Origin of the sequence: Actinomyces oris, assembly GCF_001937445.1 — a bacterium.
Lineage (GTDB): Bacteria > Actinomycetota > Actinomycetes > Actinomycetales > Actinomycetaceae > Actinomyces > Actinomyces acetigenes.
Genome location: NZ_MSKS01000050.1, coordinates 1 through 103,499 on the forward strand (window position 1 = coordinate 1; position 103,499 = coordinate 103,499).

General features: G+C 69.2%; 90 protein-coding genes. 43 read left to right on the plus strand and 47 right to left on the minus strand.

Annotation, left to right across the window (positions count from 1 at the left end; genetic code table 11):
* The first annotated feature begins 587 nt into the window (after positions 1 to 587).
* Together BKH20_RS11995 and BKH20_RS14815 are read left to right on the plus strand one after the other, a co-directional pair.
* Positions 588 to 827 carry a hypothetical protein gene (locus BKH20_RS11995; RefSeq protein WP_256693168.1) on the plus strand — a complete coding sequence of 80 codons (240 nt, stop codon included), beginning with the start codon at positions 588 to 590 and terminating at the stop codon, positions 825 to 827.
* Between the two features lie 32 nt (positions 828 to 859).
* Positions 860 to 1,663: a hypothetical protein gene (locus tag BKH20_RS14815; RefSeq protein ID WP_256693169.1), complete on the plus strand. Its 804-nt coding sequence runs from the start codon at positions 860 to 862 to the stop codon at positions 1,661 to 1,663.
* A gap of 21 nt (positions 1,664 to 1,684) precedes the next feature.
* Here the strand turns inward: BKH20_RS14815 and BKH20_RS12005 are convergent, their stop codons facing one another.
* The 3 genes from BKH20_RS12005 to BKH20_RS12015 form a co-directional block, all read right to left on the minus strand.
* Positions 1,685 to 3,424: a S1C family serine protease gene (locus tag BKH20_RS12005; protein ID WP_075391247.1), complete on the minus strand. Its 1,740-nt coding sequence runs from the start codon at positions 3,422 to 3,424 to the stop codon at positions 1,685 to 1,687.
* A gap of 212 nt (positions 3,425 to 3,636) precedes the next feature.
* Entirely contained in the window at positions 3,637 to 5,382 is a 1,746-nt protein-coding gene (menD, locus tag BKH20_RS12010; RefSeq protein ID WP_075391248.1) for a 2-succinyl-5-enolpyruvyl-6-hydroxy-3-cyclohexene-1-carboxylic-acid synthase, read from the minus strand.
* 132 nt (positions 5,383 to 5,514) lie between these two features.
* Entirely contained in the window at positions 5,515 to 6,615 is a 1,101-nt protein-coding gene (locus BKH20_RS12015; RefSeq protein ID WP_075391249.1) for an o-succinylbenzoate synthase, read from the minus strand.
* A 215-nt stretch (positions 6,616 to 6,830) separates the two neighbouring features.
* Between BKH20_RS12015 and BKH20_RS12020 the strand changes: the two genes are divergently transcribed.
* A complete protein-coding gene (locus BKH20_RS12020) occupies positions 6,831 to 7,403 on the plus strand; it encodes a hypothetical protein (RefSeq protein ID WP_256693171.1) in 573 nt (190 codons plus the stop codon).
* Positions 7,404 to 7,429: 26 nt separating this feature from the next.
* On the opposite strand, the gene BKH20_RS12025 is transcribed toward BKH20_RS12020, so the two are convergent.
* Positions 7,430 to 8,347, minus strand: coding sequence for a DUF3800 domain-containing protein (locus BKH20_RS12025; protein ID WP_075391251.1), 918 nt, complete (start codon positions 8,345 to 8,347; stop codon positions 7,430 to 7,432).
* A 231-nt stretch (positions 8,348 to 8,578) separates the two neighbouring features.
* On the opposite strand from BKH20_RS12025, the gene BKH20_RS12030 reads away from it, so the two are divergent.
* Positions 8,579 to 9,163 carry a hypothetical protein gene (locus BKH20_RS12030; protein WP_075391252.1) on the plus strand — a complete coding sequence of 195 codons (585 nt, stop codon included), beginning with the start codon at positions 8,579 to 8,581 and terminating at the stop codon, positions 9,161 to 9,163.
* 59 nt (positions 9,164 to 9,222) lie between these two features.
* On the opposite strand, the gene BKH20_RS12035 is transcribed toward BKH20_RS12030, so the two are convergent.
* The 3 genes from BKH20_RS12035 to BKH20_RS12045 all read right to left on the minus strand — a co-directional run bounded on the left by BKH20_RS12035 (position 9,223) and on the right by BKH20_RS12045 (position 12,323).
* On the minus strand, positions 9,223 to 10,101 hold the full coding sequence (locus tag BKH20_RS12035) for a glycine betaine ABC transporter substrate-binding protein (RefSeq protein WP_075391253.1): 879 nt from the start codon (positions 10,099 to 10,101) through the stop codon (positions 9,223 to 9,225).
* A gap of 66 nt (positions 10,102 to 10,167) precedes the next feature.
* A complete protein-coding gene (locus BKH20_RS12040) occupies positions 10,168 to 11,046 on the minus strand; it encodes an ABC transporter permease (RefSeq protein WP_075372872.1) in 879 nt (292 codons plus the stop codon).
* A complete protein-coding gene (locus BKH20_RS12045; protein WP_075391254.1) occupies positions 11,046 to 12,323 on the minus strand; it encodes a quaternary amine ABC transporter ATP-binding protein in 1,278 nt (425 codons plus the stop codon). Before BKH20_RS12045 ends, BKH20_RS12040 begins: the two co-directional genes overlap by 1 nt.
* Positions 12,324 to 12,967: 644 nt before the next feature.
* Here BKH20_RS12045 and BKH20_RS12050 point away from each other — a divergent pair.
* The 8 genes from BKH20_RS12050 (at position 12,968) to BKH20_RS12085 (ending at position 23,437) form a co-directional block, all read left to right on the plus strand.
* The gene (locus BKH20_RS12050; RefSeq protein WP_075391314.1) at positions 12,968 to 14,179 is read left to right on the plus strand and encodes an ROK family transcriptional regulator; all 1,212 of its coding nucleotides are present in this window, start codon (positions 12,968 to 12,970) and stop codon (positions 14,177 to 14,179) included.
* A 97-nt stretch (positions 14,180 to 14,276) separates the two neighbouring features.
* Positions 14,277 to 16,487, plus strand: coding sequence for a 1,3-beta-galactosyl-N-acetylhexosamine phosphorylase (gene gnpA, locus BKH20_RS12055; RefSeq protein WP_075391255.1), 2,211 nt, complete (start codon positions 14,277 to 14,279; stop codon positions 16,485 to 16,487).
* Between the two features lie 145 nt (positions 16,488 to 16,632).
* Positions 16,633 to 17,925: an extracellular solute-binding protein gene (locus BKH20_RS12060; protein WP_081381707.1), complete on the plus strand. Its 1,293-nt coding sequence runs from the start codon at positions 16,633 to 16,635 to the stop codon at positions 17,923 to 17,925.
* 64 nt (positions 17,926 to 17,989) lie between these two features.
* Entirely contained in the window at positions 17,990 to 18,943 is a 954-nt protein-coding gene (locus BKH20_RS12065) for a carbohydrate ABC transporter permease (protein ID WP_075391257.1), read from the plus strand.
* Complete coding sequence (locus BKH20_RS12070) at positions 18,940 to 19,803, plus strand: carbohydrate ABC transporter permease (RefSeq protein WP_075391258.1); 864 nt, start codon at positions 18,940 to 18,942, stop codon at positions 19,801 to 19,803. Before BKH20_RS12065 ends, BKH20_RS12070 begins: the two co-directional genes overlap by 4 nt.
* 88 nt (positions 19,804 to 19,891) lie before the next feature.
* Positions 19,892 to 21,310, plus strand: a complete 1,419-nt coding sequence (locus BKH20_RS12075; protein WP_075391259.1) for a phosphoglucomutase/phosphomannomutase family protein — start codon at positions 19,892 to 19,894, stop codon at positions 21,308 to 21,310.
* 22 nt (positions 21,311 to 21,332) lie between these two features.
* A complete protein-coding gene (locus BKH20_RS12080; protein ID WP_075391260.1) occupies positions 21,333 to 22,175 on the plus strand; it encodes a nucleotidyltransferase family protein in 843 nt (280 codons plus the stop codon).
* Complete coding sequence (locus BKH20_RS12085) at positions 22,172 to 23,437, plus strand: galactokinase family protein (protein ID WP_256693172.1); 1,266 nt, start codon at positions 22,172 to 22,174, stop codon at positions 23,435 to 23,437. Before BKH20_RS12080 ends, BKH20_RS12085 begins: the two co-directional genes overlap by 4 nt.
* A 19-nt stretch (positions 23,438 to 23,456) precedes the next feature.
* On the opposite strand, the gene BKH20_RS12090 is transcribed toward BKH20_RS12085, so the two are convergent.
* A complete protein-coding gene (locus BKH20_RS12090; RefSeq protein WP_075391315.1) occupies positions 23,457 to 24,800 on the minus strand; it encodes an arginine deiminase family protein in 1,344 nt (447 codons plus the stop codon).
* 197 nt (positions 24,801 to 24,997) lie between these two features.
* Between BKH20_RS12090 and BKH20_RS12095 the strand changes: the two genes are divergently transcribed.
* The 4 genes from BKH20_RS12095 (at position 24,998) to BKH20_RS12110 (ending at position 28,326) form a co-directional block, all read left to right on the plus strand.
* The gene (locus BKH20_RS12095; protein WP_075391262.1) at positions 24,998 to 25,192 is read left to right on the plus strand and encodes a hypothetical protein; all 195 of its coding nucleotides are present in this window, start codon (positions 24,998 to 25,000) and stop codon (positions 25,190 to 25,192) included.
* 605 nt (positions 25,193 to 25,797) lie between these two features.
* Entirely contained in the window at positions 25,798 to 26,517 is a 720-nt protein-coding gene (locus BKH20_RS14820) for a hypothetical protein (RefSeq protein WP_256693179.1), read from the plus strand.
* Positions 26,510 to 27,181 carry a response regulator gene (locus tag BKH20_RS12105; protein WP_075391264.1) on the plus strand — a complete coding sequence of 224 codons (672 nt, stop codon included), beginning with the start codon at positions 26,510 to 26,512 and terminating at the stop codon, positions 27,179 to 27,181. The genes BKH20_RS14820 and BKH20_RS12105 overlap by 8 nt, the downstream gene beginning before the upstream one ends.
* 65 nt (positions 27,182 to 27,246) lie before the next feature.
* Complete coding sequence (locus BKH20_RS12110; protein WP_075391265.1) at positions 27,247 to 28,326, plus strand: 1,4-dihydroxy-2-naphthoyl-CoA synthase; 1,080 nt, start codon at positions 27,247 to 27,249, stop codon at positions 28,324 to 28,326.
* 321 nt (positions 28,327 to 28,647) lie between these two features.
* On the opposite strand, the gene BKH20_RS14825 is transcribed toward BKH20_RS12110, so the two are convergent.
* Entirely contained in the window at positions 28,648 to 29,130 is a 483-nt protein-coding gene (locus tag BKH20_RS14825; RefSeq protein WP_075391266.1) for a hypothetical protein, read from the minus strand.
* A 301-nt stretch (positions 29,131 to 29,431) separates the two neighbouring features.
* Between BKH20_RS14825 and BKH20_RS12120 the strand changes: the two genes are divergently transcribed.
* Together BKH20_RS12120 and BKH20_RS12125 are read left to right on the plus strand one after the other, a co-directional pair.
* Positions 29,432 to 29,926, plus strand: a complete 495-nt coding sequence (locus tag BKH20_RS12120) for a hypothetical protein (protein WP_075391267.1) — start codon at positions 29,432 to 29,434, stop codon at positions 29,924 to 29,926.
* Between the two features lie 279 nt (positions 29,927 to 30,205).
* Positions 30,206 to 30,787, plus strand: a complete 582-nt coding sequence (locus tag BKH20_RS12125; protein WP_075391268.1) for a YagU family protein — start codon at positions 30,206 to 30,208, stop codon at positions 30,785 to 30,787.
* A 251-nt stretch (positions 30,788 to 31,038) separates the two neighbouring features.
* On the opposite strand, the gene BKH20_RS14830 is transcribed toward BKH20_RS12125, so the two are convergent.
* Complete coding sequence (locus BKH20_RS14830) at positions 31,039 to 31,299, minus strand: hypothetical protein (protein ID WP_256693173.1); 261 nt, start codon at positions 31,297 to 31,299, stop codon at positions 31,039 to 31,041.
* Positions 31,300 to 31,677: 378 nt separating this feature from the next.
* Complete coding sequence (locus tag BKH20_RS12135; protein ID WP_075391269.1) at positions 31,678 to 32,658, minus strand: 1,4-dihydroxy-2-naphthoate polyprenyltransferase; 981 nt, start codon at positions 32,656 to 32,658, stop codon at positions 31,678 to 31,680.
* A 177-nt stretch (positions 32,659 to 32,835) separates the two neighbouring features.
* Between BKH20_RS12135 and BKH20_RS12140 the strand changes: the two genes are divergently transcribed.
* Positions 32,836 to 33,897, plus strand: a complete 1,062-nt coding sequence (locus tag BKH20_RS12140; RefSeq protein ID WP_075391270.1) for an ADP-ribosylglycohydrolase family protein — start codon at positions 32,836 to 32,838, stop codon at positions 33,895 to 33,897.
* On the plus strand, positions 33,894 to 34,826 hold the full coding sequence (locus BKH20_RS12145; protein WP_075391271.1) for a PfkB family carbohydrate kinase: 933 nt from the start codon (positions 33,894 to 33,896) through the stop codon (positions 34,824 to 34,826). The genes BKH20_RS12140 and BKH20_RS12145 overlap by 4 nt, the downstream gene beginning before the upstream one ends.
* On the opposite strand, the gene BKH20_RS12150 is transcribed toward BKH20_RS12145, so the two are convergent.
* Positions 34,810 to 36,198 (minus strand): AMP-binding protein, encoded by a 1,389-nt coding sequence (locus tag BKH20_RS12150; RefSeq protein WP_081381708.1) that lies wholly within the window; start codon positions 36,196 to 36,198, stop codon positions 34,810 to 34,812. The genes BKH20_RS12145 and BKH20_RS12150 overlap by 17 nt on opposite strands.
* Positions 36,199 to 36,309: 111 nt before the next feature.
* Here BKH20_RS12150 and BKH20_RS12155 point away from each other — a divergent pair, with 111 nt between their 5' ends.
* A complete protein-coding gene (locus BKH20_RS12155) occupies positions 36,310 to 36,801 on the plus strand; it encodes a PLD nuclease N-terminal domain-containing protein (RefSeq protein WP_075391272.1) in 492 nt (163 codons plus the stop codon).
* Positions 36,802 to 36,867: 66 nt separating this feature from the next.
* Here the strand turns inward: BKH20_RS12155 and BKH20_RS12160 are convergent, their stop codons facing one another.
* Both BKH20_RS12160 and BKH20_RS12165 read right to left on the minus strand, forming a co-directional pair.
* Positions 36,868 to 37,638, minus strand: coding sequence for a hypothetical protein (locus BKH20_RS12160; RefSeq protein ID WP_256693174.1), 771 nt, complete (start codon positions 37,636 to 37,638; stop codon positions 36,868 to 36,870).
* On the minus strand, positions 37,635 to 38,375 hold the full coding sequence (locus BKH20_RS12165; RefSeq protein ID WP_075391273.1) for a histidine phosphatase family protein: 741 nt from the start codon (positions 38,373 to 38,375) through the stop codon (positions 37,635 to 37,637). The genes BKH20_RS12160 and BKH20_RS12165 overlap by 4 nt, the downstream gene beginning before the upstream one ends.
* Positions 38,376 to 38,435: 60 nt before the next feature.
* Here BKH20_RS12165 and dapD point away from each other — a divergent pair, with 60 nt between their 5' ends.
* From dapD to BKH20_RS12185, 4 genes are all read left to right on the plus strand, one after another.
* Entirely contained in the window at positions 38,436 to 39,419 is a 984-nt protein-coding gene (dapD, locus tag BKH20_RS12170) for a 2,3,4,5-tetrahydropyridine-2,6-dicarboxylate N-succinyltransferase (protein ID WP_070659634.1), read from the plus strand.
* 183 nt (positions 39,420 to 39,602) lie between these two features.
* Positions 39,603 to 40,382, plus strand: coding sequence for a succinate dehydrogenase cytochrome b subunit (locus tag BKH20_RS12175; RefSeq protein ID WP_081381709.1), 780 nt, complete (start codon positions 39,603 to 39,605; stop codon positions 40,380 to 40,382).
* Entirely contained in the window at positions 40,379 to 42,340 is a 1,962-nt protein-coding gene (locus BKH20_RS12180; protein ID WP_075391274.1) for a fumarate reductase/succinate dehydrogenase flavoprotein subunit, read from the plus strand. The genes BKH20_RS12175 and BKH20_RS12180 overlap by 4 nt, the downstream gene beginning before the upstream one ends.
* Entirely contained in the window at positions 42,337 to 43,092 is a 756-nt protein-coding gene (locus BKH20_RS12185; protein ID WP_075391275.1) for a succinate dehydrogenase/fumarate reductase iron-sulfur subunit, read from the plus strand. The genes BKH20_RS12180 and BKH20_RS12185 overlap by 4 nt, the downstream gene beginning before the upstream one ends.
* A 124-nt stretch (positions 43,093 to 43,216) precedes the next feature.
* Here BKH20_RS12185 and BKH20_RS12190 read toward each other — a convergent pair whose 3' ends face one another.
* Both BKH20_RS12190 and BKH20_RS12195 read right to left on the minus strand, forming a co-directional pair.
* On the minus strand, positions 43,217 to 44,035 hold the full coding sequence (locus tag BKH20_RS12190; RefSeq protein WP_075391276.1) for a class I SAM-dependent methyltransferase: 819 nt from the start codon (positions 44,033 to 44,035) through the stop codon (positions 43,217 to 43,219).
* 176 nt (positions 44,036 to 44,211) lie between these two features.
* Positions 44,212 to 44,571, minus strand: a complete 360-nt coding sequence (locus BKH20_RS12195; RefSeq protein ID WP_075391319.1) for a MerR family transcriptional regulator — start codon at positions 44,569 to 44,571, stop codon at positions 44,212 to 44,214.
* A gap of 104 nt (positions 44,572 to 44,675) precedes the next feature.
* Here BKH20_RS12195 and BKH20_RS12200 point away from each other — a divergent pair, with 104 nt between their 5' ends.
* The 5 genes from BKH20_RS12200 to BKH20_RS12215 all read left to right on the plus strand — a co-directional run bounded on the left by BKH20_RS12200 (position 44,676) and on the right by BKH20_RS12215 (position 47,739).
* Positions 44,676 to 45,830 (plus strand): MFS transporter, encoded by a 1,155-nt coding sequence (locus tag BKH20_RS12200; protein ID WP_075391277.1) that lies wholly within the window; start codon positions 44,676 to 44,678, stop codon positions 45,828 to 45,830.
* A gap of 338 nt (positions 45,831 to 46,168) precedes the next feature.
* Complete coding sequence (locus tag BKH20_RS14835) at positions 46,169 to 46,243, plus strand: hypothetical protein (protein ID WP_256693180.1); 75 nt, start codon at positions 46,169 to 46,171, stop codon at positions 46,241 to 46,243.
* A 97-nt stretch (positions 46,244 to 46,340) separates the two neighbouring features.
* The gene (locus BKH20_RS12205) at positions 46,341 to 47,189 is read left to right on the plus strand and encodes a VOC family protein (RefSeq protein WP_075391320.1); all 849 of its coding nucleotides are present in this window, start codon (positions 46,341 to 46,343) and stop codon (positions 47,187 to 47,189) included.
* Between the two features lie 65 nt (positions 47,190 to 47,254).
* Positions 47,255 to 47,503, plus strand: coding sequence for a ribbon-helix-helix domain-containing protein (locus tag BKH20_RS12210; RefSeq protein WP_075391278.1), 249 nt, complete (start codon positions 47,255 to 47,257; stop codon positions 47,501 to 47,503).
* Positions 47,500 to 47,739, plus strand: coding sequence for a toxin (locus BKH20_RS12215; RefSeq protein ID WP_075391279.1), 240 nt, complete (start codon positions 47,500 to 47,502; stop codon positions 47,737 to 47,739). Before BKH20_RS12210 ends, BKH20_RS12215 begins: the two co-directional genes overlap by 4 nt.
* Before the next feature lie 397 nt (positions 47,740 to 48,136).
* Here the strand turns inward: BKH20_RS12215 and BKH20_RS12220 are convergent, their stop codons facing one another.
* From BKH20_RS12220 to BKH20_RS12305, 18 genes are all read right to left on the minus strand, one after another.
* Positions 48,137 to 49,558: a citrate synthase gene (locus BKH20_RS12220; protein WP_143225011.1), complete on the minus strand. Its 1,422-nt coding sequence runs from the start codon at positions 49,556 to 49,558 to the stop codon at positions 48,137 to 48,139.
* A 247-nt stretch (positions 49,559 to 49,805) separates the two neighbouring features.
* On the minus strand, positions 49,806 to 51,014 hold the full coding sequence (gene dapC, locus BKH20_RS12225; protein WP_075391281.1) for a succinyldiaminopimelate transaminase: 1,209 nt from the start codon (positions 51,012 to 51,014) through the stop codon (positions 49,806 to 49,808).
* Positions 51,015 to 51,074: 60 nt separating this feature from the next.
* A complete protein-coding gene (gene fdxA, locus BKH20_RS12230) occupies positions 51,075 to 51,425 on the minus strand; it encodes a ferredoxin (RefSeq protein WP_009394099.1) in 351 nt (116 codons plus the stop codon).
* Positions 51,426 to 51,846: 421 nt separating this feature from the next.
* Positions 51,847 to 54,435 carry a VanW family protein gene (locus BKH20_RS12235; protein WP_075391282.1) on the minus strand — a complete coding sequence of 863 codons (2,589 nt, stop codon included), beginning with the start codon at positions 54,433 to 54,435 and terminating at the stop codon, positions 51,847 to 51,849.
* 15 nt (positions 54,436 to 54,450) lie between these two features.
* A complete protein-coding gene (gene typA / locus BKH20_RS12240) occupies positions 54,451 to 56,373 on the minus strand; it encodes a translational GTPase TypA (protein ID WP_070659656.1) in 1,923 nt (640 codons plus the stop codon).
* A gap of 208 nt (positions 56,374 to 56,581) precedes the next feature.
* The gene (locus BKH20_RS12245; RefSeq protein ID WP_075391283.1) at positions 56,582 to 57,784 is read right to left on the minus strand and encodes an MFS transporter; all 1,203 of its coding nucleotides are present in this window, start codon (positions 57,782 to 57,784) and stop codon (positions 56,582 to 56,584) included.
* 75 nt (positions 57,785 to 57,859) lie between these two features.
* The gene (locus BKH20_RS12250) at positions 57,860 to 58,543 is read right to left on the minus strand and encodes a hypothetical protein (protein ID WP_256693175.1); all 684 of its coding nucleotides are present in this window, start codon (positions 58,541 to 58,543) and stop codon (positions 57,860 to 57,862) included.
* 73 nt (positions 58,544 to 58,616) lie between these two features.
* Positions 58,617 to 60,284, minus strand: coding sequence for an ABC transporter family substrate-binding protein (locus tag BKH20_RS12255; protein ID WP_075391284.1), 1,668 nt, complete (start codon positions 60,282 to 60,284; stop codon positions 58,617 to 58,619).
* 94 nt (positions 60,285 to 60,378) lie between these two features.
* Entirely contained in the window at positions 60,379 to 62,586 is a 2,208-nt protein-coding gene (locus tag BKH20_RS12260; RefSeq protein WP_081381713.1) for a dipeptide ABC transporter ATP-binding protein, read from the minus strand.
* Positions 62,583 to 63,569 (minus strand): ABC transporter permease, encoded by a 987-nt coding sequence (locus tag BKH20_RS12265; RefSeq protein WP_070659913.1) that lies wholly within the window; start codon positions 63,567 to 63,569, stop codon positions 62,583 to 62,585. The genes BKH20_RS12260 and BKH20_RS12265 overlap by 4 nt, the downstream gene beginning before the upstream one ends.
* A 30-nt stretch (positions 63,570 to 63,599) precedes the next feature.
* Positions 63,600 to 64,559, minus strand: coding sequence for an ABC transporter permease (locus BKH20_RS12270; RefSeq protein WP_070659661.1), 960 nt, complete (start codon positions 64,557 to 64,559; stop codon positions 63,600 to 63,602).
* A 242-nt stretch (positions 64,560 to 64,801) separates the two neighbouring features.
* Positions 64,802 to 66,664 carry a dipeptide ABC transporter ATP-binding protein gene (locus BKH20_RS12275; protein WP_075391285.1) on the minus strand — a complete coding sequence of 621 codons (1,863 nt, stop codon included), beginning with the start codon at positions 66,662 to 66,664 and terminating at the stop codon, positions 64,802 to 64,804.
* On the minus strand, positions 66,661 to 67,620 hold the full coding sequence (locus BKH20_RS12280) for an ABC transporter permease (protein ID WP_075391286.1): 960 nt from the start codon (positions 67,618 to 67,620) through the stop codon (positions 66,661 to 66,663). The genes BKH20_RS12275 and BKH20_RS12280 overlap by 4 nt, the downstream gene beginning before the upstream one ends.
* Positions 67,613 to 68,542 carry an ABC transporter permease gene (locus tag BKH20_RS12285; RefSeq protein ID WP_075248361.1) on the minus strand — a complete coding sequence of 310 codons (930 nt, stop codon included), beginning with the start codon at positions 68,540 to 68,542 and terminating at the stop codon, positions 67,613 to 67,615. Before BKH20_RS12285 ends, BKH20_RS12280 begins: the two co-directional genes overlap by 8 nt.
* Positions 68,543 to 68,556: 14 nt before the next feature.
* Positions 68,557 to 70,182 carry an ABC transporter substrate-binding protein gene (locus tag BKH20_RS12290; protein ID WP_075391287.1) on the minus strand — a complete coding sequence of 542 codons (1,626 nt, stop codon included), beginning with the start codon at positions 70,180 to 70,182 and terminating at the stop codon, positions 68,557 to 68,559.
* 164 nt (positions 70,183 to 70,346) lie between these two features.
* Entirely contained in the window at positions 70,347 to 71,462 is a 1,116-nt protein-coding gene (locus BKH20_RS12295) for an LLM class flavin-dependent oxidoreductase (protein WP_075391288.1), read from the minus strand.
* 115 nt (positions 71,463 to 71,577) lie between these two features.
* Positions 71,578 to 72,165 (minus strand): biotin transporter BioY, encoded by a 588-nt coding sequence (locus tag BKH20_RS12300; protein ID WP_075391289.1) that lies wholly within the window; start codon positions 72,163 to 72,165, stop codon positions 71,578 to 71,580.
* Between the two features lie 131 nt (positions 72,166 to 72,296).
* A complete protein-coding gene (locus BKH20_RS12305; RefSeq protein WP_075391290.1) occupies positions 72,297 to 73,322 on the minus strand; it encodes an alpha/beta hydrolase in 1,026 nt (341 codons plus the stop codon).
* Between the two features lie 380 nt (positions 73,323 to 73,702).
* On the opposite strand from BKH20_RS12305, the gene BKH20_RS12310 reads away from it, so the two are divergent.
* A complete protein-coding gene (locus BKH20_RS12310; protein ID WP_075391291.1) occupies positions 73,703 to 74,269 on the plus strand; it encodes an NUDIX domain-containing protein in 567 nt (188 codons plus the stop codon).
* Positions 74,270 to 74,271: 2 nt separating this feature from the next.
* Here the strand turns inward: BKH20_RS12310 and BKH20_RS12315 are convergent, their stop codons facing one another.
* A complete protein-coding gene (locus tag BKH20_RS12315; protein WP_075391292.1) occupies positions 74,272 to 75,237 on the minus strand; it encodes a patatin-like phospholipase family protein in 966 nt (321 codons plus the stop codon).
* Between the two features lie 98 nt (positions 75,238 to 75,335).
* Here BKH20_RS12315 and BKH20_RS12320 point away from each other — a divergent pair, with 98 nt between their 5' ends.
* The 3 genes from BKH20_RS12320 (at position 75,336) to BKH20_RS12330 (ending at position 78,265) form a co-directional block, all read left to right on the plus strand.
* Positions 75,336 to 76,442 (plus strand): oxidoreductase, encoded by a 1,107-nt coding sequence (locus tag BKH20_RS12320; protein WP_075391293.1) that lies wholly within the window; start codon positions 75,336 to 75,338, stop codon positions 76,440 to 76,442.
* 87 nt (positions 76,443 to 76,529) lie between these two features.
* Positions 76,530 to 76,916: a winged helix-turn-helix transcriptional regulator gene (locus BKH20_RS12325; RefSeq protein ID WP_256693176.1), complete on the plus strand. Its 387-nt coding sequence runs from the start codon at positions 76,530 to 76,532 to the stop codon at positions 76,914 to 76,916.
* A 308-nt stretch (positions 76,917 to 77,224) separates the two neighbouring features.
* On the plus strand, positions 77,225 to 78,265 hold the full coding sequence (locus BKH20_RS12330; RefSeq protein ID WP_075391294.1) for a zinc-binding alcohol dehydrogenase family protein: 1,041 nt from the start codon (positions 77,225 to 77,227) through the stop codon (positions 78,263 to 78,265).
* Positions 78,266 to 78,314: 49 nt separating this feature from the next.
* Here the strand turns inward: BKH20_RS12330 and BKH20_RS12335 are convergent, their stop codons facing one another.
* Positions 78,315 to 78,770, minus strand: a complete 456-nt coding sequence (locus BKH20_RS12335; protein ID WP_075391295.1) for a YchJ family protein — start codon at positions 78,768 to 78,770, stop codon at positions 78,315 to 78,317.
* Positions 78,771 to 78,772: 2 nt separating this feature from the next.
* Positions 78,773 to 80,116 (minus strand): M18 family aminopeptidase, encoded by a 1,344-nt coding sequence (locus tag BKH20_RS12340; RefSeq protein ID WP_075391296.1) that lies wholly within the window; start codon positions 80,114 to 80,116, stop codon positions 78,773 to 78,775.
* 82 nt (positions 80,117 to 80,198) lie between these two features.
* Here BKH20_RS12340 and BKH20_RS12345 point away from each other — a divergent pair, with 82 nt between their 5' ends.
* Both BKH20_RS12345 and BKH20_RS12350 read left to right on the plus strand, forming a co-directional pair.
* The gene (locus BKH20_RS12345; RefSeq protein WP_075391297.1) at positions 80,199 to 80,852 is read left to right on the plus strand and encodes an HAD family hydrolase; all 654 of its coding nucleotides are present in this window, start codon (positions 80,199 to 80,201) and stop codon (positions 80,850 to 80,852) included.
* 90 nt (positions 80,853 to 80,942) lie between these two features.
* Entirely contained in the window at positions 80,943 to 81,527 is a 585-nt protein-coding gene (locus BKH20_RS12350; RefSeq protein ID WP_075391298.1) for a GtrA family protein, read from the plus strand.
* Positions 81,528 to 81,784: 257 nt separating this feature from the next.
* Here BKH20_RS12350 and BKH20_RS12355 read toward each other — a convergent pair whose 3' ends face one another.
* A complete protein-coding gene (locus BKH20_RS12355) occupies positions 81,785 to 82,597 on the minus strand; it encodes a peptidyl-tRNA hydrolase (RefSeq protein WP_430793399.1) in 813 nt (270 codons plus the stop codon).
* A 276-nt stretch (positions 82,598 to 82,873) separates the two neighbouring features.
* Here BKH20_RS12355 and BKH20_RS12360 point away from each other — a divergent pair, with 276 nt between their 5' ends.
* Positions 82,874 to 84,163 carry a M48 family metallopeptidase gene (locus BKH20_RS12360; protein WP_075391299.1) on the plus strand — a complete coding sequence of 430 codons (1,290 nt, stop codon included), beginning with the start codon at positions 82,874 to 82,876 and terminating at the stop codon, positions 84,161 to 84,163.
* A 1,284-nt stretch (positions 84,164 to 85,447) separates the two neighbouring features.
* On the opposite strand, the gene BKH20_RS12370 is transcribed toward BKH20_RS12360, so the two are convergent.
* The 4 genes from BKH20_RS12370 to BKH20_RS12385 all read right to left on the minus strand — a co-directional run bounded on the left by BKH20_RS12370 (position 85,448) and on the right by BKH20_RS12385 (position 89,609).
* Complete coding sequence (locus tag BKH20_RS12370; protein ID WP_075391301.1) at positions 85,448 to 86,515, minus strand: LLM class flavin-dependent oxidoreductase; 1,068 nt, start codon at positions 86,513 to 86,515, stop codon at positions 85,448 to 85,450.
* An 83-nt stretch (positions 86,516 to 86,598) separates the two neighbouring features.
* Positions 86,599 to 87,093, minus strand: coding sequence for a methyltransferase family protein (locus tag BKH20_RS12375; RefSeq protein WP_075391325.1), 495 nt, complete (start codon positions 87,091 to 87,093; stop codon positions 86,599 to 86,601).
* 19 nt (positions 87,094 to 87,112) lie between these two features.
* A complete protein-coding gene (locus BKH20_RS12380; protein WP_075391302.1) occupies positions 87,113 to 88,783 on the minus strand; it encodes an MDR family MFS transporter in 1,671 nt (556 codons plus the stop codon).
* A gap of 49 nt (positions 88,784 to 88,832) precedes the next feature.
* Entirely contained in the window at positions 88,833 to 89,609 is a 777-nt protein-coding gene (locus tag BKH20_RS12385; RefSeq protein ID WP_256693177.1) for a TetR/AcrR family transcriptional regulator, read from the minus strand.
* 197 nt (positions 89,610 to 89,806) lie between these two features.
* On the opposite strand from BKH20_RS12385, the gene BKH20_RS12390 reads away from it, so the two are divergent.
* Positions 89,807 to 91,096 (plus strand): Fic family protein, encoded by a 1,290-nt coding sequence (locus BKH20_RS12390; RefSeq protein ID WP_276565261.1) that lies wholly within the window; start codon positions 89,807 to 89,809, stop codon positions 91,094 to 91,096.
* Positions 91,097 to 91,117: 21 nt separating this feature from the next.
* Here the strand turns inward: BKH20_RS12390 and BKH20_RS12395 are convergent, their stop codons facing one another.
* Both BKH20_RS12395 and BKH20_RS14840 read right to left on the minus strand, forming a co-directional pair.
* Entirely contained in the window at positions 91,118 to 91,567 is a 450-nt protein-coding gene (locus BKH20_RS12395) for an RpiB/LacA/LacB family sugar-phosphate isomerase (protein ID WP_075391303.1), read from the minus strand.
* Between the two features lie 315 nt (positions 91,568 to 91,882).
* Positions 91,883 to 92,032, minus strand: coding sequence for a hypothetical protein (locus BKH20_RS14840; protein WP_178388608.1), 150 nt, complete (start codon positions 92,030 to 92,032; stop codon positions 91,883 to 91,885).
* Positions 92,033 to 92,096: 64 nt separating this feature from the next.
* Here BKH20_RS14840 and BKH20_RS12405 point away from each other — a divergent pair, with 64 nt between their 5' ends.
* Both BKH20_RS12405 and BKH20_RS12410 read left to right on the plus strand, forming a co-directional pair.
* A complete protein-coding gene (locus tag BKH20_RS12405) occupies positions 92,097 to 92,447 on the plus strand; it encodes a type II toxin-antitoxin system RelE/ParE family toxin (protein WP_075391305.1) in 351 nt (116 codons plus the stop codon).
* Positions 92,448 to 92,452: 5 nt separating this feature from the next.
* The gene (locus BKH20_RS12410; RefSeq protein WP_075391306.1) at positions 92,453 to 92,803 is read left to right on the plus strand and encodes a helix-turn-helix domain-containing protein; all 351 of its coding nucleotides are present in this window, start codon (positions 92,453 to 92,455) and stop codon (positions 92,801 to 92,803) included.
* Here the strand turns inward: BKH20_RS12410 and BKH20_RS14845 are convergent.
* The gene (locus tag BKH20_RS14845; protein WP_256693178.1) at positions 92,782 to 92,907 is read right to left on the minus strand and encodes a hypothetical protein; all 126 of its coding nucleotides are present in this window, start codon (positions 92,905 to 92,907) and stop codon (positions 92,782 to 92,784) included. The genes BKH20_RS12410 and BKH20_RS14845 overlap by 22 nt on opposite strands.
* A 147-nt stretch (positions 92,908 to 93,054) precedes the next feature.
* Here BKH20_RS14845 and BKH20_RS12415 point away from each other — a divergent pair, with 147 nt between their 5' ends.
* Positions 93,055 to 94,125 (plus strand): alpha/beta hydrolase, encoded by a 1,071-nt coding sequence (locus BKH20_RS12415; protein WP_075391307.1) that lies wholly within the window; start codon positions 93,055 to 93,057, stop codon positions 94,123 to 94,125.
* A 38-nt stretch (positions 94,126 to 94,163) separates the two neighbouring features.
* On the opposite strand, the gene BKH20_RS12420 is transcribed toward BKH20_RS12415, so the two are convergent.
* Positions 94,164 to 96,152, minus strand: coding sequence for a hypothetical protein (locus BKH20_RS12420; protein WP_075391308.1), 1,989 nt, complete (start codon positions 96,150 to 96,152; stop codon positions 94,164 to 94,166).
* Between the two features lie 409 nt (positions 96,153 to 96,561).
* Between BKH20_RS12420 and BKH20_RS12425 the strand changes: the two genes are divergently transcribed.
* Together BKH20_RS12425 and BKH20_RS12430 are read left to right on the plus strand one after the other, a co-directional pair.
* Entirely contained in the window at positions 96,562 to 99,108 is a 2,547-nt protein-coding gene (locus tag BKH20_RS12425; RefSeq protein WP_075391309.1) for a bifunctional lysylphosphatidylglycerol flippase/synthetase MprF, read from the plus strand.
* Positions 99,101 to 100,561, plus strand: coding sequence for an alpha/beta hydrolase (locus tag BKH20_RS12430; RefSeq protein ID WP_075391310.1), 1,461 nt, complete (start codon positions 99,101 to 99,103; stop codon positions 100,559 to 100,561). Before BKH20_RS12425 ends, BKH20_RS12430 begins: the two co-directional genes overlap by 8 nt.
* A gap of 67 nt (positions 100,562 to 100,628) precedes the next feature.
* Here BKH20_RS12430 and ppdK read toward each other — a convergent pair whose 3' ends face one another.
* Positions 100,629 to 103,334, minus strand: coding sequence for a pyruvate, phosphate dikinase (gene ppdK / locus BKH20_RS12435; RefSeq protein WP_075391311.1), 2,706 nt, complete (start codon positions 103,332 to 103,334; stop codon positions 100,629 to 100,631).
* Positions 103,335 to 103,499: the final 165 nt, after the last annotated feature.

Consider the following 103,499-nt stretch of genomic DNA (forward strand, 5'->3'; position numbering starts at 1 on the left):
AGGTTGTGCCTCAGGTAGGTCAGGGTCAGGCGCACACACAGGAACAGCCCCAACACCCTCGCCCCGAACACCGGCAGGGGGCCGGAAGCGTGAATGGCCTCGCACAGGTCCAGGACCTCACTGAGAGAGATTCTCGTGCTACTATTCGCCATAGCGGTTTGCTTCTTGGTTGAGCTGGCTTAGTCACCAAAACTCTCTCAAGAGCAAGCCGCCACCCTATCTAACGACACACCCCCTTTTAAACACCCTAAACACCCCTATGAATAAGCCTCAAAGTGTGGAGACAGGACTGCAACAGGGTAGTTTTGCTAACTACAAGCGTGCTGAACGGATGGGAATTCGGGTTGGTGTTGTTACTTAGTCTCCCCTTCGTGGCTGGCATTATCCTGCTTACTTTCGAACACCAAGCAGCACGGCTGGTACCCGTCCTCCTCATCGTTGTGGGCACATTTGGTCTCCTACACCTCATACCAATCCTTAAAACAGGCGGCCTCACTCGACGCAGAATTTCCTTGAGTAAGGATTCCGTTGAGTTCACCCGGATCGATGGACACACTCACTCTATCCCATGGAAGGCCCACCCAACTTTGATCGGAATCCGCCAAGGATACGCAATCATCATCCTCGAGAACCACCGCGGGCTACGCTACCCCATCGGCTACCTGCCCCTGAGCATGCGCCAGCTCGAGCGTCTCCTGAGCACTTTCTCCAGAAGTACCCGCCTGCGTGCCAAGCTCTCGGGACCCGAGGCCCTCAGCACCGTCCTCACCATTCTGGAACCCACCGAGGAAGAACGGACCGACGGCTCCTGGACCTGGAGCCACTAGACAGCACAAACGCCAACGCAAGGATGACCACCATGAGTTTCCTGATGGGCAAGGCAGCCCAGCCCATCATCACGCCGGAACGCATCGATAAGAACCGGTATCGGGCACCTCTGTTCTTCGGAGCGATCGCTGTGGCCGCAGCCATGTTCAGCATCCCCATGTTTCTCACAGGAAGCACCACCACAGCACTAGCCATGATCTACCTCGCTGTCTTCATCGTCAGCTACGCAGTTTCAGCCTGGCGCCTCAAGTACTTCCTTTCAGCCGGCCGAGAATACTGGAGTCATGACAGCCATCAAGTCGTCATGACGACCCCAACCGGCATGCTTCTGTTTGAAGTCAGTGTTCCACTGCTGGGCGTTCTGGGAGTACCGCTCGCTGCAGTCGCTTGGTTGCTGCACCGCCAGGGTGACTGGATCGGATCAGCAGCCTTAGCGGCACTGGGAGCACTGAGCCTCCCCTATCTCTTACAGGTCCTTCATGGCTTCCACCCCGTGAGGCGTCGTATCACGGTCAGCAAGAGCGGTATCGAGCTGACTCAGTCCAACGGACACAGCCTCGAGATTCCATGGAAGGAGCATCCGCATCTCATCGGAGTCCGCCAGGCCGACGCCGTCATCGTTCTCAAGAATCATCTAGAGACCCGCTACCCCATCGGCTACCTGCCCCTGAGCATGCGCCAGCTCGAACGCCTCCTGAGCACTTTCTCCACCGACGGCCGGCTGCGCGCCAGGCTCTCGGGACCAGAGGCCCTCAACACCGTCCTCGCCGTCCTGGAACCCACCGAGGAAGAACTGACCGACGGCTCCTGGACCTGGAGCCGTCGGTCTCGGTAGGACAGGCAGGAGCCTCCCCGGTCAGGAGTCCTTGCGCTCGGCCAGGGTTACGTCGATGTCCTGCTTCTTGGAGTCGCGGATGACCGTGAGCTTGACCTTGTCGTTGGCGGAGTACTGGCGCACGTAACCGGTCAGCGCCGAGCCCTGGGCGGTGGTCTTCCCATCGATGGCGATGACGACGTCATCCTTCTTCAGACCGGCCTTGTCAGCCGGCGAGCCGCCTTCGACCGAGGTGATCTTGGCGCCGGCGCGCTTCTCGCCGTCGGCCGTGGCGCCATCAGTGTCGAGGGTGACTCCCAGGTAGGCGTGAGTGGCCGTACCGGACTTGATGAGCTGCTTGGCAACCTTGTCCGCCAGCTTGACGGGGATGGCGAAGCCGATGCCGATGCTTCCCGAGCCTCCCTCGCCATCACTGGAGCGCCCCATGGTGGCGATGGAGCTGGTGATCCCGATCACCCGCCCCTTTTCGTCGAAGAGCGGCCCACCGGAGTTACCGGGGTTGATGGCGGCGTCGATCTGGATGGCGTTGGTGTAGACCGCCGAAGAGGCGGAACCGCCCGAGCCGTCCTCACTCTGGGAGTTGACGACGGGCCGGTTGAGGGCGGAGATGATGCCGGTGGTGACGGTCGAGGACAGGCCCAGCGGGTTACCGATCGCCATGACGTCCTGACCGGTAGCAAGCTGGTCGGAGTCACCGAGCTGGGCGACGGTGAGGTTGTCGGGGGCGTCCTTGAGCTGGATGACCGCCAGGTCAGTGGCGGGGTCGGTACCGGTGGCCTCAGCGTCATAGACACGGCCGTCGGCCAGCGTCACCTGGATCTTGGAGGCCCCCGCCACCACGTGGTTGTTCGTGATGATGTGCCCCTCCTTGTCGAAGATGACTCCGGAGCCCAGCGCGGTGCCCTTGTCCGTGACGACGCCGATGGAGACGACGGCGTTGGACACGGCGGCCGAGACGGCCTCCCAGTCGGGGGCCTGGCCAGTGCTGTTGACGGTCTGGGTCGTGCTTCCGGTGGCGATGGCAGTGGGCGCCGTCGAGGGGCGCGATGAGGTGTCCCCACCGTGAACATCCATGTACCTGACCGCGCCCACAGCCCCACCGGCACCCAGCAGGGAGGCGACCACCACGGAGGCGACCAGGGCGAACCAGCCCGGCCCCCGGCGCCTTGTGGCGCCGTTCTCAGTGCCTGCGGACTTCGAGGCCGCGTAGAAGGACTCCCCGGTGGGGGCGCCGGCCGGCGCGTAACCACCGGGCGTCGTCGGGACGCTCGTGTAGGGCGAGCCGAAGTGCGACTGCTGCCCCTGGTAGGGCTGCTGGGGGGATGAGTAGCTGGACGGCGCCGCCTGCTGCGTCTGAGGGGCGGAGTACTGACCCTGCGGCTGCTGGTAGGACTGCTGCTGAGACTGCTGGTACTGCTCCTGAGCGGACTGCGCGTAGAGCGACGTGGACTGCTCGGTGGGCAGCTGCGAGGTCGGCGGCTCGGCGGGCAGCTGCCGGGTCTCATCCCAGCGCTGCGCGCCTGCCCCCTGAGGCAGGACCGGCTCGGAGTCGGAGGCGTCGGCGGCATAGGCCTGGGAGAGATCCTCGTAGCCCCCGCGGTTGTCGGCCGCAGTCGGGCCCTCGCCGCTGGAGACCGCCGTTGCCGGGTCGGCCTGGCCGCTGGCGGACCAGGAGTCGACACCGGAGTGACCGCCGTCTGTCACCGCTCCGGGCTCAGTGGGCCGGTATGCCTCCGGGTTCGTCTCGTCGTATCCGCTCATGTGTGCTCCTCCTCGGGCATCTCGCCCTCTCAGATCCACGGGTAGACAACACCAGGGCTCTGTACCGTTTCCGATGGTTCCCTGAGGCTGCGCTGTGGATCGTGTAACCGTTGTATCGCAGCGGGCTGAGAGTCCTGCAGTGGGCTTCAGGGTGAGCCGGGTCCACTGGCGCGGGTCCTCTCCCGCCGGCTGCCGTCTATCTCTATCGTCGTTCATGTTGTCACGGTGTGAGGATCGTGCCTCGTGGTCTCCCAGATGACGACACTCATACCGTCGACCGGCTCGGCCAGGATCCTGCGGAGGGCCGCGACGTTATCGGGGACATGGACCCGGGCCCCCAGGGCTGCCGCCAGTGCGGCGATATCCGCATGCTGGGGGGTGGTGAAGATCCGTTCGAACCGGGCAGGTGGGGTGGTGTGGGCGTACTCGAGGTGGGAGAAAATCGCGCCCCCACCGTCGTCGACGACGATCACCTGCAGGTCGGCCTCCTCCTCATGCACGCCTCGGTTCAAGGACATGGCGTCGTGGAGGAAGGCGAGGTCACCCATCACGGCGCGAACCGGTCCGCCCGAGGCCATCCACAGTCCGACTCCGGTGGCAATGGTGCCGTCGATTCCCGCCAGGCCGCGGTTCGCAACCGCCTTCGGGGCTGTGGCGCCGGGCTGGGCGAGTCGGTCCAGGCGCCGCACCGTCATGGACGAGCCCAGCAGGAGGGTGGGGGCGCCGGGGGCCTGGCTCGCCTCCCACACGGCCCGGGCCACGGCGTCGGCGCTGCTGGAACAGTCCGGTTCGGGAAGATCCGACGCCGCCCGGCGCCAGGAGTCGACCCAGGAGGCGTCGGCCCTCTCCAGGCCGAGCCGGGTTGCGAGCCGGGCCGAGCGGAGGGCGTCGTCGTCGGACTCGCGATCGGGGCCGTCAATGGGGACGGCCCGTCGAGCTCGCCCGGAGACATCGGTCCACCGGGCGCGCTCGGTCAGGACGGTGATGTCGAGGTTCTCGCGTCCCAGGAGCGCGGTGACGGAGCGGCTGAGGCTGGGGTGGCCCAGGACGAGGAGGTGCTCGGCCTGCTCCGCGAGCGCGCGGCCCACCGGGGTGCCCAGCAGCTCGGCGTAGCGGGTCAGGGCCTGGGGGCCGCTGCGGGCATGGGAAGTGGGTTCGGCCAGGAGTGGCCAGTTGAGGTGCTCGGCCAGAGACCTGGCCAGGGCGCCGGCGGCCGGGTGAGCGGTGTCTCCGGCGACGACGAGCCCCCGCCCCTGCGTGGAGGAACCGCAGCCGACCTGCTGGCCAGCACCGGCCGCCTGGGCTCCGGCCGGCACCGCTGCCCGGGCAACGGTGGCCGACGGCGGGGCGGGCGGCGCCGGGGCGGAGGGTACTGCGCCCTCCACTGTGCCTTCCACCGTCAGGGGCGGACGGAAGCGGGCGTTGATCTGGACCGGCCCGGGATCCCGGCTGAGGGTCCCGGTGGCCGCGACGACGGCGCGGCGCACCTGCCCGGCGATGGCGGCATCGGCCGCGCTGCCTCCGAGGTCGGCGGCCAGGTCGGCGGGCAGGTCCACGCCCAGGCGCAGGGCCGGGGCGAAGAGCCCGGTCTGCTCGGTGGTCTGGCTGGCGCCGGTGCTAACCAGCTCGTGGGGCCGGTCGGCGCTGATGACGAGCAGGGGGATGCCGGCGGCGTCGGCCTCACTGACGGCCGGGTGAAGGTTGGAGACTGCCGTGCCCGAGGTGGTCACGACGGCGGCGCAGCGGCTGTGCCCGCTCAGGGCGTGGGCGCGGGCGGCCCCCAGGGCGACGAAACCGGCGCTGCGCTCATCCAGGACGACACGCAGACGCATGCGTCCGGCGTCGGCGGCATCAGCCAGGGCGTCCGCCAGCGGGGCGCTGCGCGATCCCGGGCACAGGACCACCTCGCGCACGCCCTCGGCCAGGAGGGCCGCCACGAGGCTGCGCGCGTCGGCCATGGCGGGCGGGAGCTGCGGGGGCTCCGGGGAGTCGGTCACAAGAGCGAGGATACGAGAGCGGCCCGCCTGCGCCGGGCTGCGATTGATCACAGTAGGGACAGCCCAGTGAGCCCACCGCGCGGTTGGGGCGGGCTACAGCGGCAGCCCGGCCACGGCCCGGCTCGGGTCGCGGGCCTCGCGCTGGCGGCGGGCGTGCAGGGCGCCGGCCAGGTGCAGCAGCCGCGTCTGCCAGTGCTTGGTGAGGTAGGGGCCCGCCTTGACCTCATCCAGGAGACGTTCGGAGACGGGGGCGGCGGCGTCCAGACGCAGGGTCCCGTTGCTGGGACGAACGCTGGGGTCGGCGACGTCCTGGGTCAGCAGGTACGTGGTCCCCAGGCCGCAGGCGTGGTTGAGGGAGGGCAGGCTGAAGGCGAGGGTGGCGCCGGCCATGATGCCCACGGAGGTGTCCAGGGCGGAGGAGACGACCGTGGGCAGTCCGAGGCGCTCGGCCATGTCCATGGCCCGGTGCACCCCGCCCAGCGGGGCCACCTTGAGGATGGCGACGTCGGCGGCGCGCCGGTGGACGATCTCCAGGGGGTTGGCCGACAGCCGGATCGACTCGTCGGCGGCGATGGGCACGTCGACGGCGCGGCGCAGGTCAGCCAGGTCGTAGACGGTGGCGCAGGGCTGTTCGGCATACTCCAGTCCTCCGGCGGCCCGGTCCATGAGGGGCAGGTTCTCACGGGCGGTATCGAGGTCCCAGGCGCCGTTGACGTCGATGCGCACCTTCCCGGAGCGCCCCAGGGCCGAGCGGACCGCCTCGAGGCGCTCCAGGTCCGCCGAGCGCTTGGAGCTGCTGCCGCTGACCTTGACCTTGGCGGTCCTGGCTCCGGAGGCCCGCACCAGCTCGGCGGCCTCCTGGGTGCCGACCTCGGGGACGGTCACGTTGACGGAGATGGTCTCCCGGTAGCGGGGAAGGAAAGAGTTCCCCAGGGCCTGGCTCAGCCCGGAGGCGAGCCAGGGGGCGCTGGCCTCCAACCCGTAGTCCCAGAAGGGCGCGACCTCGCCCCAGCCCCCGGGGCCGTGGAGCAGGACGCCGTCGCGACGGGTGATGCCGCGAAACGGCGTCGTCAGGGGAATGTCCCAGACGACGGCGCGGTCGATGCGATCCAGCAGACCGGTGGAGTCCTGAGCATGAAGAGAGGCGATGTCGATCTCGCCGCTGGCATGCTGATGGTCCGGACTCACGGGCACAGAATACGCACGATCTTCAATCACGACGACGAAACCGGGACAAGGGTGGCGGGGCCCACCTCGGCAAACACCCACGGGGCTGCGCAGCGGGCTGTCCGGCACCGTCGTCCGCCCCGGCTCCAGCACCGAGCGCGGCCGTGAGCGCAGGCCACTGTCCGCGGACCTTTGTAGAATGGCCTACGCGGTTGAATTCGCGATCACACCGAGGGGACGTCATGAACGAGGGCAGCACAAGGTCGGGAGGCTCAGGGCGTCATCATTGGAGGCCCGTCACGCCCGTCTCCGCGATGGTCGTGGGCCGCCTGGTCCTCGGACTGCCCGGCGTATTCGGTCTGACGGTCATCGTGCTGGCCTGGTCGGCGCTGACCCGTGCCGGGCTGGGACTCGGCAGGGCGTGCTTGTTCTCCCTGGTGGCGGTGGCGATTCGCGAGCTCATTGACGCCTCGGCCCACCGACTCATCATGCGGGCCTGGCGCTCGGGGGATCCTCACGGCCTGCTGCTGACGTTCATCGCCGTGACCTGCCCCGCGGTCGCGGGATTCCTGGCCGCCCGCCTCATCGCCCCGGCCTCGACGACGGCGCTGACGGTTCTCACGTGGCTGCCGTTCATGGCCTTCGTCGCCCTCATTGAGAGGCCGTGGGACACCTCACTCGGATACGACGCCCTCCACAAACGCGTCCATCAGCCCCAACCGATCCCACCGGAGTACGTCACCGCCGACTTCCGCGACGCCCGCAAGTACCTGCCCGAGCTCCACCGCATCGCACTGACCCACGCGGCGCTGTAGCCGGCGAGTTTCAGTCGCGGACGAGGTCAGCGATCGGATGATCGACGCTGCCGAGATTCCGCAATCCCCCTCATTTTGCGCGCGACATCAGGATCAATACTACTTCCCAAGAGTTGCCCATCGGGCTGAGGATGGAGCGGCCTGCTCCGATCAAAAAGGCGAGAGTGGTGAATATCATTCAGAGAGCGGTTGTGGAGACGCAGTTTTGACTCGAAGGTAAAGGCTCCACCCAGGTTAGGAAAGAGCCTACCATCAGTAACCCATTGATGACGGGACGTCCTCACTAACTGATAATCGATAGCGCGAGTCACACACGCAGCAATCCAGTCCGCAAACTGAATATTTGCACTGAGTTTGGAATCGATATGCATGGGCGGTTCCACAATCCTACGCATCTCGGGATGATCGGCCGCACGACTGAAGATGTGACCGTACATGCTCGAAAGTCGTTCAATACGAGTCTTCTCGTTGATCTGATCGATCATAACAAGAAGATGTTCATCTCTCCCGTCTGCATAGCGCGCCAAACGATTGAGAGTCTCAGCCATCGCCTGAGACTCTCGGACAGCAGGGTCGAGCCTTGTTTGCTTCGGAGTACCAACAGGTTTTTCATCCGCATAATAGAAGAGCCTCCCACCTCTTCTTCTTAGATAGCCAACAAGCCCGTTGAATACGCGAAGCTGCTGCGGAAACGACTCCAGTGTTTTCGGACGAAATATACTGGCTCCCTTCCGCTCCCACCTCCCAGGATGCTCCAGGTCACCGATTTCCGTACTGAAGAGAGTTAATTTTTCACACTGAAAGCGGGCTCCAACATCCCTGACCACCGCCTCAGGGACCACGAATCCCGCGTAACCAAATGCAGCACTGGTCTTATACCGCGGGTGATTAGGCCCAACATAAGCTCCCGGTTCTCCAGTTTCATCGATATACGCTAAAATCACTACGCCACTCCTTGTCCACGAAAAAACCCCGCCCGTGGCGGGGTTCTTCGAATCGGCGCTCGGGGAACTGTCTCATCCCTAGCTACCTCTGATAAAGGTAGCGACTCTCCCGCCGGCCGTCAAGACGACAAGCACCCTCCACCTCGACAGACCTCAACTGCGATGACGGTCACAGTCTTGCTAGGATGAGAGGGCGTCATCTGTGAGCTTGGAGCGTCAGGGGAAGGGCATATGAGCACACGCGACGTCACCCACACACCAGGTCGGCACTGGAAGCCGGACGTTCCCCTGTCAGCGGTGGCTGCGGGAAGGGTCTTCCTGGGAGTCTTCGACGCACTCGCGGTCGGAGTCGTGCTGGCCCTCTGGTCCGCCCTCACGCGCGCCGGGCTCACCTACGACCAGATCACAGGATTCGCCATCCTGGCGACCGCCGTGCACGAGACCCTGGATGCGGCATCCATGCGCCTGACCATGCGCATCCAACGCACCAACGACATGAGTACCGCGCAGCGGATCCTGTCCGCCCTCATCTGCCCGGCCATTGGCGGAGCACTGGCGGCCATGGTCTTCGCACCGCACCGCCTCACTCACCTGACGCTTCTCACGTGGGCAACCTTCCTGGTCATCTTCTGCGCAGTGGATCGGCCGTGGAAGACACCGATGTCCTACGAGGAGATGAAGGAACGCGGGCGCCAGACCCGGCTGATGACCCGGGAGCACTTCGCCGAGGAGATCGCCGACGGCCGGATGACCTTCCGCCCCATCGACGACGAGGGCTACTACCTCGACGAGGACGGCAACCGCATCGAGGACTGACAGGCCCCGTCGCCATGTGCGCCCGGCGCGGGTCCCACCCAAGCCGTGGCCGTCCGGCGTCAGGACTTCTTGAAATCGTACTGCGGGTACTTCTTGGCCCAGGCGATGGCGGCCTCATCCTCCCGGCCCTCACCGTAGGTGTTGACGACGAGGTCCTCGAGGCTGCCGTAGGTGGCTTCATCCATCTTGATGGAGCCGAGCCACGTCGCGATCTCCGGGTAGTCCTGCGCGAAGCCCTCTCGCCCCAGGAAGTGAAGCCCTTCTCCCTTACCGAGCGCCCCCTTGGGATCCTTCAGGTCCCGCATGCCATAGGTGGTGTTCGCCCAGAAGGGGTGCCACAGGGTCACGACGATCTCCTGCTTGGCATCGACCGCTTTCTTGAGCTCGGCCAGCATCCCGGTGGTGGAGGAGGTCAGGAACTTCATGTCCCCCAAACCGTAGGCGGGGATCACGTCCTCCTGCGACACCTTGGTCAGTCCTGCACCCGGCTCAATACCAATGATCTTGTTGCCGATCTGCGAGGCGTGGGGCTTGATATCCTCGATCGATGTCATTGAGGAGTAGTCCGGGACGGACCAGCACAGCTTGGCCGCGTCGTAGTAGGTCCCCAGGTCCTCGATGAAGGTGCGGTACTTGTCCATGTACTCCTTGTGAGTGACGTCCGGCCACGCCGAGGGATACAGGTCGACCGCCCCCTGGCTGAGCCCGGCGTAGAGAGGCCCCGCTTCACTCAGGTCGGTCAGCTTGATCCGGTACCCGGCCTTCTCCAGCTGGGTCTTGAGCAGGTGGGTCATGGACAGGCCGTCGCTCCAGGAGGGGATGAAGCCCAGGCGGAGTCGCTTGCCCCCGCCGCCGGAACCCTTACCGCAGGCGGACAGGGCGCCCGCCGCCGCCAAGGAGGCCAGAGCAGCGGTGAAGGTGCGGCGGGAGGTCTGCATGGTGTTCCTTCGATACGTGCCCGACGCCGGTGAGGGCGAAGTGGAAAAGCGTCGTCGAGTCATGGGTCACCGCTTCTTGATGAGTGAGAGCAGCGAGCCCTTCTCCCGCGGCGCCCCGAGGGCCGCGGTCACCCGGTCCAGGTAGATCGCCAGGAACACGATGGACAGCCCCGCCTCGGTGCCCTTGGCGATGTCGATCGTCGCGAGTGCCTTGACGACCTCCTTCCCCAGGCCGTCCGCACCGACCATGCCCGCGATGACGGCCATCGACAGGGCCAGCATGATGACCTGGTTGACGCCCGCCATGATGGTGGGGACGGCCAGGGGCAGCTGGATGCCCCGCAGGATCTGCCAGTCGGTGGCGCCGAAGGAACGCCCCGCCTCGACGGTCTCCTTGTCCACCTGCTTGATGCCCAGCTCGGTCATGCGCACCCCGGGGGGCATCGCGAAGATGAGCGTGGCGAACATCCCGGGCACCACCCCGATGGAGAAGAACAGCACCGAGGGGATGAGGTAGACGAAGGCCGGCATCGTCTGCATGAGATCGAGGACCGGGCGGACGAGGATACTGACGTACTTGTTGCGGGCGGCCCATATCCCCAGGGGGATGGCGAAGACGAGGGCGGTCAGGGTCGCCAGGGTGACCAGGACCAGCGTCTCCATCGCATTGACCCACTGCCCCAGGGAGATGATGATGAGGAAGGTGATGGCGGTACCCACCGCCAGCCTCCACGACTTCGCCATCCAGGCGATAAGGACGAAGACCACCACCATGAGCAACGGGGGCACGGCCAGGAGCAGGTCCACGAGGTTGTCGTTGACCAGGGTGCCGACCCGTGAGATCGCGCTGAGGAAGCCGTGGAGGTGGACCTGGATCCACTCAATGAGGACCTCGACCGCCGTGCCCAGGGGAATCTTGGGAAGAGGAGTCTGTACGGGAATCATCAGGCGTCGGCTCCTTCGGCCTCGGTGGTCTCACTGGCCTTGCCGGCCTGTGCATCGGTCCGCTCCACGGCCGGCTCGGCGCTGGAGGCGCTGGCCTCCTGGTTCTGCTCACTGATGGCGGCCAACAGGGTGACGCGCGGAATGACGCCGGAGATCCGTCCGTCATCGTCGACGACGACGATGGGGGCCGCGTGCTGCGCGGCGTAGGCGAACAGCTCGTTGACCGGGGTCGAGTGCGGCACGACCGGCATCTCGTGGATCGTGGACAACGGCAGCGCGTCGGAGCCCTCCTTGACCGCCCGGGCGACGTCGTCCTCCCAGACGTAGCCGAAGGGGGTGCGGTCGCGGTTCTGGACGAGCAGCCACGGCGGCTGGTTCTCGCGCAGGAGCTTGTGGGCGGCGTGGGGGCTGCGGTCCGAGCCCAGGACCGCGTACGGGGGTTCCGCGATGGAGCCGGCCGTCAGGACCCGGGTGCGGTCGACGTCGGCCACGAACCGTGAGACGTAGTCGGAGGCCGGGTCGCGCAGGATCTCCTCGGCGGTGCCGACCTGCTCGACGCGTCCGTCGCGCATCATGGCGATGCGGTCCCCCAGGCGCATGGCCTCGTTGAGGTCGTGGGTGATGAACAGGATCGTCTTGCCGAGCTTGCCCTGCAGGTCGATGAGCTGGTCCTGCATCTCCCGACGGATGAGCGGGTCGAGCGCGGAGAAGGCCTCGTCCATGAGAAGGATGTCGGTCTCGGCCGCCAGGGCGCGGGCCAGGCCGACCCGCTGACGCATACCGCCCGAGAGCTCCCCGGGCTTGTAGCCGCCCCACCCCTTCAGGCCGACCAGGGCCAGGGCCTCGGTGGCCCGGCGCTCGCGCTCGGAGCGATTCACACCCTGGATCTCCAGGCCGTAGGCGGCGTTCTCCCCCACCGTCCGGTGCGGCAGGAGGGCGAAGTTCTGGAAGACCATGGAGACGCGCTTGCGGCGCAGCTCGCGCAGCTTTGACTTCGAGACGTGCGCCAGGTCCTCACCGTAGAGGGTCATGCTGCCGGCCGTGATGGGCAGCAGGCCGTTGACCATGCGGATGAGGGTGGACTTCCCGGAGCCCGACAGGCCCATGACCACAAAGATCTCGCCCTTGTCGACGTCGAAGGAGGTGTCGATGACGGCCGCGGTCTGTCCCGACTTCCTCAGCTGGTCCCGCGTCCTGCCGGCCTTGAGCTTCTTGACGCCGTCGGACGGTCGACGCCCGAAGACCTTGTAGACATGGTTGGCCTCAATGACTTTCACTGCACTCCTCGCGATCTAGCTCCTGGCCTGGCCGCGAGGGTCCGGAAAACGAGTTGTGAGAGTCGCGTCCGGACCCCATGACGGCTGCAGACCCATTTTATGGTGCTGCGGAGTGTTCACGCGGTCAATTTGAGTAGGCGCAGAATCCCGCGAATTCAGGGGACTTCAGGCCTTGACACGCCTGCGAGCGTGTCCGGCGCCACGCCCGTAGGACGGGGCGGGGCTCGCCTGGCGCGCACGGTCAGGCACGACCATCCATCAGCACCGAGAATGCTTGAAATGACCACGATCATCGCGGCTCCCCCGCGGTCTCGCGCCGCACGCGCATGAGCGCGGCGCATAACTAACAACGCTCACACCCGCAACCGGAGTTCCCTAGCACCTCAGGATGTGTTGATAATCACATTTGCTTCGTTGATGCCCTCCGCTCCGTATCGGAACGACATGGCGCGCACCCGAACCCCCTCCCCTCTCACGTGGAATCACTACGCTGAGGGACACGCCCGCGGTCCGCGGGACCAACCGGGGCGCTGATGGAGGAGGAGACTGTCGTGCCGGCTGCAGGATGGATCCCGGCGGGCGGTCCGGACCCCTGGGGATCCCTCGGAGGCCCGGGCGCGCACAGACCCAAGGCTCATGCCGACGTGCGCATCTCGAACATGTCGCTCATCCTGCGCCACCTCCAGACGAGTCCCGCACTGTCGCGCACGCGCCTGGCCCGCGAGACGGGGCTGTCCAAGGCAACGGTCTCGACCCTCGTGGCCGAGCTGTGCTCCCGGGGGCTGCTCATCGAGGAGGAACCGGACCTGTCGGGCAGCGTCGGCAGGCCGAGCACGGGCCTGCGCACGGCTCCGCGCACAGCGGCCGGCATCGGCCTGGAGATCAGTGGCGCCTCGCTGCTCCTGTCCATCGCGGACCTGACCGGAGACGTCATCGCGCGCCGCTGCGAGCTCGTCGACGACGCCGCGCACCACCCCGACACGATGATCGAGCATGTGGCGGCCATGCTGTCCCAGGCCCTGGAGCAGCTGACGCAGCAGGGGACGACGGTTCCGGGAATCGTCCTGGCCCAGCCCGGGATCATCGACTACACCGACAATACCGTGCACTACTCCTCCACCCTGGAGTGGCACGACGTCGCCGTGGCGGACAGGGTCCGCGACGCCGTCGCCCGCCGTATCGACCCCGGCAGGAGCGTCCCCGCCATCACGCTGGAGAACGACGCCAAGCTCGCCGCACTGGCCACCTATGAGCGCTACGCGCAGGACGGGGTGCACAACCTGCTCTACCTGTCGGGCGGCGAGGGGATCGGCGCCGGCATCATCGCCGACGGCCACCTCCTGCGCGGCTGGCTGGGCCTGACCGGCGAGGTCGGCCACATGCCCGTGGAGCCCGAGGGCCTGGCGTGCCGCTGCGGGCGGCGCGGCTGTTGGGAGACCCGCTCGGGCCTGCAGGCCCTGACCTCGGCGTACCCGCCTGGCGACGCGGTGCGCGACGAGACCACCTCCTTGGATGAGCGCATCGAGATCCTGCGCCGGCGCTTCGACGCCGGGGATACCGAGCTCGCGCGCAGGCTGAGGCTCTCCCAGCAGGCACTGGCACGCGCCCTGGCGATCCTGGCGGACGTCCTCAACCCTCAGGTGATCGTGCTGTCGGGATACCTGGCCGCCTTCGCCGACGTGTTCATCTCCCCCACCGCTTCCATCCTGAAGGACCGGCTGCTGGACCAGCGCGCCGCCGTGAGGCTGGAGACCTCCCACCTGGGCCAGTGGGCCTCGTCACACGGGGCGGCCCTGGTCGCGCTGGAGTCCGTGCTCGACAACCCCACCCTGGTGGACATCAGGCCCACCTACTAGGCGCCACCCGGCTTATCGACCGCCTCGCCAGTAGCCAAGGGGCACCACATGCTGTAGTTTGTTCGGAGTTCAGACTATTCAGCCCGAAGGAGTGCTGATGTCTCTCCAGACCCAGCCCACGGCGCCGCTTCCCTCTCAGGCGGGGGGACGCCTCACCCTGCCGATCCAGACCGGCATGGATGAGGAGGTCCGCCGCCTCATCGCCCGTCTGGGCGCCGACGCCGTGCGGAACTCCGACGGCACCGAGCTGCCCAGCATCGTCTCGGAGCTGGCCACCAAGGTCTACTCCACCTACTTCGTGGGCCGCGGCGACAACGTCTGGGCCGATGCCCATCCGCAGGAGGCCACCCGGATCTTCCTCATGTCCGACCGGGTCGCCGCCACCGCCGACGGCTCCGTGAGCATCGACCTGCTGGCCTCCTGGTTCGCCGACCAGGTCCGCCCCGACACCGGCTGCGACGTGACGCGCTGGTGGCAGGCCCACGACCGCACCACCGGTCAGGAGCTGCCCGCCACCGCGTGGAGCATCGAGGCCGACGGGCGCACCGTCACCGTGCACGAGGCCCTCGCCGGGCACGTCTACACCGTCAGCTTCCTGGCGAACCAGACCTGGGACCCCACCCAGATGTACAACTACCTCACCAACGGCTGGGACGAGGACCCCACGCGCGTCAAGGAGAAACCCTTCGACGTGCGCCACGAGGCCACGTGGTCCCACGTGCGCGCCCACCTGAGCGCCTGGCTCACGGAGCACCCCGAGGTGGACGTGGTCCGCTTCACCACCTTCTTCTACCACTTCACCCTCGTCTATGGCGCCGACGCCACCGAGCGCTTCGTCGACTGGTTCGGCTACTCCGCCTCGGTGAGCGTCCCGGCCCTGGAGGCCTTCGAGGAGGAGTACGGCTACCGCCTGACCGCCGAGGACTTCATCGACGCCGGCTACTACAACTCCCCCTTCAGGGTTCCCACCCGCGCCTTCCGCGACTGGATCGACTTCCAGCAGCGCTTCGTGTGCTCCCGGGTGCGCGAGCTGACCGACGCCGTTCACGCCCAGGGCAAGGAGGCGATGATGTTCCTGGGCGACAACTGGATCGGCACCGAGCCCTACGGCGAGCACTTCGCCACCACCGGCCTGGACGCCGTCGTCGGCTCGGTCGGATCGGGGGCGACCTGCCGGATGATCGCCGACATCCCGCACGTGCGCTACACCGAGGGCCGCTTCCTGCCGTACTTCTTCCCCGATGTCTTCCACCCGGGGGGCGATCCCGTCACCGAGGCCAACCGCAGCTGGCTGGAGGCCCGGCGCGCCATCGTGCGCTCCCCCCTGGACCGGATCGGCTACGGAGGCTACCTGTCCCTGGCCGTGGAGCACCCTGACTTCATCGACCGCGTCGAGCAGATCGTCGCGGAGTTCCGTGCCATCCACGAGCGCTCCGCGGGGCTGCGTCCGCTGACCCCCGGCTTCAAGGTCGCGGTCGTCAACTCCTGGGGCCGCCTGCGCTCCTGGATGACGCATATGGTCGCGCACGCGCTGTGGTACCGCCAGACCTACACCTACCTGGGGGTCCTCGAGGCGCTGTCGGGCCTGCCGGTGGACGTGGAGTTCCTGTCCTTCGACGACGTGCGCGCCGGCCTGGCCCCGGAGGTGAAGGTCCTCATCTGCGCCGGCGCCGAGGGCACCGCCTTCTCCGGGGGCGAGCAGTGGGCGGACTCAGAGCTGGTGGCCCAGGTCAGCTCCTTCGTGGCCGCCGGCGGCGGCCTCATCGGGGTGGGGGCTCCCAGCGCCCACCCCGCCCACGGAGTCACCTTCCAGCTCGCCGACGTCCTGGGCGTGGACCGGGAGATCGGCTGGGGCCTGAGCACGCGCCGTCGTCCGCCCGAGGCAGAGGAGCACTTCATCACCCGGGACCTGACCGGCGGCCTCGACGACGGCGAGGGCACCCCCGACATCGTCGTCACCAGTCCCGCCACCCGGGTGCTCGACGCCGCGCACGGCCAGGTCCGCCTCGCGGTCCACGAGCTGGGTCGGGGCCGGGCGGTGTACGCCACGGGACTGCCCTACAGCGCCCAGAACTCCCGGTTGCTGCACCGGGCCATCTTCTGGGCCGCGGGGTGCCAGGAGGAGTTCTCCGCCTGGGCGGCCCTCGACCCCAGGGTGGAGGTGGCCGCCTACCCCGACGGGCGCACCACCCTCGTCATCAACAACTCCCTGGAGCCCGTCACCACGACGGTGCCGACTCCCCAGGGCCCCCGGACGGTCCGTCTGGAGGAAGGAGGCCACCAGTGGCTCACCGCTGCCTCGCAGTGAGCACCCCCGTTCCATATCCACGCTCCGCTCACGGGCGCGCACCCACAACACCGACAGCACCGACAGCTCCCTGTCACCGCCCCGCCGCGCCCCCGCTCCTTCCGGCAGACGCCGGGCCTTTTCAATGACGAAGAAGGAAACTCCCATGAAGAAACATGCACTGGCCGCCTCGCTGCTCGCCTTCGCGATGCTCACCGCCGGCTGCTCGGCCACGACCGGCTCATCCGGCTCGGCCTCCTCCGGCGGCGTCATCCGCTACCTGCACCGCCTGCCCGACGGCGAGGGGATGACGAAGGTCAACGACATCGTGGCCCGCTGGAACGCCGCGCACCCCGACATGAAGGTCGAGGCCACCAAGTTCGACGGCAAGGCCGCGGACATGAACGTCAAGCTGGAGAACGACGTCAAGGCCGGAACCGGCCCCTGCCTGGCCCAGGTCGGCTACGCCGAGATCCCCAAGCTCTACACCTCCGGCATGCTCACCGACGTCTCCGCCCAGGCCGAGAAGTACAAGGACCACTTCTCCGAGGGGTCGATGTCGCTGATGACCGTGGGCAAGACCGTCGTCGGCCTGCCGCAGGACTCCGGCCCGCTGGTCTACTTCTACAACAAGGCCGCCTTCGACCAGCTCGGGCTGAAGGTGCCCACGACGAGCGCCGAGCTGGCCGAGGTCGCCAAGAAGGCGGCCGAGCAGGGCAAGTACGCCCTGGCCTTCGAGCCCGACGAGGCCCCCAACACCCTGGCGGGACAGGCGGCCGCGGCCGGCGCCCAGTGGTACAGCGCTGAGAACGACAAGTGGAAGGTCAACGTCTCCAGCCCCGAGACCGCCAAGGTCTCCTCCTTCTGGCAGGGGGTCCTGGACTCCAAGACGGCCCTCGTGGCCAACCGCTGGGACGACTCCTTCGGCAAGGCACTGGTCGACCAGCAGCTCATCGGCACCATCGGGGCCGCCTGGGAGGGCGCGCTCCTGGCCGACACCATGAAGGACTCCCCCAATGCCGGGTCCTGGGCGGTCGCCCAGCTGCCCGCCTTCGGTGACAAGGCCATGTCCGGTCCCGACGGGGGCTCCGGCGTGGCCGTCCTCAAGGGCTGCTCCAACCCCGAGGGGGCCATGGCCTTCAACGACTGGTTCAACACCCAGGTCGATGACCTGGCCACCCAGGGACTGGTCCTGACCGCGAAGGCCCCGGTGAAGACCCCGCAGACCATCTCCACCTTCTTCGGAGGCCAGGACGTCTACGCCGAGTTCACCAAGGCCAACGCGGCCGTGAACTCCACGTTCGGCTTCATGCCGACCTGGCCCTCCCTGGCCGACCCCATGACCAAGGCCGCTGAGGCGGCCGGGAAGGGGACCGGCAAGGTCGATGACATCTTCCAGGCGGCCCAGAAGACCTCCGTCAGCTCCCTGAAGGACGCCAACCTGCCCGTCGCCGAGTAGGCGATCGCACAGCCCACCGGCAGACACAGGCAGCCACCGGCACCACGATCGAAGTGAGAGCATCATGAGCACGACGACAACGACTCCGGGCGCATCCGCCATCCGCACCACCTCGCTGCGAAGGCGCAGGGAGGCCCGGGCGGGCATCGGGTTCGTGGCCCCGTTCCTGGCCATGTTCGCCGTCGTCTTCCTCATTCCGATCGTGGTGTCGGTCTACCGCTCCTTCTTCCGCGACGTCGCCTCCGGAACGGACCTCTACGGCGGCGGGGAGAAGGTGAGCACCTTCGTGGGCCTGGACAACTACGTCCAGGCGGCGGGTCAGCCCGCCTTCTGGAAGGGGCTGGGCCGGGTCCTGCTGTTCGGAGTGGTCCAGGTCCCGGTCATGATCCTGGCGGCCCTCGCCCTGGCGCTGGTGCTCGACTCCCTCCTGGTCAAGCGGGTGACGGTCTTCCGCCTGGGCTTCTTCCTGCCCTACGCGATCCCCGGGATCGTGGCCGCGATCATGTGGCTCTACATGTACAACCCCAGCTTCTCCCCCATCAATGAGCTGCTGGGACTGGTGGGCCTCAAGGTGGACTTCTTCGGCCGCAACATCATCTTGTGGTCCATGGCCAACATCACGACGTGGACCTTCACCGGCTACAACATGCTCATCTTCCTGGCGGCGCTGCAGTCCGTGCCCCGTGAGCTCTACGAGGCCGCCCGCATCGACGGGGCCAGCGGGTGGCAGATCGTCCGGCGCATCAAGATCCCCATGGTCCGCTCCGCCTCGCTGCTGGCGGTCCTGCTCTCCATCATCGGGACGGTGCAGCTGTTCAACGAGCCCACCGTCCTGTACAGCCAGAACCAGTGGATGGGGCTGGACTACACGCCGATGATGATGGCCTACAACTCGATGACCGGTGCGCTCTCACCCTCCGGCTCGGGCCCGGCCTCGGCGATCTCCGTCCTCATCGCCCTGGTGGCCGGCGTCCTGGCCGCCCTCTACGCCCTCGTGCAGAACAGGATCGACAAGTGAAGCCCACCGACACTCCTCGTTCGCTGCGCCCGTCAATCCCCGCACGGACCCTGACCATCGCGGTCCTGGTCATCGTCCTGGCCTACATGCTCGGCCCGGTCTACTGGCTCATCGTCTCCTCCACCAAGTCCAACTCCGACCTGCTGACCACCTCCGGGTGGTGGTTCTCCGGACGCAACAGCTTCTCCACCAACTACAGCGCGCTCATGAGCTGGACCCAGGGGCTCTTCTGGCGCTGGATCCTCAACTCCCTGCTCTACTCGAGCGTCGCCGGGGTGCTGGGCACGCTCCTGTCGGTGTCCGCCGGCTACGGCCTGGCGAAGTTCGAGTTCGCGGGCCGGGGCGCCGTCCAGGTCATCATCCTCTCCGGCCTGCTCATGCCCATCGCGCTGCTGACCATCCCGCTGTACCTGGTCCTCGACGCCGTACACCTGACCAACACCGTCTGGTCGATCATCCTGCCGTGCTCGGTGAGCCCCTTCGGGGTCTTCCTGGGCCGCGTCTACGCCGACTCCTCGGTGCCCAACGAGATCATCGACTCCGCCCGCATCGACGGGGCCAGCGAGATCCGCATCTTCTTCACCATCGTGCTGCGGCTGCTCGCACCGGCGATGGTGACCATCTTCCTGTTCATCTTCGTGGCCACCTGGAACAACTTCTTCCTGCCGCTGATGACCATCAACTCCGCCGAGCTCAAGCCCGTCACCCTGGGGCTCTACGGCATGTCGACCTACTTCAACCCCCAGTACGGGGCGCTCCTCCAGGGCGCTCTCCTGGGCGTCATCCCCCTGATCGGGCTGTTCCTGGGCCTGCAGCGCTTCTGGCAGTCCGGCCTGGCCGCCGGCGCCGTCAAGGGCTGAGCCCCTCCCACCCAGCACCCTCCCTCACCACCCCCTATCCACCTCGCCGCCCCGTCCCGGGCAACGGCACCTCAGCAGAGGAACCACCATGATCCACTTCGGCACCGGCGGCTGGAGAGCCGTGATCGGCGACGAGTTCACCCGCGCCAACGTCAGGCTCCTGACCCAGGGGCTGGCCCACCGCATCCTGAAGGAGGGCACGTCCGAGCAGGGCGTCGTCATCGGCTACGACCGCCGCTTCCTGTCCGACACCGCCGCCTGGTGGGCCATCGAGGTGCTCGTCGGCAACGGCATCCGGGTCACCCTCATCGACCGCCCCTCCCCGACCCCCACCACCATGTGGACGGTGCGCCGCCTGGGGGCCGCGTACGGGATGGCCGTGACCGCCTCCCACAACCCGGCCCTGTACAACGGCATCAAGATCTTCCTGCCCGGCGGCCGCGACGCCGACCTGAAGGTCACCGACGAGCTCACCGCCTCCCTGCAGGGCCTGACGGATGCGGACGTGCGCAGCGTCGAGCCCCATGAGGCCCGATCCAGCGAGCTGGTCACCGTCCAGCGCTCCATCAACTGGTACCTGGACGCCATCATCGACAAGCTCGACACCGAGACCATCCGCCACGCCCACATGCACATCGTGCTGGACCCCATGTTCGGGGTCTCCGAGACGAGCCTGCAGACGATCCTGCTGACCGCCCGCTGCCAGGTCGACGTCATCCACGACCGCCACGACCCCCTGTTCGGGGGCCGCATGCCCTCACCCACCGAGGGGACGGTCACCACCCTGCGCAACGCCGTCGTCGAGTCCGGCGCGGACCTGGGCATCGCCACCGACGGGGACGCGGACCGCCTGGGCATCATTGACGACACCGGCGCCTACCTCACCCCCAACCAGGTCCTGGTCCTGCTCTACGACTACCTGCTGACCCGCAAGGGCTGGTCGGGGCCGGCCGTGCGCAACATGTCCACCACCCACCTGCTGGACCGGGTCGCGGCCGCCCACGGGCAGGTCTGCTACGAGGTGCCCGTCGGCTTCAAGTGGATCAGCGCCAAGATGGCCGAGACCGGGGCCGTCATCGGGGGCGAGTCCTCCGGGGGCCTGACCGTGCGCGGCCACATCCCCGGCAAGGACGGGATCTACGCCGGCTCCCTGCTGGTCGAGGCGGTGGCGGCCTCGGGCAAGCGGCTCTCCGAGCTCTACGCCGACATCGTGGCCCGGTACGGTGAGCTCGTCATGGTGGAGAACGCCTACGGCTTCACCTCCGAACGGCGCGCCGAGCTTGAGGAGCGCATCTTCAGCGCCCACGACCTGCCCGCCTTCACCCACGACATCGAGCGCGTCTCCTGGCAGGACGGCTGCAAGGTCTACTTCACCTGCGGCGGCTGGGTGACGATCCGCTTCTCGGGCACCGAGCCGCTCCTGCGGGTCTTCGCCGAGATGCCCACCGGTGACGAGGCCCGGGCCACCGCGGCCGCCGTCGCGAGCCACTACGGCCTGGACGCCTGAGACGGGCAGGAGGAAGGAACCCATGACAGACGCGATCACTGAGACGGTGAGCGGCGCGGCGGAGCGCACCCGTGTCGCCGTCGTCCTGGCCCGGGGCCTGGGCACACGCATGCGGGCGAGCAGCGCGGCCGGCTCCGGCCTGACCTCCCAGCAGGCCACGGCCGCGGCCAGCGGCTACAAGGCCCTCATGCCCATCGGCGAGCACCGGCTCATCGACTACAGCCTCTCGGCCCTGGTCGACGCCGGGATCGAGCGGGCCGTCCTGGTCGTGGGGCCCGAGCACGAGGACTTCCGCCGCCACGTCGACTCCCTGGAGCTCAGCCGGCTCACGATCGACCTGGCCGTCCAGGTCAACCCCTTGGGGACGGCCGACGCCGTCCTGTCCGCCGAGGCCGCCGTGGGCGGGGAGCCCTTCCTCATGGTCAACGGGGACAACTACTACCCCCGTCAGGTGCTGCGCGACCTGGCCCGCCACCGGGGCAACGCCCTGGCCGGTTTCGACCGTGCCGCCCTGGTGGCCGAGTCCAACATCCCCGCCGAGCGGATCGCCGCCTTCGCCCTCGTGCGCGCCCGCGACGGGGCGCTGGAGGAGATCGTGGAGAAGCCCTCAGCGGAGGTGGTTCGGGCCGCCGGTCCCCACGCCCCGGTGTCGATGAACGCCTTCCGGTTCACCCCGGAGATCTTCGCCGCCTGCCGCCGCATCACCCCCTCGCCGCGCGGCGAGCTGGAGATCGTCGACGCCGTGCGCGCCCTGCCCGGCCCGGTCTCGGTCCTCTCTGCGACCGGCGGGGTCCTGGACCTGTCGCGGCGTGAGGACATCGCCGAGGTCGAGGCCCGCCTGTCCAGGACGGAGGTGTCGCTGTGAGCCGGGAGACGCACGGGGCGTTGAGTGAGGCGCCCGAGGAGACCGCCTGGCGGGTGCCCGGGCGCGTCGAGGTGCTGGGCAAGCACACCGACTACGCCGGCGGCTCGGTCCTGGTCGGCGCCGTCGACCGGGCGATCACGGCGCGGGCGCGTCGCGTGGCGGGGCCGCCGGGGTCCCTGACCGCCACCACGGACGGCGGTGATCCGGTCACCCTGCGCGCCGGGGTGGACCCGGGTCTGGAGCCGGGCCACTGGGGCCGCTACCTTCAGACGGTGCTGGACCGCCTCACCCTCAACTTCGGGGCGGGAGCCGCGGCCCACCTGTCCGTCTCCTCGGACCTGCCGCCGGCCTCCGGGATGAGCTCGTCCTCCGCGCTGGTGTGCGCCACGGCCCTGGCCCTGGCCTCCCTCAACGGCTGGGACGAGGATCCCCGGTGGATCGATTCGATGCCCGACCGACTGTCCCTGGCCGGCTACCTCGCCGCCGTGGAGGGTGGACGGGCGTGGCGGGACCTGCCGGGGACCAGCGGGGTGGGCACTCGCGGCGGGAGCGAGGACCACACCGGCATGCTGTGCGGTGCCCAGGACCGGCTGCTCCTGGCCGGGTTCGACCCGATACGCATCGATCAGACCATCTCCTTCCCCGCCCAGTGGGCGCTCGTCGTCGGCGTGAGCGGGGTGCTGGCCCACAAGACCGGTGCGGCCCTGGAGGACTACAACCGCGGGCCGAGTACCGTCCAGGCGGTGCTGGCCAGGTGGAATGAGTCCACCGGACGCACTGACGCCTCCCTGGCCGGTGCGGTCAGGCACCTGGTCGGGGAGGCCACCGGCGAGCAGGCGGCCGGTGACCCGGCCCTGAAGGACCTGCTGGGGCTGTGCGAGCCCGGCTACGAGAGGCAGCGGATCGAGCAGTTCCTCATCGAGTCCCTCGTCCTGGTTCCCACCGGTGCCCGGATGATCGCCGCGGCCGACCCGGGGGTGGGTGAGGTCCTCCACCGCTCCCAGGAGCTGGCCGACCGCGGCCTGTGCAACCAGGTGCCGCAGACTCGGCTCATGGTGTCGCTGGCCCGTCAGGCGGGCGCCATCGGTGCCTCCTCCTTCGGCGCCGGGTGGGGCGGGTCGGTGTACGCCCTGGTGCGGGCCGACGACGCTGAGGCCTTCGCCGAGCAGTGGATCGGGGCCTACCGGGACCGTGAGCCGGGCGCCGAGCAGGCCGCGGTGATCGTCACCAGGCCGGGGCCGGGGGCCTGCCGGCTGCTCTGAGCGCCCCGACCGGCCGGGTTCACACCGCGTCGCGGGTGACGGGGCAGGTCATGCAGTGCGAGCCGCCGCGGCCGCGCACGAGCTCGACGCCGGGGGTCTCGACGACCTCGATGCCGGCCTTGCGCAGGGCGTCGTTGGCGCGCTGGTTGTGGGCGTAGCCGATGACACGCCCGGGGGCCAGGGCCACGACGTTGCAGGAGTCCCGGGCGAGCTCGCGCAGGGCCTCGGCCTCGTCGGAGGCGCCGGGGCTGATGACGCGGAAGGAGTCGATGCCGGCGGCGCGGGCGAGGACCGCGTCCATCTGAGAGCCGTCGTGGACCGTCACCTGGAGGGACCGCCCGGTGGCTGCGGGCTCGATCTCCACGGTGGTGACCTCGGTGAAGCCGGGGAAGCGCAGGTAGGTGTCGGGGCTGACCATCGTCATGAGGGTGTCCAGGTGCATGACGGCCTCGAGCTGGGTGTAGAAGGCGGCGTCGGGCATGTGGACGCCGATGACCCGGTCGGCCACGCCGGAGGCGAAGAGCTGGGAGGCCAGGCGCTCCACGCCCGCGGCGGTGGAGCGGTGGGTCAGGCCCATGACGAGGGTCCGGTTACCCAGGATCTGGAAGTCGCCGCCCTCGATGGTCGAGGCGGCCGAGACCCGCCCCACCTCGCGCCACAGGCGGGCGTCCGGGCCGTCGGAGCCGGCGAGCTCGGCCAGGCGCGGGCCGAAGGCCGGGTGGTGGCGGTAGACGGCCTCGTAGCCGATGGCCTCACGACGGCGCGGCTCCAGGGCCATGGAGTTGACCGAGACCCCGCCGTAGAGCCAGGCCGACGCGTCGCGGGTGAAGAGCAGGTTGGGCAGCGGGGTGACGACGAACGGCCCCTCCAGGGTGGACAGGTAGGTGGAGGAGAACAGGTCGCACCCCTCGGAGGAGCTGAGGCGCTCGCGCAGTTCGGTGCGGGTGATGCCGCCCAGGAGCACCTCGGCGAGGTCGGCGTCGGGCAGGGACTGGAAGTAGTCGATGAGCAGCTCGGAGGCGGAGACGCCGACGACGTCGGGACCGATGGCCTCGTCCAGGACCAGCCGGCGGGCCTCGGGGACGGCCAGGACCTCGGTGAACAGCTCGCGGAAGTCGTGGACGATGACGCCCTCGGAGCGCAGGATCGCGGTGAAGGCGTCGTGCTCGGCCTGGGCCCGGGGGACGTTGAGGGCGTCGTCGAAGAGCAGGGAGTCGGCGTTGATGGGGGTCAGGCGGGCGATCTCCCCGCCGGGACGGTGGACGATCACCTCGCGCAGGGCACCGGTCTCGGAGTCGATTCGCCCCCCGCCCTCGGCCACGGGAACGAAGGGACGGCTGGCGGTCGCACCGGTCTGTGTCATGGGCACAGCGTAGTCGGAGGTCAGGGGTGTCTCCGCCCGGTCGCCGGCAGGAATGGTCCGCACCACCGCCGTCGCCCGCCATCGACAGGTTTTGTTGAGCGAAGAATCAACCGGGACGGCGAAGAACGCAGTTGTCGCAAACCACAGGAATGGTAAGATAAATTGTTCATAACACCCCCGAGACAGGAGTTCCCTCCATGAAATCTGTCGTCCGCATCTCCCTTGTCGCCCTGCTCCTGGCGGGCTTCGCCGCGCCGGCCAGCGCCGCGCCGGCCACCGCCCCCGCACGACACGACGACTCAGCAAGCTTCTTCGGGAAGCCCTACTACGACTTCTGCGTCTTCCCGCCCTCCATGTTGTGCGACTGGTCGAAGAACCGCTGGTACTCCTGAGAAATGTCGCCGCCATCCCTAAGCCCGCCCCTTAGGGATGGCGGCATTTTTCCGCCACCAAATACCCAAGATAAGCCTCAATCACAACATCGGCACCCACCTCAAGGACCATGCAGAACGATAGTTTCCTATCACGACTCTGGATGCGACACCAGAGGTTTTTGCCACGCCTGAGGCGAGCCACTCTCATTTCATTCATCATCCCCCTCATCCTTTTGGATGCCTTCACCTACCTCACTCTCAAAGATAACATAAATAATGCAATAGTTATTGGAGAAATATTTCAGATACTCTCGTTCCTCCCGTATGTCTACACAAAAGATCGACGAGTCGGGATGGCCACCTTTTCCATCGCACTCCTCATCATCTTTTCCGTTGCAGGATCACGCCTGGCGTGGGCATGGGTTCTTGTATACATTATAGTCGCCGACCTCACGGCAGCAAAGAAATCCAAACTCGCCCTTATCCAGCTCTCCGTGTTCTTTCTGGCGCAGCTCATTGCAGGGATCCCTTTCCTTCCCGTGACAGTCTGGACAGTATTCTGGGGAACCCTGTTCGCCTCCCTCGGGCTCCTGATCCGCAATACCAAAGACCGTTTGGAGGAGATGCAGCGGGAGGCGGAGCGTTCCAAGGAGATTGCTGCCGAGCTCATTCAGCAGCTGCGCCGCGATATCGCCGACAGCCTCCATGACGACCTGGCAGCCGACCTCACCCGCATGCTCATCATCTCCCGCTCCATCAGGCTCCCCCTCGGCGATGACCGCGACCGCGTCCTCGACCTGCAGGACCGGACCCAGCAGGCCCTCGCCCACCTGCGCCTGCTCATCCACAACCTCGCCGTCTCCCAGGGGCCGCCCAAGGAGGAGCCCACCCTTCAGGAGATCGTCGACTCCAGCGTCTCCACGCTGGCCCAGCGCGAGATCGTTCTGGACGCCGACCTCGACGGCATCGAGAGGATTCCGGCGCTGCACCGCTCCGAGCTCGGCCGGCTCCTGGTCGCCTTCATCCGCGAGAACACCCTCAACGCCCTCAAGTACAACTTCCCCCGCGACCTTGTCTCCCTCTTCGTGGAGCAGGAGCAGGACACCCTTTTCATCAGCTTCAGCTCACCCTGGCATGATCAGAAGGTGCCCGAGGAGATGCACGGGGGGTACGGTTTATGGGCCCTCCAAGACCGGTTCGAGAATGCCGGGGGTTCCTTGAGCTCGAACCGGATCGGAGCCTCCTGGACCGTTCTCGCCAGTCTTCCCTGGAACGAGATCGCCACACCAACCACTAATGCGAGATCCCTCATGTCGCCACCGGACGGAGCCGCTTATGCCTAGTCACACCCTGCGTTCCCTGCGAGTCCTCATCGTTGATGACGACCCGCTCATTCGCACCACCTTCGCCGAACAGCTCGATTCGCAGCGGGCCATTACCGTCGTCGCCGCCGCCTCCGGCGGACGGCAGGCCATCAGTCTGCTCATGACCGGGCAGCAGCCGATCGACGTCGTCCTGCTGGACAGCGACATGCCGGAGATGGATGGTGCCCAGACCGCCAGAGCGATCTATGAGCGCTTCCCCAGGATGCCCATTGTCATGTTCACCGTCTTCAGCCGTGACGAGATGCTCGCCGAGGCCCTGGCCGAGGGCGTCAACGGCTTCATCACCAAGGACGAGAGCACCGAGAACGTCGCTGCGGCGCTGCTGCGCGCCAGCCGTGGCGAGCCCGTCATGTCCTCACGCCCCACGAAGATGCTCGTCAACGCCTACCAGTCCGAGCAGAAGCGCGCCACCGCGGAGGCCCGCATCCAGGAGCTGGTCAACGAGCTGCCGCCCCGCCTCCGAGACATCTACACCTGCCTCCTGGAGGGGCTGACCAACCGGCGCATCGCCCGCAAGCTCGGCATCTCTGAGAACACCGTGCGCATCTACGTCTCCGAGGTCCTCCACCGCCTCGGCCACACCTCGCGCACCGAGCTCATCGCCGCGGCCCTGGGGAACTAGGGGCCACGGCCACCGCACCGGCACCCAGGGGTGGGGTCGAGCCCCGGTGGCCCTACGCTGAGGCCATGAACACCACCTCCGTTCACCCGTTGCCGCGCCGAGTCTCAGAGATCTTCTCCCCCGCCCGCTGGCGGGAGGTGTCCGGTTTCCCCCATGCCGAGGCCGGCACGGACCCCTCCCAGCAGCGGGCGCAGGCTCTCACGGATATCACCTACCACAGGGGCTGCGTCCGGGGCGAGAACGGCGCTTGGCTCCGGGACCTGCCGGTAGTCCGGGTGGCTTTCAACCGGCCCGAGGTGCGTAACGCCTTCCGCCCCCGCACCGTCGACGAGCTCTACCGGGTCCTGGACCACGCGCGCATGAGCGGCGACGTCGGCGCCGTCATCCTCACCGGCAACGGCCCCTCCCCGCGCGACGGCGGCTGGGCCTTCTCCTCCGGCGGCGACCAGCGCATCCGCGGTCGGGACGGCTACCGCTACGAGCAGGAGGACTCGCCACAGTCCCCGACGGCCGCAGGCGAGTCTGAGGACCGCGCCTACAGCCACGAGGCCGACGTCGCCGCCGCCCAGGCCCGCCTCGACACCGCACGGGCCGGCCGGCTCCACATCCTGGAGGTTCAGCGCCTCATCCGCACCATGCCCAAGGCGGTCATCGCCGCCGTCCCGGGCTGGGCCGCCGGTGGCGGTCACAGTCTCAACGTCGTGTGCGACCTGTCGCTGGCCTCGATCGAGCACGCGCGCTTCAAGCAGACCGACGCCGATGTCGGCAGCTTCGACGCCGGCTACGGCTCCGCGCTCCTGGCCCGGCAGGTCGGGGACAAGCGGGCCCGCGAGATCTTCTTCCTGGCCCGCACCTACGACGCCGTCACCGCCGAGCGCTGGGGCGTCGTCAATGAGGCGGTCCCCCACGCCGAGCTCGAGGAACGGGCCCTGGAGTACGCGGCCACGGTGGCGGGCAAGTCCCCGCAGGCCATCCGCATGCTCAAGCTCGCCTTCAACCTGGCCGACGACGGCTTGGCCGGCCAGCAGGTCTTCGCCGGCGAGGCCACGCGCCTGGCCTACATGACTGACGAGGCCGTGGAGGGGCGCGATGCATTCCTTCAGCGCCGTACCCCCGACTGGTCATCCTTCCCGTACTACTTCTGACCATTTCTGACTATGAGCCGTCAGCGCGACCGCCTATGAGGACTCCGGGGCGATATCCCAAGAGCATTCAGAATTGTGGCGAGGACCGGAATGAAGAGAATATTCCGAAAGGAACTCGCACCCTCGACATTCCCCTCCGATTCCCGCCGGAGTCGGAAATAGAAGTGCACATTGTTGCCCGCTCATCGCGACGATGACCGCCCTCGTCACCCGCCACGTCCGCCCAGCCTCAGAAAACCGCGGAATGACAGGAAAACGCCTCAGAGGCACTGACATCCATCAGCATCGAGGCCGGCCTCTTCGAAGCGACTTTACTGTTATCTACATCACGATTTGGGTGCTCATGTCACCCCGCGCCACCACACCCCGCCCCTCGGTTCGCCGCCAGGTGGAGTCCCCGGTGAGGTCGGCCGAGGGTGTGGGGCTCGGCGAGCCGGTCATGGTGCCGGCCTGGCCGGCACCCTCGTGAGTCTCGTCGCGAAGGCGCACTCCGGGGCGGGCGCCGATCACCTGCAGGCCGGAGGCGGTGTAGTCGGGCAGATGGCACTGGAGCGCGGCCGGGACGTCCAGGATCAGCTCCACGCCCAGCCCGAGCATGACGATGCCGATCCAGCGGATGAGGTCCTGCGGCAGGTGGAGCAGGCTCAGCAGGATAGACCCCAGGAGCGCCAAGAGCGTGAAACCGACCACAAAGTAGGTGACCGCGAGGCGGGGGTGGAAGCGGGAGGCGAAGCCGCCGTCGGCCCCCTTGTCACCACCGCGTGCGCCCCGCGCTTCTGCGGAGAGGAGGATGACGGGGAGCACGGGAGGAACGCGCGGGAGATACCCGCGATGAGCTCTCCAGTAGCCCGATGGCCACGAGACTCGAGACGGTTGTCACGATACTTCACCCATTCGGTCAGTTTCTTGTTGCTAGTCTCGAAAGAGGTTCGGAGCCACCGGCAACGGGGATTGTCGAACAACCGCATAGCCGTCTATGACGATCATCACTCGTGACGGGCGTCGTCAAGCTCTTCCTCGAGCTCCATGGACGACGTCGTCTCCGGACCCGCAAGAGCGGGCCATCCCGCACTGATACTGCACCAGCAAGCGCATAGGAGATCTCATGCGATTCACCGCTACACGTGCCAAGACCCTCGCCACCTCGCTCCTCATCGTCACCGCCGGACTCGGTCTGGCGGCCTGCTCGGGCTCCGGTTCGAGCGACTCGACCACTCCCGCCACCAACCAGACCGCGGGCAAGACCAGCGACGGTGGGGCCGCCACGCCCAGCGCTGACAGCAAGACGACCGGTGGCACCAACGGCGGAAGCGCTCACCCCACCGTCTCTCAGGGCCAGCAGCCCGGCGGCGACCACCAGCAGGGTGGTGCGGACAGCAGCGCCGGCACCCAGCAGGGTGGCCAGCAGCCTGGCGGCGACAACCAGCCCGGTGGCCAGCAGGGCGGCCAGCAGCAGGGTGGCTCCATTCAGGGCGACAACCAGCCCGGCGGCCAGCACCAGGAAGGACAGCAGCCCGGACAGCAGGGTGGCCAGCAGCAGGGCGGTGCGGACAGCAGCGCCGGCACCCAGCAGGGTGGCCAGCAGGGCGGCGGCAACTGAGCCGGCAGACCTGCACGACCCGTCTGGCGAGGGCCTCGCGGCAGCACCGACTGCGGCGAGGCCCTCGCCGGCTTTTCTCCACGGTTCGGCGCCTCGGCCGCGCCTCGGCGCAGCGGAGGGGACCGGAGGGGATGATGGCAACGTTGCGGCCCGGCTGCCTCCCATGCCAGGCTTCCGGGAGGCCGGGTCGGTGGACAACGGACGACTAAGACACCGTTCGATCTGCAAGCCGTCCACCGACCCGGTTCCCGTGCATGTTCCCAACCTCTGGAGACACCCATGCTGTCCACCCTGCTGAGGAGGACCGACCCAACGCGGCGTCGAGTCGGAACCGCGATCGTCGTCGGCATCATCGGAGGCCTCTTCTCCGCCATCGTCAAGTTCGGCTGGGAGGTCCCCTTCCCGCCCCGCACCCCGGAGCGCAACGCCACCAACCCGCCCCAGCAGCTCCTGGAGCAGCTGGGGATGAGCCCGGAGCAGTCCCACACCGGCGTCACCTTCAACGGCAACGAGGGGCTGCCGATCTACTCCTTCATCATCCACTTCAGCTTCGCGATCGTCTTCGCCGTCTTCTACTGCGTCATGGCGGAGTACTACAAGTCGATCACGCTGTGGCAGGGGGCCGCCTTCGGTCTGCTCGTGTGGGTGGGGGCGCACCTGGTGCTCATGCCGCTGACGGGCACGGTCCCCTCGCCCTTCCCGTGGGTCGACGGTGGGCAGACCTGGGCGGAGCACTTCTCCGAGGCGCTGGGGCACGTCATCTGGTTGTGGTCGATTGAGCTCGTGCGCCGGGACGTGCGCAACCGCATCACCCACCAGCCCGACCCGTGGGTTCCGCTCGACGCCGAACCGGCCCGCTGAGCCCGCAGGGCTTGGTGGTTCTCTCATAGGTGCGGCGGTCGGCATCCGCCAGTACTCCACGAGGGTCGGGGGCTCTGTGCTGTCTCCTCACTTCTGAGACATGTGACTGACATGGCTTCTGAGGCGCTCGTTCGGGCGGGAACCCTGGGCAGGCTGCGGTCCTGGAGGCGGGGCCGGGTGCGTAGGCCGCCGTCGCGTTCGTACCTTAGGTCTCGCGTTCGGGGGTTAAGGGTACGAACCGGAGGCCTACCCTACGAACGCGAGGCGAGAAGGCGCGGCCAGGAGTCGTGCTGCTCCTCGAAGGCCTCGGCCAGCGCCAGACGGTCCGCGAGTGGGAGGCCCGCCACCGGAACAGAGCGATCGCCCTGAACCACCCCGGCCTCGACGAATCCGGCCCACTCCTCCATGGCCGTCAGATGCAGCGCCAAGTTGTGGGTGTCGGGAGGTGTGAAGCCGTGGATGTCATAGGGCGCCTCCTGGAGGTCCACACGCGCCGTCTCGCGAAAGGCCACCCAGGGATGTCCTTGCGCCACCACCAGCATCCGATGAACCGGAAGCTGTGCACGCCCGAGGCGTTGAACACGGTGAAGCTCAGCAGTCGGTAGGCCATGAGAGAGGCCACAACCAGGCCACCGAGGACATAGGCACCCGTCATGGTCTCACTGGAGGCCCCTGTCAGTACCAGAAGGACTCCAGCGGCGATTCCTGCGGTGGCAGCCAGGAGCGGGAACATGACGAGATGAAGGAGGATGTATCCCGGGTTGCGCAGCGCCCGTGAAGACAAGGAAGCGCCGCTCGATCCAGCGGGATGGAACCATCGCCCAGTCGATGTACTTCGTTGACGCCCTGAGAGCTCCCCGCATGAGATTGACGCTCTCCCGAGCCCGGGCTCACAGGGTGATGATGATGGTGGCTGCAGCGAAGACGACACCGTAGGCCAGCTCCAGCAGGCCCGCATCACGCAGGGAGGCGATGAGATCACGCCCCCGGGCGCCGGAGCGCACTGGCGCGGTGGCCCGCCGCACCAGCGGCAGGAGCAGGAGCGGCGCCGCCAACGCGATGACCAGGGTCAGCAGCGGGCTGATGTGTCCCCCGCCGTCGACGGGGCTGGCTGATCCGGTCTCGCGCGCCCACACCAGGGCGACGGCCCCCAGCAGCAGGGGCACGTGAAGCATGAGGGAGAAGGCGCGTCGGGCGCCCCCCTCCCCCAGGCGGACCGCCAGGGTCATCTTGCCGTGGGCGGGGTCGGTGTCGATGTCGCGCAGGTTGTTGACCATGAGCAGGGAGCAGGCGAGCAGGCCGATCCCGCAGGCCGAGGGCCACAGCCACCCCGGCAGCGAGCCGGTCTGGACGTAGGTGGTGCCCACCGTGGCCACCAGGCCGAAGAAGATGAAGACGAAGACCTCCCCCAGGCCGGCGTAGCCGTAGGGGTGGGAGCCTCCGGTGTAGAACCATGCGGCCGCGATCGCTGCGGCTCCGACGACCAGCAGCCACCACTGGCCGCTGAGGACCACGAGGGCCAGCCCCAGGAGGGCTCCGAGCCCGAAGCAGCCGAAGGCGGCGAGCTTGACGGCACGGGGGGCGACCTGCCCGGAGGCGGTCAGGCGCGGCGGCCCGGTGCGATCGTCGTCGGTGCCGCGCACGCCGTCGGAGTAGTCATTGGCCAGGTTGCAGCCGATCTGCAGCGCCAAGGCCACGCCCGCGGCCAGCAGGCTCCGCACCACTGAGAGCTCCCCCATCGCGGCGGCCGCCCCGGCGCCCAGGATGACGGGGGCGACGGCGGCCGGCAGGGTGCGCAGACGCACCACCTCCCCCCAGCTGGTGGCGCGGGGACCGCTGTCCTGCGCGTGCTCGCCGTTCTCGCCGCTCACGGCTTCCTCCGATCCTCTCGCAGTCCTCTAGGGTAGGCGGCAGTGACCCTACCAGCGCCGTGGCCGACCCGCGTCGGGCGCCTGAGCCACACCTCGGCCGGTGAGGCAGCCGGCATCGTGATCGCCAGAAGGACCTCCGTGAGACACCCCGATCCCCGCCCTCGCACTCCTTCATCCATGTCTGGGCCCGCGGCGGCTGAGCCCCCGGCACGCGAACGCGCCCTCGGAGCGCTGACCGGGCTGGCCCTTGGCGACGCGCTGGGGATGCCCACCCAGTCGATGAGCCCAACACAGATCCGCCGGTACTACGGCGAGATCACTGGGCTGCGCGACGCCGTCGCCGAGCAGCCCATCGCCCCCTCAGTGCCTGCCGGCAGCATCACGGACGACACTGAGCAGGCTCTCATCCTGGCCGGTCTCCTCATCGACGGTGGCGGCCGCATCGACCCCCACCAGCTCGCCGAAGCCCTCCTGCGCTGGGAGGACGATATGCGCGCCCGCGGGTCCCTGGACCTGCTGGGACCTTCCACCAAGCTCGCCCTGGAGCAGGTGCGCGCCGGGGCGGACCCGCACTGCACCGGCAGACAGGGCACCACCAACGGCGCCGCGATGCGGGTGGCTCCAGTCGGCATCGCTTTCTCCGTGAGCGCCGACGGCGACGCGCTGGCCCGGGCCGTTCAGGCCTCCTGCCTGGTCACCCACGACACCCGGCAGGGCTTCGAGGCCGCAGGTCTCCTCGCCGCAGCGGTCAGCGCTGCCATCGACGGCGTCGACGCGGCGGGTGCGTTGGGGGCGGCGCTGGACTTCGTGGCCGCCCACCCCGAGGCGGGCCACTGGACGGAGAAGGCCTCCGTTGCCGCCCGCACCCGCCTGGCCCTGGAGACGAGTCGCGACCTGCACGGGGAGGCCCTGGCCGAGCATCTGCGCACCTACGTCGGAACCTCGGTGGAGTCGGCCGAGTCGGTCCCCTGCGCGCTGGTGATCATGCGGGAGTTCGCGCAGCGGCCCCTGGACGGGCTGTGCTTCGCCGCCGAGCTCGGGGGAGATACTGACACCATTGCCGCGATGGCCGGTGCGGTCCTGGGTGCGAGCGCGCCCCGTCTTCTTCCAGTCGAGCTGGTCGATCGGGTGCTGGAGCGCTCCGGCCTGAGGCTCGAGCCGGTCTGTGAGGCGCTGCTGGCGCTGCGCGGCGGCAGCGGGCACTGTCAGCAAGACGCTCCGGAGCAGAGGCGACCATGACGGGACGGGTCATTCACACCGGCCAGGTCGTCATTGACCTGACCTTGCGCATCGAGGCGATTCCCGAGCCCGGCGGTGACGTGTTCGCCGACGAGTCCTCCATGGCCGTCGGCGGTGGATTCAACGTGCTGGCCGCCGCCCGCCGGATGGGGGTCGAGACCCTGTACGCCGGGCCGCTGGGCGAGGGGCCCTTCGCTGAGGCGGCCCGGCGGGCCCTGGAGGAGATCGGGGTGGACCATGTCGGCCCGGTCGCACCCGGCGACCAGGGCTACTGCGTGGCCATGACCGATGCGAGGGCCGAGCGCACCTTCATCTCCACCTGCGGGGCCGAGACTCGTGGCCCGGTGGATGCCTTCGACCATCTGGAGGTGAGCGGCGACGACGTCGTCTACCTCTCCGGCTACTCCCTGGCCGATCCTGCCTCCAGGGTGGCGCTGGAGCGGTTGGCCGGGAGACTGACCAAGGCCCGGGCGGGGTGCACGGCACTGTTCGACGTCTCCCCCATGGTTGGTTCGGTCCCCATGAGCTCGCTGGAGCACCTTGGTGCGCTGGGGCCTGTCTGGTCGCTCAATGAGCGTGAGGCCGGGCTTCTCGCCGACCGCCTGGAGCTGCGGGTGGAGGCCGGTGACCACGCCGGAGTCTGCGAGGCGCTATCGGGTCGGCTCGGCACGGTACTGGTGCGGGCCGGGGAGCAGGGCTCCTGGTTCTCCGACGGCGGCGAGGCGTGCCATACCCCAAGCATCCCGGTGACGCCGGTGGACACCAACGGGGCCGGTGACGCGCACTCCGGTGTCCTGGCGGCGGCCCTGGCCCGGGGCGTCGACCTGACGACGGCGCTGCGCTGGGCGAATGTGGCCGGCGCCTTGACCACGACGCGCTTCGGCCCGGCCACCTGCCCGAGTGAGGCGGAGATCAGAGCTCTGGCGTAAGGAGCTCCGAGGTCACATCTGTCGCGGTCGCGGCCAGGAGCCGGGCGACCTCGCGCCGGTCGACCTTCCCGCTGGGGCGCAGCGGCAGGGCCTCCAGGACGACGACCCGTTTGGGGGCGTGGGCGCCATCCAGCCGGGCGCGGACCGCCTCACGCAGGGCGGTGCCGTCCCAACGCTTCAAGCGGCCCGGCTGCCCAACCGGTTCGAGCACGACGGCGGCGACGACGCGGCTTCCCCACTGCTCGTCGGGCAGGCCGACGACGCAGGCCTCGGCAACGCCGTCGATACCGGTGAGGGCCTCCTCCACGTGGCGGGGCTCAACCTTGACGCCCCCGGTGATGATGACGTCGTCCAGGCGGCCCAGGACCTCCAGACGCCCGTCGGGGTGCAGCCGGCCGCGGTCGGAGGTGGCCAGGACGCGCCTGGCGCCGCTGCGGTGAAAGCCCCCGCCGTCACCGGATCTGCCGCCGGGGCTGTCTGCGGGACTGTCTGCGGGACTGTGGCTGGGGGGCTGGAGGTAGTCCTCGGCCAGGACCGGACCGGAGATGAGGATGCGGCCGGAGCCCTCGGCGTCGGGGGCCTGGATGGTGACCTCGACCCCCTCCAGGGGGCGGCCGTTGTAGACGCAGCCCCCGCCGGTCTCGCTCATGCCGTAGGTGGTGACCACGGTGATGCCCACCCCGCGGGCCCGGTCCAGCAGCGCGGGGTCTGCGGCGGCGCCGCCCAGGAGGACGGCGTCGGCTTCTGCCAGGGCCCGGCGGGCCTGCGGATCCTGTAGGACGCGCACCAGCTGGGTGGGGACCAGGGAGACGTAGAGCCGGGAGGCGGCCGCCCCGGTGGACGGGCGCGCCGAGCTGAGGGCCTCCGCGAGCGCCGTCGGGCTGAAGCCTGCGCTCGTGTCGACCACGACGGGCTCGGTTCCGGCCTCCAGGGAGCGGGTGAGGATCTGCAGGCCGGCGACGTGGTGGGTGGGCAGGGTCAGGAGCCAGGTTCCCGGGCCGCCGAGGCGCGCATGGGTGGCACGGGCGGAGGCCATGAGGGCGGCAGCGCTCATGGCGATGAGCCGTCCGGTGCCGGTGGTGGAGCCGGAGGTGCGCAGGATGAGGTCGGTGCGTGCGGGGACGCGGGTGATGCGGCGGGCCAGGTCGGCGCGGACCCGGCCCTCGTCCTCCCCAGGGCCGATGGGGACGAGCAGCGGAGGAGGCGCGTCGGTCCGGTCTGCTTCTCCCACGGCTGCGGGGGCGGGCCGGCCGTCGGGACTGGTGAGCAGGCCGCGCAGGGCCAGGCGCTCGGCGAGGGCTGCGCGCAGGGCGGCGACGTCGTCGGGGGCGGTTCCACCGGTCATGAGGCGGAGGGAGGGCGGGTCGGGCACCCCATGATCGTGCCACGGCCCGGGCCCAATGGGGATGGGCAGACGGCTGGGTGGCAGGTCCCGGGCAGGTGCGGGGCCTGCGGGACCGTGCGGCTCGGTTAGGGTTGGCGCATGCGTATCGTCCTCATCGTCCTGGTGTTCGCTCTGACGCTGTACGCCCTGTTGGACTGCGCACGCACGCCGGATGAGAGCATGCCGGCGCGGATGCCGAAGTACCTGTGGATCACCCTGGTCGTCCTGTTCCCGACCATCGGCCCGATCGCCTGGATCATCGTCTCGCGGGTCAAGGCCGCTGAGGAGCGCGGTGGCTACGTCGAGCCCACCGTGTGGTCCTCCCGGGAGGGCACGACCTTCCGTCGCCCGCAGCGCGCCCGCCCCATGGCGCCCGACGACGACCCGGAGTTCCTCAGGGATCTGGAGCAGGACATCCGCCGTCGCAAGCACCACCCTCAAGAGCCCACCGGCGGTCACGACGCCAGCGACAACGATGAGGGCGCGGACGCGGGCGGGGCCGGCGGGGCCGACCGGACCAACCGGGCCAACAAGGACACTGACGCCGGCGAGACGGGCGGGACCGACCGCTCCGGAACCGACTCGCACTGATCAGCACCAACCAGCACTGACCCACGCTGACCGGAAGCGCGCCGGCCCGGCCTCGGCGCCCCGGACTCAGGGCAGGGCGGGGCGGGCCTGGGGCCAGGTGGTGGTGTCGACGTCGTAGCCGTGGGCGGCGGCGTGGATGAGCCAGTCGCCGGGGATCCAGGTGCGCCCGACGAGCTGGGGGTGCTCGGGCATGTAGCGCACCGCCCACAGGATGAGGACGAGCTCGGCCCACTGGGCCCGGATCTTGAGGCGCACCGAGCCGGAGGCGTTGGCGGCGGCGATGACGATCTCGCCGGTGGCGGTGAGCTGGACCTCCTGGATGTCGGCGTAGGAGATGGGCATGACGCCCTCCCCCGTGCCCAGGTAGATGCCGTGGGTGGACACGCTCAGGCGGGCGCCGGCCAGGTGGCGCCACTTCTCGACGGCGTCGGCCTCGGCGGCGCGGCGGCGCCGGTGGTTGAGGTAGGCCTGGCCGCCGAAGAAGGCGGCCGTCAGGGCCAGGCCGACGGGGCCGCCTGCCAGGAAGAAGCCCCGGGAGGGGTTGTAGGTGGCGTCCCCGCGCCGCCACAGGAGCAGCTCGGCGTCGCAGGTGGCCAACATGACCTCCCCGGATCCCAGGGCGGGGCGCACGGGGTCGATGGTCGGTGAGACCGGGTTGGGGCGGCGGCCCTGGCGGGTGGCGGTCAGGACGGCGGCCGTGTGCCACCACACGAAGTCCTGCCCGGTCCAGGGGCGGCGCGGGGTGGGGCGCGCACGGCCGGGACGGATGACCTCACCGGGCGGGCCGGTGCGCACGACCTCGCCGCCGACCGGGCGCGAGGGCGGCTGCTGGGTCACCGGGCCGCCTCGGCGTGCCCGTCGGGGCTGACGGGGCTGGCAGGGACGACAGGGCTGCCGGGGCTGGCACTGCCCGCGGTCTGGGCGGAGGAGGTGCCGGGCACCATGTCGCGGGCCTGGCGCAGCAAGTCGCCGGCCGGCTCCCAGTAGGCCAGCCCCACCAGGGTGCGGTCCTCGAAGGTCAGGGAGGTCAGGGAGGCCAGGGCGCACTGGCGGCGGCGCGGGTCGTGGGCCAGGGGGCGGCCCTCCAGGAAGAGGCGCAGCGACCAGACGGGCAGCTGGTGGGAGACGAGGAGCGCCTCGTGGCCCTCGGCGAGGTCGAGCGCGGAGACGACGGCGCCGCGCATGCGCTCGACGATCTCCCGGTAGGGCTCGCCCCAGGAGGGGCGCAGCGGGTTGATGTAGCTGGACCAGTAGGTGGGGTGGGCCAGGATCCAGCGGTTGCGGTTGACGGCCACGCCCTCGAAGGAGTTGCCGGCCTCGATGAGTCGGGGATCCGTCGTCGGCACCAGGCCGAAGGCGGCGGCGGTGGGGGCGCCGGTCTCCCGGGCCCGTTCCAGGGGTGAGGTGATGACCCGGGTGATGTCGTGCCCGGATGCGGACAGGACGTCGGCGACCTGCTGGGCCATCTGGTGGCCCAGGGCCGACAGGTGGTACCCGGGCAGGCGGCCGTAGAGGATGCCGCCTGGGTTGTGCACCTCGCCGTGCCGCATGAGGTGGATCGTCGTGCGCGCCATGCGGTGATTCTCGCACGCCCACCGGCAACGGTCAGCCACCGGGGACCGTAGGGTGTTCCCATGACGACTCGCAGCGCATGGGGTCTCGGTCTGGCGACCGTGACTGACGACGGCAACACCCTCGACGTGTGGTACCCCCGCCCGGTTCTCGGTGACGAGCCCGAGGACGGGCACGCCGACCTCCTGGCCTCCCTGAGCGCCATGGAGCGCCGTGATGAGGCCCGTGGCGTCCACACCACCGTGGTGCGCACCTGGGCCGACCTCGACGACGCCCCCCAGACCGTGGCCGGCGCCTACCTGCGCCTGCACACGCTGTCCCACCGCCTGGTCCGGCCCAACACCGTCAACCTGGACGGGATCTTCTCCCGCCTGCCCAACGTGGTGTGGACCTCCGCCGGCCCCTGCCGCGCCGAGGACTTCGAGACCACCCGCATGCGGCTGCGCGCCGCCGTGGGACGCCCCGTCCAGGTGCACTCGGTGGACAAGTTCCCCCGCATGACCGACTACGTGCTGCCCTCGGGGGTGCGCATCGGCAACGGCGCGAACGTGCGCCTGGGCGCCTACCTGTCCGAGGGCACCACGGTCATGCACGCCGGCTTCGTCAACTACAACGCCGGGACGCTGGGGCGCTCCATGGTCGAGGGCCGCATCTCCCAGGGGGTCGTCATCGGTGACGGCTCCGACGTCGGCGGCGGCGCCTCCACGATGGGCATGCTCTCGGGCGGCCGGCGCCAGCGCGTGGCCCTGGGCGAGCGCTGCCTGCTGGGGGCGAACTCGGGGCTCGGGATCCCGCTGGGTGACGACTGCGTCGTCGAGGCCGGCCTGTACCTGACGGCCGGCACGAAGGTCTCCCTCATGCCGCAGGGCGGCGTGGTGCCCGGCAACCACGGCCTGTTCAAGGAGCCGCGCGTGGTCCCGGCCCGCGAGCTGGCCGGCGCCTCCAACGTCCTGTTCCGCCGCAACTCCCAGTCCGGCGCCGTCGAGGCCCTGGCCCGCGGCGGCAAGAGCATCGAGCTGGGCCCGCCCCAGCACGCCGGCCAGTAGGGCTCTCCTCCTCCGACTCCCCCGCCGCCGCGTTTCTCGTTCCGGCCGTCTTCCGCCTCAGCCGCGGGAGGCGGCCGGTCGCGTTGGACGACCCGCCGAAACACAGGGTTCACACTCTATGCCAGTATCACTGTGTTCGTTATCATAGTGATGGGTTGTTCTGCGCAAAGGAGGGTGGGTCAGATGGCTGCGACGTCCACGATCGCCCGCGCCCCTGAGGCTGCTCAGCCCGTTGGTGACGCGCTTCCTCCCCGGCGCAGGCGCCGCACCCCCGTGTGGGCCTCGCAGCGCGTCCTCAAGGTGACGATGGCGGTCACCGGCACAATCATGGCCCTGTTCGTCGTGGTCCACATGGTCGGCAACCTCAAGGTTCTCGCGGGCCCGCAGGCCTTCAACGGCTACGCCGCCTGGCTGCGGCGGGTCGCCTACCCGCTCCTGCCGCACGAGGGGCTCCTGTGGGCGATGCGCCTGGCCCTGGGGACCTGCGTCGCGGCGCACGTGGCGGCGGGGATCACGCTGTGGCGACGGGCGAGGAGCGCTCGCGGGGCCTTCCGGCGCCGGGCCCTGCCCGCCCGCACCATCGGTGCCCGCTCCATGCTGGTGACCGGCGCCCTCATCGGGGTCTTCGTCCTCATCCACCTTCTCGACCTGACCGTCGGCCGCCTCATCGCCCCTGAGGGCTTTCAGGCGCCGACGACGTCGAACGGCGAGCTGCAGGTCAGCGCCTACCACAACCTCGTGGCGAGCCTGTCGCGTCCCGGCATGGCGGTCTTCTACAGCCTGGTCATGCTGGCGCTCTCCCTCCACCTGGCGCAGGGCCTGTGGAACGTGGTCATCGACCTGGGCGGCACCGGCCCCAGGCTGCGCAAGGCCTGCCGCGCCCTCGCCCTGGCCGTGGCCCTGTCCATCGCCGTCGTCAACGGCCTGCTGCCCGTCCTCATCTGCACGGGGGTGATCGGATGAGCGCGAGTACGCCGGGGGCCGTCGGCGGCCTGTACGACGTCGGCGAGGACCTTGATGCGCATCTGCCGGACTGTCCGCCCGAGCAGGCCTGGGAACGCCGGCGCGACGAGTACCGCCTGGTCAATCCCGCCAACCGCCGCAAGCTGACCGTCATCGTGGTGGGCACCGGACTGGCCGGCGCCGGCGCGGCCGCGACCCTGGGGCGCCTGGGTTACCGGGTGGAGTGCTTCAGCCTGCACGACGCCCCGCGCCGCGCCCACTCGGTGGCCGCACAGGGTGGGGTCAACGCCGCCCGGGCCCGCAAGGTCGACGGCGACTCCCTGGCGCGCTTCGTCAAGGACACCGTCAAGGGCGGGGACTACCGGGGACGGGAGGCCGACGTCGTGCGCCTGGGGCTGGAGTCCGGCCGGGTCATCGACCACATGGAGGCGATCGGGGCGCCCTTCGCCCGCGAGTACGGCGGCCAGCTCGCCACCCGCTCCTTCGGCGGGGTGCAGGTCTCGCGCACCTACTACACGCGCGGACAGACCGGCCAGCAGCTGGAGATCGCCTGCGCCCAGGCCCTCCAGGAGCAGGTCGCCGCCGGGAGCGTCCGCATGCACACCCGCACCGAGATGCTCGACCTCATCGTGGCCGACTCCCGCGCGCAGGGCATCGTCACCCGGGACCTGCTCTCCGGCGAGGTGCGCGCCCACACCGCGCACGCCGTCGTGCTGGCCACCGGCGGCTACGGCAGCGTCTACCACTACTCGACCCTGGCCATAGCCTCCAACGCCACCGCCACCTGGCGCGCCCACCGGCGCGGGGCGGCCTTCGCCTCGGCCTGCATGGTGCAGTTCCACCCCACGGCGCTGCCGGTGAGCTCCCACTGGCAGTCCAAGACGACGCTCATGAGCGAGTCCCTGCGCAACGACGGGCGCATCTGGGTGCCCGCGAGCCCCGGGGACGAGCGGGCCCCGAACGAGATCCCCGAGGACGAGCGCGACTACTACCTGGAGCGCAAGTACCCGGCCTTCGGCAACCTCACTCCGCGTGACGTGGCCTCGCGCAACGCCCGCGAGCAGATCGAGTCCGGCCGCGGCGTCGGGCCACTGCGCAACTCGGTCTACCTCGACTTCCGCGACGCGCTGGAGCGGCTGGGCAGGCAGACCATCGCCTCGCGCTACGGCAACCTGTTCGAGATGTACCTCGACGCCACCGGGGAGGACCCCTACGAGGTGCCCATGCGCATCGCCCCGGGGGCCCACTTCACGATGGGCGGCCTGTGGGTGGACTTCGACCAGATGTCCACCATCCCGGGGCTGTTCGTGGGCGGGGAGGCCTCGAACAACTACCACGGCGCCAACCGCCTGGGGGCGAACTCGCTGCTGAGCGCCAGCGTGGACGGCTGGTTCGTGCTGCCGCTGGCCGTGCCGAACTACCTGGCCGGGCTGGTGGGCAGTAGGCCCCTGAGCCCCGACGCGCCGGAGGCGCTCCAGGCCGTGGCCGATACCCGCGAGCGCATTGAGGCGCTCATGGCGGTGGGCGGGACCCACCGTCCGGTGTGGTTCCACCGCCGGCTGGGCGAGGTCCTCTACGCCGGCTGCGGGGTCAGCCGCTCCGAGGCGGGACTGCTGCGCGCCCTGGAGGAGGTGCGCGCCCTGCGTGAGGAGTTCTGGGCCGACGTCACCGTGGTCGGCGGCCAGGCGCGACTCAACCAGGAGCTGGAGAAGGCGCTGCGGGTCGCCGACTTCCTGGAGCTGGCGGAGGTCATGGTCCTCGACGCCCTGGACCGGCGCGAGTCCGCCGGCGCCCACTTCCGTGAGGAGTATGCGACCCAGGGCGGCGAGGCCCGGCGCAATGACGAGACGTGGTGCTCGGTGTCGGCCTGGCAGACGGGGGACGATGGCGGGCACACGCGCCGCACGGAGCCGCTGAGCTTCTCGCTGGTGCCCATGCAGGTGAGGGACTACCGATGAGGATCGAGCTGGAGATCTGGCGGCAGGACGGGCCGCGGGCACGGGGCTTCTTCGAGAGTCACGTGGTAGAGGACGCCGAGCCGCAGATGAGTCTGCTCGAGCTGCTCGACCGTCTCAACGACCAGATCATCGAGGCCGGTGGCGAGCCGGTGGTCTTCGAGTCGGACTGCCGGGAGGGGGTGTGCGGGGCCTGTGGCTTCCTCGTCAACGGGGTGCCGCACGGGCCGCTGGATACGACCCCGGCCTGCCGTCAGCACCTGCGGGCCTTCCCGGGGGTGACGCGCTTCCGGCTGGAGCCGTGGAGGTCTGCGGCCTTCCCGGTCATCAGGGACCTGGTGGTGGACCGCACGGCACTCGACGAGCTCATCCGGGCGGGCGGGACCGTGGACGTGGCCGCGGGGACCGCGCCGGACGCCGACGACGTCGCCCAGGGGCACCTGCAGGCGGAGCGGGCGCTGGATTTCGCGGCCTGCATCGGCTGCGGGGCCTGCGTGGCGGCCTGCCCGAACGGGGCGGCGGCGCTCTTCGCGGGGGCGAAGCTGGCGCACCTGTCGCTCATGCCGCAGGGGCGCATCGAACGGGGGCGCCGGGCCCGGGCGATGACGCGGGAGCTCGATGAGCTCTTCGGGCCGTGCTCGGTGTACGGCGAGTGCGTGCCGGCGTGCCCGGCGGGGATCCCGATCGAGGCGATCGCGCTGCTCAACCGGGAGGTGCTGCGCGCCGGCCTGCGCGGGGCGACCCACGACGACTAGGGACCGTTGCACAAGTAGGGACGCATCCGCGAGTTCGTAGGGTAGGTCGCCGGTTCGTACCCTGAACCCCCGAACGCGAGGCATAAGGTACGACCGCGACGTCGACGACCGGCGAGAATCGAGCTCAGGCAGCGGGCTTGTGGGCGACGAGGGCGATGCCGACCATGTCCTTCTCGTAGCGCTTGAAGATGGCGGCCATCTCCTGGACGCGCTGGCGCAGCGCCTTGTCGGCGGCGACGTTGCGCGCGATCCGCAGGAAGCCGCCCAGCCCCTCGTCGTGAATGTTGCGCCCGACCTTGAGCAGGGCCATGGGGGCGGTGTCGGCCCAGTCGACGACGAGTCCGGCGTCCTCCATGAGCTCCTTCCAGGCGGCGGCGGTCATGGGGCGGGCGTTGACGTGGATGGAGCGGGCCAGATCGCGGCGCAACCGGGTGTAGTAGTCCTTGTCGATGTCGTCGGGGGTGACGCCGAGCTCGTGGATGGCGTAGCGCCCGCCGGGGCGCAGGACGCGGGCGGCCTCGGCGACGATGGCGGCCTTGCCCTTGTCCCCCTGCATGGTGAGCATGGCCTCGCCGACGACGACGTCGGCGCTGCCCTCGTCCAGGCCGGTGTCGGCGGCCTCGCCCTGGCGGACGGTGCCGAGGTCCCCGACGACGACGGCCACACGCCGGGCGGCGTCGGGGTCGCGGTCGATGGCCGTGTAGGAGGCGGGGTGGGCCTTGATGATCTCGGCGGCGGTGCGCCCCAGGCCCGGGGCGAGCTCGACGACGTCGGCACCCGCGAGGCCGGCATGGTTGAGCATGGCGGCGGACAGGGCGGCGCCGCCAGGTCGCAGGACGCGTTTGCCGGCGCGGGCCAGGACCCAGTGGCCGGGTGCGGAGGCGATGGGGCGGTCGGCGTGAGGCAGAGGCAGGTCGGTCGAGGCGGCAGGCTTCTTGCTCATAAGGCAAGCCTAACCGTAGCGGATCTGCCACGGACAGAGCCTGACATCGATGACTCTACGACGCGAGCAGGGCTCCCGGACGGCTCCGGCCTCAGAAGACAAACGCCAGCGTGGCAGCCAAGTTCGGCTCGCGCCCGCCGACGAGTAGGACACCAGCACCACAGCTATAAGGCGGACTATGCAGATGCGACGTCTTGAAGGTTGTCGAGGAAGCTCCTGATGACCTCGGCACCGCTCGCGAGCGCGTCAATCTGTTCCTCGACGTCGCGGAGCCGACGGCGCAGCTCGGGTGCAACGGAGGGGCAGGCTCTCAGCGCACCGCTTTCCGTGGCGCAGGGCAGCACCGTCCTGACAAGTGAGAGCGGAAATCCGGCATGGGACAGCGCAACGATCTGGCGGGCGACTAGAACCTCTCCAGCGTCGTAGTCACGATAGCCATTGTCACGGCGCGCGGGCGCCAGCAGCCCCTCAGCCTCGTAGTAGCGCAGCATCCGCGGGCTAGTGCCAGCGCGTCGGGCAGCTTCGGTGATGCGCATACGCCCCTCCTCGATCAATTTACTGGACCACGTCAGCATCTCTTGACATTGACAGCAATGTCAAGGCTTAGCGTTGAGGCGCTCTCAACAGACTGGAGGACGCTATGGACCGAAAACTTTCACTACTCGGGTTCGCGGTCATGTTCCTAATCGGCTCCGACACCTTCGTCGTCGCACCACTGCTGCCATCGCTGGCCAAGGCATACGACGTGTCGACGACGCAAAGTGGCTGGCTGGTCAGCATCTATGCAATCGGATACGCACTCACCGGCCTGGTGTCCGGGCCGATCTCAGACCGAGGTAATCGCCGGATCATCCTTACGCTTGGGATGGTGGTCTTCGCATTGGCAACAGCAGGCTGCGCAGTTTCCCCGGGATTCTGGACAATGTTCACCTTCCGTTTTATCACTGGCGGCGCTGCAGCCGTAGCTGCACCACAAGTATGGGCTATGATTCCCTCCCTAGTCGGCCCGGATCAGAAGCACATTTTGCGCGTCATGGGATATACAACTGCCGGACTATCAATCGCTCAGGTTGTCGGAGTCCCTCTCGGAAGTCTCCTCGCGATCATAGACTGGCGCATCATCTTCCCCATTATCGGGATATGCTCGTTGGCGCTAACAGTCACACTCTGGTACCAAATCCCTGATATCCATCCCGCCACGACAACTAAAAAAGTGCCGTACCTGACCCTACTCCACGTGCCACAAGCATTCACACGATTCCTGTCCTACCTCCTGTACACCCTGGCATTCTTCACCGTGTTCACCTACGCACCGACCTGGTTGGAAGACGGTCTGGGCACCTCGAAAGTCACAGTGGCGCTCATCGTCCTGGCTGGCGGGATCGGTAACACGATCGGCAGCCTTTTCGGTGTCCGACTAACCGGCCGCATGACCCCCGTGCGAGCCATATACTTGAGCGCCACAGTGATGGGCATTGCTTATCTGGCGCTCGCCGTATCTCCGCCTCCGATCGTTGTCGGACTGGTATTCCTGCCTCTCTTCGCCTGCGGAGGCGCGATGCTCAGCGTCCGCATGCTCCACCTGCAGCAACTTGACAGCACAGCACGCGGTACCATCTCCACCCTCACTAGCGCGGTGATGTACCTCGGCACAACAGTGGCAGGGTTAATCGGCGGCCCACTGCTCACTCTCACCAACAACTTCGCCGCTATCGGCATCACCGCATTCATACTGAGCACCGTCAGCGCACTGATGATCCGTCCAAGCAGCCTCGGAGAAGAGATCAATCAGTAAAATGGAAAACACACTGAAGCAGTCACCATCTGTCATCGAAGGTGGACAACAATCGCCAACATATGTCAGCGAAACCCGTGCCGGATTCGCCCCGTTCATGGAAGATAAAGTTCTAGCCGACCAGGATACAAAAATCGGCGACAGTACGTGGATCCGGTACGGTTCGGAGCTCCGTAACGCAGTGGTCTCCCGGCACGTCTTCATCGGACCCCTGCACCCAGTGGAGGCTCGACCCTACTCCTGCCGTCGCCACTGAGCCCACCAAGGTACCCACGGCCGCCCCGACCAGTACCGCTTCAAAGCGGCCCCTCCCCAACACAGGGATCAACGCGAGCAGGTTGACGGCCCTGGCGATCCTCGGACTGCTCACCGGCGCGGCAGTTCTCCACCACCGCCGCAGGGTCACCTCGTAGCCGGTGATACCCGGACACGACCAGGCTCGCCGATCACAGTGTTGGGGCCGTTCCTCTCCTGGAGCGGCCCCAACGCATGTCACGCTACGGTGGCCACATGGACCAGCTCATCACTCCCGCCATCCGGTGCAACGGCAACGCCGACGAGGCGGCCCGGTTCTACGCCGACGTCTTCCGCGAGGGCTCCGTCGTCGAGCAGGTGCCCGGGTACGCGGCCACGGTCAGCATTCACGGATTCCAGCTCTCGCTCATCAACGGCGGCGACCAGGACGCCCCGAACCCGTCAATCAGCTGCATCCTGAGCTTCGATCCGCTCCTGTTCGGTGGCGAGGAGCAGGCCCGGGCCTACCTCGATGAGCTCTACGAGCGTCTGTCCACCGGCGGTGTGCTCATGGAGCTGGGCGAGTACCCCTTCTCTCCGCGCTACGCCTGGGTTCGCGACCGCTTCGGCATGACCTGGCAGCTCATGCTCACCGACCCGGCCGGCGAGCCGCGCCCCTTCATCCTGCCCTCCTTCATGTTCGGCGGCCCCAACCACGCCAACGCCGAGGAGGCCACCGAGGCCTGGATCACCCTGTTCGACGACGCCCGCCGCGGGGCCCTGCGCCGCTACGAGGAGGGCGGGCCGATGGAGGCGGGGACCGTCATGTTCACCGACTTCACGCTGCGCGGCACCTGGGTGGCGGCCATGGACTCGGGGGCCTTCCACGACTTCACCTTCACACCCGGAGTCTCCATGATCGTCTCCTGCCGGGACCAGGAGGAGATCGACCGCTACTGGGCGGGGCTGTCGGCCATGCCCGAGGCCGAGCGCTGCGGCTGGTGCGTCGACCGCTGGGGCGTCTCCTGGCAGGTCGTCCCCCACAACATCGCAGACCTCATGGCCGACGCCGCCACGCGCGAGAAGCTCCTGCACATGGGCAAGATCGACCTGGCCGGCCTGTAGGCCACCGAGCTCACCACGACGGTCTCGGCGACGTTCAGGCAGGTATTTCGTATTACACTTGTCGTATGGAGACCATTGATGGCGTGCCAGTCACCGACGAGACCATCCAGGAGTGGGCTGACGAAGCGGAACGTGGATACGACGTCGAAGTGCTGAAGAAGCGAGGACGCCGCCCCATCGGGGATGGTGCGGCGCGAGTCGTCCCAGTCCGCATGGACGACAGTCTGGTGGCCGCGGTCGACCAGCGTGCTGAGAAGGACGGCACCAGCCGCTCCGAGATCATTCGCTCAGCCGTACGAGCCTTCGTCGCGTGAAAGTCCACAACTCAGCGCTCAAGCATGGCATCAGCGCTGCGGATGCCCTCTACGCCGCCAACCACCGGATCTACGAGAGCTGGCCGGACGACGATGTACCAGCCAAGCAGTTCGTCATGGGTTTCGACAGCCAAGGACGGCTTCTGGAACTCGTCATTCTCACCTTCGACAGTGGTCACCAGCTGCCCATCCATGCGATGAAGGCGCGTCGCCATCTCCTGGATCTGATCGACTGATGCCCAGCAGACCAGAGGCCCACCTCGACTCTGCAACGAGACATCCTGATTCGATGGAGGGCCAGGCAGCCCCTCGTGATGCGGTCGAGTACTGCCCGGTGGTGGCCTTCGTGCCGACCGGGATCCCTGTTCACTCGGTTACAGCCGCCCGATCTACGAGCAACTGGCGGCACCCCACAAGCGGATGATCGACGACGTACTTCTGCGTCGGGGACGTACTTCTCCCCCAAACCACTGCGGGCGGACCTCAGTGGTTTGGGGGAGAACGCAGTCCTCGTCGGGAAAGTACGTCCCCGACCCGCACCGCCCGGCCACAGAAACCGGCCACAAACAACCAGCCACAGACAACCGACCCTGGGCGACCGGCGTGAGCCCGTGAGCCTCAGACCCTCGCGATTCAGACCCTGGCGATGCGGTCGAGGCTGGGCACGCCGGCGCGGGTGTCCGGGTACTGGCCGTCGTCGTGCTTGCGCCGGTGCATGGCCACGTAGTGGCGCTCGGTGGAGCCGTTGTAGACCTGGCGGGGCCGCCCGATGCGCTTGGCCGGGTCGGCGATCATCTCGCGGTACTGGGCGATCCAGCCCGGCAGGCGCCCCAGGGCGAACAGGGGCGTGAACATCTTCGTGGGGAAGCCCATCGCCTGGTAGATGAGGCCGGTGTAGAAGTCGACGTTCGGGTAGAGGCTACGGGAGACGAAGTACTCGTCGCGAAGCGCCGTCTCCTCCAGCTCCATGGCGATCTCGAGCTTGCGGTCGCCGTCGTCGGAGCCCAGGCGGGTCAGGACGTCGTGGGCGGTCTCCTTAACGATGGCGGCGCGCGGGTCGTAGTTCTTGTAGACCCGGTGGCCGAAGCCCATGAGCCGCACGCCGTCCTCCTTGTCCTTGACCTTGCGGACGAACTCGGCCGTACTCATCCCCGAGCTCTGGATCGTGTCCAGCATCCGCAGGACCGCCTCGTTGGCACCGCCGTGCAGCGGCCCGGACAGGGCACCCACGCCCGCGGCCACGGAGGCGTACATGTTGGCGTCGGCCGAGCCCACGAGGCGCACGGTGGAGGTCGAGCAGTTCTGCTCGTGGTCGGCGTGCAGGATGAGCAGCATGTCCAGGGCCCGCACGACGGCCGGGTCGATGTCGTAGGACTGGTAGGGCATGCCGAAGGTCAGGCGGATGAAGTCCTCGACGTAGGAGCGCTGCGGGTCGGGGTAGAGCAGCGGCAGGCCGATGGCGCGCCGGGCGATGTAGCTGATCATCGTGGGCATCTTGGCCAGCAGCAGCACGGTGGCGAGCTCGCGCTCGTAGGGGTCGTGCGGGTCGAGGGTGTCCTCGTAGTAGGTAGCCAGGCCCGCGATCCCCGCCTGGAGGATCGCCATCGGGTGACCCGAGGAGGGGAAGGAGGTGAAGAAGCTGCGGAAATCCTCGTGCAGCAGCCGGTGACGCGAGATGCGCCGCTCCATGCGCGCGAAGGACTCGCGGTCGGGCAGCTCGCCGTTGATGAGGAGGTAGGCGACCTCCAGGAAGGTCGAGGACTTGGCCAGCTCCTCGATCGGGTAGCCGCGGTAGCGCAGGATCCCGGCCGCACCGTCGATGTAGGTGATCTGCGAGGTGCACGACGCCGTGTTGGTGAAGCCCGGGTCGAGTGTCACCACGCCGGTGGAGCCCAGCAGCTTGGACACGCCTAGGCCGTCGGCGCCGTCGGTCGCCCGGGTGCGCGGCAGCTCAAGGTTGGTGCCGTCAACAGCCAGCAGACCGGGACCGCCGACGGCGCTGAGCCGGCTCTGCTCGGGCTGCTCAGCCGCGGTGGGGGTGGGGGTGCTCGTCATCATGCCTCCTGGGGCTCGGGGCCGCACGCATCGCGACGGCGAGACCTGGGCCCACGGGGGTTCCGGCGGGCCCAGCGTCCACTGTACGGGGTGCGCCGTCACGACGTCGTCTCATGGGCTCACCGTGGGCCACCGGATCAGCCTGATCAGCCCGGATGAGCCCGCGGTGGGCACCAGCCGAGCACCCACCCGCGCTTGATAAACTTATCAAGCCCAGCAGCGGCTGATCCGACTGGCTGTTCCAGCCTCAGCCGGCGAAGAGGGCGGCGGCCTCAGGCGAGCGCAGGCGCGCGGCGGCGGCGGCCACTCGCTCGTCGGTGTCGGTCAGGCTCATGCGCACCCGCCCGGCCCCGGCCTCGCCGTAGAAGTCGCCGGGGGCCACGACGATCCCGAGCTCGGCGAAGGCCCCCACGAGCTCGTAGGCGCTCATCGACTCGGGTCCCCGGAGCCACAGGTACAGGCCGGCCACGGAGGCCGGGTCGTTGACGAGACCGGCGGCAGCGGTCGCCTCGACGAGCACCTCGCGGCGCTCCCGGTAGACCTCCTTCTGCACCTCCATGTGTGCCTCGTCGCCGAGGGCGGCCACGAGGGCGGCCTGCACCGGAGTCGGCATGAGCATGCCGGTGTGCTTGCGCACCTCGGTGACGGCGCCCACGAGCCGCGCGTCACCGGCGAGGAAGGCCGCCCGGTAGCCGGCCAGGTTGGACTGCTTGGACAGGGAGTACAGGGCGAGCAGGCCGCTTCGGCCCGCCTCTCCTCCGACCCGGGGGTCCAGGAGACTCGGGATCGGCTGGGTGTCCCACGGCGACTCCCAGCCGAGCTCGGCGTAGCACTCGTCGGAGATGACGACGGCGCCCCGTGCCCTGGCCCAGGCGACGATCCGGGCCATCTGCTCAACGCTCAGGACGTGCCCGTCGGGGTTGCCGGGGCTGTTGAGCCAGACGACGGCCACGGGCGCGTCCTCGGCGATGCCCCAGGTGACGGGGTCGGCGTCGGTGTCCACGGGGACCGGGGTGGCCCCCACGAGGCGAGCGCCAACGTCGTAGGTGGGGTAGGCGGCTCTCGGGTGCAGGACGAGGTCGCCGGGGCGCACCCCCAGGTGCAGCGGCAGGAGAGCCACGGACTCCTTGGAGCCGATGGTGGGGATGACCTCGCCGTCACCCAGGCCGGCCACGCCCCGACGTCGTTCCATCCACTCGGCGATGGCGGCTCGCACCACGGGGGCGCCGACCGCCGTCGGGTAGCCGGGGGCGTTGGCGGCCGCGAACAGGGCGTTGCGGGCGATCTCGGGGGTGGGGTCGACGGGTGTCCCCACCGCCAGGTCGACGACGCCGTCCGAGTGCTGGGCGGCCCGCTCCCGGTAGGGGCTCAGCGAGTCCCAGGGGAAGTCGGGCAGGGCGAGGCGGCGGGGCAGGTGGGGGCTGGGGGAGGTCTCAGGAGTCGCGCTGGTGGTCACGGGTCCTGATTCTTCCTCACGAGCCGGGGACGTCTCCACCCCCAGTCCCCGCCCGCCGGCTCAGTAGCCGTTGGCCTCTTTCCACTCCTCGTTCTGCGGGGGCAGGGCGGCGATCATGGGGTCGTCGTAGTCCAGCGCACCGGTCCTCTGGGCCCCTCCGGGCGAGCCGAGTCCCTTGAGCTCGAAGAAGTCGATGTTGGCGCGGGTGTAGTCCTCCCACTCCTCGGGAACATCGTCCTCGTAGAAGATCGCCTCGGTGGGGCAGACGGGCTCGCAGGCACCGCAGTCGACGCACTCGTCGGCGTTGATGTAGAGGCTGCGTTCACCCTCGTAGATGCAGTCGACGGGACACTCGTCGACGCAGGCACGGTCCTTGACGTCGACGCAGGGCTGGGCAATGACATACGTCATGGCAGCAGTGTCCTTTCTTCTCTGGGGATCTGCCCACGCAGGTGAGCGGGGTCGGGCCAAGTATGGTCCCCCGGTGCCCGTCGGCCCAAGAGGTGAGAGAGTGGCCGTCAGCACGCCGAAAACTCAGGGTTGCCACACCGCGATTACGTCACTGCCGCAGCGCGAATGTCACAGGTAACACCAATCTCGGGCACCGCACGCCTCAGAGCGCGATCTGCGACGATCCGACTGAAAAGTGTCCAGCAGGGACGACTTTGACGCGCGACGCCACGCGATCCACTCGCGTTTGCGCAGGTCAGAGAACCGCGGTCACGCAGAAGCGTTCTACGGTGTCATCAAAGTCGTCCCGTTTGGACAAAAGTCTCCTCCGACACTGCTGCGTCGGCAGTCCTCTGAGCCGGGGGCGCAGACGGCGGCGCCGTCAGGAGCAGACGATGTCGTTGTCGGCGGCGTACTGGGTGGTGAGCACGTCGTCGGGCAGGGCCTTGCCGTCGTGCTTGCGGGTGCGGGTGACGGTGATGTCGAAGCCGGGGTTGCCGCCCGAGTAGGGCTCGCAGCCGGGGCCGGACTTGCGCTCAGTGGACACCGGGCGGAAGTTGAACCGGTCCGAGGAGGTGATCGACACGTCGTAGTACTTCGTGGACCACATGCGCACGTGAATCTGCTCGCCGTCCAGCCAGGCCTGGACCAGTACCGCGTGGGACGTGGAGTTGGTGAACTTCACGTCGAGCTTGCCGGTCCACAGGGTGGCCTCGCGCCCGGCCGGGTAGCGGTCGAAGTAGTACTGGTGGGCGTGGTGCTCGGTGTCGTCCATGCCGGCCTCGAAACCGGCGTTGAAGACGGTGGTGGCCACCTGGCTCAGCCCGCCGCCCATGGAGTCGACGTGCTGCCCGTTGGAGATGACTCCGGCGTCGGCGAACCCGTGCTCGTAGTCGACCTCGCCGAGGGTCTTCTCCAGGGAGAAGACCTCACCGGGCTTGACGACGGTGCCGTTGACGAGCTCGGCCCCGCGGGTGAGGTTCTGGGTGCGCGGCGCGTCCCCACTGTTGTACGGGGTGGCGAACTCGCCGATCGCCTCGCTGATGCCCCACTCGTTCTGCGGCGTCTTCACCGTCGGCTCGGCCACGACCATCGGCAGGGTCACGGTCCGGCCGGCGGCGTCGGTGGCGGTGGTGCCGGCCTTGAGCAGGCTTGCGGACAGAGCGGCGGTGTCGATGACCTTGCCCTGGGCGGCGGGGACGTACTGGGGGCGTGCCCCGGGTGCGCCGGTGGCGGAGCCGTCGATCTTCCAGGTCGCGTTCTGGGCGGGGGTCTCGACCTGACCGATCCTGGCGACGACGCCGTCACGCAGTGCGGTCGGGTCGAAGGTGGCGCTCAAGGTGCCGCCCTCGGAGGAGATCTTCAGCATCTCGGCTGTGTCCTGCGGTGAGAAGGCCGCGGCCGCGCCGGGGCTCTTGCTCTGCGCGCCGGTGCCCGCCGTGTTCACGGTCAGTCCGCTGGACAGCAGCGGCGTGAGCGTGCCGTCGACGAACTTGGCGGCCTCCTCGTCGGTGATGGCGGGGATCGCGGTGCCCTCGGCCATGGCGAGGGTCTTCTTGCCCAGGGGCCAGCTACCGGAGAGCTGTTTGAGAGAGGCGTCGACGTCGAGCCCGATGCCGTTGCTCGCGGGCGTGGTGACCGGCTTGGTGCCCTCCAGGGTCACGGTCGCCGAGACCGCGCCATTGGCCATCGTGTCGACCCGGTCCTCCAGGGCGCCGCGCAGCGCGGTGGAATCGACCCGGATGACGGCCTCGGTGCGCTGGCCGCCGAGGCGCTGAGCCAGGGTGAGGGGGTTGAGGGTGAAGCCGGTGAGCTTCTTGACCGAGGCGTCGGTGTCGACCGAGACACCTGACTTGGCGGGCACGAGCTCGGAGCTGCCCTGCCCGACAGTGAGGGTGACGGGCTGGGCGAGCTGGTCGCCGATGCCCTTGCCGACGCGGTCGCGGGCCTCCTTGGGGCTCAGACCGGAGACATCGACACCGGAGACGATGGTGCCCGAGGCGATGTGCTGGGTGGTCCACCAGGCGATGCCACCCCAGGCCAGCAGCAGGGCCGCGGCCCCGGCGGCGCAGGCGGCGGGGATGAGGCGCCGACGGCGTGAGGCGCCCGACCCGGCGGCCGTACCGTTGGTCTTCTTCGCAACGTCCTGGGCCTTGGAGGGCTTGCGCGCCTTCTTGGCCGCGGCCAGGGTCCCGGCGACGGCGGGCGTGGCCTGCGCGGGCGCTGAGGGCGACGCCCCGGACAGGCTCTTCGGTGCGATCGATGGCGGCATGTCGCCGGAGCCGGGGCTCCATACGGTGCCCCGCCGGGTCTCGTCGGCCGCGTCGGCGCCGGCCGACTCATAGGGCGAGAGGACCTCGGCAGGGGTGGCGGCCTCGTCGACGACGCGCATCGATGCCGGCGTCGCCACCGGTTCAGCGGCTTCTACAGCGGCTGACTCAACGGGCTCGTCGCCAGGGGCGGAGGTCTTGTCGGCACCCTGGTCGGCGACCTCGCCGGTGTCCTCGGCGGCGGGAGCCTTCTCCTCCGGCTGCTCGACGACGGGAGCCTGCTCGGGCTCCTCAGGTCCCTCGGACTTCTCAGGCTGCTCGGTGGCCGGAGCCGCCTCGGACTCCTCGCTCTGACCGACCGGCTCAGCCGGCGCAGCGGCCTGGGCCGGCTCGGCAGGCTCCGCAGGCTCGTCCTGAGACTCATCCTCGAGGTTGAGGGTCGGGGTGTCGTCAGCGTCCCCGCCCTGAGTACAGGAGGTGGGCTCACCCGCACCCTGGTCGGCGACCTCGCCGGTGTCCTCGGCGACGGGAGCCTTCTCGGGCTCCTCAGGTCCCTCGGACTTCTCAGGCTGCTCGGTGGCCGGAGCCGCCTCGGACTCCTCGGCCTGACCGACCGGCTCAGTAACCTCAACGGGCTCGAGGGCGTCGGCTGCGGCCTCGGAGGCGGCGGGCTTCTCCCCGCGGTTGACGGACTGGCTCATGGGCGGCGGTTCCTCTCAGGCCTCGGCACGACGACGGCGGGCGTTCTCGCGGAAGCGCTCCTGGGAGTTGAGGATGACCTTGCGGATGCGCACGGCCTCCGGGGTGACCTCGACGCACTCGTCGTCGGCGGCGAACTCGAGGGCCTCCTCCAGGGTGAGGCGGCGCGGCGGCACGAGGGCCTCGAAGGTGTCCGCGGTCGAGGAGCGCATGTTGGTCTGCTGCTTCTCGCGGACCACGTTGACGTCCATGTCCTCGCCGCGGGGGTTCTCCCCCACGACCTGTCCCTCGTAGGTCTCCTGGGTGGGCTCGACGAAGAAGCTGCCGCGGTCCTGGAGGCGGATGAGCGCGTAGGCGGTCACGGCTCCGGCGCGGTCGGAGACGAGGGAGCCGGTGGTGCGCGAGACGATCTTCCCGGCCCAGGGGGCGTAGCCCTCGGCGATGGAGGAGGCGATGCCGGTGCCGCGGGTCTCGGTGAGGAACTGGGTGCGGAAGCCGATGAGGCCGCGGGCCGGCACAAGGAACTCCATGCGGATCCAGCCGGTGCCGTGGTTGGTCATGGTCTCCATCTGGCCTTTGCGGGCGGCCATGAGCTGGGTGACGGCGCCCAGGTACTCCTCGGGGACGTCAATAGTCATGCGCTCGATGGGCTCGTGGCGCTTGCCGTCGATGGTGCGGGTGACCACCTGGGGCTTGCCGACGGTCAGCTCGAATCCCTCGCGACGCATCTGCTCCACGAGGATCGCCAGCGCCAGCTCGCCGCGCCCCTGCACCTCCCAGGCGTCGGGCCGCGTGGTGGGCAGGACTCGCAGGGACACGTTGCCGATGAGCTCGCGGTCCAGGCGGTCCTTGACCTGACGGGCGGTGACCTTGGCGCCCTTGGTGCGCCCGGCCATCGGGGAGGTGTTGATGCCGATGGTCATGGCGATGGCCGGGTCGTCCACGGTGATGAGCGGCAGGGGGCGCGGGTCCTCGGGGTCCACGAGGGACTCGCCGATGGTGATGTCCTCGATCCCGGCGACAGCGACGATGTCACCGGCGTGCGCCTCCTCGGCGGGCTTGCGGTCCAGCCCCTCGGTGACGAGGAGCTCGGAGACGCGGGCGGAGGCCAGGGAGCCGTCGTGGCGGGCCCAGGCCACCGTCTGCCCCTTGCGCAGGGTGCCGTTGTGGATGCGCAGCAGCGCCAGGCGCCCCAGGAAGGGGGAGGCGTCCAGGTTGGTGACGTGGGCCTGCAGGGGGGCGCCCTCCTCGTAGGAGGGGCCGGGGATCCGCTCGATGATGGTGCGGAAGAGTGGCTCGAGGTTCTCGTTGGCCGGCAGCTCGCCGTCGGCCGGGGCCTCGGTGTCGGCGCGGCGGGCCTTGGCGGAGGCGTAGATGACGGGCACGTCCAGGACGGCGTCGAGGTCGATGTCGGGGTGCTCGTCGGCCAGGTCGCTGGCCAGGGACAGCAGCAGGTCGGTGGACTCGGAGACGACCTCGTCGAGCCGGGAGTCGGGGCGGTCCACCTTGTTGACCACGAGGATGACCGGCAGGTTCGCGGCCAGGGCCTTGCGCAGCACGAAGCGGGTCTGGGGCAGGGGCCCCTCGGAGGCGTCGACGAGGAGGACGACGCCGTCGACCATGGACAGCCCCCGCTCGACCTCACCGCCGAAGTCGGCGTGGCCGGGGGTGTCGATGACGTTGATGATGATGCCCTCGGGGCAGCCGGCGTCCGCGGCGGAGGGGCCCGAGTAGTGGACCGCCGTGTTCTTGGCGAGGATCGTGATGCCCTTCTCACGCTCCAGTTCGCCGGAGTCCATGACGCGCTCGCCGGTGGTCTCCTCGGTGGCCCGGGCCCCGAAGGCGCCCGCCTCCCAGAGCATGGCGTCGACAAGAGTGGTCTTGCCGTGGTCGACGTGGGCGACAATGGCGACGTTGCGCAGATCCTGGCGCACGCTCATAGGGGGCACTTCTTCCGGTGGGAGGACGCCGCGGGCCAGACACCGCTCAGGCACCGACCACAGGGCACGAAACATGGAAAGACTAGAGGACGCCGGTCGCGACCTGCCATGGCAAGGCCAACACCCGGCCTGTGCCGCCCCTCACCTCGACCATTCAGGCACCGGCAGCATCAACCGCCTTGCGGAACTGCGAACCACGAGCTGCCGGTCACTCCGCAGCCGATTCGACGTCCTTCACCTCCGGAGAAGCGGCATACGCCCACAGGCACCCGAGCAGCACCACGACGCATACCCCAGCGGTCATCAGTACACCCGCATCTTGCCCCAGCCACACCGCAAGGGCAGGAACAGCCACATAGCCAAGCGGCGCGACGCCATCCCCGGCGAGGTAGTCCAAGGCGAACACAGAAGGCAGTGCATCACGCTCGACTCGAGACTGAAGAAAGGTCTCCCAAGCCACACTCGTCGCCGCAATCACGGCACTTGATGCAAAGAGGGACACCGCGACCAGCCATAGAGGCGCACCGAGCACCACGCTGACCGGAACCGGGACGAAGCTGAGAAGCGCAATCAGGCACAGCACTGGGCGCGACAGGTGGGATGGCAGACGAACCAAGGACCCCACGATTCCACCGACCGCAAACAGGGACTCGCTGACACCGATGAACCATAACGCCTGATACTCATCGCGCAGCACGACGGGGCATAGCGTCATGTAGCTTCCCCACACAGTAAAGTGCCACACCCCGGAGCCGACCAGCACAACGAGAACACCTCGGGAACGTGAAGCGGCCTGCAGTCCCCGCTTCAGCGCGGTCACGCGATCCGCAGCACCTGTTCTGCGCCCCTTTGGCAGGCGACTCTGGGAGAGCAGACACACGAGCATCAGCAGGGATATCAGCCACCAAGCATCCGAAACACCTCGCCATGACTGCACCAGCGCAATAGCTCCAGGGCCGGCGACCGCGCACAGGCCGGCGACGACAGCCCTGGCAGAATTCATCCGATCCAGCAGATCCGACCGCACCAGGTCTGCGACATAGGACCCCATCGTTGGATACATGATCGATGCGACAAACTCCAAGGCGAACGACACAGTGACGTACACGCCGAGGCCAACCGAGCCGGCACGACTCAGCATCGCGATCCCGCCACAGATGACGATCCATGCGGCTGCCGCACCGCCGAACATGGTCTTGGGGCTGACGTGGACCAGCATCTGCGGAGCCAACAACGCGCCCAGGATGCCCGGCAGCGCGCCCACACCGAGAACCAGCCCGACGCCGGAGGCACTGTAACCTTCCGACGCCACAGCCATCGCCAGCAATACGGGAACCGCCGAATTCGCCAGGACATACAGGCCTCGCGACACAAGAAACTCAACAACATAGTCCTGCGCCATCAGCTTCATTCGACTACCCCTCCCGCCGCGCTCTCAATGCGCGCTCGTCCGTCTCGCCGTCCATCGGAGCAGTGGTAGGTCACGTCACAGGAGCACGGTCACGGCCGCGAGCGCGACGGCGAGCAGCCCTGCGGTGACGACGACCGGGCGGTTGAGGCTGCTGGTCACGCCGACGGCCGCACCGGGCGCCGTATCGTCGGCGGCCCGAGCGGGACGGCTGCGCACCTGCTCGGCATAGGCCTCGATGAGGGCCCCGGCGTCACCGGTGTCGAGGTTGGTGTGGTAGCGCCCCTCCCCCGCCAGGTACTCCGGGCGCACCGCCGGGGCCGGCTCGGCGTCTCGCAGGCCGTCGCGCCGCTCCTGCTGCTCGCGCAGCTCCTGGCGGCGTCGGAAGGACTCGGCCATGCCGCCGCGGCGGGGAGCGGCCGAGGCCCGCACCTCGACGTCGTCGCGGGTGATGACCGACAGCCCCCAGCGGGTACGGCACATCTCGACCTCGCCCCAACCCAGCACATGAGTGCGCCAGGCGTTGCGGATGGTGAGGGCCTGCGAGGTCAGGGTGATCTGCGGGGCCCACCACAGCAGCCAGGTGAGGAAGGTGAGCAGCCCCGCCCAGGCCAGGGTGCGCAGGCCGTGGCCGGCGCCGTCGGCCAGGCCGATCGTCAGGGACATCCCCACTGCGGCCAGGCCGATGAGGGCGGTGCCCAGGCGGGCCGGCAGGGAGCGGATGACGACGGTCGGCATGACCGGGGGCACAGTGGTGGACACGTCTTCTTGCACGGGCGCATCATGCCGCACCGGCTCTCGTCCGTCGTCATCCGCTCCGGTTGAGGGCACCGGCTCAGCTCTTGACGTAGCCGATGCGCTCGGGCCGGAAGGAGGCCAGCCCCTGGGCGCCGAAGTTGCGCAGCGTCTTGGGCACGGCGGTCAGTTGCATACGCTGGTAGATCGGGATGTTGAAGACGTTCTCCCACAGGATCTTGTCGAGGTCGTTGGCGAGCTTGTTGCGCTCGGCGCCGTCGGGGGTCGAGCCGATCTTGGCGACGTACTGGTCGACCTCGGGGACGGACAGTCCGGTGTAGTTGGACTGGCTGGTCGAGGCGTAGTACTGACCCACGGTGGACAGGGGGTACTGGGTCTTCTCGCTGGTGAAGGCCGTCAGTGCGTAGTTCTTCTTGTTGATGTACTCCGGGAAGTACTTGTCGATCTCGACGGTGGAGACACTGAGCTTGATGCCGACCTCGCCCAGCTGCTTCTGGAGGAGGTTGGCCTCGTTGGTGGCCACGGGGGCGTTGGAGGGAATGGTCATCACCAGCTCGAGCTTCGTGCCGTCCTTGGCGCGGACTCCATCGGATCCGGCCACCCAGCCGGCGTCGTCGAGCAGCTTCTTGGCGGCCTCGACGTCGTGGCCCCAGCTGGTGGAGTTGTCCTGGTAGCCCTCCTGGACGGGCAGGAAGAAGCGGTTGCCCAGGAGTGTCTTCTTGGCGTCCACCGGCAGGCCCGCCAGGTCGGAGGCAGCGACGGCCTCGCGGTCGCAGGCCCGGGTGATGGCCTGGCGCACGGCCTTGTCCGCCAAGGGGCCAGAGGAGGCGTTGAACATGATGTGACGCCACTGCAGGCCGGTGTTCTGGCGGACCTCGGCGTCGTCGCGGCCACTGGCCTGCTGGTAGACGTCGGCGGAGAAGATGTAGTCCAGGACGTCGATCTCCTTGTTGGCGAAGGCCTGCCCCAAGGCCGAGTCGTCCAGGACGTGCAGGGTGACGGTCTCAAGCTTGGGGGTGGCGCCCCACCACTTGTCGTTGCGCTCCAGGGTGATGACCTGCTTGGACTCGTCGTAGCCCTTGATCTTGAAGGGGCCGGCGAAGTAGTCGTTGTTGAACTTGGTGGCGCCGGCCATCGACTCGTTGAAGGTCTTGGCGTCGGCCATGAGCTCCCTGGGGCTGATGCCGGCCAGGGGGTAGGACCAGTCGGGGTAGATCGAGTTGAAGGTGACCTTGGCGGTCTGCTTGTCCACGATCTCGACCTTCTCGACCTTGTCGAGCCCCTCGACGGTGGCCCAGGAGTAGCTGGGGTCCTTGACGTGGTCGAAGAACACCTTGATGTCCTCGGAGTCCCACTTACGCCCATTGCCCCAGGTGGCCTTCTCGTTGACGGCCACGGTGACCACGGTCTTGCCGCCGACCTCCGCGGCCTCGAGCTTGGTGAGGAAGTCGGGGTTCGGCGTCGCCTTGCCGTCCGCGGCCCAGTCGACGGTGAAGGGGGAGACGAACTTCATGACCAGCCACACGTCGACGATGTTGCCGTCCACGGTCACGGCGTTCCAGTTCGTCGGCGCCGAGCCGATGCCGAAGCGCAGCGTACCCCCGTCCTGGAGCTCGTCGGGGGCGGCCGTGGGTACGCCGGCGGTGGAGCCCGAGGAGCCGGAGCCGTTCTTGGCGCAGGCGGCCAGGGAGGTCAGGACGGCCGCGGAGGCCGTCGTGGCGAGGAACGTGCGACGGTTGAGCTTCATGGGAATCTCCGTTCACTGAGGGCGCCGTCGTCGGCGCGCGGTGGTGGGCAGGATCGGTGGACAGTGCGATGGGAGGACTCGGGGGCGAGGGACGTCAGAAGACCGCGGTGCGCTCGGGGTAGTAGCAGGCGACGTCGTGGTCCTCGCCCTGGGAGCGGAACTCCGGCATGGCTCCCAGGCAGGCCGAGCGCTCGTCGTCGGTGAGTCCTGAGGCGAACTTCGGGCAGCGGGTGCGGAAGCGGCAACCCGAGGGCGGGTTGGCGGGGCTGGGCAGGTCGCCCTCCAGGACGATGCGGCTGCGGCCGCGCTCCTTGGCCGGGTCCGGGATGGGGATCGCCGAGAGCAGGGCCTGAGTGTAGGGGTGGGCCGGGGCCTCGAAGATGGTGTCGACGTCGCCGATCTCCACGATCCGCCCCAGGTACATGACGGCGACGCGGTCGGCGATGTGGCGCACCACCGACAGGTCGTGGGCCACGAAGAGGTAGCTGAGCCCCATGGTGGCGCGCAGCTCGTCAAGCAGGTTGATGACGCCGGCCTGGATGGACACGTCCAGGGCGGAGACCGGCTCGTCGAGGACCAGGAGGCTGGGTTCGAGGGCCAGGGCCCGGGCGATGCCAATGCGCTGGCGCTGCCCACCGGAGAAGTTGCGCGGGTAGCGGTTGGCGTGGCTGGGCTCGAGCCCGACGAGCTCCATGAGCTCCTCGATGCGCGGCCCGATGTCCGCCTTCTTCCACCCGTTGGCCCGCAACGGCTCGGCGATGATGTCGAAGATCGGCAGGCGCGGGTCCAGGGAGGCCATGGGGTCCTGGAAGACGATCTGCAGGTCGCGGCGCACCTGGCGGCGCTGGGCCCGCCCCAGGTCGGCCGTGTCCTTGCCCAGGACCACGATCCGGCCCTCCTGGGGCGCCTGGAGGGAGAGGACCTCCATGAGGGTGGTGGTCTTGCCGCATCCGGACTCGCCGACCAGGGCCAGGGTCTCGCCCCGGCGGACGTCGAAGGAGACGCCGTCGACGGCGTGGACGGTACCCACGCGTCTTTTGAAGACGGCGCCCTTCATGAGGGGGAACTCCTTGACGAGGTCGGTGACGCGCAGGACCTCGGGGCGCTCGGCGTGCGGCAGGCTCATGGTCTCGGGAGTCTTGAGAGCCGGGACGGGGTAGATGTGGGAGTAGTCGAGCTGGTCCCGCTCGATCTCGTCGCGGCGGCGGCAGGCCGAGTACTGGGCGCCGGAGCCGGCATCCTCGCCGTCGGCCCCGCCGCGCTCCACGAGGGCGAGCTGCGGCTCCCCCTGGGCGCACTCGGCCTGGGCCATGGGGCAGCGGGGGATGAAGGGGCACCCTCGGGGCAGCTCCAGCAGGGAGGGCGGGTTGCCCTCCAGGGTGGCCAGGGCCGAGTCCTTGCGCGCGTCCAGACGGGGCAGGGAGCCGAGCAGGCCGATCGTGTAGGGCATGCGCGAGCGGTAGAAGATGTCGTCGACGTCGCCGGTCTCCACGATGCGCCCGGCGTACATGACGGCCACCCGGTCGGCCATGCCGGCCACGACCCCCAGGTCGTGGGTGATCATGATGACGCCGGCACCGGTCTCCTTCTGGGCGGTGCGCAGCACGTCGAGGATCTGGGCCTGGATGGTGACGTCGAGGGCCGTGGTGGGCTCGTCGGCGATGATGAGGTCGGGGTCGTTGGCGATCGCGATGGCGATGACGGCCCGCTGGCGCATGCCGCCGGAGAACTCGTGGGGGTAGGCCTTGGCACGCACCTGCGGGTTGGGGATGCCCACCAGGTCGAGCAGCTCGACGGCGCGCTTACGGGCCGCCGCCTCGCTCATGCCGGGATGGTGGATGCGCAGGGCCTCGACGATCTGGGCGCCCACCGTGTACACGGGGGTCAGGGCGCTGAGCGGGTCCTGGAAGACCATGGCGACCTGGGAGCCGCGGATGCGGGACATGTAGCCGTCGGGCCGCCCCAGCAGCTCGGTGCCGTGGAGGCGCACCGAGCCGGTGACCTCGGCGGACTCGTCGAGCAGCCCCATGACCGCCGTGGAGGTGACGGACTTGCCCGATCCGGACTCGCCAACCAGGGCCAGCACCTCACCGCGGGCGACCGACAGGTTGACTCCGCGCACGGCGTTGACGCGCCCGTCCTCGGAGGGGAAGGAGACGTGCAGGTCGGTGACCTCCAGCAGCGGGGCGGCGCTGGAGGGGTCCGGCAGCGCGTCGTCGCCTCTGCGGGCGTCGACGGCGGGCACGGCCGCGGCGCTCTTCGCGGCCTCTGCGGACGTGCGGGAGCTGCTCGTGGGACTCATGCCTTGCCTCCTGACTTGGATGAGGGGTCGATGGCGTCGCGCAGGCCGTCACCCATGACGTTGACGCACAGGAGCATGAGGACAAGCACGGCTGCCGGGGCCAGGAAGATCCAGGGGTAGGTGGTCGCGGAGCGCTGCCCCTCGGCGATGAGGGTGCCCAGGGAGGTGTTGGGCGGCTGGACCCCGAAACCGAAGTAGGACAGCGTCGTCTCGCTGATGACGGCGTAGGCCACGTTGATGGTGGCGTCCACGATGAGCAGGGAGGCGATGTTGGGCAGGATGTGCCGGGCGATGATGACGGGGCTGGGCACGTTCATGAAGCGGGCCGCGCTGACGTACTCCAGGTTCTTCACGCTCAGGGTCAGTGAGCGCACCACACGGGCCGTGAGCATCCACCCGAATCCGGCCAGGAGGATGATGAACAGCGCGATGGAGCCCTTGGCGGCTCCGGCCCGCTGGGAGAGGATCGCGATGATGAGGAAGGAGGGCACCACCAGGAGCAGGTCGGTGGCCCACAGGGCGATCTTCTCCCACCAGCCGCCGAAGTAGGCGGCCGAGGAGCCGATGACGGCGGCGATGCCCGTCTGGAGCAGGGCGACGAAGACGCCGATCATCATGGACTTTCGGGTGCCCTCCACGACCATCGCGTAGACGTCGCGGCCGCCCTGGGTGGTGCCGAACCAGTGGTCGGCGCTGGGGGCCTGCAGGAAGGCGGAGGAGTCGACGTCGGTGAAGGTCCAGTGGGTCGCGGCGTCGCCGAGAAGCGCGAAGAGCACCATGAGCAGGAAGCCGATCGCGCCGACGACGGCCCCCTTGTTGCGCCAGAAGCGCCGGGTGATGATCTGCCTGCGGGTCAGACGCCGGGAGTCCCTGGGGGTCTCCTTGGTGATGTCGCCCAGGTCCTCGGGGCTCAGCGGCGCCTCCCCGCCCTGCTCGACGGCGGCGTAGCCGCCCACCGTCATCTGCTTGCCGATGGAGGCCATCCCGTTGGGTTCAGCATTGCGCGCCATGGGTCAGCTCACCCTCACTCTCGGGTCGACGATCGCCACGAAGACGTCGGACAGGAGCGCACCGGTGAGGGTGCACAGCCCGGAGAAGGCGACCACGGCCGTCACCCCGTTGATGTCCATGCCGGAGATCGCGCTGATGGAGTACTCGCCCATGCCGTGCCAGCCGTAGACCCGCTCGGTGATGGCGGCACCGGTGAACAGGGTGGCCAGGGCGAAGGCGAAGTAGGTGGCCATGGGGATGAGCGCGGTGCGCAGCGCGTGGCGGGTCAGCGCCTTGCGCTTGATGAGGCCCTTGGCGCGGGCGGTGCGCACGTAGTCGGCGCCCAGGGTGTCGAGCATGAGGTTGCGCTGGAAGCGGGAGTAGGAGGCGATTCCGCCCAGCGACATCGACAGGGTGGGAAGCAGCAGGTGCTGGAGGCGACCGAGGGCACCCTCCCCCTCACCGGTGAACTCGAAGATCTGGAAGCCGGAGCTGCGGTTGATCTGGACGGCCAGGACCTGCAGGAGGATCGCGATGACCATGGCGGGGGTGGAGATGATGATCATGGAGATCAGGGAGATCGCGCGGTCGGAGAAGCGGTACTGGCGCGTGGCGGTCCAGGCCCCCAGGGCCACTCCCCCCACCATGCCGATGGCGGCGCCCAGGAAGACCAGGCGCACCGAGACGAGGATCTTGGTGCCGATGAGGGTGTTGATGAACTCGCCCTTGGGGGTGCGCCCCCAGTCCCAGTGGAGAACCACGTTGCGCAGCCAGGTGACGTAGCGGTCCCACACGGGCAGGTCGTGGCTGATGTTGTACTTCACGAGGTTGGCGTGAATGGCGTCCCAGTTGAGGGAGGGATCCTGATGGTTCCACAGGGCCGAGGGATCCAGGGAGGCCGAGGCCAGCAGATAGGCCAATGACGTGGCGATGAACAGCAGGACCGCGTAGTTCGCGATCCGGCGCGCCAGGTACGGGAGCATGCGTTCTCCTCCTCCGGACAACCCACCGGTGCTTGAGTCACCGGTCCGTGGCACGAGCACCTGACAGCCTTGGAGGTGACGCCGCGTACGAACAAATGAATGGGGTCACAATACCCGGCGCGTGAAACTCGGCCGATACATTTCCAGCATTCAGGAAATGCCCACATGGTTATTAATAGTGGAGGGGAAATGAGACGCGGCGGTGGCCTGAAGCCCACCGCCGCGTCGCCAAGGGACCGCCCTCAGTCGTCGGACGTCATTTGAGCCTCATGCTTCTCATCTCCGTAGAGGTCGATGCCCGCCCCGGGGACGGCCCGGATGAGCTCGCGGGTGTAGTCCTGGCGCGGGTTGGCGAAAAGCTCGTCGGCCGCCCCGGACTCCACGATCCGCCCGTGCTCCATGACGACGACGTCGTCGGCGATCTGGCGCACGACGGCCAGGTCGTGGGTGATGAACAGGTAGGTCAGCTCCAGCTCGGCCTGCAGGTCGGACAGCAGGCGCAGGATCTGGGCCTGGACCAGCACGTCCAGGGCGGAGACCGCCTCGTCGAGGATGACGATCTGCGGCTTGAGGGCCAGGGCCCGGGCGATGGCGACGCGCTGACGCTGGCCGCCGGAGAGCTCGTGGGGGTAGCGGCGCATGACCGAGCGCGGCAGGGAGACCATGTCGAGCAGCTCGGCGACGCGAGCCTCGCGCTCCTTGGCGGTGCCGATCCCGTGGACCCGCAGCGGTTCCTCGACGACGCGGAAGATCGAGTACATCGGGTCCAGGGAGCCGTAGGGGTTCTGGAAGACCGGCTGCATGATGCGCCGCAGGGCGAAGAGCTCCTTGGGGCCCAGGGTGGACAGGTCCACCCCGTCGTGGAACACCTTGCCGGAGGTGGGGTCGATGAGGTTCAAGATGATGTTGGCGACCGTGGACTTGCCTGAGCCCGACTCACCCACGAGCGCGGTCGTCGTGCCCTTGCGGATGCCGAAGCTGACGTCGTCGACGGCGGTGAGGGTGTTGTCCTCACCGATGGGGCCGCGCACCTTGAAGACCTTGGTGAGGTGCTCCACGCGCAGGATCTCCTCGGTGGAGCTCGATCCCAGGCTGGCGCCCAGGAGCTCGTCCTCGGCGACTTGGATGCCGCGGGCGTGGGCGGACTCGATGCGCCGGGAGGCCAGGGAGGGGGCCGCCTTGACCAGGCGCTGGGTGTAGGGGTGGCGGGGGTCCTGGAGCACCTCGAGGCTGGGGCCGGACTCGACGACCCGGCCGCGGTGCATGACCACGATGTGCTCGGCCCTCTCAGCGGCCAGCCCCAGGTCGTGGGTGATGAAGAGCATCGCGGTGCCCAGCTCACGCACGAGGGTCTGAAGGTGGTCGAGGATGCGTCGCTGGACGGTGACGTCCAGGGCGCTGGTGGGTTCATCGGCGATGAGCAGGTCGGGGCGGGCGGCCAGTCCGATGGCGATGAGGGCGCGCTGGCGCATGCCGCCGGAGAACTCGTGGGGGTACTGCTTGGCCCTCCGGGAGGCCTCGGGCAGGCCGGCCTGCTCCAGCAGGAGGGCCACCTGCTCATTGACGTCGATGTGCCCACCGGGGGCGGACTGGTCGGTACCACCGGCATGCCCGGTGCGCTTGGCCATGAGGTGGGCGAGGCGGTCGTCGGCGACGCCGGCCAGCCCGTTGGCCCGCAGCGCCTCCTTGACCTGGAAGCCGATGGACCACACGGGGTTGAGGTTGGACATGGGGTCCTGGGGCACCAGGCCGATGGAGGAGCCGCGCAGGGCGGTGAGCTCCTGGGTGCCCAGGTGGGTGATGTCGCGGCCCTGGAAGCGGATCGTACCGCCGGTGACCCGACCGGTTCCGGGCAGCAGCCCGATGACGGCGTGGGCCAGGGTGGACTTGCCCGAGCCCGACTCCCCCACGATGGCCACGGACTGGCCGGGGTAGAGGGTCAGGTTCGCCTTGCGCACGGCCGGGACGAGCCCGGTCGAGGAGCGGAAGGCGACCTCCAGGTCGGTGATCTCCAGGAGGGGGTCGCGCTCGGCCTTCCAGGAGGCCGCGGGGGCGAAGGTCTTGTCGGAGGCGCCTGAGGCGGTGGATGCGTTGGAGGGTGTCACTTGCGGGCCTTCGGGTCCAGGGCGTCGCGGACGACGTCGCCGAGCATGATGAAGCCGAGCACGGTCAGGGCCAGTGCGCCGGCGGGGAAGAGCAGGACGCTGGGGTGGCTGTTGAGGGCGTCCTTGGCGGCCGCGATGTCCGCGCCCCAGGAGACGACCGAGGAGGGCAGTCCGATACCCAGAAAGCTCAAGGTGGCCTCCGAGACGATGAAGACGCCGAGCTCGACGGTGGCGGTCACGATGATGGGGGCGGCCGCGTTGGGCATGACGTGGCGCAGCAGCATGGCCATGCGTCCTGAGCCCAGCGCCCGCGAGGCCGTCACGTAGTCCTCGTTCTTGACGCTCATCACCGAGCCCCGCGTGATGCGGGCGATCTGGGGCCAGCCGAACAGGGCCAGAACCAGGATGACGGTGAGGATCGAGCGGTCGTTGCGGAACATCTGCATGACGACGATGGCCGCCAGGACGAAGGGCACGGCGAAGAAGATGTCGGTGACCCGCGAGAGCAGCGCGTCGAAGAACCCGCCGAAGAACCCGGCCAGGGCCCCGACGGCCGAGCCGACGAGGACCACGATGAGGGTGGTGAAGATGCCCACGCTCACCGAGGCCCGGGCCCCGTGGACGGTGCGGGTGAAGATGTCGCAGCCCTGGATGTCGAATCCGAAGGGGTGGCCCCAGGAGGGCCCCTGGTAGGAGTTGACCAGCGTGCAGTAGCCGGGGTCGCGCGGGGCGATGAGCCCGGGGACGAGGGAGAAGGCCACGGCCACGGCGATGAGCATCGAGGCCGCCCAGAAGATGGGCCGACGGCGCAGCTGCCTCCAGGCGTCGACCCAGACGGAGGCCGGAGCGGACTCGTCGGCGACGGCGTCGACGGCGCCCAGGCCGATCTCGTCGTCGGCGATGACGAAGCGCTCCTGGCCCGGACGGGTAGTGGGGGACGTGGTGTTCTCAGGCATAGCGGATCCTCGGGTCCAGGGCGGCGTAGAGCAGGTCCACCAGGAGGTTGGAGATGATGAAGACGAGCACGAGCACGGTGGTGAAGGACACGACCATGGGGCCGTCGCCGCGGATGATGGCGGAGTAGAGGGTGCCTCCCACGCCCTTGATGTTGAAGATGCCCTCGGTGACGATGGCGCCTCCCATGAGGGCCCCCAGGTCCGCGCCCAGGAAGGTGACGACCGGGACCAGGGAGTTGCGCAGGACGTGGACGATCATGACGCGGGCCCCGCTCAGGCCCTTGGCCCGGGCGGTGCGCACGTGGTCGGCGGTGAGGTTCTCGGCCACCTCGGTGCGGGTCAGGCGCAGCACGTAGGCGAAGGAGACGGCGCCCAGCACGACCGCGGGCATGAGGAGCTCGGTGAAACCGGGGCTCTCACCGGCGGTGACCGGCAGCCAGCCCAGGCGGACCCCAACGATGAACTGCAGGACGAAGCCGATGACGAAGGTGGGCACGGCGATGACCACCAGGGAGAGCACCAGGACGGTGGCGTCGAACCAGCCGCCCTTCCTCACCCCGGCGATGAGGCCGAAGCCGATGCCCGCGATGGCCTCGAAGGCCAGGGCCATGAGGGAGAGCTTGATGGTGATCGGGTAGGCCCGCACCAGCACGTCGAGGACGGACTCGGTCCCCCGCAGCGACTGGCCCAGGTCCAGGGTGAACAGTCCCTTGAGGTAGAGCAGGTACTGGACGATGAAGGGCTTGTCGAGGTGGTAGCTGGCCTTGATCTGGGCGATCACCTCGGGGCTGAGCGAGCGCTGGCCCCCGAGCGCGGCGATCGGGTCGCCCGGCAGGGCGAAGACCATGGCGTAGATGAGCAGCGTGGCCCCGAAGAACACCGGGATCATCTGCAGCAGTCTGCGTCCGACGTAGTCAAGCATGTCGTCTTCCTCCCTCAGAACTTGGAGATGGCCTCGGCCCGCGCCCACAGGCGTCTGGCCTCGTCCGGGTCGTAGGTGAGGACCTCGTTGCCCGGGACATCGGCGGTCCAGCCCACGACGGTGGGGGCGGTGAAGTCCTTGGCGGGCGTGCGGGTGCCGTAGTAGAGCTTGTCGCAGATGAGCTTGCGGTCGATGGCCCGGCAGATGGCGGCGCGGCGGGCGCGCCCCTCCTCGTCCATCTTCCAGTGCTCGTGGGTGACGTCGATGGCGATCCCCTGGAAGTAGGCAGCGGGCTTGTTGATGGCGCGCTCGCCCAGCTGCTTCTGGAAGATGGGCAGGAAGGAGTCGGGGACGGAGTCGGCGATGTCGATGGCATCGGCGAGCAGGTCGTTGTAGACCGAGTCGTAGCTCGTGTACAGCTTGAAGGTGACGCCCTTGTTCGCCACGGTGCGCCCGCCGGCGTAGGCGGGGTTGGGCTCCAGGACCATCCGGCTGTCGTGGTCCCAGGAGACGAGCCGGTAGGGGCCGTTGCCCACGGGCTTGTTGCCGTAGGCCTTGATGTCCTTGAAGGCGGATTCCGGCATCGGGTAGTAGGCGTAGTGGCCCAGGCTGATCTTGAAGTCCGACGCCGGGGCGTTCAGCTCGACGGTGAAGGTGAGGTCATTGACCTTGGTCAGCCCGGTCAGCTCGGAGTCCTCGTCGTAGGAGAAGCCCTTGATCCGCTCGAAGAAGGAGGAGCCGAGCTGGGCGTTGGACAGCAGAGCGCCGAACTTCCAGGCCTTGATGAAGGAGTCGGCGGTCACCGGGCTGCCGTCGGAGAAGGTCCAGCCCGGTTTGAGAGTGATCGTGAAGTGCTGGTTGTCCGTGGTCTCAATGGAAGAGGCCACTTCGTTGATGACGTTACCGTCCTTGTCGTAGCGGATCAGACCGGCATAGATCAGGTCGAGGACCCGCCCGCCGCCGAACTCGTTGGTGTTGGTGGGCAGCAGCGAGTTCTGGGGCTCGGTGTTGTTGGCCAGGATGACTCCGTCGTTGGCGCTGGAGCAGGCCTCCTCGTAGACCGGGACGGCCCTCCAGTCGAAGTCGACGTTGGACGCGTTGCGGGAGTAGCCGCCGAAGCCGTTCTGGTACCACAGCGGGATGCCGGGCAGGTCGGTGAGGAGCTGGGACTGGGCCTGGCGGAAATAGCCGTAGGCGGTCTGGGGGTCGGTGGCGGCCGCGGCCTGAGTCAGGAGGTCGTCGAAGGTCTTCGAGGAGTACTGGGCGTCGTTGGCGCTGGCGCCGGTCTGGAAGGTGGCGTTGAGGAAGTTCTCCAGCGAGGGGTAGTCCGCCGACCATCCGGAGCGAAAGGCGCCCAGGAGGGTGTGCTTGGTGATGGCCGAGCGCATCTCGGAGAACTGGGCCACCGGCAGGGGCTCCATGGTGATGCCCAGGACGTTGGACACCGAGTGGCACACGGCCTCGACCCAGGTCTTGTGGGGGCCGTCGGAGTTGTAGGCCAGGGTCAGCTTGCCGCTGCCGCTGCCCAGCCCGCCTCCTTCCGAACCCGATCCGCGCGAGCATCCTGAGACCAGGAGCAGGCCGAAGGCGGCCGCGCCGAGCCCGAAGCCACGGCGCGACACTGTCAGGGCGTTGTTCATGCAACCTCCATGGGGCATGGAACCGACTGGGATTCGTCACTGGGACAGAGGGTTACCGGCGCACTGAGGGGCTCAGGCGCCACCCATAGGCGGGCATATTACGCCCGCCATGGAAACAGGACCGACACGTGGAACCCGCGTCAAACCGTGAGAACCCGGTGGTCTCAGGCGTTCCAGGCCTGGGCAAGCAGCTCGTAGGAGCGGCGTCGCAGGGCCGGGTCGTGGGCGTAGGTGACCACGAGGATCTCGTCGAGGTCCCAGCGGGCGGCCTGCTCACGCAGGCGGGCGGCGACGTCGTCGGCCGTCCCGACGAAGGACAGGGACATGGCCGCCTCGACGGCGTTCTCCCTGCCGGGCGCGTAGGCGCGCCAGGCCCGGGGGTCCTGGCTGGGCGGGTCCAGCGGCCCGGGCCGGTTGCCGACGATGCGGGCGGCGGCGGCCATGGCGGTGCTGAACAGCAGGCGGGCCTCCTCCTGGCTGGGGGCCACCATGACGTTGACGGCGGCCGCGACCCGCGGAACGTCCGGCGCACCCTGGGGGCCGGGGGCGCCTTCCGCGCGGGACTCCAGGACGGAACGGTAGGTGGCGATCGCCGCCTCGGCCTGGACCGGGGCGAAGTGCGAGGCGACGGCGAAGGGCAGCCCGAGCCTGCCGGCCACGCGCGCCCCGTTGACGGAGGAGCCGAGCACCCACACGGTCGGGTGGGTGCCCTCCCCCGGGATGGCCCGCACCCGGGGGCCACCGGGCTCGGGGGCGTGGAGGGCGTCGTCGGAAGCACTGGATGCGCCCAGGAGGAGGGACCCGGGGAGCCGTTCCGGCACGGGCTCGTCACCGAGGTAGGTGAGGATCTCCAGGATCTCCTCGGCGAAGCGGCCCGGGTCGGAGGCTCCTCGGCGCAGTGCGGCGGCCGTGCGCTGGTCGGTGCCCGGGGCCCGCCCCAGCCCCAGGCCGACCCGTCCGGGGTAGAGGATGGCCAGGGTGCCGATCTGCTCGGCGACGACGAGCGGGGCGTGGTTGGGCAGCATGATCCCGCCGGAGGCGACGCCCAGGCGCTCGGTGGACGCCAGGACCTGCCCCATGAGGACGATGGTCGCCGAGGACAAGTAGGTGGTGGAGCCGTGGTGCTCAGCCAGCCAGTAGCGCTCGTAGCCGGCGGCGTCGGCGGCTCGAGCGAGGGCGATCATGTCGGTGAGGGCGTCGATACGGCTGCGCCCGGCGCTGACAGGGACCATGTCCATGACGGACAGGACGGGTACAGTCCGCCTTTCGGGCTGACTCATACGGGCACTCTAACCCGCTCCGACCACCCCGAAGCGGGCCTTGAGACCCGTGTGCCCCACCGAGCGCGGAGCTCGGCGGGGCACGGGGAGGGTCGGCCCCCTGCAGTCAGGGCGGTCAGCGAATTCGGTTGCGCACGGGCAGCAGGCCGGTGGCGACCACGGACTTGAGGACGTCTCCCACGATGAAGGGCACCAGCCCCAGGTCCAGGGCAGTGCTCCAGCTGGCGCCTGTGGCGACCTTCAGCCAGATGAGACCCGGAACGTAGACCGAGGCCGAGGCGAGCAGCATGAGGGCAACACCGGTGGCGACCCGGGTGGTCGCGGAGCCGGAGTGGCGCGACCACACGGCGGCGGCGCGTCCGGCGATGACGGCGATGAGGACGTAGCCGACGACGTAGCCGAAGGTCACGATGGTGCCGCCGCTCCAGCCGGCCAGGACCGGGGCCCCGACAGCGGCCAGGGCGCCCAGGAGCAGCGCGGACAGGGCGCCGCGGCGTGAGCCGAGCACGGCACCGACCCCCAGAGCGGCGAAGGTGCCCAGGGTGATCGGCACGGGAGTGAAGGGCAGGGGGATCGAGATCTGGCCGATGAGGGTCAGGGCGAGCGTTCCGGCCAGGATCAGCCCGGCCTCACGGACGTGGGCCAGTGCGGGACTGTGGGCGAGGCTGCCGGCAGCTGACGTGGAGGAGGGTTTGGTGACCATGACTCCACCCTACGGGGATCGCCGGCATGACGAACGACCGGTTCCCACCGAAGAGCCACCGCGCGACTTGTAGGTCTCCTACAAGGATGACGCGGATAATCGCCTGAGAATCCGCAATGACCCGTTGATTCTCACAGTTCGGGCAGGTGTCCGTCGATCCAGGTGAGGATGTCGCCGGTGACCTGGTCCCGGTTGGTCTCGTTGAGCAGCTCGTGGCGCCCGCCCGGGTAGAGGATGACGCAGACCTCCCGCACGCCGGCGCGGCGGTAGAGGGTGGCGGCCCGCTGGACGCCCCGCCCCATGGCCCCGACCGGGTCCCGGTCACCGGAGGCCAGGAGCATGGGCAGCCCCGCGGGGACCGCCGCGGCGTGGGAGGCGGTGTTGACGGCCTCCTGCCCTGAAATGATGTCGCGGTAGAAGCTCGGGGGGTAGGCGAATCCGCACCAGGGGTCGGCGACGTAGCGGTCAACCTCGTGAACGTCCCGGCTGATCCAGTCGGCCTTAGTGCGGTTGGGGGCGAAGTGGCGCTGGTAGGGGCCGAAGGCGAGCGCGTTGAGCAGCCGGGAGGGGCGGCGCGGGCCGCGCAGCCGGGACTCACCGGCGCAGATCGCTACAGCGGGGCCGGCTAGCGCGCCGATTCCCGCACCGGTCCCCAGCAGGATGAGGCCGGTCAGCTCGCCGCCGCGGCGCGCGGCCAGGTCGCGGGCCAGGAAGGAGCCCCAGGAGTGGCCCATGAGGAAGACCGGAACATCGGGCCAGGCCCGCCGGGCCGCATCCAGGACGGTGTCCATGTCGGCCACGACCCTGTCCCAGCCGTCTCGCTCGGCGATAAAACCGAAGCCGCCGGGGGCGGCGGTGGCCCCGTGGCCGCGGTGGTCCTCGGCCAGGACCGCATAGCCCTCCTCCACAGCGGAGGCGGCGAAGCGGGCGTAGCGCGAGGCGTGCTCGGCCATGCCGTGGGCGATGACGATGATGCCCCGGGGGCGGGCGGCGCCGGGTACCTGCGGGCGTAGCGCGGCCGGGGTGCGCGCTGGGGTACCGGCCTCGGGAGCGTCGGCCACCAGGAGGGAGCCGTCAATGAGCCACTCGGGGAGCCAGATGTGCACGACCAAGCGCGTTCCGTCGTCAGCCGTGAGCCGAGTAAGGCTGGTCTGCATCAAGTCCTCCTCAGGCAGCGTCGTCAATCGGCGTCAACGGGCGTCGGCCGTGCTCGGGTCGGCATCGGTCATCATTGATCGTGTCGACGGCTGACGGCGGTGACGTCGGGTTGGCGGGCTGGGTCCGAGATCTCCCGTCACCCCAGGGTGAAGCCTAGTTGTCCGACGTCGAGCCGGCAGCGTTACCACCGAGGTGATTCTCAGATGCCCCCGGCGGGCACGTGGCGAGCTGCCACAGACGGCCACTGATGACTGACAGCACCGGAGCATCGCCTACATTCCTGATGGTTTCATGAGTTCCTGTCGCCCGTATCCCGACAGTTCTCCCCACGCAGCCCGCCCTCCTCCTGCGGTGCGGCACCTGGGCTACGGTGGTCGCCATGGCCGCCCACTCCTTCACTCTTGTCCCCGCCGCCTACGTCTACCTCCTGCGCCCCGATCCGAGCGCCGCGGACCGGGACGCCGGGGCGGCGAGCAGCGAGACCCAGGTGCTCCTCCAGCTGCGGCGGGGCACCGGCTACATGGACGGGCACTGGGCCTGCGGCGCCTCGGGGCACGTCGAGGCCGCCGAGAGCGTCCTGGAGACGGCTCTGCGTGAGGCCGATGAGGAGCTGGGGATCGGCGTCGATGCGGAGGATTTGACGGCGCTGACGGCGATGCACCGCACCAACGACCTGGGCGGGGCGGCTCTGGAGCAGCGCATCGACCTGTTCTTCACGCTGCGGACCTGGGCGGGCACGCCGAGCGTGCGCGAACCGGCCAAGAACGCGGGGCTGCGCTGGTTCTCACTGGCCGGCCTGCCCGAGGCGGTTCCGCCTCACGAGCGCCACGTCCTGGAGCTGCTGGCCGCCTCCCTCGATGGGGGGAGGCCGGTGCCCCCGATCATCACCTTCGGCTTCGATGAGGGCCAGGACATCGCCCGCTACGGCGTCGCCCTGCCGCACTGAGCTCAGCCCGCCAGGAAGGCCTCGATGGCGGGCAGCTCGCGGCGGGCCTGGGCCAGGCCGGCCTCGAAGGCGGTGACGACGCGGTCGTAGCGCAGCTCGCCGTTGGCAATCGGCATGCGCTCGGGCCGGAAGAGGTAGACGCGCCCCCGGCTGCGCAGGTGCTCCAGCTCCTCGACGGTGCGGTTGTAGTTCTCGGGGCGGTCGACGACGGCCTGGACCAGGGCCGGGTAGCGGGCGTAGAGCCGCTGGAGGACCTCGATCTCGTGGCGTCGCATGGGCGGTTTGCGGTAGCCCTCGGGGCGGGTCATGACCACGAGCAGCTTGTCGTAGCCGTCGGCGCGGGCGGCGTCGATGGCGAAGCCGCCGGTGGGCCCGACGGCGCCGTCCACGTAGGGGGCGCCGTCGACCTCGACCATCGGCATGAGCACCGGCATCGACGACGACGCCCGGGCCCTTACCAGCAGGTCCTCCATGGTGGGCATGTCCTCCAGGCCCCAGTAGACCTCCTCGCTGGTGTCGCAGCGGAAGGCGCCCAGGCGCACCGTGGCCGGTGAGGCGGCGAAGGTCTCCCAGTCGAAGGGGATGGACTCGTCGGGTGCGGAGGTGTGCAGGTAGATGTGCTCGGAGTTGAAGTAGCCCTTGCCGGCCACGAAGCTGCCCCAGCCGCCGGCCTTGGGGTCGGTGGTCAGCCCCAGGTAGGCCTCGCGGGTGCGCCAGATGTCCCGGGAGACGAAGTTGCAGGTGTTGGTGCAGCCCGCGGAGATGCCCCCGACCCAGGGGAAGGAGAGCCCGGCCTCCAGCATGACGCGCACGAGGCCGGCCGTGTAGGCCCCGCGCATGCCGCCGCTCTCGAAGATGAGGGCGACGTCGTCGGGGCCGTGGGTGACGGGAGCGGGCCGGTGGCGAGGGTCGGAGACGGGGACGGGACGTTGGACAGGGCCGGAGACGGGGACGGGACGCGAGCTCACGCCTGGGAGCCTATGGGTTCCATTGAGTTCCATGGCGCGATCACACGGGTGATTCCCGCCCTATGTCGGCCGAGCGGCCGGGAGGGTAGCGTGAGGCCATGACTTCCTCCAGCGCGCTGCGCATTCTTGAGCCGATGACCATGCGTGGGCTGACCGCCCGCAATCGCCTGTGGCTGCCGCCGATGTGCATGTACTCGGTCGAGGCGCAGGACGGTGTCGTCACCGACTGGCACCTGGTTCACTACGCCAGTCGCGCGGTGGGGGGCTTTGGCACGGTCATCGTGGAGGCCACGGCGGTCACCCCGGAGGGGCGCCTGTCCCCCTACGACCTGGGGCTGTGGTCGGATGAGCAGGTCGCCGGCCAGCGCCGCCTGGTGGAGGCGATCCACGCCGGCGGGGCCCTGGCCGGCATCCAGATCGGGCACGGCGGGCGCAAGTCGGGGACTCCCCCGTGGCGCCCCAAGGTGGAGGGCGCGCGCACCGGCACCCTGGAGGGCTGGGAGCTGCTGGCCCCCAGCGCGATCCCCTTCCCCAAGCACGCGGTTCCCAGTGAGCTGGACGAGGCCGGGATCGGTCGGATCGTGGAGGCCTTCGCGGCGGCCGCGCGGCGCGCCGTCGAGGCAGGGTACGACGTCGTCGAGATCCATGGCGCCCACGGCTACCTCATCCACGAGTTCCGCTCTGCTCTGTCCAACCAGCGCACCGATTCCTACGGCGGCAGCGTCGAGAACCGGCAGCGCTTCCCGCTTGAGGTGGTGCGGGCCGTGCGCGAGGCCATCGGCTCGGAGACGGTGCTCGATATCCGCCTGTCGGCCTCGGACTGGGCCGAGGGCGGTGTCACCGGTGAGGAGACCGCCGCTTTCAGCCGTGAGCTGGTGGAGGCCGGTGTTGATGTCCTGCACGTCTCCAGCGGCGGGAACGTCCCGGCCGCGGTGCCGGTGGGGCCCGGCTACCAGCTGCCGCTGGCCGAGCAGGTCAAGCAGGCCGTGGCCGGAAGCGGGGTCCCGGTGGTGGGTGTGGGTCTCATCGAGGCGGCGGCCCAGGCCGAGCAGGCGCTCATCGCCGGGCAGGCCGACGCGATCGCCGTGGGGCGGGCGGCCATGCGCGATCCGTACCTGCCGCTGCGCTGGGCGGCGGACCTGGGGGCGCGCTCCTGGGACGAGGCCCCCTGGCCCATCCAGTACTGGCGCGGCACCTGGAGCTGAGCGAGTCCTCGGACCGCCCGACACTAGTACTATCTCTTGGGAAGTCCTCAGTCGCATGCGACGTATCCATCTTCTGGAGGTAGATCCTTGGGCAGCAGCGATTCGACGGTTCCCAGCACGCAGAGGCACCGCGGGGACGTGTACTCCTCGCAGTGCCCGTGCCGCGATCTTCTGGAGGTCGTGGCCAACAAGTGGTCCGCGCTGGCCATCGGCGCACTGGCCGAGGGACCGTTGCGCTTCGGGGAGCTGCAACGGCGCCTTCAAGGAATCTCGCCGAAGGTACTGACCGCTACGCTGCGCCGGTTGGAGGACCATGGGCTCGTGCACCGAGAGATGATCCCGGAGGTTCCTCTTCACGTGGAGTACTCCCTGACGGAGATCGGCCGGAGCGCCGTCGAACCGGTATTCGCGCTTCGGGAATGGGCCGAGTCCCGATACGCGCATGCGCTGACTCACGCGAGGTCGACGCCGTAGGTCGCGTGTCGACGTGAAGACGACGCCCAGAGCAATGCCCCGGGGAATCGCCACTGCGCACAGTTCGTCGGGAACGCACCTGAGCCGTCGACATCGGACTCCGATGGTGCTGCGGGCCTACGGCACGCCCACGAGTCCCTGGGCATTCGGACGTCGTCACGGCTGACGCACCAGCACCCCACTATCTTTTTGATAGTAGGGGTCATTGCGGGTAACCACTTTCTTCCGACTACGGTCTGTGCTCGTTGACGGTGCACTTCCGTCGAACCTGACACAAGCCGATGAACAAGGAGAGTAAGGAGCTATCGATGCCCTCAAGCAGCCCCGACACCCAACGCACCATGACCGCTGTCGTCACTCGATCCGGTGGCTCAGTGGACATCCCGGATGTCCTGGTCGATGCCACCGTCCCCGCCCCGGCGGCTCCCACTGGCCACGACATCCTCGTGGAGGTTAAGGCACTGTCCGTCAACCCCGTTGACGTCAAAGTGCGCGCCGCCCTCAACCACGCCGGCGGTGAGGAACGCATCCTGGGATGGGATGCAGCGGGGACGGTCATCGCGGTCGGCAAGCAGACCACTCTCTTCCAGCCCGGCGACGACGTCTACTACGCCGGAGCACTGGAGCGTCCCGGCTCCTACGGACAGCTGCAGCTCGTGGACGAACGCATCGTTGGACCGAAGCCGAGCTCGTTGGACTACGCGAGTGCAGCGGCACTGCCCCTGACCTCCCTCACCGCGTGGGAGGCGCTTTTCGACAAGCTCCACCTGAGCAGGGACTCCGCAGGCACGATCCTTGTGCTGGGAGCCGCCGGAGGGGTGGGATCCATGGTGATCCAGCTGACCAAGGCCCTCACTGATGTCTCCGTCATCGCCACTGCCTCACGTGAGGAGTCCCGCGACTGGGTCCGGTCACTGGGTGCCGACGCCGTGGTGGACCACTTCGCCGAGGACCTCGCACAGCAGGTTCTCGCCATCGCACCGGACGGCGTCGACTACGTCTTCACCCCGCAGAGCCGAGGGCGCGTGCCGCTGCTGACCACGGTGGTTCGTCCTTTCGGGGAGATCGTCGCCATCGACGACGAGCGAGACCTGGACCTGTACGCGCTCAAGGACAAGGCCATCTCATGGCACTGGGAGTTCATGTTCGCCCGCCCCAGGCACGGCTACGATCTGATCACCCAGCACCACATCCTCTCCACCATCGCCGAGCTCATCGACAGCGGAAGAATCCGTGGCACTGCGTCCCAGACGCTCACGCCTCGCAATGCTGCGCAGATACGGTCAGCTCACCGCCTCATCGAGAGCGGGCGCGCAGTGGGGAAGATCGTCGTGACCGACGCCGGCTGAGTCGACCGGATCGGGACCGAAGCGGGCCCCGATCGCCGGACGCGGCGGGCTATCCGACGGCGTCGAGGTAGAGCCAGCGGCCGGCGCGGCGGGTGAAGCGGGAGCGCTCGCGCAGGGCGTCGTCCACCACTCCCCCGCGCCCGTCGCCGCTGCGGTAGGTGGCGGTGAACTCCACGATGCCGGTCTCGTCGTCCGGCCCGCCGTCGACGGTCTCGTGGATGGTCAGTCCCGTCCACCGGGTCCCGGGGTGGCAGTAGGGCCCCTCGGGGCGGGTGCGCGGGTGCCAGGTGCGGAAGAGGTAGTCCTCGTCGCCGACGACGAAGGCCGTGTAGCGCGAGCGCATGAGGGCCTGGGCGGTGGGCGCCGGGGCGCCGTCGTGGAGCGGCTCGCAGCACTGGGCGTAGGTGCGCCCGCTGCCGCAGGGGCAGGGGTTGGCGCCGTGCACTCCGGCGGCGCGGATCGGCGAGTCCGGCCGGTCTCTGCGGCCGGCCCGCTCCCCCGCCACGCTCAGGCCCCCTGCCAGTAGGCGTGCAGGGCCTGGGCGAGCCAGGGGCCGTCCTGGACGCCGCACATCTCGCGGGCCGAGTGCATGCTCAGCAGGGGCACGCCGACGTCGACCGTGGTGATGCCGAGGCGGGTGGCGGTGATGGGGCCGATGGTGGAGCCGCAGGGCACAGTATTGTTGGAGACGAAGTCCTGGCTGGGGACGCCCGCCGCCGTGCAGGCACGCGCCCAGATCGCGGCGCCCGCGGCGTCGGTGGCGTAACGCTGCTGGGCGTTGATCTTGAGCAGGGGGCCGTGGTTGATGAGCGGCTGGACGGCCGGGTCGTGCAGGTGGGCGTAGGAGGGGTGGACGGAGTGCCCGGCGTCGGCGCTCACGCAGGTCGAGCGGGCCAGGAGGGCATCGAGGCCGTCACCACTGGCCCCCAGGGCCCGGGCCAGGCGCCGCAGGAGAGTCTCGAGGAAGGGGCCGCCCGCCCCGGAGCGGGTGTCCGAACCGACCTCCTCGTGGTCGAAGGCCACCAGGATGATGGGGTCGGCGGGCTCGGCGAGCTCGGTCCCAGCGGCCGCGAGCGCCTCGAGGGCGACCAGTCCGGCGTGGACGGAGGAGAGGTTGTCCAGGCGGGAGGAGGCCAGGAACTCGCCGTCGCGGCCGAAGCGGGCGGGCGCCTGGGTGGGGTAGGTCAGGACGTCGTGGCCGGCGAGCTCGGCCGGGTCGATGCCGGCGATCTCGCACAGGTGGGTCTCGACGGCGTCGGGGGCGGCGTCGGGTGCGGCCAGTGACCACAGGGGCAGCAGGTGGGTCTGGCGGTCCAGGTGGAGGGTGTCGTTGACGCTGCGGTCCAGGTGCGGGGCGATCTGGGCCACGCGGGCGATGGGGCCGGTGCGCACGAGGTGGACGGCGCCATCGCGGGTGGTCAGGCGTCCGGCCAGGCCCAGCTCGCGGTCGAGGAAGGAGGCGAGCAGGGGTCCGCCGTAGACCTCGGCGTTGATGAGCTGCCAGCCGGAGCGGACGAGGGCGGCGGCGGGCTTGAGCTTGAGGGCCGGGGAGTCGGTGTGGGCGCCGACGATGCGCAGCCCCGCCCCGGGGGTGAGTGCCTCGGGCAGCGCCCAGGCGGCGATGGCGCCGTCGCGGATGACGTAGCCGCGGCGCGCCAGGCCCTCCTCCCAGGTGACGGTCTCGTCGGCGCGGGTGAAGCCGGCCCCCTCCAGGCGGCGGGCGACCTCGGCGGCGGCGTGGTAGGAGCTGGGCGAGGCCGTGACGAAGTCGATGAGCGAGTCGGTGTAGGCGTTCTCGTCGCGCAGGATCGCGGCGGCGTCACGGGTGGGGGCGCTGGCGGCATCAGTCATGGCCCCAGTCTTCCACCGGTGCGCCCCGCGCCCGGCCTATCTCCCGACCGAGACCCTCCGCGAGGTAGGGCAGAATCGGGGTGTGAGCATCTCTCAGCCGGTCATCCCGCCCGCCTCGTCCACGCCCGTGCGCGCCGTCCTGCTCGATGCCGACGGCGTTCTTCAGCTCATCGGCACCCCGTGGGGCGAGGCGCTGACCCGCGGCGGCGGACCCACCTTCGCCCAGGCCATGATCGATGGTGAGACCGACGCCCTGGCGGGCCGGGAGACCCTGACCGAGCTGCTGGAGCGGGTGGTGGAGAGCCTGGGGCTGGAGCTGCGCGCATCGGACCTGTTGGAGATGTGGCACCGGGCCACGCCCGACCCTGTGGCCTGGCAGCTGGTGAGGGACCTGCGCGAGGCGGGTTACACCACGGTCCTGGCCACCAATCAGCAGTGGGAGCGTCGGGCCTGGATGCGCGAGCAGCTGGGCTATGACGGCCTGTGCGACATCGACGGTTACTCCTGCACGCTGGGGGTGGCCAAGCCGGATGCCGCCTACTTCCGCCGGCTGCTGGAGCTCGCAGGGGTGGAGGCGGACCAGGCCCTGTTCGTCGATGACAGCGCCACCAACATCGCCGCGGCCCGTGAGGTGGGCTTGCGCACTATCCACCACCCGGCCGATGCCGGCGGCGAACTGCTGCGCCGCGAGGTCGTCCAGGCCCTGGTACAGGCCGCGTCCCCCCTGCAAGGATGAGCCCGGTAGGCCTCATTCTCTCGAGACTTGCCTGACCGGCGCCCGCAGGGAAGACTCCTGCTGACAGCAGTCACCAGGAAAGGACGGCTCATGGCAGGAACGACGACGGACGACCAGGCCCCCGAGACCACAGCTACCGCTACTGCACCCCCCGCCTCGGCGACGTCCTCCGCCCAGTCACCGGCCTCCGCCGCCGCGGCCCGCCGGGCTCCGGAGGTCTTCCTGCGCCTCATCACGGCGATCCACTCCGTCCTGCCGGGCTTCGTGCGCAGCCGGCTGCCGGTGACCTTCATCGGCTACGCGATCATCAACGGCTCCGCCTTCTTCCTGGACATCACCTGCCTGTGGGTGTTCTACAACCACCTCCACTGGTTCTACCCGCTGGCGGTCACGGTCGGCTACGTCATCGCGGCCGTCTACTCCTTCCTGCTCAACCGGTGGCTGAACTTCCAGGCCCACGGGCACGTCGTCGAGCAGGGGGCGGGCTACACGGCCGGGGTCATCAGCCAGTACGTCATCTTCATCCTGGGCCTGTCCTCGCTGCTGCACTGGTTCGGGGTCAACGCCGAGCTGGCGCGCGTCATCTCGGCCTGCTGCGAGGGCATCTACCTCTACGTGTTCATCCGGCTGTGGGTGTTCCGCGGGGTGCCGGAGCCCGAGAGGCAACGCCGGTAGGTACCCGATCGGGGACGTACTTCTCCGACGAGGACTGCGTTGTCCCCCAGATGACTGGGGTCCGACCTCAGTCACCTGCGGGAGAAGTACGTTCTGGACGGGAAACACAGTCCCCGATTCAGCGTGTCATGGCTTCTGAGACGCTCGCTCGGGCCAAAGTCCAGGGCTGGGCGTCCTGGCGACAATGGCGGGCTGATGGAGGGGGCCTGGCGGGTCGCCGGTGTCCCTGTGCGGAGTGGCACTCCGACGCCGCGCCCTCACCAGGAGGCGCGGGTCGTCTCGGTGGGGCCGTCGAGCTCGGTGAACCCGGCGTCGGTGACGCTCACGGGCCGGGTGGTGGTCTCCCACTGCTCCCGGCTGGGCACGACGACGCGCACCCGGTAGCCGTCGTCGGCCCAGGCCCGCCTCAGGGCGGGCGGCATGGCGCTGCTCTCCCAGGCCAGCTGGGCGGCGTGGCCGCACTGGGCGGCCAGCTTGCCCGAGGTCATCTCGTGCAGGGGCGTGACTTCGATCGTCACCAGGGCCCCGGTGGAGGCCGACGCCGCCGTGAGCGCGATCTCCTCTGCGGCGGCCGGGTCCTTGGCGGCGCGGGCGGTGATCTCGGCGGGCGGCGGGGGCAGCTCGTCGCCGGGTGGGAAGTGGGTGCCCTCCACCTGGGTCTTGGCCAGGGCCCCGGGCAGGGGACGCACCGGACCGGGGACGAAGGCGCGGGCGGCCGCCTGCCCCCAGCCGGCGGGGCCGTCCTGGGTGACGGTGACGCCGTCGATGTCCTGGACCTCCTCCCAGCGCTTGCCGCGGGCTCGGCGCACGAGCTTGCGGATGCGCCCGTCGCGCCAGTAGTCGACGGCCGGGTTCCACGGCCCACCGGGGGCGGCGGCGGGTGAGGCCAGGAGAGAGACGACGGCGCGGGCGGCGGCCTCGGCGACGTCGATCCGCCGGGGAGGGTGGACCTTGTCGTAGCGCACGGCGATCTGCATGCCCCAGGGCACGGCGTGGTCCGGGTTCCCGGACAGAGAGGGCAGGGGCGATGACGGCAGGGACGGCGAGGACGGCGATGCGGAGTGCGGCACGGGCAAGAGCCTACGGGGTCGCGATCGACCGCGTCAGGTCCCGCCTGCCCCCGGCTCCTGTGGGACGGCTGGAGCCGCAGGGACGTTCGAGGAGAACGATTGACCACTACCTTTCCCACCAAACGGCGGATAATCGAGATGCGAAGATCCTCCTGAGGCAGGAGACGAATCCAGCGGCGAGTCGTTTAGGTTGCCGCCATGCGACCACCTGTTCCAACCACCGTCCTCGACCCTTCTGGCCTGACGCCGCCGGCCATGCCGCCCTCCCACCCGCGGATGTTCAACGGCGCGACCGTTCACGGCTTCAGGGGAATCCGTCAGCTGCGTCACCCTGCCGAGATCCCGCTCCTGATCGCGACCAGCCTGGCGACTGCACTGGCCTACCTGGCGTGGATCGCCCTGGTGATCTGGCTGGTCACCGTGCCTGAACCGACCGGCCCGGAGGCTCAGGTTCGCGACTTCTTCCTCAACGAGAAGGGCAGCGGCGCGCAGTTCCTCCTGCTGGTGCCCATCATCCCGATCATCCTGTGGGTGGCGCGCGCGATGACGTATGCCAAGCTCCGTGCGACCGCGGTCCAGATGAGTCCCACCCAGTTCCCGGAGGGCTACCGGATGGTTGTCGAGGCGGCCCGGCAGTTCGGCCTGCGCCGGGTGCCCGACGCCTACGTGACCATGGGCAACGGTCAGATCAACGCCTTCGCAGCCGGCCACGGCTACCGGCGTTTCGTGGTCGTCTACTCCGACATGTTCGAGATCGGCGGTCGGGCCCGCGACCCCGAGGCGCTGCGCTTCGTGATCGGGCACGAGGTCGGGCACCTCGCCGCGGGTCACATCTCCATGCTGCGCCTGCTGTTCGTCACTCTCGGCCTCAACGTCCCGCTTCTGGGCAAAGCGCTGGTTCGGGCCCAGGAGTACACGGCGGACAACCACGGCTACGCCTACGCTCCTCAGGGGGTCCCCGGTGTCATGGGGGTGCTCTCCGGAGGCAAGTACCTGGGGGCCGAGGTCAACACCCACGCCCTGGCGGATCGCGCCACGCGGGAGAAGGGGCTGTGGCTCCACATGACCGTCTGGCGGTCCACGCACCCGGTCATCACCTGGCGCGCCCACGCCCTGCGCGACCGCAGCTGTCCGGGGCGGATCATGATCCGCCCGCCGGAGTCCACCGCCTGGTTCCCGCCGTCGGCTCCCAGCGGCAGCGGGTGGTCCGGTTCCTGGCCGACGCCGGAGCAGATGCTCGCGGCGCTGGACTCCACCTCCTCGAGTGTGCCCAGTGAGGAGCAGTTCGGCCGCTACCCCGGCGTGGCCTACGACCTCCCTCGCGACGAGCTGCGCTGGGCCTCCCCCGTTCCCGTCCCCGTTCCGGTGGGAGCCGCGACTCTCGGGCAGGACGCCTTCGCAGCCCCCTCGGGCGTGACCGGTTCCGTCGGGCCGCAGCAGCCCGGCCCCTACGGGTACGCCCCAACAACGCCCCCTGTGCAGGACCAACGCGTGGACACCTCGGGGACAGCACCCACCGAGGCAACGACTCAGGAGACTCCCCACTCCGAGACCGACCAGTACTGATCCCGGTCGGTCAAGGCGAGCCCGCCTCAGCACCCGGGCATCTCCGGGTGGTGGATGACGGCTGGACGGCTGACCAGTACACCCCATGACCGGGACAACACCTGAGGAAAATCAATGCAAAAGGAATGCCTATGCGTTTAAAATGTACTCGAAAATAACATCATTAGCCCCTTGAGAAAAGGAGACACCCAACCTCGGGAATACAGAACAAAGTCCGCGAATGGGTTCTCAGAATACTCTCAGGTACATTGAAGTGCTCCCTCAGGAGCAGTGGGTTACATAGTGACTGCCGCCGGACGGAACCGGTCGCGAGGGTTGGGGAGCCCAATGACCGATCGGATTTCGAGGCCGCTCGAGTTGATAGGGAGCTCGGCGTTAGCCGCTCTGGCGAAGGAGGGTTGAGTCCCCTCTGGAATATGGGATCCAGAGGCGATGCCACCCTCAACGACAGGGGCCTGTGGGGCTCGGAGAAGTCCGAGACCCACAGGCCACGTCATTATTGCCCTCCCACGAGGCTCCAGCACCAGGCAGAACCTTTTCCCGCCCTCGTCCATCACGTCGGCATCTCAATAAAGCGCCGCTCCCGGATTGTTGCTGAATCCTCAGAAGAAGGCCGACGCCGATCACGACGACGGCGAGGTCGACTCACCGGCCCTACTCCACGATGTGTTGTCTCATGACTTCTGAGACACCGGTTGGGTGGGTCTGCCGAATGGGGAGGGCTGCTGCTTGGGCCTGTCGGAGGGGGCCGGCCCGGTCACTGTGGTGGCTGCCCGGCGTCGTCTAGATGCACTGCACGAGGGCGGGGTGCTCCTGGAGGAGGGCTGGGGGTACTGCGGGTAGGTGGGGTCTTCGTGCAGTACGCACAACCCTCGGTCAGTAGATCCCGACCCTCGTGGAGCAGACCGACTCGAGGCGAGACTCAAGGCAGAGCTGGCGTCGAACCATGGCCTCCAGGCCCCAGCGCACACGGCGGTCAGGGGGCGGTGGAGGAGGACCTGTGACGGAGGCGCCGGGCTCTGCCGTAAGAACCCCGGGCTCGCTCCTGCGCGGCCCGGTGTCCACAGCGCTGACATGAACAAGCCTGCCGTCGAAGCACCCAGCGGGGATCGTTGGAATACTGCGGTTCTTCCTCGGCGTGCAGCGCCGATGCAGGGTTGATGTCAGCGCTGTGGACACCAGCGACCTGCCAGACCTCTCCCCCTCGACCCGCCCTCGTAGAGCAGGTCGGCCCGAGGCGAGAGTCGGGCCGACCGCCGGATGGGGCCGCGGCCACTGCCGACGTCACGCCTCCAGGGAGTAGCCCGTCACCGGCCCGGCGGTGTTGGGCTGCCAGCCCAGCGCCGGGGCGACGTGCTCGGCGAAGGCCTGCAGGATGTGGAGGTTGAAGTCGACGCCGAGCTGGCTGGGGATGGTGAGCATGACGGTGTCGGCGGCATGGAGCGCCTCATCCTGAGTCAGCTGCTCGATGAGGACGTCGGGTTCGGCGGCGTAGGTGCGCCCGAAGGTCGACTGCAGGCCGTCGATGACGCCGATCTGATCGTGGGAGTCCTCGCCACGCAGGGCGAAGAACCTGCGGTCGGTCTCGGAGACGATCGGGAAGATAGAGCGCGAGACGCTCACGCGCGGGGTCCAGTCGTGGCCGGCCTCCTTCCAGGCCTCGCGGTAGCGGCGGATCTGCTCGGCCTGGAGGTGGGAGAAGCCCTCCCCGGTGGCCTCGGTCAGCAGGGTCGAGCTCATGAGGTTCAGGCCCTGGCGGGCGGTCCACTCGGCGGTCTCCCGAGAGCCCGCACCCCACCAGAGGCGGCGATCCACACCGGGTGCGTGCGGCTCGATGCGCAGGCGGGAGCTCGCACCGGGGGCCATACCGCCGCTGGTGTCGAGGTCCGCCTGCGGGACACCCCGGACGGCGTCGAGGAACTGGGCGGTGTGGGCACGGGCGACGTCGGCTCCACGCGGGTCGGCGCCGCCGGCGTAGCCGAAGGTCTCCCAGCCGCGGCGGGCCTGCTCCGGTGAGCCTCGGGAGATGCCGATGGCGATGCGCTGGTCGGTGAGCAGGTCGAGGGCGGCAACCTCCTCGGCCAGGTAGAGCGGGTTCTCGTAGCGCATGTCGATGACGCCGGTGCCGACCTCGATGCGCTGGGTGCGGGCGCCGGCCGCGGAGAGCAGCGGGATGGGGGCCGCGGCCTGGCGGGCGTAGTGGTGAACGCGCCAGTAGGCGCCGTTGACGCCGATCTCGTCGGCGCCGACGGCGATCTCGACGGCGTCCTTGAGCGCCTGGCCGGCGTCGGGGTCGCCAGGGCCGCGACCGTGTCCGTAGTGTCCGAAGCTGAGGAACCCGAATGCTTTCATGCAGCCTTCAACTACGTGCGCCGTCGGATCATTCCGTCCGTCCGCGCGAGCCGTGTCACCCCGCCCTCGGGCGCCACGCGCCGTCAGCGCCGACGGCGAACTCGGCAGCCTCCTCGAAGGCCCGGCACGCCCAGCCAGCGGGGAACGGCCTCCTTGTAGTCGAGGTAGTCCTGCCCGAACCTCTCCTCCAGGGCCTTCTCCTCGGCCGGGATCTGGTGGCGGTCGATGAGCCAGACGAAGCCGGCCAGCGGGATCAGCGCGGACGGGTCCCTGCGCGCGATCGCGTGCGAGAGCAGCAGGCCCGTCAGCCCCAGGTACATGGGATTGCGCGTCAGCCGGTTGGGGCCGTCCACAACAAGGTGCTGGGCGCGCTCGACCCTCACCGGGTCGACCGTGGTGCGGTGGCGAAGAAAGTTGCCCGCGCTTCCGGCCAGCAGGCACAGCGAGCCCCCGACAACGGGAGCGGCCGCCGCCATCGACGACGGCGTCACTGTCCGACCACGAGTCATGGCGCACTGCGCCGCCCCCGCCATCGCCAGCAGCACTGCCGGGGGCGGTCGCCTAAAGATCCGTTCCATCACCGAGTCATCCTCTCACCTACTGCGCCTCACCCCTCAACGCCGTCGGCTCGCTGTCCTCGGCCTCAGCCGCGTCCTCGGCCTCAGCCTCGGCGACCTGCTCCAGCGCGGTCTTCTGGGACAGGGGCACCTCGGGCAGGAAGAGGGCGACGACGGAGGTCGCGACGAACAGCGGGATCATCCAGCCGAAGATCGGCAGGAGGGCATCGGCGTAAGAGCCGGCCACGGCGTCGTGCAGGGCGGTGGGCAGCTGGTTGACCAGGGCGGGCGTGAGCGAGGAGGTGTCGGCGTCCTTGAACTGGGCCAGCGCCCCCAGGACGGCCGGGTCCGCGCTGCGGGTCAGCGCCCCGATCCGATCGGTGAGGTGGGAGGTCAGGCCGGAGGAGAAGGCCGCGCCGATGAGCGAGGCACCCAGGGACACGCCGACCTCACGGAAGAAGTTGTTGCCGCTGGTGGCCGTGCCCAGGTGCTTGGCCGGCAGCGCGTTCTGCACCACGGTGACCAGGAGCTGGAAGAACAGCCCGATGCCCGCCCCCATGAGGAAGGTGGCCGCGGAGATCTGCCAGACGGGCGACGTCGTCGACAGGCGGGAGAGCCAGAAGGCGGCGCCGGCGGCGATCAGGGGCCCCACGACCGGGTAGATCTTGTAGCGGTCGGTGCGCGAGACGAGCACGCCGGAGAGGATCGAGGAGACAAGCATCCCAATAGTGATGGGCACCAGGAGCAGGCCGGAGGCGGTGGCCGAGTAGCCGTAGACCATCTGGAGGTAGGTGGGCAGGTAGCTCATGACACCGATCATGCCGCCCATCGCGAGCATGCCGACGAGCGTGGAGACGAGGAAGGTGCGGCTGGTGAGGATCGTCCAGGGCAGGATGGGGTCGATGGCTCGCGTCTCGACGAAGCCGAACAGCCCCCAGCAGACCAGGCCGACGACCCCCAGGCCGATGATGACCGGGCTGGTCCACGCGTACTGGTTGCCGCCCCAGGTGGCCATGAGGACGATGGCGACGGCGCCGGCGTTCATGAGTACGAGCCCCCACCAGTCGATGGGGCTGGTCAGGCGGCCGGAGGGCAGGCGCAGCACCAGGAGGATGGCGATGAAGGCCAGGACGCCCAGCGGCAGGTTGATCCAGAAGGTCCAGCGCCAGGAGACGGAGTCGGTGAGCCAGCCGCCGATGATGGGTCCCAGGATGGAGGCGACGCCGAACATGGCTCCCATGGGGGCCATGTAGGTGCCGCGCACGCGCGGCGGGATGAGGTCGCCGGTGATCGCCTGGGAGGAGATCATGAGGCCGCCGCCACCCAGCCCCTGGATGAAGCGGTAGATGATGAGCTGGGTCATGGAGTCGGCGGTGCCGCACAGGGCCGAGCCGATCAGGAACAGGCCGATGGCCACCAGGAAGAGGTTCTTGCGCCCCACGAGGTCACCGAGCTTGCCGTAGACCGGCATGGCCACGGTGATGGCCAGGGTGTAGGCGGTCAGGATCCAGGCCATGTGGGCGGCGCCGCCGAGGTCGCCCACGATGGTGGGCAGGGCCGTGCCGACGATCGTCTGGTCCATGGCGGACAGGAACATGACGATCAGGAGCGAGGCGTAGACCGCCCAGAAGCGGCGGTCGGGGCGGAACTCCGCTCCCGGTTCGTGGAGGGCGGTGCCGGCGGAGGCCGACGTCGAGGTGCGTTGAGTCATGAGTGTGGCCTTGTCGGTTGAGGGCGAAGGATGGGAACGGTCGGTTCAGTCAGCTGCGAGAACGACGGGCAGAGCCCCCGCGCGGCTTCCCCGGCGGGCTCGACGGCATCGGGTCGCCGGCAGCGGTGGGGGCCGCGGCGTCGGACCGAGGCGGGGAGACGACCTCGGAGATCGCCTCGACCATGGCGCGGATGGCGTCAACCAAGCTGGTCTGGGGGCACTGGCCTGAGACCTCGGGGTTCACAGGGCTCTCGGAGGCCCCGGGGTTCTCTGGGCGCGCTGCGGCTTCACGGCGTTCCTCCCAGGGGTGGGAGCGCCCGCACCACAGGTCCAGGGAGCTGCGCTGGATGGCCAGGGCCAGGGCGAGGACGGCGCGGGTGCGCGGGTCGTCGGGCTCGGCTCCCAGGCGGCGGCCGGCGGCCTCCGCCAAGGACTGGGCGACGATGCGCAGCCGCTCGTGGACGGCGCGCTCCACCTCGGGGTTGTCCCGCACGATCTCCGGGAAGGACAGGAGCCAGCCGCGCTCGGACTCGACGGCCTCGGCGCCGGAGGCGAGCAGGTCGCCGAGGTCCTCCAGGAGGCTTCCGGAGCCGTTGACGAAGGCCTCGATAACTTCGGGCGCCGGGGGCTCCGGGCCGACGACGAGGAGGTCGGCCTTGGAGGAGAAGTGGTTGAAGACGGTGCGCCGGGAGACTCCGGCCAGGGCGGCGACGTCATCGACCGTCATCGCGGCGTAGCCGCGCTCCCGGGTCAGGGTGAGTGCGGCGGCACGGATGGCGGCGCGGGTGCGTCGCGCCTGGGTGGCGCGCAGGTCGGCTCGTGTCACACCACCATCTTGCACTCAGTGCATGATTGCACTCAATGCAGTTCAGTGCGAGGTTCCTCACGGGGACGCCAGCTCATGCCGCCCGCTCCACCGGCGACCGCAAACCGGCCACCAACGTTGCACAAACAAGCCGTTCATGACACCTTACGACTTAAGGTGTCACCAAAATCCCGGACTCGACATGTTAAGGAGGATAAGTGGGGCAGTGGATCATTGGTCACTGGGATAACCCGCACAGCACCGGACTGAGCCGTCGTGACCGCCGCTCAGGCGAGTACCGGGCCTACGTGCCGAATCCACTCAGCGGTTCCAGCCTGAGACTCAGTCCTGACATCGAGGCGCTGGCGGCCCAGGCCGAGCAGCGAGTTCGTACGCTCACCATTTCTCCCGCCATGACTGCCGCCTCGAGGTTTCTCCTGCGCAGCGAGGCGATCGCCTCATCGCGGATCGAGGGGATCGCGCCGTCGGCCCACAAGGTCGCGCTGGCGGAGCTCGGCCAGCATGAGGAGGTCAAGGGACTCAGCGCCCAGGCACGCACCGTCGCCAACAACGTGACGCTGGTTCGCGCGGCCGTTGAAGAGCTGAATGATACGGCGCCGGTGGACGTTGACCGGCTACTGGCCCTGCATCGCAGCCTCCTACCCGATTCACCGGAGCATCATGGAATCCGAACGGTTCAGAACTGGCTGGGGGGATCCTCGTATCACCCCATTGAGGCGGACTTCGTGCCGCCTCCACCGGATCTGGTCCCTGGCCTGGTCGAGGACCTGCTGCGGTACCTCAACGGCGCCACGCATGCTCCGCTCATTCAGGCGGCACTCGTCCACGCGCAGTTCGAGACGATTCACCCGTTCACGGACGGTAACGGTCGCGTGGGCCGAGCACTCATCCACACGGTACTGACTCGCCGGGGGCTGCTTCCCGGCATGGTGCTGCCGACGAGCCTGGTCCTGTCGACGCTGAGTCATCGGTATGTCGAGGCGCTCTCCGCCTATCGGGGAGAGGACGCCGCTGATGAGGCTGAAACCTCCCCCGGCCAGCACGCATGGATCGCCTTCTTCCTTGAAGCGGTCATACTGGCCTGCGACCAGGCGGAACAGATCTCCTCCGAGCTCGACGACGTGCGCTCCGACTGGGCAAGCGCGCTTGAGGCGTGGGCCAGTCGGGAGGGCACCGGTCGCCGCCCGCGCAGCGACTCGGCGACGTCGCGCATCCTTGAGGGACTACCCGCTACCCCAGTCCTGACCATCTCGACGGCGTCGCAGGTCTACGGGGTCTCGCGCACTGCGGCGACGCGAGGACTTGAGACGCTCCGGGCTGCCGGGATCCTCACGACGGAGTCGATCGGCGCAGGGCGCCGCGCGTACACAGCCCGCGCGGTGCTGGACACCATCACCTGGGCCGAGCGCCGCCTGGCCAGCACACGCTTCGACACCAGAGTCTCCGCACCGGCGCGCGCAGTTCCGGCGCAGCCCACACCTCGTTAGGCGGCTCGCGCGGGGCCGCCGTCAGGAGTGGAGGCGCGCCTCGTAGGCGGCGATCTCACCAACCTTGGGGCCGTAGCTGCTGGCGGGGTCATGGCGCAGGTCGAGCCAGATGTCGATGAGCGCCCAGGCGGCCGGGGCCGCGATGACGTTCTGTCCCATACACAGGATCTGGGCGTCGTAGTTCTCCACCGAGCCGCGCACGGTGAGCAGGTCGTGCGCGGTCGCCGCGCGCACCCCGGGCACCTTGTTCGCGGCGATGGCCGTTCCCACGCCGGTGCCGCAGATGAGAAGTCCGCGGTCGGCCCGCCCCTCGGCGACTGCCCGGGCGACCTGGAAGGAGACCTCCGGGTAGGTGATGTCCGGTGTGGACAGGTCGATGACGTCGCTCACGCGCCCGTCCCCGGCCAGTCGTTCCTCAAGAGCGTCCTTCAGGAGGACTCCATTGCCCGGGGCACCGATGGCGATTCGCATGCACCCAGTCTCTCAGGCCTCGCCACACAAGGCGAGCCTTCAAGGGATCCATATGGTCTCACGGCTCTCGTCAACGCCACGAAAGGCGACAGAAGTACTGAGCGGCGACCATCAACAGACGTCCGTCTTCCGGGGCCTTCAGTCAACCGCCCTGCCGGCCATCACGCCACTGGCAGAGGAGTGATGGCATCGATCTGCATCGAAAGACGGTCCTCCGCCACGTCAAGGTCATACTGGGTCTGCAGGTTCAACCAGAACTGCGCAGATACCCCGAAGTACTTGCCGAGCCGCAGCGCGGCGGCACCAACAACTCGTTCAGGCGGCCAGGAGGTCGTAGGCGGTGACGGCGCACACACCCAGGAGGAGGATGCCGAAGGCGGTCGTCAGGATCGATGCTGAGGCCCGTTTCGTCAGCGGCCCGCCGAGGAGCCCTCCCACCGCCGAGGTCGCAACGAATACCGACACCATAGACGTCTTGCGGCGGGACTCAGCACACTCGCTTAGACCCTACAGGTGCTATCATATCAGGGTGTGGAGCGTCGACATCGAGCTCATCGCAGGTTGGCTGACGTCACTGGACAGCGGCTCGCAGGAGCAGGTCGTCGCGGCCATCGAACTACTGGAGGAACAAGGACCTCGGCTCGGTCGCCCGCTGGTGGACACCATCAAGGCCTCTCGCCACAAGAACATGAAAGAGCTGAGACCAGGATCGACAGGGAGATCCGAGCTTCGAATCCTATTCGCCTTCGACCCAAAACGGCAGGCAATCCTGTTGATTGCTGGAGATAAATCCGGAAATTGGACCCGTTGGTACAAGCGGAACACACCCATAGCCGACGATTTGTTCGACAAGCACTTGCAAAACCTGAGAGGAGAGTAGACACCATGCCCATGACGATTGCAGAGTTCTTAGAAGTACATCCGGTAGACAGAGAACAGGTTGACGCCCATAAGAAACGGATGCTTGCCAAGATCCGCGCATATCGTTTGCGCGAACTGCGCAAGCGGGCTGGCCTCACTCAGGCACAGTTAGCAGATCGAATCGGCGTCAGACAGCGTCAGATATCAAAAATCGAGTGCGGCGAATTTGAGGACTTGAAGAGCAGCACCATCCGGCGATACCTGGAGGCTGTCGGAGCAAGTCTGCCCATCGACGTGACAGAATCTCAAAGACCTCAGGTGGCTCAAACATCCCGGCAGCGCCTACAGTTCATTCAGGCGGCCAGGAGGTCGTAGGCGGTCACGGCGCACACACCCAGGAGGAGGATGCCGAAGGCGGTCGTCAGGGTCGATGCTGAGGCCCGTTTCGTCAGCGGTCCGCCGAGGAGCCCTCCCACCATTGATGCCGCCGCAGATACACCCTACCCACCTCACTTCGACCGAAACTTCAGAAAAGACGCGGCTCCGGGTCGATTGTGAAGTTTTGGTTGGTGAGTGAGAGAGGCGTCGCGGAGCCCCCGTCCGGAGAGCGGTGCCATCATGGGGTCGTGAACGCAACGACCGAGCACGCACCGGTGGACGCCTGGGGGCCGGACTTCCTGGGCCCGGGCTTCGAGGCCCGCACCCTGGAGCTGCTGCCCGACGACGAGGACGACGGCGCCGTCGCCACCCTGGTGCGCCACCTGCCGGCCCTCGACCCCGGCGCCCTGCCGGGCACCCCCACCACCCCCACCTTCATCTACCTCTACCTGCACGGCTGGAACGACTATTTCTTCCAGACCCACCTGGCCCGCGAGATCTCCCGCCTGGGCGGGGCCTTCTACGCCCTGGACCTGCGCCGCTACGGCCGTTCCTGGCGCGAGGGCCAGATGCTGGGCTGGTGCACCTCGCTGACCGACTACGACGAGGACCTGGGCCTGGCCCTGTCCGCCATTCGCGCCGACCAGGGCTGGGAGACCGAGGTCGTCCTGTCGGGTCACTCCGCCGGCGGACTCATCGCCTCCCTGTGGGCCGACCGCCACCCGGGGGCCCTGCGCGCCCTGGTCCTCAACTCCGCCTGGCTCTCACTCCAGGGCTCCGAGCTAGTGCGCACCGTCGGCGATCCGGTGCTGCGCACCCTGGCGCTGCGCGACCCGCACATGTCGATCCTGGACGGCTGGGTCGACCCGGCGCGCGTCTTCTCCATCACCGACGGCTGGATCCCCGAGCGCGACGGCGAGCTGCCCGATCCCGCCTGGGCCGACGACCCCTACGTGACCGGCTGGGACATCAACCCCGCCTGGTCGATCAAGCCCTCCGCGCCCGTGCGCGTCGGCTGGCTCCAGGCCGTCATGGAAGGTCACAACCGCGTCGCCCAGGGCCTGGACATCCGCTGCCCGGTGCTGTCCATGGGCGCGGCCTCCACCCGGCTCGGAGTGACGTGGATGCCGGAGTCCAGGAGCGCGGACACGATCATCGACGCCGACGCCACCGCCCGCCGCGCCGTCATGCTCGGCAAGCTGGTGACCATCGCCCGTTTCCCCGGCGGGGTCCACGACCTCACCCTGTCCGAGCCGCCCGTGCGTGAGCAGGTCTTCTCCGCCCTGCGCCGCTGGATGTCCGCCTACGTGCTGCGCTGACCCGGTTCGACGACGGCCGGCGGCTCAGGCCAGGGGCTTCAGAAGCTGCGGTCGGCCAGGTTGTCGCGCAGGTCCCCCAGGTGGGGGCCGTGCACCCCCACGCGCCACACGCGCCAGCCGTCGGCGTCGGTGACTGCCTGGGCGGCGTTGGCGGCCGACGTCGGGTCGGTGAAGGAGCGCCCGTCGGACAGGGTGATGACGCCCTCCACCGACAGGATCGCCTCGTGGTAGATGCCTCGACGCAGCCGCTGCCAGACGATCTGGGTCGGTTCGCCCAGCGAGGCCGCCACGGCCGCCAGCTCCGCGGTCTCCTGGACCTGGAGGGACTTCGAGGGGTCCCCGCCCAGCGCCTCGGCCACCGGGTCGAGCGCGTCGGCCGACCCGCGCAGCGGCTCCCAGGACACGAGCGGCACCGCGCCGGTGGGCGCCTCCGGGCGGGACTCGCTGGGGGCGACGGTGGACCAGGCCTGCGCGGCCCGCACCGAGTGCCCGCCGCCGGAGGAGACGCGCGAGGCGTCTAACTGCGCGGCCGGCGCGGCCGAGGAGGCATCATGCTCAGAGCGCGCCGCCCGCGAGCGCCGCCCCATGCGCGTGCGCGAACCGGGCCGGCTCGGGGCATCGCCGATCTGCGGGGCTCCTGCGGTATCGCGCGTCTCATCGGCGGCGGCGAGCGGAACGGAGGAAGGCGCCGAGCCGGCCGACGCCGCTGAGCCGCTCCCCCCGGACAGGCTGCTCCCGCCGAGGATGTCCACGCCTCCGGCCAGGGCGGCGATGGCCCGCTGCCCGGCACTGGGGTCATCGGTGGAGTCGGGGCGGCCCGGGTGGCCGACGTCGTCGGCAGAGGGCTTGTCGCCGGGGTCGTGGTCGGAGTCGCCGGGGCGGTCCGCGGGCTCGGACGCGGCGGGAGCCTGAGGAGCGTCGTCGGAGCTCTCCGGGCCCGGCTCGGGCCGGCTCGCCGTGGCCTCGGCACCGCGGTCGGCATCGGTCGTGGTGTCATCGGGGGCGGCGTCAGCGGCGTCCTGGGTCGGGCCCTGCGCGGGGGTGGAGACGTGGGCGTCGTCGGCAGGGGGCTCGGCGGCGTCTTCATCCGGTTCGGGCACGGCCTGTCCGGCAGGCTGGGCGTCGTCGGCCTCGGCGGGCTCCTCGGGCTGGGCCTCGTCCCCGCCCTGGGCGGAGGGGGCATGTACCTGGGGCTGCTCGGCGGTGACGGCCACCGGCTCGAACAGCTCGGAGAGCGCGTCGGCGGCACCCGTTGCGGCGAAGGCTCCCGCCGGAATGGCGGCGCCGGTGTCATCAGCGCCCTCAGCGTCGGGGGCATGCGCCGGCTCGGTGGGGATGACGATCTCGATGGGGCCGGTGACCGGGCTCATGTGCTCGGCCTGCTCAGTGGCGTCAACGGCCCGCGAGCCACTCGAACCGGCGGAGGCGGAACCGGCCAGGGCCGGGCGGGGCGCACGGGCCACGAGCAGCGGTCCCCCGGCGGCCACATCCAGCCCGGAGATCTTCTCCACCACGACGACGATGCGCGACTCGTCCACGATGCGCACGTCCACCTCGTGGATCTCCAGCCCGGAGGAGGCCAGTACTCCCAGCCCTCCGACGACGTCGGGCTCCAGGGAGGCGCTCAGGATCGTCAGCCGCGGTCCGGCCTCGGCCTGGGCGGGCATTGCCTCGCGGAACTCGTTCCAGTCCTGGCTGAAGGCCCCCAGCCCGCCGGTGTACCTGCTGGCGATCTCGCGGCGGCCCGCGGTGGCGGCCTGGGTCAGGCGCGACATGGCGGCCAGCAGCCCCGTGGAGTCGATTCTCTCCAGGACCTCGACGACGACGACCTGCCCGGTGGCGTCCAGGGCGGTCAGGCTCGCTCCGGTCTCGAGCTCCTCCCACGACAGGGGGAAGAGCGGACGGCGCAGGACGTCGACGATCTGACGCTGGATGGCGACCAGACTGTGAGACAGGGTGATGGCGTCAGCGGAGCGACCCAGGCGCACGGGCAGGAGGTGGTTGCCGTCGAGCTCGTACATGGCCATGGATGGGGCCGCCTTTCCTCGTCGTCCTGCTCCGCGATGGCCCCCAGCACAGGTGAGCACGCACATGGACGGCTCACAGTCGAGTCACCCACGAACACAGTGCCCAGCCATCCTGTCACGACCGCCAGCACACGGCAGACTATCTCATGACGGCAACGAGCAGTGGGTCGCCACCCCATCACATCAGTCCGCGCACAGTGAGAAAACTGCGACAGCACACCTAGATCGAGGTTATCTCCTAGGGTTGTCCCTGAATCTTGGAGAGACCGGTCTCATGGTCGCATCCGCCTCGAGGTGGATGAGGATGGCCGGGAAGTGGATAAGAATGTCGGCTGGTCGGCTCCCGACGGGAGCCCCTCCACCCCTTTCGCACCACAGCCTCCCATCACCTACCGCCTGAGGAGCGTTCATGCCGTCGGACTCGTCCACCACGACTCCCCCGGACGCACCCGAGCTCGCGCCCTCCCCGGCGCCCTCCTCCGCCCCATCACCGTCGTCCTCGCCTGCGGCCCCCGCATCGCGGCCCTCGCACCTGAGCGCCTACGCGCACCGAGCCTGGCGGGCCACGCGCACCTGGCTGGCCTCGGCGCCGGCCGCGACCACCTGCGCCGTGCTGACCCTGGTCATCAGCATCGCCCTGCTGCCCTGGGGGCCCCGGGGGCAGATCGCCCTGTCCGCCTACATCGACCAGCCCCAGCGGGTGTGGACCCTGCTGACCGCCTGGGCGGTCCCCGGCCACCTGCTGCCGGTGACCGGAAGCCTCATGCTGCTGTCCGTCGGCGTGCTGCTGGAGCGGCTCCTGGGCACGCGACGGTGGCTGGCCACCGCCGCCGTCTCCTGCGCCGGCGGCATCGTCCTGGCCCAGGCGCTCTACCCCCTTATCGGCCGCGTGTGGGAGGCCTGGTCCCCCTACCTCGTCCACCCCCCGATCCAGGGCATCAGCCTGCCCACCGCCGGCCTGGTGGCGGCCTCCACCAGCGTCATGCGCCCGTCCTGGCGACGGCGCACGCGCCTGGCGACCTTCGCCGTTCTCATCGTCTCGGCCGCCGTGACCGGAACCGTGGGCGCGCTGGCCCGTCTGGGAGCCGGCGTCATCGGCCTCATCATGGGAATCGTCCTGGAACGCGGGCAGCAGACGGCCCCCTCCCAGGAGCTGCCCCGACGTGCGGAGCGCGAGCTCGTGGCCTTCCTGGTGGCCTGCTGGGCCGTGAGCTGCGCCCTGGCGGTGGTGAGTAACGCCGCCGGCCCCTTGGCCGACGCCCGCTACGGGCTGACCCCCGCCATCCTGCCCAAGGACGCCGTCATCTACCCCGTCGAGCAGCTCCTGATGTGCATGCCGGCGCTCCTGCAGCTGGTCCTGGCCGACGGCCTGCGCCGCGGGCGTCGATCAGCGGCCTACGGCACCATCACCCTGCAGTTCTTCCTGGGGGTGTGCGCGGCCCTGTTCGCCCTGGTGGAGAAGATCGGCGAGCAGCTGCCCGAGTCCGGTCCCACCACGGCCCGGCTCCTGCACAGCTGGCTGCGCTCGGGGCACCTGCTGGTGCCGCTGCTGCTCAACATCGTGGTCATCAGCCTGGTGGTGTGGACCAGGAGGCGCTTCACCCTGGGCTCGCGCCCGGGCGTCATCCACCGCGCCGTCGTCGCCTGGATCCTGACCCTCCTGGGTGGGGCGGTCCTGACCGTCGCCGGGGGCCTGCTCATGTCTCATGACTTCTCCCCCTACGCGACCTGGCCCGCCCTGCTGGAGACCTACGTGTCCTACCTGCTGCCCATCAGCACCGGCGGCATCATGAGCCTGATCGTCACGCCCCTGACGCCCCTGGCCTACCTGCTCACCGCGTGGGTGCCGGTCCTGGTGTGGCTCCTGACGATCCTGTGGGTATGGCTGGCCCAGTCCGCTCCCGCCCGCACCCGGGTCTCCGACCGCGAGGAGCTCGTCGACCTGGTGCGCAGCCGCGGCGCCGGGACCCTGGGGTGGATGCTCACCTGGCAGGGCAACGAGGCCTGGGTCAACGAGGCGGGCACGGCCGGTTTCTCCTACCGGCCCAGCCGCGACGTCGCCCTGACGGTCGGGGACCCCGCCGCCGACGACGCCGACGTGGCCCAGGCGGTGCGCGACTTCGCCGACTTCGCCACCGACGCCGGACTCATCCCGGCCCTGTACTCGGTGCACGCCCCGGCGATGGAGGCCGCTCGCGCCATGGGCTGGACGATCCTGCAGGTGGCCGAGGAGGCCGTCCTGGACCTGCCGGACCTGGCCTTCCGCGGCAAGGCCTACCAGGACGTACGCACCGCCTTCAACCACGCCAAAAAGGAGGGCGTTGAGGCGGTGTGGACCACCTTCCGCGACTGCCCGGCCGGCCGGCGCGACCAGATCCGGGCCATCTCCCAGGCCTGGGCCAGTGACAAGCCGTTGCCGGAGATGGGCTTCACCCTGGGCGGCCTGGCCGAGCTCGACGACGCCGAGACTCGCCTGCTGCTGGCCATTGACGCCGACGGCACCGTCCAGGGCGTCACCTCCTGGCTGCCGGTCTACCGCGACGGGCGCGTCATCGGCCTGACCCTGGACTTCATGCGACGCCGCGAGGGCGGTTTCCGCCCCGTCATGGAGTACCTCATCGGGCGCGCCGCCCAGGACGCTCAGGCCGAGGGCCTGGAGATCCTGTCCCTGTCCGGGGCGCCGCTGTCCCGCTCCGCACCAGCCGACGGAGGATCCTCCTCACGCTTCGACCCGCTCCTGAACCTGCTGGCCTCCGTGCTGGAGCCGGCCTACGGATTCAGCTCCCTGCACGCCTACAAGCGCAAGTTCAAGCCGCGCTCCGTGCCCATGTACCTGGCGGTTCCCGATCTGGTGGACCTACCCACCGTGGGCATCGCCATCGCCCGGGCCTACCTGCCCGGTCTCAAGCCCTCTCAGACGGCACGCTTCGCCCAGGTGCTGATGAACCGTGACTGAGGTCGGCGGTGCTGGTGCGCCCGACGCCGCCACTGCCGGCAGCACCGCCGACGTGCAGGCCTCGGACGGCGTCGTGGGCGCTCTCAAGGCCGTCCACATCCTCCAGCCCTGGCTGGGGACGGCCTGCGCGGTCGTTGCCGCGGTAGTCATCGCCTGGCTGTGGTGGCGGCGCACCCGCTACCTGCCCTGGTCTCGCCAGCTCGTCGTACCCGGCGCCGCAGCGGCCAGCGCAGTGACCTCCTGGCTGGTCGTGGACGTCATCTGGCATCCCATCGCCGACGGCGTCGGCTGGTTCGTGTGGACCTGGGTGGGAGTCATCGGTCTCGTCATCGCCCAGCTGGTCACCGGCAACCGCACCGAGGGGCGTCACCAGGCGGTGCATTCACGCAACCGCCGCCTGGTGCGCGCCACGGAGTCCGCCTCCAGCCTCGTAGCCGTGGTGGCCTCCTCGCTGCTGGCGATCAACACCTTCTTCGCCTCCTACCCGACCCTGGCATCGGTCCTGGGCTACGGGGTGGCGACCACACCACTCAACCGTCTGCAGGGCGCCGCGGCCCAGTCGCCGGCACCCGTGCGCGGCCACGGGACGCTGGAGGAGACCTGGAGGCCGCCGTCGGACATGCCCGCCCGCGGTGAGGCGGTCACCGCCGACATCCCGGCCGGCGACCAGTCCGGGACGAAGGGCTTCACGCCGCGAGGGGCCTTCATCTACCTGCCGCCGGCCTACCTGAGCTCACAGCGCCCGGCCCTGCCGGTCCTCGTCCTGCTCACCGGGCAGCCGGGAAGCCCGTCGGACTGGTTCGAGCTCGGGAACCTGAAGGACACGATGGACGCCTACGCGGCCGACCACCACGGCCTGGCCCCGGTGGTCGTCGTCGCCGACCTCCTGGGCAGCCCGTACGCCAATCCCCTGTGCTCCGACACCAAGGCCGGCGGCAAAGTGGCCACCTACCTGGACAAGGACGTCCCGGCCTGGATCAGGGCGAACCTGCAGGTCGACGACGACCCCGCCCACTGGGCGGTGGCCGGCCTGTCCAACGGGGGCACCTGCGCGATGCAGGTCGTCACCCGCTCACCAGGCGTCTACCGCACCTTCCTGGCCATCAGTGCCGAGGAGCACCCCACGCTGGGCAGCGTGGAACGCACCATCTCCGAGGGCTTCGGCGGAGACCGTGCCGCCTACGAGGCCAACGATCCGATCTCCCTGATGTCCGCCGCCCCACCCGGCCGCTACGACGGCATCGCCGGCATCGTGTCGGTGGGCCGCCAGGACAAGGGCTACCGCGGGGCCGTGCCCGTCCTGACCGAGGCCGCCACGAAGGCCGGAATGACCGTGAGCACCCGCCAGTACGACGGCGCCCACACCTGGGCCGTGTGGGGGCCGGCGCTGGCCGACCAGGTCGACTGGCTGGGCGGGCGCCTGGGCATCGCCTCGCCGTCGCCTGTCTCCTGATCCCAGCCCGGCCCCACGAGACACTACTGGTCTGCGGACCTCGCTAGCCGGTTACCCGGTTACTCGGTTACTCAGCCTTGTCCTTAACGGCGGCGCGCCCGGCCTCCAGGCGGGCCACCGGCACCCGGAAGGGCGAGCAGGAGACGTAGTCCAGACCCACCCGGTGGAAGAAGCCGATGGACTCGGGGTCCCCGCCGTGCTCACCGCACACGCCCATCTTCATCGTCGGCTTGGTGGACCGGCCGCCCTCGACACCCAGGCGCACCATGCCGCCCACGCCGTCGACGTCGACAGTCTCGAAGGGCGAGACCCCGAAGATGCCGTCATCGATGTAGCGGCCCACGAAGGAGCCCTCGACGTCGTCGCGCGAGAAGCCCCACGTGGTCTGGGTCAGGTCGTTGGTGCCGAAGGAGAAGAAGTCGGCCTCCTCGGCGATGTGGGCGGCGGTGACGGCCGCGCGCGGCAGCTCGATCATGCAGCCCACCGGGAAGTCGAGCGTGTAGCCGGAGGCCTGGGAGACCTCCTGCAGCACGTGCTCCACGCGCTCGCGCGCCAGCTGGAGCTCACGCACCGACCCGATGAGCGGGATCATGATCTCGGGGTGCGGGTCGCCGCCGGCCTTGAGGCGCTCGACGGCGGCCTCGGCGATGGCGCGCACCTGGAGCTCGATGAGTCCCGGCATGGTCAGCAGCAGGCGGACCCCACGCAGGCCGAGCATCGGGTTGGCCTCGTGGCTCTTGCGCACCACGGCCAGGAGCTCCTCGTCGGCCGGGTCCAGCTCGCCGCGCTCACGGTCGACGGCCACCTTGATGCTCAGCTCGGTCAGGTCCGGCAGGAACTCGTGCAGCGGCGGGTCGATGAGGCGCACCGTCATGGGCTTGCCGTTCATCGTCTCGAACATCTGGATGAAGTCGCCCTTCTGAAGCGGCAGGAGGGCAGCCAGGGCGGCCTCGCGCTCGGCGTCGGAGGAGGCCAGGATGAGGTTCTGGACGAGCTGCTTGCGCTCGCCCAGGAACATGTGCTCGGTGCGGCACAGGCCCACGCCCTGGGCGCCGCGGTGGATGGCGTGGCGGGCGTCGTCGGGGGTGTCGGCGTTGGCGCGCACCTGGAGGCGGCGGACCTCATCGGCGTGGCCCATGAGGCGGTCCACGGCGGTGACGAGCTCGCGGGTGTCGTCGTCGCCGGCCGCCTCGAGCGCCTCGTCCAGGCCGCGTCGCAGGTAGGTCATGACCGGGGAGTCGACGACACCGACCTCGCCGAGGAAGACCTCGCCGGTGGTGCCGTCGATGGCGATGACGTCCTCACTGGTGAGGACCTCCTTGCGCCCTGCGATGCGCAGGGTCTTGGCGGCGGCGTCGACCTCGAGGGCCTCGGCGCCGCACACGCAGGTCTTGCCCATGCCGCGGGCGACGACGGCGGCGTGGCTGGTCTTGCCGCCGCGGGCCGTGAGCACGCCGGCGGCCGCGACCATGCCGGGCAGGTCGTCGGGGTTGGTCTCGCGGCGCACGAGGATGACGGAGTCGCCCTTCTGGGCGCGCGAGACGGCCTCGTCGTTGTCGAAGGCGATGTAGCCCACGGCGGCGCCCGGGGAGGCGGGCATGGCGCGGGTGAGCAGGTCGCGGCTGGAGTCGTCGTCGAACTGGGGGAACATCAGCTGGGTGAGCTGCTCGCCGGAGACGCGCGTGAGGGCCTCGTCCATGGTGATGAGCTTCTCGTCGACGAGCTGGGTGGCCACGCGGAAGGCGGCCGCGGCGGTGCGCTTGCCCACGCGGGTCTGGAGCATCCACAGCTTGCCGCGCTCGATGGTGAACTCGATGTCGCACAGGTCGCGGTAGTGGGTCTCCAGGCGGTGCATGATGGAGCGCAGCTCGTCGTAGGAGGCCTTGTCCAGGCGCTCGAGGTCCGCCAGGGACAGGGTGTTGCGGATGCCGGCGACGACGTCCTCGCCCTGGGCGTTGATCAGGTAGTCGCCGTAGACGCCGGTGCGCCCGGTGGAGGGGTCACGGGTGAAGCACACGCCGGTGCCGGAGGTCTCCCCCATGTTGCCGAACACCATGGTGCACACGTTGACCGCGGTGCCCAGGTCGTGCGGGATCTTCTCGCGGCGGCGGTAGATGTGGGCGCGCTCGGTGTTCCAGGAGCGGAAGACGGCCTCGGTGGCCATGTCCAGCTGGGAGCGGGGGTCCTGCGGGAAGTCGATGCCCGCGTGCTCCTTGACGATGGCCTTGTACTCCTCCACCAGCTCCTGGAGGGCGTCCACGGGGAGCTCGTAGTCCATGGAGACGCCCCGCGCATCCTTCTTGGCCTCCAGGGCGTCGGAGAAGTGGTCGCCGTCGATGTCCAGGACGGTCTTGCCGAACATCTGGATGAGGCGGCGGTAGGAGTCCCAGGCGAAGCGCTCATCGGAGCTGGCGGCGGCCAGGCCCTTGACGGAGACGTCGTTGAGGCCGATGTTGAGGACGGTCTCCATCATGCCGGGCATGGAGAACTTGGCGCCGCTTCGCACTGAGACGAGCAGGGGGTCCTCGGCGGCGCCGAGCTCGCGCCCCAGCTCCTCCTCCACGCCGCGCAGGGCGGTAGTGACCTGGACCGAGAGCTCCTCGGGGACCTCGCCACTGGCCAGGTAGGCGCGGCAGGCGTCGGTGGTGATGGTGAAGCCGGGGGGAACAGGGAGATCCAGCCGGGTCATCTCCGCCAGGTTGGCTCCCTTGCCTCCCAGGAGATCCTTCTGGTCCTTGTCACCCTCGCTGAAGCGGTACACGTACCTGGGCATCGATGCCCCTTTCTGATTCGGGTCGTTCTCGGGTCTGCCTCAGATCGTCCTGATGCAGGCGTGACGCGGCGACGCGTCGTTCACGATATGACTCTAGTGTGACTTCAGTCCTAGACCAAACACGCCGACTCCAGCGCGCCTCCTCCCGGCGCGCCCGCCGACGCC

Bases quoted from the DNA above. Each gene is read 5' to 3' on its own strand.
- BKH20_RS14815 (WP_256693169.1), top strand. From the start codon at position 860: ATGAGTTTCCTGATGGGCAAGGCAGCCCAGCCCATCATCACGCCGGAA.
- BKH20_RS12005 (WP_075391247.1), bottom strand. From the start codon at position 3,424: ATGAGCGGATACGACGAGACGAACCCGGAGGCATACCGGCCCACTGAG.
- menD (WP_075391248.1), bottom strand. From the start codon at position 5,382: ATGGCCGACGCGCGCAGCCTCGTGGCGGCCCTCCTGGCCGAGGGCGTG.
- BKH20_RS12020 (WP_256693171.1), top strand. From the start codon at position 6,831: ATGAACGAGGGCAGCACAAGGTCGGGAGGCTCAGGGCGTCATCATTGG.
- BKH20_RS12030 (WP_075391252.1), top strand. From the start codon at position 8,579: ATGAGCACACGCGACGTCACCCACACACCAGGTCGGCACTGGAAGCCG.
- BKH20_RS12035 (WP_075391253.1), bottom strand. From the start codon at position 10,101: ATGCAGACCTCCCGCCGCACCTTCACCGCTGCTCTGGCCTCCTTGGCG.
- BKH20_RS12040 (WP_075372872.1), bottom strand. From the start codon at position 11,046: ATGATTCCCGTACAGACTCCTCTTCCCAAGATTCCCCTGGGCACGGCG.
- gnpA (WP_075391255.1), top strand. From the start codon at position 14,277: ATGTCTCTCCAGACCCAGCCCACGGCGCCGCTTCCCTCTCAGGCGGGG.
- BKH20_RS12060 (WP_081381707.1), top strand. From the start codon at position 16,633: ATGAAGAAACATGCACTGGCCGCCTCGCTGCTCGCCTTCGCGATGCTC.
- BKH20_RS12065 (WP_075391257.1), top strand. From the start codon at position 17,990: ATGAGCACGACGACAACGACTCCGGGCGCATCCGCCATCCGCACCACC.
- BKH20_RS12075 (WP_075391259.1), top strand. From the start codon at position 19,892: ATGATCCACTTCGGCACCGGCGGCTGGAGAGCCGTGATCGGCGACGAG.
- BKH20_RS12080 (WP_075391260.1), top strand. From the start codon at position 21,333: ATGACAGACGCGATCACTGAGACGGTGAGCGGCGCGGCGGAGCGCACC.
- BKH20_RS12090 (WP_075391315.1), bottom strand. From the start codon at position 24,800: ATGACACAGACCGGTGCGACCGCCAGCCGTCCCTTCGTTCCCGTGGCC.
- BKH20_RS12095 (WP_075391262.1), top strand. From the start codon at position 24,998: ATGAAATCTGTCGTCCGCATCTCCCTTGTCGCCCTGCTCCTGGCGGGC.
- BKH20_RS14820 (WP_256693179.1), top strand. From the start codon at position 25,798: ATGCAGCGGGAGGCGGAGCGTTCCAAGGAGATTGCTGCCGAGCTCATT.
- BKH20_RS12105 (WP_075391264.1), top strand. From the start codon at position 26,510: ATGCCTAGTCACACCCTGCGTTCCCTGCGAGTCCTCATCGTTGATGAC.
- BKH20_RS12110 (WP_075391265.1), top strand. From the start codon at position 27,247: ATGAACACCACCTCCGTTCACCCGTTGCCGCGCCGAGTCTCAGAGATC.
- BKH20_RS12120 (WP_075391267.1), top strand. From the start codon at position 29,432: ATGCGATTCACCGCTACACGTGCCAAGACCCTCGCCACCTCGCTCCTC.
- BKH20_RS12125 (WP_075391268.1), top strand. From the start codon at position 30,206: ATGCTGTCCACCCTGCTGAGGAGGACCGACCCAACGCGGCGTCGAGTC.
- BKH20_RS12140 (WP_075391270.1), top strand. From the start codon at position 32,836: ATGTCTGGGCCCGCGGCGGCTGAGCCCCCGGCACGCGAACGCGCCCTC.
- BKH20_RS12145 (WP_075391271.1), top strand. From the start codon at position 33,894: ATGACGGGACGGGTCATTCACACCGGCCAGGTCGTCATTGACCTGACC.
- BKH20_RS12155 (WP_075391272.1), top strand. From the start codon at position 36,310: ATGCGTATCGTCCTCATCGTCCTGGTGTTCGCTCTGACGCTGTACGCC.
- BKH20_RS12165 (WP_075391273.1), bottom strand. From the start codon at position 38,375: ATGGCGCGCACGACGATCCACCTCATGCGGCACGGCGAGGTGCACAAC.
- dapD (WP_070659634.1), top strand. From the start codon at position 38,436: ATGACGACTCGCAGCGCATGGGGTCTCGGTCTGGCGACCGTGACTGAC.
- BKH20_RS12175 (WP_081381709.1), top strand. From the start codon at position 39,603: ATGGCTGCGACGTCCACGATCGCCCGCGCCCCTGAGGCTGCTCAGCCC.
- BKH20_RS12180 (WP_075391274.1), top strand. From the start codon at position 40,379: ATGAGCGCGAGTACGCCGGGGGCCGTCGGCGGCCTGTACGACGTCGGC.
- BKH20_RS12185 (WP_075391275.1), top strand. From the start codon at position 42,337: ATGAGGATCGAGCTGGAGATCTGGCGGCAGGACGGGCCGCGGGCACGG.
- BKH20_RS12190 (WP_075391276.1), bottom strand. From the start codon at position 44,035: ATGAGCAAGAAGCCTGCCGCCTCGACCGACCTGCCTCTGCCTCACGCC.
- BKH20_RS12195 (WP_075391319.1), bottom strand. From the start codon at position 44,571: ATGCGCATCACCGAAGCTGCCCGACGCGCTGGCACTAGCCCGCGGATG.
- BKH20_RS12200 (WP_075391277.1), top strand. From the start codon at position 44,676: ATGGACCGAAAACTTTCACTACTCGGGTTCGCGGTCATGTTCCTAATC.
- BKH20_RS12205 (WP_075391320.1), top strand. From the start codon at position 46,341: ATGGACCAGCTCATCACTCCCGCCATCCGGTGCAACGGCAACGCCGAC.
- BKH20_RS12210 (WP_075391278.1), top strand. From the start codon at position 47,255: ATGGAGACCATTGATGGCGTGCCAGTCACCGACGAGACCATCCAGGAG.
- BKH20_RS12220 (WP_143225011.1), bottom strand. From the start codon at position 49,558: ATGACGAGCACCCCCACCCCCACCGCGGCTGAGCAGCCCGAGCAGAGC.
- fdxA (WP_009394099.1), bottom strand. From the start codon at position 51,425: ATGACGTATGTCATTGCCCAGCCCTGCGTCGACGTCAAGGACCGTGCC.
- BKH20_RS12235 (WP_075391282.1), bottom strand. From the start codon at position 54,435: ATGAGCCAGTCCGTCAACCGCGGGGAGAAGCCCGCCGCCTCCGAGGCC.
- typA (WP_070659656.1), bottom strand. From the start codon at position 56,373: ATGAGCGTGCGCCAGGATCTGCGCAACGTCGCCATTGTCGCCCACGTC.
- BKH20_RS12245 (WP_075391283.1), bottom strand. From the start codon at position 57,784: ATGAAGCTGATGGCGCAGGACTATGTTGTTGAGTTTCTTGTGTCGCGA.
- BKH20_RS12255 (WP_075391284.1), bottom strand. From the start codon at position 60,284: ATGAAGCTCAACCGTCGCACGTTCCTCGCCACGACGGCCTCCGCGGCC.
- BKH20_RS12260 (WP_081381713.1), bottom strand. From the start codon at position 62,586: ATGAGTCCCACGAGCAGCTCCCGCACGTCCGCAGAGGCCGCGAAGAGC.
- BKH20_RS12265 (WP_070659913.1), bottom strand. From the start codon at position 63,569: ATGGCCTCCATCGGCAAGCAGATGACGGTGGGCGGCTACGCCGCCGTC.
- BKH20_RS12270 (WP_070659661.1), bottom strand. From the start codon at position 64,559: ATGCTCCCGTACCTGGCGCGCCGGATCGCGAACTACGCGGTCCTGCTG.
- BKH20_RS12280 (WP_075391286.1), bottom strand. From the start codon at position 67,620: ATGCCTGAGAACACCACGTCCCCCACTACCCGTCCGGGCCAGGAGCGC.
- BKH20_RS12285 (WP_075248361.1), bottom strand. From the start codon at position 68,542: ATGCTTGACTACGTCGGACGCAGACTGCTGCAGATGATCCCGGTGTTC.
- BKH20_RS12290 (WP_075391287.1), bottom strand. From the start codon at position 70,182: ATGAACAACGCCCTGACAGTGTCGCGCCGTGGCTTCGGGCTCGGCGCG.
- BKH20_RS12295 (WP_075391288.1), bottom strand. From the start codon at position 71,462: ATGAGTCAGCCCGAAAGGCGGACTGTACCCGTCCTGTCCGTCATGGAC.
- BKH20_RS12300 (WP_075391289.1), bottom strand. From the start codon at position 72,165: ATGGTCACCAAACCCTCCTCCACGTCAGCTGCCGGCAGCCTCGCCCAC.
- BKH20_RS12305 (WP_075391290.1), bottom strand. From the start codon at position 73,322: ATGCAGACCAGCCTTACTCGGCTCACGGCTGACGACGGAACGCGCTTG.
- BKH20_RS12310 (WP_075391291.1), top strand. From the start codon at position 73,703: ATGGCCGCCCACTCCTTCACTCTTGTCCCCGCCGCCTACGTCTACCTC.
- BKH20_RS12320 (WP_075391293.1), top strand. From the start codon at position 75,336: ATGACTTCCTCCAGCGCGCTGCGCATTCTTGAGCCGATGACCATGCGT.
- BKH20_RS12330 (WP_075391294.1), top strand. From the start codon at position 77,225: ATGCCCTCAAGCAGCCCCGACACCCAACGCACCATGACCGCTGTCGTC.
- BKH20_RS12340 (WP_075391296.1), bottom strand. From the start codon at position 80,116: ATGACTGATGCCGCCAGCGCCCCCACCCGTGACGCCGCCGCGATCCTG.
- BKH20_RS12350 (WP_075391298.1), top strand. From the start codon at position 80,943: ATGGCAGGAACGACGACGGACGACCAGGCCCCCGAGACCACAGCTACC.
- BKH20_RS12360 (WP_075391299.1), top strand. From the start codon at position 82,874: ATGTTCAACGGCGCGACCGTTCACGGCTTCAGGGGAATCCGTCAGCTG.
- BKH20_RS12370 (WP_075391301.1), bottom strand. From the start codon at position 86,515: ATGAAAGCATTCGGGTTCCTCAGCTTCGGACACTACGGACACGGTCGC.
- BKH20_RS12375 (WP_075391325.1), bottom strand. From the start codon at position 87,093: ATGGAACGGATCTTTAGGCGACCGCCCCCGGCAGTGCTGCTGGCGATG.
- BKH20_RS12380 (WP_075391302.1), bottom strand. From the start codon at position 88,783: ATGACTCAACGCACCTCGACGTCGGCCTCCGCCGGCACCGCCCTCCAC.
- BKH20_RS12395 (WP_075391303.1), bottom strand. From the start codon at position 91,567: ATGCGAATCGCCATCGGTGCCCCGGGCAATGGAGTCCTCCTGAAGGAC.
- BKH20_RS12410 (WP_075391306.1), top strand. From the start codon at position 92,453: ATGCCCATGACGATTGCAGAGTTCTTAGAAGTACATCCGGTAGACAGA.
- BKH20_RS14845 (WP_256693178.1), bottom strand. From the start codon at position 92,907: ATGGTGGGAGGGCTCCTCGGCGGACCGCTGACGAAACGGGCCTCAGCA.
- BKH20_RS12420 (WP_075391308.1), bottom strand. From the start codon at position 96,152: ATGGCCATGTACGAGCTCGACGGCAACCACCTCCTGCCCGTGCGCCTG.
- BKH20_RS12425 (WP_075391309.1), top strand. From the start codon at position 96,562: ATGCCGTCGGACTCGTCCACCACGACTCCCCCGGACGCACCCGAGCTC.
- ppdK (WP_075391311.1), bottom strand. From the start codon at position 103,334: ATGCCCAGGTACGTGTACCGCTTCAGCGAGGGTGACAAGGACCAGAAG.